At 63.0% G+C, this 114571-nt stretch carries 107 protein-coding genes, 1 pseudogene and 1 riboswitch (1 of these 109 cut by a window edge); of the genes and pseudogenes, 43 read left to right on the forward strand and 65 right to left on the reverse strand.

What is annotated here, in order from left to right; genetic code table 11:
• A pseudogene (locus FQ755_RS24590) lies at window positions 1-230 on the reverse strand (GNAT family N-acetyltransferase); the annotation flags it as partial.
• Between the two features lie 228 nt (window positions 231-458).
• On the opposite strand from FQ755_RS24590, the gene FQ755_RS24595 reads away from it, so the two are divergent.
• Both FQ755_RS24595 and FQ755_RS24600 read left to right on the forward strand, forming a co-directional pair.
• Complete coding sequence (locus tag FQ755_RS24595; protein ID WP_144157620.1) at window positions 459-650, forward strand: hypothetical protein; 192 nt, start codon at window positions 459-461, stop codon at window positions 648-650.
• A gap of 59 nt (window positions 651-709) precedes the next feature.
• Window positions 710-1477 (forward strand): hypothetical protein, encoded by a 768-nt coding sequence (locus FQ755_RS24600; protein ID WP_144157621.1) that lies wholly within the window; start codon window positions 710-712, stop codon window positions 1475-1477.
• Window positions 1478-1656: 179 nt separating this feature from the next.
• Here FQ755_RS24600 and FQ755_RS24605 read toward each other — a convergent pair whose 3' ends face one another.
• The 10 genes from FQ755_RS24605 to FQ755_RS24650 form a co-directional block, all read right to left on the reverse strand.
• Entirely contained in the window at window positions 1657-3543 is a 1887-nt protein-coding gene (locus FQ755_RS24605; protein ID WP_144157622.1) for a hypothetical protein, read from the reverse strand.
• A gap of 10 nt (window positions 3544-3553) precedes the next feature.
• Window positions 3554-4006: an SET domain-containing protein gene (locus FQ755_RS24610; protein WP_313957473.1), complete on the reverse strand. Its 453-nt coding sequence runs from the start codon at window positions 4004-4006 to the stop codon at window positions 3554-3556.
• Window positions 4007-4530: 524 nt separating this feature from the next.
• The gene (locus FQ755_RS24615) at window positions 4531-4809 is read right to left on the reverse strand and encodes a hypothetical protein (RefSeq protein WP_144157623.1); all 279 of its coding nucleotides are present in this window, start codon (window positions 4807-4809) and stop codon (window positions 4531-4533) included.
• Window positions 4810-4969: 160 nt separating this feature from the next.
• Entirely contained in the window at window positions 4970-6190 is a 1221-nt protein-coding gene (locus FQ755_RS24620) for an inovirus Gp2 family protein (protein WP_260858848.1), read from the reverse strand.
• Between the two features lie 391 nt (window positions 6191-6581).
• A complete protein-coding gene (locus FQ755_RS24625) occupies window positions 6582-8303 on the reverse strand; it encodes an AAA family ATPase (protein WP_144157625.1) in 1722 nt (573 codons plus the stop codon).
• Complete coding sequence (locus FQ755_RS24630; protein WP_144157626.1) at window positions 8300-8614, reverse strand: hypothetical protein; 315 nt, start codon at window positions 8612-8614, stop codon at window positions 8300-8302. Before FQ755_RS24630 ends, FQ755_RS24625 begins: the two co-directional genes overlap by 4 nt.
• Window positions 8607-9731 (reverse strand): hypothetical protein, encoded by a 1125-nt coding sequence (locus FQ755_RS24635; RefSeq protein WP_144157627.1) that lies wholly within the window; start codon window positions 9729-9731, stop codon window positions 8607-8609. The genes FQ755_RS24630 and FQ755_RS24635 overlap by 8 nt, the downstream gene beginning before the upstream one ends.
• Window positions 9732-10019 (reverse strand): hypothetical protein, encoded by a 288-nt coding sequence (locus FQ755_RS38300; RefSeq protein WP_260858849.1) that lies wholly within the window; start codon window positions 10017-10019, stop codon window positions 9732-9734.
• Window positions 10020-10381: 362 nt separating this feature from the next.
• Window positions 10382-11242 carry a hypothetical protein gene (locus tag FQ755_RS24645; protein ID WP_144157628.1) on the reverse strand — a complete coding sequence of 287 codons (861 nt, stop codon included), beginning with the start codon at window positions 11240-11242 and terminating at the stop codon, window positions 10382-10384.
• A gap of 332 nt (window positions 11243-11574) precedes the next feature.
• Window positions 11575-12918, reverse strand: a complete 1344-nt coding sequence (locus tag FQ755_RS24650) for a tyrosine-type recombinase/integrase (RefSeq protein WP_144157629.1) — start codon at window positions 12916-12918, stop codon at window positions 11575-11577.
• Window positions 12919-13211: 293 nt separating this feature from the next.
• Between FQ755_RS24650 and FQ755_RS24655 the strand changes: the two genes are divergently transcribed.
• Entirely contained in the window at window positions 13212-14828 is a 1617-nt protein-coding gene (locus tag FQ755_RS24655) for a site-specific integrase (protein WP_144157630.1), read from the forward strand.
• 971 nt (window positions 14829-15799) lie between these two features.
• The gene (locus FQ755_RS24660) at window positions 15800-16045 is read left to right on the forward strand and encodes a hypothetical protein (protein ID WP_144157631.1); all 246 of its coding nucleotides are present in this window, start codon (window positions 15800-15802) and stop codon (window positions 16043-16045) included.
• Window positions 16046-16048: 3 nt separating this feature from the next.
• Here the strand turns inward: FQ755_RS24660 and FQ755_RS24665 are convergent, their stop codons facing one another.
• The 4 genes from FQ755_RS24665 to FQ755_RS24680 all read right to left on the reverse strand — a co-directional run bounded on the left by FQ755_RS24665 (window position 16049) and on the right by FQ755_RS24680 (window position 17810).
• Entirely contained in the window at window positions 16049-16330 is a 282-nt protein-coding gene (locus FQ755_RS24665) for a hypothetical protein (protein ID WP_144157632.1), read from the reverse strand.
• Window positions 16331-16534: 204 nt separating this feature from the next.
• A complete protein-coding gene (locus FQ755_RS24670) occupies window positions 16535-16978 on the reverse strand; it encodes a hypothetical protein (RefSeq protein ID WP_144157633.1) in 444 nt (147 codons plus the stop codon).
• 56 nt (window positions 16979-17034) lie between these two features.
• On the reverse strand, window positions 17035-17379 hold the full coding sequence (locus FQ755_RS24675; RefSeq protein WP_144157634.1) for a DUF1493 family protein: 345 nt from the start codon (window positions 17377-17379) through the stop codon (window positions 17035-17037).
• Window positions 17379-17810 carry an STM2901 family protein gene (locus FQ755_RS24680; RefSeq protein ID WP_260858850.1) on the reverse strand — a complete coding sequence of 144 codons (432 nt, stop codon included), beginning with the start codon at window positions 17808-17810 and terminating at the stop codon, window positions 17379-17381. Before FQ755_RS24680 ends, FQ755_RS24675 begins: the two co-directional genes overlap by 1 nt.
• Before the next feature lie 347 nt (window positions 17811-18157).
• On the opposite strand from FQ755_RS24680, the gene FQ755_RS24685 reads away from it, so the two are divergent.
• Window positions 18158-19414, forward strand: coding sequence for a site-specific integrase (locus FQ755_RS24685; protein WP_144157635.1), 1257 nt, complete (start codon window positions 18158-18160; stop codon window positions 19412-19414).
• Window positions 19415-19568: 154 nt separating this feature from the next.
• Here FQ755_RS24685 and FQ755_RS24690 read toward each other — a convergent pair whose 3' ends face one another.
• On the reverse strand, window positions 19569-19835 hold the full coding sequence (locus tag FQ755_RS24690; RefSeq protein WP_144157636.1) for a helix-turn-helix domain-containing protein: 267 nt from the start codon (window positions 19833-19835) through the stop codon (window positions 19569-19571).
• A 69-nt stretch (window positions 19836-19904) separates the two neighbouring features.
• Between FQ755_RS24690 and FQ755_RS24695 the strand changes: the two genes are divergently transcribed.
• Window positions 19905-20549: a hypothetical protein gene (locus tag FQ755_RS24695; RefSeq protein WP_144157637.1), complete on the forward strand. Its 645-nt coding sequence runs from the start codon at window positions 19905-19907 to the stop codon at window positions 20547-20549.
• 194 nt (window positions 20550-20743) lie between these two features.
• Here FQ755_RS24695 and FQ755_RS24700 read toward each other — a convergent pair whose 3' ends face one another.
• The gene (locus tag FQ755_RS24700) at window positions 20744-21136 is read right to left on the reverse strand and encodes a hypothetical protein (protein WP_144157638.1); all 393 of its coding nucleotides are present in this window, start codon (window positions 21134-21136) and stop codon (window positions 20744-20746) included.
• A 351-nt stretch (window positions 21137-21487) separates the two neighbouring features.
• Here FQ755_RS24700 and FQ755_RS24705 point away from each other — a divergent pair, with 351 nt between their 5' ends.
• The gene (locus FQ755_RS24705; protein ID WP_144157639.1) at window positions 21488-21814 is read left to right on the forward strand and encodes a hypothetical protein; all 327 of its coding nucleotides are present in this window, start codon (window positions 21488-21490) and stop codon (window positions 21812-21814) included.
• A gap of 104 nt (window positions 21815-21918) precedes the next feature.
• On the opposite strand, the gene FQ755_RS24710 is transcribed toward FQ755_RS24705, so the two are convergent.
• Entirely contained in the window at window positions 21919-23136 is a 1218-nt protein-coding gene (locus FQ755_RS24710; protein WP_144157912.1) for a sensor histidine kinase, read from the reverse strand.
• Window positions 23137-23335: 199 nt separating this feature from the next.
• Between FQ755_RS24710 and FQ755_RS24715 the strand changes: the two genes are divergently transcribed.
• From FQ755_RS24715 to FQ755_RS24730, 4 genes are all read left to right on the forward strand, one after another.
• Window positions 23336-23704 (forward strand): PleD family two-component system response regulator, encoded by a 369-nt coding sequence (locus tag FQ755_RS24715; RefSeq protein WP_144157640.1) that lies wholly within the window; start codon window positions 23336-23338, stop codon window positions 23702-23704.
• Window positions 23705-23810: 106 nt separating this feature from the next.
• Window positions 23811-24194 (forward strand): response regulator, encoded by a 384-nt coding sequence (locus tag FQ755_RS24720; protein ID WP_144157913.1) that lies wholly within the window; start codon window positions 23811-23813, stop codon window positions 24192-24194.
• A gap of 32 nt (window positions 24195-24226) precedes the next feature.
• Window positions 24227-24595 carry a response regulator gene (locus FQ755_RS24725; RefSeq protein ID WP_144157641.1) on the forward strand — a complete coding sequence of 123 codons (369 nt, stop codon included), beginning with the start codon at window positions 24227-24229 and terminating at the stop codon, window positions 24593-24595.
• A 70-nt stretch (window positions 24596-24665) separates the two neighbouring features.
• Window positions 24666-25103 carry a PleD family two-component system response regulator gene (locus FQ755_RS24730; RefSeq protein WP_144157642.1) on the forward strand — a complete coding sequence of 146 codons (438 nt, stop codon included), beginning with the start codon at window positions 24666-24668 and terminating at the stop codon, window positions 25101-25103.
• On the opposite strand, the gene FQ755_RS24735 is transcribed toward FQ755_RS24730, so the two are convergent.
• Window positions 25100-25543: a MarR family winged helix-turn-helix transcriptional regulator gene (locus tag FQ755_RS24735; protein ID WP_144157643.1), complete on the reverse strand. Its 444-nt coding sequence runs from the start codon at window positions 25541-25543 to the stop codon at window positions 25100-25102. The two genes, FQ755_RS24730 and FQ755_RS24735, sit on opposite strands and share 4 nt — an antisense overlap.
• 220 nt (window positions 25544-25763) lie before the next feature.
• On the opposite strand from FQ755_RS24735, the gene FQ755_RS24740 reads away from it, so the two are divergent.
• Window positions 25764-27251, forward strand: a complete 1488-nt coding sequence (locus FQ755_RS24740; RefSeq protein WP_409937611.1) for a DHA2 family efflux MFS transporter permease subunit — start codon at window positions 25764-25766, stop codon at window positions 27249-27251.
• 43 nt (window positions 27252-27294) lie between these two features.
• Here the strand turns inward: FQ755_RS24740 and FQ755_RS24745 are convergent, their stop codons facing one another.
• Window positions 27295-28035 carry a FadR/GntR family transcriptional regulator gene (locus tag FQ755_RS24745; RefSeq protein WP_260858851.1) on the reverse strand — a complete coding sequence of 247 codons (741 nt, stop codon included), beginning with the start codon at window positions 28033-28035 and terminating at the stop codon, window positions 27295-27297.
• A 183-nt stretch (window positions 28036-28218) separates the two neighbouring features.
• On the opposite strand from FQ755_RS24745, the gene dgoD reads away from it, so the two are divergent.
• The 4 genes from dgoD to FQ755_RS24765 all read left to right on the forward strand — a co-directional run bounded on the left by dgoD (window position 28219) and on the right by FQ755_RS24765 (window position 31659).
• Complete coding sequence (gene dgoD / locus FQ755_RS24750; RefSeq protein WP_144157645.1) at window positions 28219-29367, forward strand: galactonate dehydratase; 1149 nt, start codon at window positions 28219-28221, stop codon at window positions 29365-29367.
• A gap of 199 nt (window positions 29368-29566) precedes the next feature.
• Entirely contained in the window at window positions 29567-30802 is a 1236-nt protein-coding gene (locus FQ755_RS24755; RefSeq protein WP_144157915.1) for an MFS transporter, read from the forward strand.
• A gap of 230 nt (window positions 30803-31032) precedes the next feature.
• Entirely contained in the window at window positions 31033-31335 is a 303-nt protein-coding gene (locus tag FQ755_RS24760; RefSeq protein WP_144157646.1) for a hypothetical protein, read from the forward strand.
• Between the two features lie 102 nt (window positions 31336-31437).
• Window positions 31438-31659, forward strand: a complete 222-nt coding sequence (locus tag FQ755_RS24765) for a YodC family protein (protein ID WP_144157647.1) — start codon at window positions 31438-31440, stop codon at window positions 31657-31659.
• Between the two features lie 109 nt (window positions 31660-31768).
• On the opposite strand, the gene FQ755_RS24770 is transcribed toward FQ755_RS24765, so the two are convergent.
• The gene (locus FQ755_RS24770) at window positions 31769-32698 is read right to left on the reverse strand and encodes a CopD family protein (RefSeq protein ID WP_144157648.1); all 930 of its coding nucleotides are present in this window, start codon (window positions 32696-32698) and stop codon (window positions 31769-31771) included.
• Between the two features lie 653 nt (window positions 32699-33351).
• On the opposite strand from FQ755_RS24770, the gene FQ755_RS24775 reads away from it, so the two are divergent.
• The 4 genes from FQ755_RS24775 (at window position 33352) to FQ755_RS24790 (ending at window position 37934) form a co-directional block, all read left to right on the forward strand.
• Window positions 33352-34086, forward strand: coding sequence for a c-type cytochrome (locus FQ755_RS24775; RefSeq protein WP_144157649.1), 735 nt, complete (start codon window positions 33352-33354; stop codon window positions 34084-34086).
• Between the two features lie 21 nt (window positions 34087-34107).
• A complete protein-coding gene (locus FQ755_RS24780) occupies window positions 34108-35406 on the forward strand; it encodes a c-type cytochrome (RefSeq protein WP_144157650.1) in 1299 nt (432 codons plus the stop codon).
• 124 nt (window positions 35407-35530) lie between these two features.
• A complete protein-coding gene (trhA, locus tag FQ755_RS24785; RefSeq protein ID WP_144157651.1) occupies window positions 35531-36151 on the forward strand; it encodes a PAQR family membrane homeostasis protein TrhA in 621 nt (206 codons plus the stop codon).
• Window positions 36152-36329: 178 nt separating this feature from the next.
• Window positions 36330-37934, forward strand: coding sequence for a DEAD/DEAH box helicase (locus tag FQ755_RS24790; protein WP_144157652.1), 1605 nt, complete (start codon window positions 36330-36332; stop codon window positions 37932-37934).
• On the opposite strand, the gene FQ755_RS24795 is transcribed toward FQ755_RS24790, so the two are convergent.
• The 4 genes from FQ755_RS24795 to ggt form a co-directional block, all read right to left on the reverse strand.
• Window positions 37931-38449 (reverse strand): hypothetical protein, encoded by a 519-nt coding sequence (locus FQ755_RS24795; RefSeq protein WP_144157653.1) that lies wholly within the window; start codon window positions 38447-38449, stop codon window positions 37931-37933. The genes FQ755_RS24790 and FQ755_RS24795 overlap by 4 nt on opposite strands.
• A 23-nt stretch (window positions 38450-38472) precedes the next feature.
• A complete protein-coding gene (locus tag FQ755_RS24800; RefSeq protein WP_144157654.1) occupies window positions 38473-39300 on the reverse strand; it encodes a ferritin-like domain-containing protein in 828 nt (275 codons plus the stop codon).
• A 357-nt stretch (window positions 39301-39657) separates the two neighbouring features.
• The gene (locus FQ755_RS24805; protein ID WP_144157655.1) at window positions 39658-41010 is read right to left on the reverse strand and encodes an MFS transporter; all 1353 of its coding nucleotides are present in this window, start codon (window positions 41008-41010) and stop codon (window positions 39658-39660) included.
• Between the two features lie 25 nt (window positions 41011-41035).
• Complete coding sequence (gene ggt, locus FQ755_RS24810) at window positions 41036-42673, reverse strand: gamma-glutamyltransferase (protein ID WP_144157656.1); 1638 nt, start codon at window positions 42671-42673, stop codon at window positions 41036-41038.
• A 338-nt stretch (window positions 42674-43011) separates the two neighbouring features.
• Between ggt and FQ755_RS24815 the strand changes: the two genes are divergently transcribed.
• Both FQ755_RS24815 and FQ755_RS24820 read left to right on the forward strand, forming a co-directional pair.
• Entirely contained in the window at window positions 43012-43791 is a 780-nt protein-coding gene (locus FQ755_RS24815) for a DeoR/GlpR family DNA-binding transcription regulator (RefSeq protein WP_144157657.1), read from the forward strand.
• A 364-nt stretch (window positions 43792-44155) separates the two neighbouring features.
• A complete protein-coding gene (locus FQ755_RS24820) occupies window positions 44156-44353 on the forward strand; it encodes a hypothetical protein (RefSeq protein ID WP_186308659.1) in 198 nt (65 codons plus the stop codon).
• Between the two features lie 85 nt (window positions 44354-44438).
• Here FQ755_RS24820 and FQ755_RS24825 read toward each other — a convergent pair whose 3' ends face one another.
• Window positions 44439-44813: a hypothetical protein gene (locus FQ755_RS24825; protein ID WP_144157658.1), complete on the reverse strand. Its 375-nt coding sequence runs from the start codon at window positions 44811-44813 to the stop codon at window positions 44439-44441.
• Between the two features lie 195 nt (window positions 44814-45008).
• Here FQ755_RS24825 and glpD point away from each other — a divergent pair, with 195 nt between their 5' ends.
• The 4 genes from glpD (at window position 45009) to FQ755_RS24845 (ending at window position 49933) form a co-directional block, all read left to right on the forward strand.
• Window positions 45009-46568, forward strand: coding sequence for a glycerol-3-phosphate dehydrogenase (glpD, locus tag FQ755_RS24830; RefSeq protein WP_144157659.1), 1560 nt, complete (start codon window positions 45009-45011; stop codon window positions 46566-46568).
• A 216-nt stretch (window positions 46569-46784) separates the two neighbouring features.
• A complete protein-coding gene (gene glpK / locus FQ755_RS24835) occupies window positions 46785-48284 on the forward strand; it encodes a glycerol kinase GlpK (protein WP_144157660.1) in 1500 nt (499 codons plus the stop codon).
• A 138-nt stretch (window positions 48285-48422) separates the two neighbouring features.
• Window positions 48423-49130, forward strand: a complete 708-nt coding sequence (locus tag FQ755_RS24840; protein WP_144157661.1) for an MIP/aquaporin family protein — start codon at window positions 48423-48425, stop codon at window positions 49128-49130.
• A gap of 116 nt (window positions 49131-49246) precedes the next feature.
• Entirely contained in the window at window positions 49247-49933 is a 687-nt protein-coding gene (locus tag FQ755_RS24845) for an HAD family hydrolase (RefSeq protein ID WP_144157662.1), read from the forward strand.
• Between the two features lie 128 nt (window positions 49934-50061).
• Here the strand turns inward: FQ755_RS24845 and ribB are convergent, their stop codons facing one another.
• From ribB to FQ755_RS24865, 4 genes are all read right to left on the reverse strand, one after another.
• On the reverse strand, window positions 50062-50781 hold the full coding sequence (gene ribB / locus FQ755_RS24850; protein WP_144157663.1) for a 3,4-dihydroxy-2-butanone-4-phosphate synthase: 720 nt from the start codon (window positions 50779-50781) through the stop codon (window positions 50062-50064).
• 142 nt (window positions 50782-50923) lie between these two features.
• Window positions 50924-51122, reverse strand: a riboswitch (FMN riboswitch).
• Window positions 51123-51230: 108 nt separating this feature from the next.
• Window positions 51231-51917 carry a helix-turn-helix domain-containing protein gene (locus FQ755_RS24855; RefSeq protein ID WP_144157664.1) on the reverse strand — a complete coding sequence of 229 codons (687 nt, stop codon included), beginning with the start codon at window positions 51915-51917 and terminating at the stop codon, window positions 51231-51233.
• A gap of 145 nt (window positions 51918-52062) precedes the next feature.
• Window positions 52063-53235 (reverse strand): MFS transporter, encoded by a 1173-nt coding sequence (locus FQ755_RS24860; RefSeq protein WP_144157665.1) that lies wholly within the window; start codon window positions 53233-53235, stop codon window positions 52063-52065.
• 15 nt (window positions 53236-53250) lie between these two features.
• Window positions 53251-53637: an extradiol dioxygenase gene (locus FQ755_RS24865; protein WP_144157666.1), complete on the reverse strand. Its 387-nt coding sequence runs from the start codon at window positions 53635-53637 to the stop codon at window positions 53251-53253.
• Window positions 53638-53981: 344 nt separating this feature from the next.
• On the opposite strand from FQ755_RS24865, the gene miaB reads away from it, so the two are divergent.
• The 11 genes from miaB to FQ755_RS24920 all read left to right on the forward strand — a co-directional run bounded on the left by miaB (window position 53982) and on the right by FQ755_RS24920 (window position 66145).
• Window positions 53982-55367: a tRNA (N6-isopentenyl adenosine(37)-C2)-methylthiotransferase MiaB gene (gene miaB / locus FQ755_RS24870; RefSeq protein WP_144157667.1), complete on the forward strand. Its 1386-nt coding sequence runs from the start codon at window positions 53982-53984 to the stop codon at window positions 55365-55367.
• A gap of 33 nt (window positions 55368-55400) precedes the next feature.
• Window positions 55401-56480 carry a PhoH family protein gene (locus FQ755_RS24875; RefSeq protein WP_144157668.1) on the forward strand — a complete coding sequence of 360 codons (1080 nt, stop codon included), beginning with the start codon at window positions 55401-55403 and terminating at the stop codon, window positions 56478-56480.
• A gap of 60 nt (window positions 56481-56540) precedes the next feature.
• Window positions 56541-57002: an rRNA maturation RNase YbeY gene (gene ybeY / locus FQ755_RS24880; protein WP_144157669.1), complete on the forward strand. Its 462-nt coding sequence runs from the start codon at window positions 56541-56543 to the stop codon at window positions 57000-57002.
• 37 nt (window positions 57003-57039) lie between these two features.
• Window positions 57040-57714: a gamma-glutamylcyclotransferase gene (locus FQ755_RS24885; protein ID WP_144157670.1), complete on the forward strand. Its 675-nt coding sequence runs from the start codon at window positions 57040-57042 to the stop codon at window positions 57712-57714.
• A 215-nt stretch (window positions 57715-57929) separates the two neighbouring features.
• A complete protein-coding gene (locus FQ755_RS24890; RefSeq protein WP_144157671.1) occupies window positions 57930-58826 on the forward strand; it encodes an HlyC/CorC family transporter in 897 nt (298 codons plus the stop codon).
• A gap of 34 nt (window positions 58827-58860) precedes the next feature.
• Window positions 58861-60531: an apolipoprotein N-acyltransferase gene (lnt, locus tag FQ755_RS24895; RefSeq protein WP_144157672.1), complete on the forward strand. Its 1671-nt coding sequence runs from the start codon at window positions 58861-58863 to the stop codon at window positions 60529-60531.
• Between the two features lie 136 nt (window positions 60532-60667).
• Window positions 60668-61675: a glycine--tRNA ligase subunit alpha gene (glyQ, locus tag FQ755_RS24900; protein ID WP_144157917.1), complete on the forward strand. Its 1008-nt coding sequence runs from the start codon at window positions 60668-60670 to the stop codon at window positions 61673-61675.
• A 15-nt stretch (window positions 61676-61690) separates the two neighbouring features.
• Window positions 61691-63796: a glycine--tRNA ligase subunit beta gene (gene glyS, locus FQ755_RS24905; protein ID WP_144157673.1), complete on the forward strand. Its 2106-nt coding sequence runs from the start codon at window positions 61691-61693 to the stop codon at window positions 63794-63796.
• A gap of 50 nt (window positions 63797-63846) precedes the next feature.
• A complete protein-coding gene (gmhB, locus tag FQ755_RS24910; RefSeq protein WP_144157674.1) occupies window positions 63847-64407 on the forward strand; it encodes a D-glycero-beta-D-manno-heptose 1,7-bisphosphate 7-phosphatase in 561 nt (186 codons plus the stop codon).
• Window positions 64408-64448: 41 nt separating this feature from the next.
• On the forward strand, window positions 64449-65207 hold the full coding sequence (locus FQ755_RS24915; protein WP_144157675.1) for a lysophospholipid acyltransferase family protein: 759 nt from the start codon (window positions 64449-64451) through the stop codon (window positions 65205-65207).
• 74 nt (window positions 65208-65281) lie between these two features.
• Window positions 65282-66145, forward strand: coding sequence for a M48 family metallopeptidase (locus FQ755_RS24920; RefSeq protein ID WP_144157676.1), 864 nt, complete (start codon window positions 65282-65284; stop codon window positions 66143-66145).
• 57 nt (window positions 66146-66202) lie between these two features.
• On the opposite strand, the gene FQ755_RS24925 is transcribed toward FQ755_RS24920, so the two are convergent.
• From FQ755_RS24925 to FQ755_RS24950, 6 genes are all read right to left on the reverse strand, one after another.
• Window positions 66203-66607, reverse strand: coding sequence for a nuclear transport factor 2 family protein (locus FQ755_RS24925; protein WP_144157677.1), 405 nt, complete (start codon window positions 66605-66607; stop codon window positions 66203-66205).
• A gap of 97 nt (window positions 66608-66704) precedes the next feature.
• Window positions 66705-67091: a lactoylglutathione lyase gene (gene gloA, locus FQ755_RS24930; RefSeq protein WP_144157678.1), complete on the reverse strand. Its 387-nt coding sequence runs from the start codon at window positions 67089-67091 to the stop codon at window positions 66705-66707.
• Window positions 67092-67214: 123 nt separating this feature from the next.
• Entirely contained in the window at window positions 67215-68879 is a 1665-nt protein-coding gene (locus FQ755_RS24935) for a long-chain-fatty-acid--CoA ligase (protein WP_144157679.1), read from the reverse strand.
• A 35-nt stretch (window positions 68880-68914) separates the two neighbouring features.
• The gene (locus FQ755_RS24940; RefSeq protein ID WP_144157680.1) at window positions 68915-70741 is read right to left on the reverse strand and encodes an alkyl sulfatase dimerization domain-containing protein; all 1827 of its coding nucleotides are present in this window, start codon (window positions 70739-70741) and stop codon (window positions 68915-68917) included.
• A gap of 95 nt (window positions 70742-70836) precedes the next feature.
• Window positions 70837-71511, reverse strand: a complete 675-nt coding sequence (locus FQ755_RS24945) for a TetR/AcrR family transcriptional regulator (protein WP_144157681.1) — start codon at window positions 71509-71511, stop codon at window positions 70837-70839.
• Window positions 71512-71620: 109 nt separating this feature from the next.
• Window positions 71621-72586 (reverse strand): LysR family transcriptional regulator, encoded by a 966-nt coding sequence (locus FQ755_RS24950; protein ID WP_260858852.1) that lies wholly within the window; start codon window positions 72584-72586, stop codon window positions 71621-71623.
• A 221-nt stretch (window positions 72587-72807) separates the two neighbouring features.
• On the opposite strand from FQ755_RS24950, the gene FQ755_RS24955 reads away from it, so the two are divergent.
• Window positions 72808-74184, forward strand: coding sequence for an MFS transporter (locus tag FQ755_RS24955; RefSeq protein ID WP_144157682.1), 1377 nt, complete (start codon window positions 72808-72810; stop codon window positions 74182-74184).
• A 161-nt stretch (window positions 74185-74345) separates the two neighbouring features.
• A complete protein-coding gene (locus tag FQ755_RS24960) occupies window positions 74346-77345 on the forward strand; it encodes an autotransporter outer membrane beta-barrel domain-containing protein (protein ID WP_186308653.1) in 3000 nt (999 codons plus the stop codon).
• A 112-nt stretch (window positions 77346-77457) separates the two neighbouring features.
• Here FQ755_RS24960 and rsmA read toward each other — a convergent pair whose 3' ends face one another.
• The 4 genes from rsmA to FQ755_RS24980 are packed head-to-tail and all read right to left on the reverse strand — an operon-like array spanning window position 77458 to window position 83184.
• Window positions 77458-78270 carry a 16S rRNA (adenine(1518)-N(6)/adenine(1519)-N(6))-dimethyltransferase RsmA gene (gene rsmA, locus FQ755_RS24965; RefSeq protein ID WP_144157684.1) on the reverse strand — a complete coding sequence of 271 codons (813 nt, stop codon included), beginning with the start codon at window positions 78268-78270 and terminating at the stop codon, window positions 77458-77460.
• A 32-nt stretch (window positions 78271-78302) separates the two neighbouring features.
• Window positions 78303-79352, reverse strand: a complete 1050-nt coding sequence (pdxA, locus tag FQ755_RS24970; RefSeq protein WP_144157685.1) for a 4-hydroxythreonine-4-phosphate dehydrogenase PdxA — start codon at window positions 79350-79352, stop codon at window positions 78303-78305.
• Window positions 79353-79357: 5 nt separating this feature from the next.
• Complete coding sequence (locus FQ755_RS24975) at window positions 79358-80797, reverse strand: peptidylprolyl isomerase (RefSeq protein ID WP_144157686.1); 1440 nt, start codon at window positions 80795-80797, stop codon at window positions 79358-79360.
• A gap of 20 nt (window positions 80798-80817) precedes the next feature.
• Window positions 80818-83184 carry an LPS-assembly protein LptD gene (locus FQ755_RS24980; protein WP_144157687.1) on the reverse strand — a complete coding sequence of 789 codons (2367 nt, stop codon included), beginning with the start codon at window positions 83182-83184 and terminating at the stop codon, window positions 80818-80820.
• Window positions 83185-83411: 227 nt separating this feature from the next.
• Here FQ755_RS24980 and FQ755_RS24985 point away from each other — a divergent pair, with 227 nt between their 5' ends.
• Both FQ755_RS24985 and murU read left to right on the forward strand, forming a co-directional pair.
• Entirely contained in the window at window positions 83412-84470 is a 1059-nt protein-coding gene (locus tag FQ755_RS24985; protein WP_144157688.1) for an aminoglycoside phosphotransferase family protein, read from the forward strand.
• Between the two features lie 11 nt (window positions 84471-84481).
• Entirely contained in the window at window positions 84482-85204 is a 723-nt protein-coding gene (murU, locus tag FQ755_RS24990; protein WP_144157689.1) for an N-acetylmuramate alpha-1-phosphate uridylyltransferase MurU, read from the forward strand.
• A gap of 12 nt (window positions 85205-85216) precedes the next feature.
• Here the strand turns inward: murU and FQ755_RS24995 are convergent, their stop codons facing one another.
• Window positions 85217-87106, reverse strand: a complete 1890-nt coding sequence (locus FQ755_RS24995) for an ABCB family ABC transporter ATP-binding protein/permease (RefSeq protein ID WP_144157690.1) — start codon at window positions 87104-87106, stop codon at window positions 85217-85219.
• Between the two features lie 210 nt (window positions 87107-87316).
• Here FQ755_RS24995 and FQ755_RS25000 point away from each other — a divergent pair, with 210 nt between their 5' ends.
• Window positions 87317-87712, forward strand: a complete 396-nt coding sequence (locus FQ755_RS25000; RefSeq protein ID WP_144157691.1) for an acyl-CoA thioesterase — start codon at window positions 87317-87319, stop codon at window positions 87710-87712.
• Window positions 87713-87764: 52 nt separating this feature from the next.
• Here the strand turns inward: FQ755_RS25000 and FQ755_RS25005 are convergent, their stop codons facing one another.
• From FQ755_RS25005 to FQ755_RS25035, 7 genes are all read right to left on the reverse strand, one after another.
• Window positions 87765-88316: a GNAT family N-acetyltransferase gene (locus FQ755_RS25005; protein WP_144157692.1), complete on the reverse strand. Its 552-nt coding sequence runs from the start codon at window positions 88314-88316 to the stop codon at window positions 87765-87767.
• A 111-nt stretch (window positions 88317-88427) separates the two neighbouring features.
• A complete protein-coding gene (locus FQ755_RS25010; protein WP_144157693.1) occupies window positions 88428-89003 on the reverse strand; it encodes a GNAT family N-acetyltransferase in 576 nt (191 codons plus the stop codon).
• Window positions 89000-89554 carry a GNAT family N-acetyltransferase gene (locus FQ755_RS25015; protein WP_144157694.1) on the reverse strand — a complete coding sequence of 185 codons (555 nt, stop codon included), beginning with the start codon at window positions 89552-89554 and terminating at the stop codon, window positions 89000-89002. The genes FQ755_RS25010 and FQ755_RS25015 overlap by 4 nt, the downstream gene beginning before the upstream one ends.
• 90 nt (window positions 89555-89644) lie before the next feature.
• Window positions 89645-89893 carry a hypothetical protein gene (locus FQ755_RS25020; RefSeq protein WP_144157695.1) on the reverse strand — a complete coding sequence of 83 codons (249 nt, stop codon included), beginning with the start codon at window positions 89891-89893 and terminating at the stop codon, window positions 89645-89647.
• A gap of 34 nt (window positions 89894-89927) precedes the next feature.
• Window positions 89928-90455, reverse strand: a complete 528-nt coding sequence (locus tag FQ755_RS25025; protein ID WP_144157696.1) for a GNAT family N-acetyltransferase — start codon at window positions 90453-90455, stop codon at window positions 89928-89930.
• Window positions 90456-90510: 55 nt separating this feature from the next.
• Complete coding sequence (locus FQ755_RS25030; protein WP_144157697.1) at window positions 90511-93621, reverse strand: EAL domain-containing protein; 3111 nt, start codon at window positions 93619-93621, stop codon at window positions 90511-90513.
• 214 nt (window positions 93622-93835) lie between these two features.
• Entirely contained in the window at window positions 93836-94312 is a 477-nt protein-coding gene (locus FQ755_RS25035) for a nitrate reductase associated protein (RefSeq protein WP_144157698.1), read from the reverse strand.
• Between the two features lie 263 nt (window positions 94313-94575).
• Between FQ755_RS25035 and fdhD the strand changes: the two genes are divergently transcribed.
• Complete coding sequence (fdhD, locus tag FQ755_RS25040; RefSeq protein ID WP_144157699.1) at window positions 94576-95403, forward strand: formate dehydrogenase accessory sulfurtransferase FdhD; 828 nt, start codon at window positions 94576-94578, stop codon at window positions 95401-95403.
• Window positions 95404-95449: 46 nt separating this feature from the next.
• Here fdhD and FQ755_RS25045 read toward each other — a convergent pair whose 3' ends face one another.
• From FQ755_RS25045 to FQ755_RS25125, 17 genes are all read right to left on the reverse strand, one after another.
• The gene (locus tag FQ755_RS25045; protein WP_144157700.1) at window positions 95450-96220 is read right to left on the reverse strand and encodes an enoyl-CoA hydratase; all 771 of its coding nucleotides are present in this window, start codon (window positions 96218-96220) and stop codon (window positions 95450-95452) included.
• 103 nt (window positions 96221-96323) lie between these two features.
• Window positions 96324-97523: an acetyl-CoA C-acyltransferase gene (locus FQ755_RS25050; RefSeq protein ID WP_144157701.1), complete on the reverse strand. Its 1200-nt coding sequence runs from the start codon at window positions 97521-97523 to the stop codon at window positions 96324-96326.
• Window positions 97524-97552: 29 nt separating this feature from the next.
• The gene (locus FQ755_RS25055; protein WP_144157702.1) at window positions 97553-99988 is read right to left on the reverse strand and encodes a 3-hydroxyacyl-CoA dehydrogenase/enoyl-CoA hydratase family protein; all 2436 of its coding nucleotides are present in this window, start codon (window positions 99986-99988) and stop codon (window positions 97553-97555) included.
• Between the two features lie 150 nt (window positions 99989-100138).
• Window positions 100139-101926 carry an acyl-CoA dehydrogenase C-terminal domain-containing protein gene (locus FQ755_RS25060; protein WP_144157703.1) on the reverse strand — a complete coding sequence of 596 codons (1788 nt, stop codon included), beginning with the start codon at window positions 101924-101926 and terminating at the stop codon, window positions 100139-100141.
• Window positions 101927-101965: 39 nt separating this feature from the next.
• The gene (locus FQ755_RS25065) at window positions 101966-102565 is read right to left on the reverse strand and encodes a TetR/AcrR family transcriptional regulator (RefSeq protein WP_144157704.1); all 600 of its coding nucleotides are present in this window, start codon (window positions 102563-102565) and stop codon (window positions 101966-101968) included.
• Window positions 102566-102850: 285 nt separating this feature from the next.
• Window positions 102851-104107: a cardiolipin synthase ClsB gene (clsB, locus tag FQ755_RS25070; RefSeq protein ID WP_144157705.1), complete on the reverse strand. Its 1257-nt coding sequence runs from the start codon at window positions 104105-104107 to the stop codon at window positions 102851-102853.
• On the reverse strand, window positions 104104-104580 hold the full coding sequence (gene nudB / locus FQ755_RS25075; RefSeq protein WP_144157706.1) for a dihydroneopterin triphosphate diphosphatase: 477 nt from the start codon (window positions 104578-104580) through the stop codon (window positions 104104-104106). Before nudB ends, clsB begins: the two co-directional genes overlap by 4 nt.
• A gap of 205 nt (window positions 104581-104785) precedes the next feature.
• Window positions 104786-106585, reverse strand: coding sequence for an aspartate--tRNA ligase (gene aspS / locus FQ755_RS25080; protein WP_144157707.1), 1800 nt, complete (start codon window positions 106583-106585; stop codon window positions 104786-104788).
• Between the two features lie 71 nt (window positions 106586-106656).
• A complete protein-coding gene (locus FQ755_RS25085; RefSeq protein WP_144157708.1) occupies window positions 106657-107310 on the reverse strand; it encodes a DUF502 domain-containing protein in 654 nt (217 codons plus the stop codon).
• A 74-nt stretch (window positions 107311-107384) separates the two neighbouring features.
• Window positions 107385-107765, reverse strand: a complete 381-nt coding sequence (locus FQ755_RS25090) for an FmdB family zinc ribbon protein (protein ID WP_144157709.1) — start codon at window positions 107763-107765, stop codon at window positions 107385-107387.
• 173 nt (window positions 107766-107938) lie between these two features.
• On the reverse strand, window positions 107939-109516 hold the full coding sequence (gene ubiB / locus FQ755_RS25095) for a ubiquinone biosynthesis regulatory protein kinase UbiB (RefSeq protein ID WP_144157710.1): 1578 nt from the start codon (window positions 109514-109516) through the stop codon (window positions 107939-107941).
• Between the two features lie 15 nt (window positions 109517-109531).
• Complete coding sequence (locus FQ755_RS25100; RefSeq protein WP_144157711.1) at window positions 109532-110176, reverse strand: SCP2 domain-containing protein; 645 nt, start codon at window positions 110174-110176, stop codon at window positions 109532-109534.
• A 112-nt stretch (window positions 110177-110288) separates the two neighbouring features.
• Window positions 110289-111326: a Tim44 domain-containing protein gene (locus tag FQ755_RS25105; protein ID WP_144157712.1), complete on the reverse strand. Its 1038-nt coding sequence runs from the start codon at window positions 111324-111326 to the stop codon at window positions 110289-110291.
• A 36-nt stretch (window positions 111327-111362) separates the two neighbouring features.
• Entirely contained in the window at window positions 111363-112094 is a 732-nt protein-coding gene (ubiE, locus tag FQ755_RS25110; protein WP_074300797.1) for a bifunctional demethylmenaquinone methyltransferase/2-methoxy-6-polyprenyl-1,4-benzoquinol methylase UbiE, read from the reverse strand.
• 66 nt (window positions 112095-112160) lie between these two features.
• The gene (locus tag FQ755_RS25115; RefSeq protein WP_144157713.1) at window positions 112161-112574 is read right to left on the reverse strand and encodes a gamma-butyrobetaine hydroxylase-like domain-containing protein; all 414 of its coding nucleotides are present in this window, start codon (window positions 112572-112574) and stop codon (window positions 112161-112163) included.
• 9 nt (window positions 112575-112583) lie between these two features.
• Window positions 112584-113012 (reverse strand): HIT family protein, encoded by a 429-nt coding sequence (locus tag FQ755_RS25120; RefSeq protein WP_144157714.1) that lies wholly within the window; start codon window positions 113010-113012, stop codon window positions 112584-112586.
• 34 nt (window positions 113013-113046) lie between these two features.
• A protein-coding gene (locus tag FQ755_RS25125) for a DUF3683 domain-containing protein (RefSeq protein ID WP_144157715.1) crosses the window boundary here: on the reverse strand, window positions 113047-114571 show its 3' portion. The gene runs 2570 nt beyond the window's last position; only the last 1525 of its 4095 coding nucleotides appear in the window; its start codon lies beyond the right edge, outside the window; it ends in the stop codon at window positions 113047-113049.

A 114571-nucleotide genomic window follows, 5' to 3' on the forward strand; every position in this document is an offset into this window, starting at 1 on the left:
TACATGCGTTTGACTTCACCGAACTCACGGTTGAGGACTATTGCCCCACAGCCAATCGCTTGGCCCTCACGGTCCCGCGCAACAGCAAACAAGACATTGAGTTGCTTCAACGACGCCAGGTCCAAGGCGTGACGGCTCTCGGGCGGATACAAGGTGTCCTGATAGGCATCCAGATCGGCAATGAGGGTGATCACGTCAGGTTGATCGGGTGATTCGAAGGCAATAGTCATGGACAAAGGCGAATGGGAAAATAGATTGCCGGACGCGGCAAGTCGACCAGAATACAGCATAGGCCGTCGTACTTGTGCATGCGCCTTGCTTCATAAGCCTCGGCGGTGCGCCAAGCCCGCGACACGCGCAAACGACCCGAGAGCTGTTAGCGTCCGGCTGTCACGGATCCCCTTGACCCGCTGATAGAATCCAGCGCGGAGGGAATCGTTCGCTAGTCTGAGGTAGTTATGGATTACCGCGTCAGTTACGAGTACAGCCTGAAAGATACACCGGGCGACTTTGTCGCCCGCGTACCGTCACAACTCGTAGACGACATACCGGCCAACATGCCACGCGCACTGCTCCCCGAGTACATTGCCGAGTTGATCCTGATGCGTTCGCCCCAGATCGGGAAAATCCGCTATCTGCGGGTTCTCTGACGAGAAGGCGTGTCGCCTGGCAACACGAAAGACAGATAATTTCCTGAAAGTCACCAGCCATGAATCGAATAAACAAACGAGACAAGGCGATACTTCGCGGCACCACGTGCCCCAAGCGACTCAAACCCATTCTTGCAATCGCCGGGGAGATCATGCGGGTTAAGCGCCCGAAGCCGGACACGGGGCATGTAGAACGTGTGTCCGGAAAAGCTTCCAGCGCACTCCTCGCGGGGGGCGTCGGCTGTATTCTTTTGCTGATAGTCCTCGCCCTGTTGTCGCGCTACATCAAGCTCATCGAAGTATCCCCAACTATCGCCTTCGGCCTCGGCGTTCTGGCGCAGTTGCTCTCGGCCTTATCTCTCATGGCCTTGCTCGTCTCACAGGCGGCATCTCTCTGGAGCACATGGTCCGGCCGGGCCTCGTTCGCGCTCGGGCTCGCAGAACGTGAAATGACCGTATTCGAACCATTTTTGAGCAGGCTCGCCAGCTTCGATCAGGCGGATCTCGAGTACGTCGCCGAACACCTGGCATGGCAAAAGGAAGCTTTCGATCGCCGCCGCCACGGACTTGCCGGTCCGGTGGAAAAGATCGGCATCGTTCCGTTTGTCATCGCAGCCGTGACGAGCGCCCCGCAGGTATTCAACGCACTCCGGAATGTCGGCCCAATGCCGGTACGCTGGGGCGTCGTCGGGGTTGCCGCGTGCTTTTACGGCATTGCCTGGCTGACGAGCCCCCATAGCACCAAACTAGAGCGTACTGCCTGGTTAATAAAGTGGGCGGCAGATCAGAAAAAGAGCACTGAAACGAACAGCATCACCACAATCTGACGAACGCGGAATACCACTACAGGGACTCGAGTCGAAGCGATTGATCCGCAAGCCAGCGCTCAGGAAATCCGCATCGCTTGAATACGCCCACGCTTTTGAATCAATATCGCGTCTTGTTGATTTTCGCATCTGCATGCGGGCACGAGTCAATGGCGCGCGCGATGTCCGGATCTGAACATCTAGCCGTCCGGTCCCTTGTGGATCCGCTCAACGATCAGCTCGACGAGGATGTAAGGCTCACGATCCGGGCCACCCTCTGCACGCTCGATGAGCTTTTCGTCCCCGTCGCCGGTCCACAGGCCAATGACGTCATCCACCAGCCAGGTGCCAATACCTTTGCCCAGACGCGATGCCTGTGCGGGAGCGATCTGGCTGGCAGGCTCACCACGCTCGACGAGATCAAGCATTAGCCGCGCGGGGATCACCGGCATCGTCACCCCGTCGCAAGTCGGGCCAAGAAGGAGCAGGAAGCCAGCCATCGTCTGCGCGCCCAGATCCTCGAGCTGGTCTGTCTTGAAGGGATAGTAGTCGACTGCGGAACTGCCCTTGCCCCGGTAAAGGCGCTTGGCCTGCAGCAACGATGTCCTGCGTGCGAAGCGCCGTCCTTTATCCCGCGCCTCGAAAAGCAGGCAGATATCGGCGGAAAACCGCTTCGTGCCGACACCCGCTCCCCCCTCTTCGTGTTTGCCTACTATGCGATGCTCGAGCTTCAGACTGAGTCGCTCGTTGGCGTGCGTCTCAAGCGCAAGCGCCGCCAGTCGATCCGTGATCGAGGCGAATGCCGCGCGCAACCGCTCGAACAGCACGACCACGTGGGTTTCTTCACCACTACCGAGCGTCTTGACAATCGCCGTAGCCGCGCCTCCCGCTGCCTCATCGAGCGTCGCCTTGATCAGCCGTTCGATACGGGCGTCGCCGATCCAAGTGCTAGCCGACTCAATCTGACCCACCGCGGGGGACACTTCTGTTCGCGCCGCCCGTTGTCGCGACGCGACCAGTTCGGTCACGTCTGGCTCCAGACGAACCATATCGATCACGGCCCGCGCACGGCGGCGCACGAGCTGATCCGGGTGCGCGTCAAACGCCTGCAGTGCCTGCTCCAGCGCCCCGTCATGAAGCTCCAGTACAGCAAACACTACGGCACGGTCGCACCATTTCGGGCCGAACCAGAGCAACGCCTCAGTCGTCGCCTCACGAAGCACCGCGTCATCGCCGATGACAGCCTTCAGCTCGCGGCGCCAGGATGCCCGCGTCTCTGGAGAGAGTTGCTCGAGGTCGTAGTCTGGCTCCCCAACGGGCAGAAGGCCGAACTCTTTCAATAGGGTTGCCACCCGTGCAACGTTCTCGGGCAGCGGATCAGGCAATGCTGGCCCTTCCTCACTCGCTGTATCGACCCGCCACAGTAAATGCTGCAACTGGCCCCAGAGACTTTCGCCGGCCCATGCCGCCAACAGTTGCGCGAATTCATCCCGCTTCTGGAAGGGTTCGCGCCCCGCCATTGTCTTGCGGCCCATGATAGCCGCCAAGGCCTGCTTCGCCCCATCGCAGCCGGCCGACAGGACACGCAGGCGAGAAACGCCTGCGTCGGGCGCACAGGCCCCCTGCATCAATGCCTGCAACAACAGATCTAGCAGACCGGCGTCGCTGCGCAGTCGGCTCCAGCGTTCGATAAAAGCGCTGAATGAATCAGGGGCGAACGAGAAGTTGTGTCCACAGAACCGATTGAGCGCTTCCTCATGTAGCTGCCCGACAATCGTTGGCCAGTGCGCGTCTGCCCACTTCTGTAACACGCCCCGTATGGTTTCCCGCGTGTCGTGTTCGAACAGCTCCCCTATCAAACCGTCCAGCCGGAGAAGTGTGCTACCGTCAAACGACAGGGCATCGAGACCTTCAACCATCGCGCGTGCCGCGGCGGGCGCATTCAGTGGCAGTTCGGGCGCAAACCCCAATACCTGCCTGGCGAAGTCAAAACGCAAAATGGCGTCTATCGCGTCCCGCGCAGACACGTAGTTCTCCGGTGCCTGTTGACTATCGTGCTGTTCGTCGTCCGCCCACTCGTCCATCATAGCCTCTCAGTCACTCGATCCATGTCACCCAGGTCGCCCCCGGTACAAGGGCGCAGGGTCCGGGAGAGCGCGTAGCGGTAGCAAGCATGGTCCTGCGACATCGACCTGAGCCGCACCGGCACGCGTACTCCTGCTCGATTTCGCCAGTCCGTGGTCCGTCGATCATCAGTTCGTAGTCGATGAACAATTCGTCGCCAATGGCAATGTCGCGCGCCACTTCAATGAAGACGCGACCCTCGATCTCCACGGCGATGCAGTTCGCGTCACACGCGTGGTTCAGCCATCTCGTGCTATTGCCTCCGCTGCCTCCGTCGATCACACGCCCATCGCCAAGCCCGAACAAAAAGGTGTGGCCGGTCTCGTCGCTTCGGCGATAACGGCGCGCCGCCCGGCTCCAGCTCATCACTTCATCCGTGTATTCCAGAATCTGTTCGCCTTCGCGAATCGCGCGCAGTGCGAACACACCCTTCCATGTACTGGCGAACGCCTGACACTCACACGTCTCATTGAATCGTTGTACCGGAAACTTTCCTGGTAACGCCCGTCGTCACCGGCCGTAATGCACTACCGCCGTCAGATGCATTGCCGGTTCGGCCATCGGAGCATGCCGGATAACGCACCCCATCGAAGCGATATTCACAGGAGCAAATCCTCGCGACAATGGACTATCCGCCGCGAACCTAGGCAACCAGATCCGGATCGAAACGTTCTTCGCCGAACTCATCCATCAGCTCGGCGAATTTGGCCCCGTCCCGCTCCCCCTCTTCCTCGAGAAACGGACGGCTCTGGGCTTTACGCACCGCGTTAAGGATTCGATTTCCGCGTGAAGCTGAGCGCCAAGATCAGCGAACTCAAGCGTGGCGACATGCCCGATGTTCGCGGCAATTCCTTGATCGAAGAATTTGGTCATGTCGCCTTTAACGGCGATCACACATAGAACTTGAGTGCTCCTCGCAACGACCGGCTTCCGCAGCCCGCGGAGGCGTGCTACGAGCGTAGCCACTGCACCAGTTTGTACCCCGCGTAGCCCAAGCCAGCCGCCGCCGCTACTGGCGCCGCCGCCGTAATGGCAAGACCAGCCGTCATACCACCGCCTACCACGCTGCCAATCGCAGCCAAGCCGGAGGTCATACCAGCCCCGCTTAGGCCGACGGTTCCAAGAGCCGATACCGCCGCTACAGCACCGCCAGCACCTGCCGCTGTACCGACGCTGCCACCGACCACCGCGCCAGCCACTTCGGCGGCACCGTTTCCCTTCTTCGACATCTTGAGTCTCCTTGAACATTGACGATATCGCGCATCTGAATCACCCGGGCCGCCGTCACGAATTACGTGAACATCAATTGGGCAATTACCAAGTACACGTCGGTAAACGACACGATTCGCAGGAAACTTGAGTAGATTGCGGTCTACGATGCTATTCCTACTACTCCTCGGCCGCACTCACCGTCTTTCGCGGTCGTCCAGGACCACCCAGACGCTTCTTCTTGAGCCTACCCATCGTCAACAGCCGTGACTTCAACCTGGGCTTTACCCTCACGCGCTGACCGTCTTTTGTGAAATACCACACCGCGTACCGAGCGAGCTTGCCGACTTGCACACGGCTGTTTCCGTCGATGCGGCCCACCGCCCATCGACCTTGCTTCTCAAGCTCATCCTTCTTCGGATTGATGTGGCAGTTGTGAACGTATCCACGGTTCTGGGTAATTTTCTTCCAGTAGCGTTCGATACGCTTGACCCAATACTTGGTGCTCTGCACCTTCTGGCCGTCGAAGAAGAAGATGCAGTGAAAGTGATGCGGACCATCGTCAGAGCGCTCGAGCTTCACGATATATCCGATCATGTGCTCGAATAGATCCTTGTCGACGCCGTACGGGTTATTGAAGAACTTCGCGCGGTCTCTCAACGCAGCTTCGACATCGATTCGAGCTCTGTTTTCAGCCAGCTTCGCTCGCTCGCGCTCCACATCTTGCGGCGCGGTCCAGGCGTTCGCATCGCCAATTTCCCACGCCGTACGCACAAAGGCTGCGTCTTCATTCGGCGCTACCGTCAGATAGCCCATGTCGACCCGTATAGCCAACATCTTCGAGTACTTCCTGGCTAATTCCGCAATGTATTTTCGGATCGACTTTTTCTCATCTTTCAATACAGCCTTCCAGTCAACCATTTTCTTTTTGACGTTACCGGCTATCGCCTCACGTCGTAGAAACGACACGAAACCATTGAACACCTCCGCTTCGCACAATCCGTCTTCCAGATTCCATCTCACCCCTTGAAACAGGCAATATCCAATTTTAGGATGTTTGCGAAAACACTCGAAGAACAGTTCAAGATCGGGACTGTAGGCATGTCCTTTCCAGTACAGATCCATGAACTGATGACACTGACGATAGAAGCTCGCCAGATGCGATGCTTCCGTCACCTTCTTGCGCTTGCCGTTTTGCTCGACATTGAACGGCATCAATTTCGAGTACAGCACCGCGTCCATGAACTTAATCAACCGCTTGAACAGCCAGCCGTAGTCACCTGCCTTCCAGGCTCGGTCCTCTTGGGTTCTGTGACCAAAGCATACGTTTTCTTGCTGGGCAAGCTGCTGAAGTGTTTGGTCCAGGATGTCCAGCTTATTTTTTCGGTTTAAATAAATCACAATTAACCTTATCTTATTTACACGATTTTAAACTTTCCTTTGTGATGAATTAGGCCATACCGCAGAGGTAATGATTTTACCATCCAACAAACAAAGCCAATGATCTCACTAATTACCTAAATTCAAGATCGTTTCAAACGCACGCATTTCGAGCACACGAGATCAAGAAAATTGGGGAAAATGAAGCATTATTCACCACATAATAATTAGGAGTTGTCCCGACATTTTTGCCCGATGGCATACAAAAATTCCGCCGAGTGGAAGCTCAATTTAAGTAATGCGCCAGTGGGCGGGGGAGATGCCGCTGGCGCTGTGCAGATAGCGAATCCACCGACGAAAACGACCCTGCCCGCCCCTAGTTCGAAGACGGGCATGCGCCCGCCCTGGTCGTTTACTGGCGCTTGCCCGCAATGTCGGGTAAAAGCGCCGCCCATAGTGCATCCCACAACTGGCTCTGTTCCGATCGGCTTAATTGATCTCTATATGAGCCAACCGCGACGTCAACGACGTCGGTCAGATAAGACGCCACGTCGTCATCCACAGTGAGTGGACGACGCAGAAGCTCGCGGTTAGCTTCAGTGAGTGCATATCCGAGAACTGCCGCAACCACACCTCCTCCCGCCTGCGGCTGCTCCGGTTCGCTATAACGACTGCCCACGCTCATTTCACCCGCCGTCGATTCAGGCGGCGGCACACCGGCGAGGCCTGTGCACGCGTCTACCTGTTCAAGTTGCCCAGCCTGTTCAAGCTGCTCAACCTGCTCAAGTTGCTCACCGTTTTGCGGCGTCGGGTACTGTGCCTGCATCGCCGGCTGATACCCCATGTGCGGCATCTGCGGAGACGGGTATCCGCCGGGCGAACTTTGCGCGTACAACGGGTTGGACATGAATGGCAGCCCACTTGGCATATCCATCGGGCTAAAGCCATTCGATTGGCCTGGCTGGCTGAATTGGGCCGCAAGACGGTTATCCAGCGCCCAGCACCAGTGATGCATGCCGATCGGCCGGAACTTGCTCATCCCCATTTCCGCTGACGCCCGGCGCACCGTGGCCCATGACAGACCTGCATCACGAGCCATCTGGCCAATTTCTTCGACTGGCTTAGGACCGCCCGCAAGCAAGCTCGCCAGGAATGCAGTTGCCTCCTGCTTGCGGTCCTCGCGGCCGGTCGCGGTGGCGCCCTCGGCATCACCCAGAATCTCCCGCGGCGAGCCCGCAAGCGGGCCATCCCAAGTGACCTTCGAGCTATGCGCGACGCAACCTTGGGTGATCAGAACATCGACAGAATCAATATGGTAGGCAAAACCACCCTCGACCGGACCGAGGTTAGACTTTGCCCGCACGAGCACACTGCGGGGCGTGCCGTCCTCGCCTCCACTCTCATCTCGCGCAACTACCCACGCGATGCGCGACAACGCGCCGATCGCCACGCTGCCATTGATGCGATCGAGGGGGTCTTTCTTTTTCGAGCCTTTGTTTACGTGCGTCAGACCAAGAATCGCGCAACTGGTACGTTCAGCAAGTGCAACCAAAGGGTCAAGCGCCTTGCGCACGCGGCTATTGTTGTTGGACGCCGGAATGGCATGGGCGATCGAATCGATGATGATAAGCACAACGTCGCCACGGTGGGTTACGGCTGCTTCCAGTCCCGGCAGGTCGGTCTCGAAGTCGAACGTACGATTACGGCCCCCGCGCTCCTTCCCGCCGTACAGCACCAGTACACGACGTAGATCAGCACCGGCTGCGGCAAGGCGCGGCATGACCGTATCTTCCACGCTATCCTCGCATGTCCAGATAACGATAGTCCCAACTGGGGCCATCGTTCCGTCCGGCAAGGTGCCGCCGATCGTAAAGGCCGCACCAACGGCAATTGCAAGCGTGGTCTTGCCCGTCGCTGGCGGTCCCGCGAGGATATGAAACTTGCCGCGCGCGAGCCAGAACTTCCACAGCCAGAGGATCGGCAGCATTGGGATTTCGCTAGCGGGCACAAGTTCGACGCCATTTCCACCACCGCCAGAGTTTCCGCTGGCCGCCTTAAGATGGCCAGATGGAATCGCGCTCGGTGACGAATGGCCCGAATTCATTGCGGTTACGCCTTGGAAGTGCATGTTCATGCTGCCTCCCCTTCGACGAGAGCGCGAATTTTCACGGCCGGCCACAGCAAGCGACGGCCGACTTTCTTCGGCGCGACTCCCAGGAACGCTCCCGTTGTCGCATAGGCGGTGCGGAGCGTCTTCGGCTTTCGACGCAGGTAATCGGCAGCCTCGCTGGTACTCCAGAATGGCAGCGCAAGAAATGCTGCAGGGCAGTAAAACGGTTGAGCGATCTCGACTGCATTAGCTTTTTCGCGATCACGCGTAGCGGCCTGATCGGCAAAGATGTCCCCGATGTCACCAAATGCCTCGAAAAATGGTTCGTCACGCATTGCGGCCTCCATTGTTTTGATTGGGTACAACCCGCAGCGCCAGCAGTTCGCGGCGAAGTTGAGCGGCCGTTGCCTGCGCGCAACCAAGGTGGTTCCGGATGCCTGCCACAGTGGCCTGCACCTTGCCTTCCGAGACGTCGCGCCTCAGCAGCATGAGCTGGGTGTCGATCCCGATCGGTGAGGAGCAGCGCGTAATACGGCTGTCGGCGTCCGCGGCTTCATCAGCATTAACGTGCTCACGCTCAAGGCCGCTACTGGAAGCGACAACAGCGGCGTTCACGGCATCACCGCCGAGACGACGCACGGGCATCACCAGGTACCAGCCAAGGACGCCAATGCCGTCGAGCACGCCCGCATACACGAGGTCGAGGAGCAGGCTCACGCTCGTTTTGCTCAGTCCCGTCAGGTCCGCTAGTTGCACCATTACTGGGTCGTCACGCATCGCGTCACGCTGTTGCTGCGTCCGGTCGACCTGTGCGGCCTGACGATCTTCGGCCGCTTCGCGCCGCTTTGCCTCGTCAGATTCGATCGCGAGCGCATCGAGCGTCGCAGTGAGCGTGGCGCGACGCAAATGCTCGCTGGTGCAATTGCCGCTGCAGCGATGGTTGTCTATGAGAGCCAGTGTCTTGCGCGCGCTCGCCTGATCCTGGGCGATGCCAGTCAGGCTGCGCACCGTCATGTCGGCCAGCGGTACATGCACAGCATCTGGCACACTCTCAGCCCGGCGCGCGCCCGCATGCTGCTGCGCAAGCTGGAAGAACGAGATCTGGCTGCTAAGCGTGACCGCCAGACCCGCCGTGCAAAGGACAACCACCAGGCCACGCACCGAAAACGACTGCCCCCGACTCAGCGCAGGCAACAGATGCAGGCCGGCAACAGCCACGACCGGAAGAGCCGTGCACGCGAGCCGTTCCGCGAACGTAGCGCCACGCTCCAGACCCGAGAGCGCCGCTATGCCGAGCGACGTCGCCGTTGCGGTGCCCGCCAGAGTGACCTTCGCGACTTGCATCGAATTGCGTTTCACGGGGGGGAACGGCGCACGGCGGTCGCCTGCATCGTCGCCCTGTTTAACGGCCAGCGGCGCGCGATTGAAAAACGGTAGGATACGCGCGGCCATTTAGATAGCCTCGCCACGCAGAAACTTCTCGACGGCCTGTGCGTCCCACATCAGCCGGCGGTTGGGCAGTTTGATGGGCTTCAGCCCGAAGTACGTACCCGTCTCCGAATAGCGCTTACGGACCGACTGAGCCAGGACGCCCACCGCTGCAGCCATGGCATCAGTGGTAAGCGGGCCATTGCGGGGGGAACGTGCCCGTTGCGTATGGTCTGGCCCGACTGCTGAATTTGCCACGGTCTGATACTGCTGTACGGCACCTGTCGCCGTGTTGCCTGCGTTGCTGTTCATGAAGCTCTCCATATATGAGCGAAATAGCGAAGTGTGGTTTCGCGCTATGTGGAGTTGCAGCGGTCAACGTCGAGGACCGTCAACCGCTGCAACTCCACAACGTTCAGCGCATAACGGAATTTATGGAGTTTGTTCGCCCGAGTCGCCTCGATGTACGCGAATGTACGCGGTCGTGCGCTATCGACCCTGAAAGGGGTGGCAGGGAGAAAAGCAATGGGGTGGGGGAGGCTCGCGCCTTGCCCGGAATGCGCCCAGTGATGCGGACAATCTTCGGGATGCCATGCGATAACAGCTTGGCAAATGCAATTGGGGGCAGATTTCGATCTGCCCCCATCCGCCAGAAACGATGCTGGTGTCGCAGCCTACTGCGGCGGCGCGAAGTGTTTTGCCTTTAGCCTGTTCAGTTGCACGCGCAATGAATCCCGCTTGAGGATATACAAGCTTCCGTCTTCCATCTTGACAGGCAGAGTCTTGCCGGGCACGTACTCCTTGTTCGATCTGTCAATCGCGTCTCGATCGAGCAAAATGCGGATCACCCGGGGAAAGATGACCTCGATCGCGTAACGGTCCTTGTGTTCGGAAACGGCTTCACGTTGCGCCGCGACGATGTCCGAATCCAACGGATGCCAACGGCCTTCGTCTCCAATGTCGGTCAGCTTTTGAAACGACTCCACGACGCTAGTCGGCAGGATAGTCCTGTTCGATTCAAGTCCATTCAGCTTCAGAAAAACATCGAGCCAGACCCGATCAAAGAAACGGATTTCCTCATTCCGGCAAAGCTCTTCAAGCCATGCCAGGAAAGTAAACGGCTCGAGGGCCAGCTCGTACTTTGCCTCATCCTCGCATTCGTTATCCCAGTGTCTAAGCACCCTTCGTGCATCCAGAAAGCGCGCTGAGCCGGTCGTCACCAGCATTTCGCCGTCAAGTCCGCGCAAATGCCGCTGATTGTGCTCTGGGATGCTTTCCTCGCCTGCTTCGTCTATTTTCCAAAGACCATGAAGCAGCTTGTCGAATTGCTTCACCCAGAACGACGCAGGTTTTTCCGAATGTTCAGAGTCATCGAGAGCATTGGTCCAGTAGTCAGTCGGAACAATTCCCGACATGAGTAAAGCCCCCATGATTGGAGTCCATGTCTCGAAGCTGTAGTAGTACTTTGCCGCGTTTTCCACCTTCAGATTGAAATCGATCGTCTCTGATCCTGGGAGAATTACCGTGGTCGCCATAGTTGTATTTGAATGAATGTTTTCGATGTATTTCGATGAAATGGTCGAGACACAGAATGCCCCCACCGCGACCAGTCGTAATCGCTAGCCCCTGCTGCGCGACGACAATCCGGTAAGGCCGATCGCCCCGAACGACGGATTTTATCGCGCGCTTGTGCACTTTGCAGGGACGTGGGCATGCCAATCGAATGTCGAGCAAAAGAACGGCGTCATCGGCGATGATTTGGCGACACCGCCGTGCTGGAAAGGTCGATCCGACCGGCGCAGCGCAATATGGATGTATCGGCTCGTGACGACAGCCCTATGGTTGACGTTTGCGAGTACTGTACGGACTATGTCGACAATGCCTCGGAGGAGATTCCGGCGTGTTCTAGCATCCACGCCTCGATCTTGTCGTGCCACATGCGCAGCAAGTCGAGCGGACGTCGACGATAGTGCTTCTCGGCGATCGCGGACGGCTTGTGCCCCTGAATCTGTGCCACGACTCCCACCGGACATTCAACCCATTCCGACAACGTGCCGAACGAGCGGCGCAATCCGTGCAGAGTGACATGAGGCAAGTCCCCGGCGACAAGCGCCTGGTTATGCGCGATCCGCGGCTCGGCGATCTTACCGTCCGCGGCCGTCTTGCTCGCAAACACCCAGGGCGAAGGCGACCAGTGCTCACCCTTTTCTGCGAGCCGCACCGCCTGCCGCTTATTCGGCGGAATCTCGTTCAGTCGCTTAAGATTGAGCAGCAAACTTGCCAGATAAGGCGTGAGCGGAATAGTGCGACCCCCTGTCCCCTCAACCTTGTCATTCATGGTAAGGCTGCGCCAGCGGAAATCGACATCATCCCAACGCAGCGAAGCCAATTCCTCCCGACGAGCGCCCGTAATTAAAAGTCCCTGCAGGTAAGCTGAGATCACTGGGTTGGATATGCAACGCGCTGCCGCGAACCACGGCGATAGCTGTTCGCGTTGCAAGCAGTCAACCTTGGTTTGCGGTTTCATCAAGTGCTCGCGTATTCCTCGGTTCGAGCAGATCTCCAGTGCCGCCAAGCCAGCGTATTCGCTTTGATCTTCGCACCAGGTGATAAATGCCCGCAACAGAGCAAACGCTAAACGTGCTCGAGCTGGCCGTTGCTGCGTTTCCAACTCGAGCCATGAGTCAACTCGCTCGCGACTCAACGACGACAGAGGCAATGGCATAAGAACGGCCAACGGTCCAGCAACAATCTGTGCCTTTCCACGCTTCGTTGGACGCCCGCCCGCCTCGGCCAAGCGGATATGGTCCTGATAATGTCGCTCCGACCATTTCGGCTTGCGAGCAATCAAATATGTCTTCCAAGCATCTTCAACCGCCACATCCTGCCGGCGCACCTCTGCCCGCCTCGCTTCATGAGCGGCGCGCTGCTCGGCTTTGACCTCGCGCGGGTCCTTACCGTCATCGATCAGGGTCTTGAGGCGGCTGGCTTCGGTACGGGCCTTACCAAGCTCCCATACGCGGGCATCTCCGATAGTCACCCGGATCGTCTTACCGAATAGGCGCGACTCGAATATATAAGCACGCGCCCCTGCTTCGGTTATGCGCAGTCCAAACCCGGGGGTCTTTGCATCCCAAAAAATGCTTTGCTGCTTGCCAGGCTCACATTGAAGACTTTCCACCCGTGCCGCCGTCAAGTTCTGCTTTGCCATCGATTCCTCATGTAGGCACCATGTAGGCATATCCTAGGGAAACTTGTCCATCTTAGTCAACATCGAATTTGCGTGAAACATCTACAAAGCCTTATAATTCAGGGCTCCCAACGCCTACACGGAAACCGATCCACACAAAGGTACGCCGACTCTTTCGGAATCATAATCCGCAGGTCCGGGGTTCGAATCCCTGATTCGCCACCAGATTTAAAAAGGCCTTGCTTTGCAAGGCCTTTTTTCATTCCGACGCGTGGCAAACACCTCAGGGTGCGTCTCCATCAGGAGTTCGCCACATGCTGACGCCCTACCTCGCCTCCCGGCTACGTCGCACGCCCTACGGCGTCTTTCATTTCCGCATCGTGCTGCCCCCTCACCTCGCCGCTGTTGCCGGCAAAAAAGAGGTGTGGCGGTCGCTGCGCACCCGCGACCCCGAGCAGGCTAAACTGTTCGCATACCTGCTCAATGCCCGTTTCGCCATGTTGAAAAAACCGAGCTTGGCCGACCTGCTTACCCTTACACCGGACGACATCCAGCAACTGACGATCCATGGTCTTCACGTCGGCGGATTCAAGGCAGAGCGCGTCGAACTGGACAGCACCACACCGGAGACGTTGCAACGCGATCAGGAGGCCCTGAAAGGCCTGATTTCGGCCTTCGGCACGCTCCCCGCATCGCCATCGACGGCGACGCCGGAAGAAACGGCGGCGGCTGCAACTGAGGCGGCGGAACTGGCCGCCATCCGCCGGGCAGGTCTCTCGAAGCCGCTCGACCAGTGCGTGCGGTTATACCTGGACAGCAAGGCGGGGGAGATCTCGCCCGCCAGCACAAAGGACTACACGAACGCACTGGCGGTGTTCATGCGCTGGGCCGACGGTGCCACGCCCATCGGGTTTTGCGACTGGGATTTCGTTCGGGGCTATTTCGACTTTTTGCAATGGCTGCCCACCAACTACGAAAAACGGAGGAAGAAGGAGTTCGGCAATCAGGACGCCCGCACGTTCGTGGCCGCAGCCCAGACCCGGAACGAGCGCCCGACGGGGGTCATGAGCGTCCAGACCCGCAAGCAGCAGCAACGGGTGCTGAACGGCTTCTTCGAGTGGACGCGGGAGGCTGGGCTGCTCACGGGTCCGAACCCGGCAGCGGCACAGGTCAAGCTCTCGAAGTCCCAGCGCACGAAGATCAATGCCGGCCGGGGTTACCTGCCGTTTTCACCGGACGAGCTGCGGACGATGTTCGAGCCCGAACGGTTCCTCAGGTTTGCCCAGACGCCGGAAGACTTCTTCCTGCCTCTGCTGGGGCTTTACACCGGCGCACGCATGAACGAGCTGGCCCAAGCCCGTTTGAAAGACCTGCGACGGGCTGGCGACCGCTGGTTCCTGGACATCCAGCCGGACCATACGGGGGACAGCGAAACCGAAACCCGCGTCAAAACGGTGGCGAGCGTCCGCTCTGCCCCGCTGCACCTCGATCTGGTCATGCTTGGCCTGATCGCCTACGCAGAAGAGTTGCGGGAGAGGGGGGCAGTCCGGCTGTTCCCGCACCTGCCGCGCGACGCAAAGGGCAAACACACCAAAAACCCGTCCCGGCGGTTCGCGGCCTACCTGGTGGAGCTGGGCATCAAGGACGACAGGCGGAAGGCTTTTCCGTCGTTCCGCACCACGCTGATCCGTCGGATGAAGGCCGCCGGTGTCGCAAAGGACGCCCGAATGGAGCTCGTCGGTCACGCCCCGCGTGACGTGCACGACGGCGTGTATGCCGGCCAGTTTGAGGATGAGTTTCTGGCAACCCAGACACTCGACAAGGCCCGTTTTGACGAACTGGACACGGTGGGCCTTGCCGTCGAACTGCCGGAGCGCCTCGCCCGGTTCGTCGCCGTGGCCCTGGGAACGGAGCGCACGGTCCGAAAATGAGCGATGGGGCGGCGCGCGCCCGCTTTTCCTGCTCAGGGCTCTACCGCGCGCTGTCGCGCGCCTGCCGGCAATGCGATGGGTTTTACTGTGCCCTAAGATGGTGGCCGGTAGCCCTTCGGGTGCCTACGGCCTGTAACCTGCGGTGAGCCTCCGGCCTGTGCCCGAACATGTTGGCCCAACAGGGGGAATGGTACGGTTTTGCTTCCCCTGGACCCGGCAAGCCCCGGTCGATCCCGACCGGGCCAAGCCGGGAAAGTCTTATCCCTGCACGGGCCCGGGTGGGGGCGCTTGCATGGGATGACTTTGCCCGCTTGGCCCGAACCTGTCCGAAGACGGCGGGCACTACGCCGGGAGTGAGAGCGCTGCGCTGCTCACTTGCGGACAGTTCAAGGCGCGCAGCGCCCCCGGTGCCGGGTCTGTCCACCCCCATGACAGGGGCGTCTTTCCGTTGACGCTGTGCACCGTGTCCTGACCGTCGCCAGGCGCTTTCCCGCTCATCGCGTCTCACCCATTCAACACCGAGCCGTCGAGGCACACGATCCGGGCCAGTTTGAGCCATACCCGGAGCCTTACGCGGGACGAAGTGTTGCGGGACGGATCATGCGCTGGGCGCATGGTTCAAGGTTGTCGACTCCCGGTCGCTTTCGCTGACCAGTCGACGCTGGGGGTTGGTTACCCCGGCGCGCACTTGTTCGAACCTCCGGCTGCTCCTCTGTCGGCGCGCTGGGGACTGGACCATGTGGGCGGAAACTTGACCTGTGGCCTGGGTGCGGTAGGATGGTTCCGCGGGGCCGAAGTGGGTTGTCGTAGCGCACACTACACGATCCAGTTCCCGATGCAGCAACATCGCGGAACCGCAACCCCACACTACGAAAGCCACGGCCCCCTGTCAACAGGGGGCCGTGGCACGTCTGGGGCTTGCGTTTTCGCGCGGATCTGTTTGGATGGGCGACCATCCCCGGAGCTCCGCCATGCGCCCCTATGCCTCGCAAAACGACGCCGACCGCCTAACCATCAAGGATCTGTGGTTTTACGCCTACATCGCCGCCTTGCACCGGGTCGAGCCCATCGCAGCGCGCATGATCGCCGATGAGGCCGTCCAGGTAGCGCATGAACGCTGGAAGAACGCACCAGCGATGAAGTGCTGGGACTACCTGCACAACTATCCGGTGGGAGCCGACATTGGTAACTCACAGGACACGCCCGAGCAGGCCTGACCTTTAAAGCCGACCGCCGGGCGGTTTCCAGCCCGCGCCAGCCTTCGTTTCGGTCGCTTTGAGAATATGAGCTTCAGCCTTTGTCAAAGCGACAAAAAGCGAGATGTCCGTCGCCAACGGCGAGGAATCCCCTATCTTGAAAACTCTGAAGTATTTCACGGTGGCCTTCACGGGGAGGATGATCTGATTCTGATCGTCCACCGGAACTGATATTACGCAATCGGCCGTGTATCCTGGCGGCAAGTCCGCGACGCATGGGACCTCGATGTCGATAGTTTCGGTCATACGTTTCCTTTTTATAGGTGTGAACTGACAATATTGTTTGACACGGAGTTTTCTGTTTAATCAAGGACATAAACCCCCCATCCTCGGCAAGGCATTCAAATAGAGTTAGACGGCATTTTCGACGCCAAGCACCCGCGTGTGGACATTGACGTCTCCGCCGAACTGTTTCTTCCTTGCCCGTCACAAGTCTGATCGCTATCCAAGTTACTTCAACGGCTCCAAGCCGAGGCGGCACTCAATTTCCGTCACAAGTTTGTCAACTGCATCGCCCGACGTAGACTGAGTGCCATAGACGTAGGTGGAAAGACCCCGGAGTTTCGTAGCGGCAACCTTGATAGATTCCCGTGGGTGCAAGCTAAAAACTCTAGACAGGAATGGGTAGCACGAGCACGGTATCATTTCTACGCGGGCAAGAAGGTCACAGGAGCTTCGCAATAATGCTTCATGCGCCTTCTGGGACCACTCCTCGCTCCTTGCCGCCGGCGTGCGTATTGCTGCTGCGTGGAACGCCAAATTGAACCTGACCTCACCGACGGACTTCTTCAGTTCGTGCACCGGTTCGATGAGAATCTTCGAAACAAGCTGCCCGACGACATAGACAATCACACTTCCGAAAATCGTGAGGGCCGAGGTTGCGATCGCTGACATTGAAAACCTCCGGGTATCCGTTTAAATTGGTTTTTGTTTCGAACTCTATTGCTCGTTCACAATAGGGCAGAAGAACCCCATTTCCCGTCAAGGGCTGCCCGATGGAGCATGCCAAGTGTTATCGGTTCTCGTTGTCGGGTTTGGGATTTTCGCAGAACCCAGCGCTGGAACAGGGAATACAACCCGCCTTCCCCTTCCATCAGAAAGTAGCGGTGAAAATCGAAATCGCCCGGATCGATTTGAAACCGTTCAAAAAAACGTTCTATGAAATCGTTCGCCTCGTCACCGGTCTGGCCGAGGTCTTCCCATAACCGTGTGTCACGGGTCAACAGTTTCGAAGGACTTAGCCCGACCTCGGCCCGGACGAAGGCCTCGATGGCTTCCCACGATACGTTTTCCATCAGAACACCCGGTCCTCGGGCTTGACCAGACGGTTGTATTTGAGAACCGTGTGGTAGACGATCATGAACGCATCACGGGAGAGCAGCACCCACCCCAGCCCCGGCACGGCTCGACCGATGAACACGCTCAGCTTGCGGGTCAGAATAATGCGGAGGGATTTGATGCTGGCCAGCGTCAGCGTTGGGAGCAGTCGCCGTCGGAACTCAAAACGGAACAGCGAGCGGGACATGACGGAGGCGACAGACGTTCCTTTGGTGGCCCCGGCAAACTTTCCGCGCGTTGGCAACATCGGCCAGCCCGACAGAACCAAGATCACGCCCTCGATGTCATCGATTCCCAGCTGCTCGCAGGTTTCTTGCGCGGCGATGAAAAAGAACAACTCGACGGGTGAGAGGTCCCGGTGGCCCGAATACCAGTAGGTGTTCGCCATTTTGTTCATACGAAAAAGACGAGCGGCCATTCTAGCAGGCGCCCGGCGCCTCTGAGGTGGGTTGCGGACCCGCCAGAACCTGCCATCCTGGATAGGTAGCCCCCGATCGGCAGGACCTGTATATGCCACCCCGCAAAACCCGTATGCTTTTGTCATTGTCGGACGGTCATGGACCGTCCGACAATGAGGGGAGAGGCCAAACAAAGTTTGGACTCGACCGGGACCGTAGCGAAAGCGGAGGTCCCTTGCGTGGTTGCGAGAGCAAACACGCACCGGCTCGAAGCGGGAGCGTAGAGCCGAGCCCGAAACGCGAGAGCGGTTCGGGCGGCTCACAGACTGACACCCCTGTGGCAGGCTGTGAGCACGCGTTCACGCATGTTCTGCGTGAACGCGAAGCCGCAGCACGTCGGGATGCGGAGCACAGCACCAAGCCATGGACGCTTCACGCCGACCAGCAGACGAAAAACATACTGGCGGACTGCCCAGAGCGCAACGTATCGACAGCAACGGCGGCAAAATACCGGCGGGAGTATGACCGACTACGCGCCGACGGCCTGACAGCGCTGGAAAAGGCGACCACCCGCAACCACCACGACCTGCTGCGCACGGCCTCCCGTTACTGCATGGAGGCCGACGTGCGCGCGCTTCGCCGTCAGGCGGAGCGCGCGCGCCGGGCTGAGCACATCGGGCAGGCACAACGGTTGACCGTCGAAGCGTGGAAGCTGGCGGCGGAGATGGACGTGCAGTTCCTGCAACCGGACCGCCTGACGTGGAAACACAAGGCGCAGGCGATGCGGGATGCGGGAGAGGTGGTGGTGTCGAAGTCGAAGCGCGACACGCGCCCGCCGCCGCCGTCCCTGGCGGTGGCGGCGCTGCTCACGACCGGGCAACACGGCACGAAACTGGCAGAACGGCACGCTGAGCAGCTGGCGTTGCTGGCGCTGTTCGGGATTCGCCCGTCGGAGCTGCTGCGGGGCGTTGCGGTATCGGTCGCGACGAACCCAGCGAACGGCCACCTCTTCATCACCGCTACGATCAAAGGCGCAAAGGTCAACGAGCAGCGCGGACAGGCGGTGCGGCAGTTGGTGGTGCCGGTCGACAACACCTCCGCCCGGGGCCTCGCGCAGACGGCCCAGGAACGCGGCGGGGCGTTCGTGGTCAAGACCACGGACGCCGACCACCGGAGTTTGAACAGGGGGCTGAAAGCATCGGGCCTGTCCTGTTACTCGTTTCGGCACGCCGTCGCCAGCGAACTGAAAAAGCAGATGGCGGCCCGCCCGGACACGGCGCAGCGTGCCGCGACCTTCATGGGACACACGAGCACGAAAAGCCTCATGAGTTACGGGCGCGCGTCACACGCCCGGGGCGGCCGAAAATTCGGAGCCAAGGCGGATCGCAGCGTGAAGAGTGCGCCGGTAACCTACGGCCAGAAGGCCGCCGCCAGACAGGCCCGGGCGACGACCCAGAGGGCCGCCGTCCGGCAGGTTCATGCGCCAACTCAGGCGGTCGTCCCACGGATACCAAAACCTGGGTCGCTGTCGCTCCTGGTCCCGAAGCCCGTGCTGACGATTCCACGCGGGCCTAAACCGCCGGGGCAGCGTTGATTTACCCCGGGTCGGAGCGGCGGGTCAAGGAGCCGCGCAGCGGCCCCGGAGGGCTCGTCCTTGACGCGTCGAACCGGCCCTCCACGCTCGAGCATGGGCTGGGCAGAGCCATGGCGTCGCCCAGCCCATGTCGACCAAGGGCGAGCCTAGGCGGTTACTCAGTCGGCAAATCATCCATATCTCGAAAAAAATCAGAAGGTTTGATGTCTAAGGCGTGAATGATTTTAAGGATATTCACCAGTGCGACATTATGTTCACCTCGCTCGATACCCCCCATGTAACTGCGGTCAATACCGCAAACATCACCAAAAGCCTCTTGCGAAAACCCTTTGTCCTTGCGCCTGCGGCGCACGGCTTCACCAAACACCACAAGGGCCGGCACCCTAGTTTTCGTCTTGACCGGATTAGAAGAAGTCGCCATACCCCATGTTTCCTCCTCTAGGGACAAAGCTCCACGGGATAAGAATCCACGGTATATAGTTTCCTTTCGATGTATGATCCCAGCCGGCATAGCTGGTGCTGTGCCCCGTTCAAACGGCAACAACAGATCCGGAAAATCGAAGAGGAAAACGTGGCCAAATCCCTGTATGACGTTGAAAAGCTGGACGAGCAAACTGTGAAGTTCACCGTGCGCCCTCTGTCCGCCCTCGGGTGGTTTCGGAAAATCACCCTGTTCGGTCTTGTAATCGCGTTGTTCATCGCTTTTGCCGCCGTTAATCCAACGCTCGGGGTGGTGGCGACGGTGCTTGTTCTGCTCTTCCTACTCTGGGCGATGAAAGGCGCTTCCTGGAACAGGGGGCGACGCTTTACGCAGTTCATCGTCGGCCCTTCGGGAATCACGTTTGTTGAAAATGGCACGCCCGGGAAGGTCCTGGCACTGGCCGACATCGAAAAGATGTATCTGACATCACCGAAGGTCAGCGAGATCGTGGTGCACACGGGCGTCGCCGGCGGTCGGACTTACGCTGGTGTGGGCAGTAGCGGTGGAGTCAATGCAGGTCTGGCCGCCCGCTCATGGCAGGTGGTGGTGCAAGCACGGGGCATCGAGCATTGGTTAGGCGGTGGCCTGACCGAACCCATGGCGAGTTCGCTGGCGACGCAGGTGCAGCGGGCACTTCCGACCTCGTGGAAGTAACCCCATACGGGCAGTCGCGATTGCGGCAGATCGGTGCCAGTCCGATCACCGCGATCGCGAACCTGCCGATGCAAAAGGGCGCTGGTTGTATGGAAGACTCGGGAACTGGCGTCAATCCGGCGAGATGAGCCATAACAAGCTGAACCCCACACAGCGAGGTTCGGTTCATCACGGATCACCCATCAAGCAACTGGTCAATCGTGCGCGTCCGACTCTGGTGTCTGCGTCGCTTTGAGTGCACGGGCCTCGGACAACAACCGCTCGAAGTCCTCCGGAGTGCTCGCCTCGATTTCCACGTCCCCCACTTTTAATCGAATTTTTCGCCCCGCACGCCCTTGCAGCCAGGTCGTAACCGCCGCAGCGACAACCGGGCCAACAATCGGTCCAACGACCTTTGCAAACTCCACGACCGTCTGGATTTGCACGCTATCCATCGTCAACCGCGGTCGCACAAGTTCCCCACCCTGCTGTTCAGCAGCGGTTAGAAATGTCTTGATGTCGCGTGCGTATTGGCTACCTTCACCCACAAACGGATCGTCGTTCGTGGAAGACCTAAGAACAAGCCGTAGGCGATCGGGTGCATTCATCGTTCCCCCGTGGAATCACGAAATAAGGAACGATTATCGCTGATAAATCTCCCCCGGAACCGTGGTAACCTGCGGCTCAGCCTTAGTATGGGAAACAGGCAACCGCCGCGTCTCCGGAACGCGGCACGGTTTACCATTCCATATAAATCGTCGCTGGATCAGGGACTTATGTGCGCACCCTGCGTATCCCTGATTCGCCACCAGCATTAAGAAAAAGCCCGCACTCCATCGAGTCGCGGGCTTTTTCGTTCTGGGCGCGATTACACAGCCGGGCGCCCCTCATCAAAATGAACCTTCCCCCCACCTCACCTGTCCCGACCGTATACCCATTCCGAGTGAAGAAACCCAAAAATGAAGAATCTCACCGCCGCTGCCCTCCTCTCGCTTGCCACGATATCCGCGCACGCCGCGCCGAACCAGCAATGGAAAGACGACTCGACCACCTTCGCAACCTTGGTCCAAAGCGGCTACCGCCTTGTCACGGTGGACCACACGCCCCCGGCGGACGGCCCGAGCCCCAGCCCGACCACAACCGTCTACTACCTGCAAAAAGACGCGAACGTCGTCACCTGCCGCGAAACCCACCGCGTGGATACGAAAACGGGTTCAGCAGCCAGCGATTTCGCCTGCTCGGAACTTGTCCAGCCCTACGACTCGACCACGTCGCCTAAACAGTAAATCAACAGACACGGCTGGAACGGCACGAAGCACGCCACGAATTACCCCAACTGCCGCAGATAAAAGCAAACAAAGACAGATAAAGCCGGGCCGCCCAGACAGCCCTACCCCACCACCCCCAGCTCAAGCGGAAAGCGAATCTCAAACGTCGTGCCGCGCCCTTCCCGCGACACAAAGCGGATTTGCCCGTGCAGCACGCGGCAAAGTTCCTTGACGATCGCAAGGCCCAGCCCGGTTCCCGGTATGTCGTCGCCGGCCGCGCGTTCGAACTCGTCGAACACCCGGTCCGCATCCGACGGGGCGATGCCGATGCCCGTATCCGAGACCCGGATCGACCAATAGCCGTCGCCCGCATTGCTCATCGCCAGTTCCACTTCGCCGGTGACGGTATATTTGGTGGCGTTCGACATCAGATTAAGCGCCACCTGTTTCACCTTCAGGCGATTCGAAGTCACCATCCCAAGCGTCGGATCGAAAGCCGTCTTCAGACGCAGATCCTTGGCTTCGATGGCCGGGCGGCACGTCGTAACCAGTTCATCGAACAGCGTGCGCACGTCGAATGGTTCCAGGGTCGGCGGCGTGTTGTCGCCCAGCACGACCGAATACTCCACCATCTGATCGACCAGCTGCTTCATGTCCGCCGCCTGCCGGTTGGCGAGCGTCAGCGCCATATCCGCCTTGGCCGGCGCGCGGCCGATCAGCGCCAGCGCTACCGAAAACGCATTCAGAAAATTGCGCAGGTCATGCACCACGCTGCGGGTGATCTGCATGCGCGATTCGTGCAGATCGCTGACGAGGCGCTGCTTGAGGGTCAACTCGTGGTTCGCCCGTTCGAGCTTGCCGGTGTATTCGTCGATTTTCCGGTCACGCTCGCTCACCGCCTCGCGGATGGAGGTCAGCGTGACGAAACTCAGCGCTTCCGCAATCAGGCGCCGGGCCCGCGATTCGTGACGGCGCGTGAAGCCTTCCTCATTGGAAGCGAAGGCCTCGAGCGCGCCGGCAAGCGTCTGATGGAACAGATCGAGCTCGCGCACCAGCTCTTCGATCCGGTATCCCTGACGCCAGCGCACGAGGCCGTGGCTGCGCGCATCGCGCTCCATGGCCGGCTCGACTCTTTCGAGATCGTCGGTATCGAGCGCCATGCACAAGCCGTCGAGAATTTCGGGCAGATGGTCGGCCAGTTGCTCATAGGTGAGCTTGTCGGCTTCGACGAGGTCGACGTCGCCGAAAACCTCTTTCATCCATTGCTCGGTCAGGCGAATGCGCTCCTGGCGGATGAAATCGGCAAATCCGCGCAAGGGTCCTTTGGGTGTATCGGTCATAACAGCCACTCGGTGAGTAACGTTTCTACAACTGGAGTCAGCATCTGGCGTATCGAACGCGGCGCCACGGTGGGCCAGCATGGAACCGCCAGCCCTATGGACCGCGCGGCGAGGCCATTATGGCTCAACCACGCGCAATGGAACGGCTTTTGCATACCTGTAACGGCTAAAACGACGCTTACGCACGGGTCATTAACAAATGCACTCAATTCTGCTGGTGGATGACGACCCGGAAATCCTCGACGCATGGCAAGCCATTCTGCTTGCCGAAGGCTACCTCGTCCGTTGCGCGCGCAACGGTTTCGAGGCGCTCGACCTTCTGAAGCAAAGCGCCCCGGACCTCGTCATCACCGACTGGATGATGCCGCTGATGGGCGGCGCCGAATTATGCCGCCAATTGAAGGCGCACCCCGACCTCGCTCACTTGCCCATCATGATCCACTCGGCCGCACCGCCCTACGCGGAAGCCCTGCAAACATGGAATGCTTGCCTGCAAAAACCGGTTCCCATGAAGATTTTCCTGACGACGGTCGAACAGCTCTGCAAGAGTATCCCGCCCCCGACCTGATTTCACCGTGGCACGCCGATTGCTAATTAATGGCGAACAACGTTTTAAAGGCGGTCCAGAATTGCCCCAAGCTCAATCCCTTTGCCAAACCTGGAGCGCGCGCAAGATTCGCGTCCTGAACGCGCATCCGCGCGTGCTGGTCGTCGACGACAACACCAATGCCGCCGAAGCGCTCGCCACCTATCTATCTTACGAGGGCGTCGAAACCCGCACCGCCAACGGTTACGGGGAAGCGCTGAGTTGCGTCAGGGACTGGGTTCCGGACGTCGTCGTGCTCGACATCATGATGCCGGAACACGACGGCTTTGAAACCGCTCAGGCCTTGCGTTCGTATCTGCCCACGACCAACCTCGGAATCGTCGCGTTCACCTCCCTCGACGACGACCACGTCCGCGAAACCGGCACGGCGCGGCACAACTTCGACGGCTATTGCCGCAAAGGCTCGCCGCCCGTCGCGCTGCTCGCGCTGATGCAAAAGCTCTGGCGCTAGCCGTATCCATCGACCCCATTTGTTCTTACGGAATGACGCAAGCAAAACAGATCCTTCTTGTCGACGACCAGGCCGACGCCATCGACGCCCTCGCCATGCTGCTCGAAATGGACGGTCACACTGTACGCACCGCCTACAGCGGCGCCGATGCCCTGGCAGTGGTTACGACGTTCATCCCCGATCTCGCCTTGATCGACGTCTCCATGCCGGACATGAGCGGCATGGATCTCGCGCGCCTGCTGCGCGGCAATCCGGCGCTCGCCAATACCCGGTTGATCGCACTGACCGGCCATTCCCGCGAGTCGGACAGGAAAGCCGCCACCGAGGCCGGCTTCGACACCCACGTGACCAAGCCGGTCTCAGCGGATCAACTGACGCGCCTGATTGCCCAGACCGGCTGACCCGCCACCACGCTGGCCGGCGGCATGGTTGTTGCGCGGACAAAAGTAAGCACCAGAGCGCGTTCGAACCATGTCCACCATCCTGCTCGTCGATGACGAAGTCGATTCACTCTGGCTCTTCAAGCTCGTGCTTGAAGAGCGCGGTCATCACGTGATGGTTGCGGAAAACGGCAGCGCGGCCCTGGAGAAAGCGAGCCGCTTTATCCCCGATCTGATCGTCACCGACTGGAACATGCCCGGCACCGACGGCGTGGAGTTGTGTCAGCGCCTGAAATGCTATCCGGCCCTTGCGCAAATTCCCATCGTCATGGCCTCGGGGCAGACGCCGCCCATGGAAAAATCGGTGCTATGGAATGTATTTATTCAAAAGCCCGTTGAACTCGACACGCTCGAATCGGCGATCGATTCGTTGCTCCTGCAACGTCTTCCCGCTCCTGAACGCGGCGCTCACGTCCCCGCCCCGCCGGCCGCGCGCTGGCAACCGGTGCCGTGGAAACTCTGGGGCTAGCGGTCGACAATCCGGCTCAGGTTGCCGCGCACCCGCTGCAGCAACGCGATCAACTGCTTCGCCTCCTCGTCGCTAAAGCCGCTGAGGCCTTCCGCCGCCACTTCGTCGCCGACCTTGCGCGCCTTGCCGAGCGCCCGCTCCGCCTTGGCGGTCATCCGTACCTGCCGTTCGCGGCGGTCCTCGGGATTGCTCCAGCGCTCGATCCAGCCGCCCTCTTCCATGCGATCCAATAGCCGTCCCGCCGAAATCGGCGCGACTTCCAGCAGGTCCGCAAGGCGCGCCTGATTGACGTCCCCGTAATGCGCCAGATAGGCCAGCACACGGCATTGCGCGCGGGTGAGGTCGAGGCTCGACTTCGCGAGATCGTCGAAACGCTTGCCGGTCAGGCGGCCGACGTCCGAAATCAGAAAGCCGAAGCGCTCTTCGAATTGGGTTTTCATCGCGCGATTATACGAAAGCCCGGCTAAACAGGCGTCCAGAGCAATCGTGGCCCGCATGGCAAAGGCGCTACGCCACACTCGGACAGTTCCTGGTATTCGCGAGGTGTCCTGATCTATATACTAAGCATGCTTACTATTTATTCGAACCTGAATCTCCCTCTCTTCGCACATGTCTTCCGACTCGCTATCCGGGAGTGCAGCCCCCGCGCTGAACCGGCCCATGATCACCGTGTCGATCATGCTCGCCACCTTGATGCAGACGCTCGACAGCACCATCGCCAACGTCGCGCTGCCGCACATGCAGGGCACGCTGTCGGCGTCGCAGGACGAAATCACCTGGGTGCTGACCTCGTACATCGTCGCCGCGGCCATCGCCACGCCGCTGACCGGCTGGCTGTCGGACCGGTTGAGCGTCAAGCGGCTGCTGGCGTTTTCGATCGCCGGCTTCACGCTTGCCTCGGCGTTGTGCGGGCTCTCCGAGACGCTCACCGAGATCGTCGCCTCACGGCTGCTGCAGGGAATCTTCGGGGCGTCGCTGGTGCCGCTGTCGCAGTCCATCCTGCTCGACATCAATCCGCGCGAGAAGCAGGGCCAGGCCATGGCCGTGTGGGGCATGGGCGTGATGGTCGGGCCGATTCTCGGGCCAACGCTCGGCGGCTGGCTGACCGATAGTTACAACTGGCGCTGGGTGTTTTTTATCAATTTACCGATCGGCGCCTTCGCGCTATTCGGTGTCCTGACGTTTTTGCCCAGCAAGGCGCCGCGCCACGACGTCAAATTCGACGCGTTCGGTTTCGCGACGCTGGCGCTGGCAATCGGTGCATTGCAGGCCATGCTCGACCGCGGCGAGCAGCTCGACTGGTTCGGCTCGCATGAGATCGTCATCGAGGCGCTGCTGGCATCGATCAGCTTTGCGTTCTTTCTCGCCCACACGGCCACGGTCGGCAAAGGCTCGTTCTTCAAATACGAGTTGCTGAAAGACCCCAACTTCGCCACCGGCACATTCTTTATCTTCGTGATCGGCGCCGTGATGTACGCAACGCGGGCGCTACTGCCGCCGATGCTGCAAACACTAATGAACTATCCGGTCGCGACCACGGGTCTCGTCACCGCGCCCAGCGGCGCCGGTACGATGATCGCCATGCTGTGCGCCGGCCGCCTGCTCAAGCACATCGACGCGCGCCTGATGCTGCTCTCGGGGTTCCTGATCTCGGCGTTCGCGCTATGGCAAATGATGAACTACACGATCGTGTTGTCCGCGTCGGACATCGTGTGGCCCGGTGTGATTCAGGGTTTCGGACTGGGTCTGGTATTCGTGCCGCTGAGCGCGTTGACGTTTTCCACCTTGACGCCGGAGCTTCGCGCCGACGGCACGGCCACCTATAGCCTGATGCGCAATATTGGCAGCAGTATCGGTATTTCCATCGTGCAGACCTTGATGACGCGCGGCACCCAGGTCGCGCACGCGGATCTCGCCGCCAACGTCAACATCTTCAATCCGCTCATGCGGCCCATGCTGGAAAGCGGCTCACGCTACGACATCGCCGTGATGAATGCATCGATCACGCAGCAGGCATCCATGATTGCGTATCTGAACGACTTCAAGCTGATGTTCGTGGCCACGCTGATGGTGGTGCCGCTCCTGCTGCTGATTCGCCCAGCCCGCAAGGTAGCGGATGCGTCAGTGGCGCACGCGGCGATGGACTAGCCCGGCGGGCTCGCACCGCAAGCAGGCCGCCCGGCGATGCGTGTCAGCCTTCGATACGCCGCCGCGTCACGCCGAGCAGGCCGGCCATTGCCTGCTGCGCGCCGCCTGCATCGCGGGCGCGGATCGCTTCGAACACCGCCGTGTGCTCGGCAAGCGAGGCGTTATACACCTCGGCCCGCTTCGCGTTCAGCCGCAACTGCGCTTCGAGCGTGCGTTCGATCAGCGTGCCCAGCGGAATCAGCAATTCGTTGCTGCACGCCGTCAGCACGCTCAGATGAAAACGCAGGTCGGCGCGCACCCACTCGTCGACATTGCGCGCAGCCACCATCGACGCATGCGCCGCGTCCAGCGCGCTGAAGGTCTCATCCGTGTAGGAAGCCGCCGCCAATGCCGCCGCGTATGGCTCGATCATCTCGCGCATTTCCTGCAGCTTGAGCGCGAACGCCATGGGTTCGGCCACGCGCGAGTACCAGTCGAGCACGTCAACATCGAGCAGATTCCACGCCTCGCGCGGCCGCACCCGCGTGCCGACCCGCGGACGCGACTCGATCAGCCCCTTCGATGTCAGCGTGCGCAGCGCCTCCCTGAGCACCGTGCGGCTCACGCCGAAAGTCTCCATCAACTCGGCTTCGCGCGGCAGGATGGTTTCCGGCGCGTAGTCGCCGCGCAGAATGGCCGTGGCCAGCAGATGGGCGACACGCCCGTGCAGATCGTGCTGAATAAGTGCTCTCCCCGCCGGCTTCCGGCGCTCTTCATTGTCGAAACGACCGCGATTATCGGGCATTCGGGTGGTAACGCCTACTGCAAGGCATCCCACAACGCCGGCTGTCAATAGTACTATTAATAGTATTAAAAGGCGATTTTGTTGTAGGATGTCAATCCTCAGATATCGCGCCGCCGGACCCTCCATGTCCGTCGGCATCCGCCACTCAAGGATTGGCCTCGCAGGCTCAAGGAGACACGCACCATGAAAATCACCAAGCTCGAAACCTTCATCGTTCCGCCGCGCTGGTGCTTCCTCAAGATCGAAACGGACGAGGGCATCGTCGGCTGGGGCGAGCCGGTGGTCGAAGGGCGCGCGCATACCGTCGCGGCTGCGGTCGAGGAGTTGTCGGACTATCTGATCGGCAAAGACCCGCTCCTGATCGAAGACCACTGGCAGGTGATGTACCGCGCGGGCTTCTACCGCGGCGGCCCGATCACAATGAGCGCGATCGCCGGCGTCGACCAGGCGCTGTGGGACATCAAGGGCAAGCATCACGGCGTGCCGATCCATGCGCTGCTGGGCGGTCAGGTGCGCGACAGGATCAAGGTGTACTCGTGGATCGGCGGCGACCGTCCGAGCGACGTCGCCAACAACGCCCGCGCCGTGGTCGAACGCGGCTTCAAGGCGGTGAAGATGAACGGCTCGGAAGAGCTGCAGATCATCGACACCTTCGACAAGGTGCAGGGCGTCATCAACAACGTGGCCGCCGTGCGCGAAGCCGTGGGCCCGAACATCGGCATTGGCGTGGACTTCCATGGCCGCGTGCACAAGCCGATGGCCAAGGTGCTCGCCAAGGAACTCGACCCGTACAAGCTGCTCTTCATCGAAGAGCCGGTGTTGTCGGAGAATGCCGAGGCGCTGCGCGATATCGTCAATCAGACCAACACACCGATCGCCCTCGGCGAGCGCCTCTACTCGCGCTGGGACTTCAAGCACATCCTGGCAGGCGGCTACGTGGACATCATCCAGCCGGACGCCTCGCACGCGGGCGGCATTACCGAGTGCCGCAAGATCGCGTCGATGGCGGAAGCCTATGACGTCGCGCTGGCGCTGCACTGCCCGCTCGGCCCGATCGCCTTGGCCACCTGCCTGCAGATCGACGCGGTCAGCTACAACGCGTTCATCCAGGAACAGAGCCTGGGCATCCATTACAACCAGGGCAACGATCTGCTCGATTACATCAAGAATCCCGAAGTCTTCAAATACGAAGACGGCTTCGTTTCGATCCCGCAAGGCCCGGGGCTCGGCATCGAAGTCAACGAGGAGAAGGTCCGCGAGATGGCCAAGGTCGGCCACCGCTGGCGCAATCCGGTGTGGCGTCACACGGACGGCAGCGTCGCCGAGTGGTAAGCCGCTGATGCGATGAAACGCCGCCTGCGGGCGGCGTTTTTGCGTCGGCCTTCAGGCGACGCAAACGCGAGCAGCAGGAGTAGCAACGAGTAATAGCAAGCAGTACCTGGCAATATCACGCAATAAAAAGCAGGAGTGGCGAGTGGAGACAAGCACGTTCGAAGCACAAGGCGCGACCGGCAAGCGGCATCGTCTGCTGATGATGCTGTTCATTACCGTCGTCATCACCTATCTGGACCGCAGCAATCTGTCGATTGCGGCCACGGCCATCGCACAGGACCTGCAACTGGATGCGGCCCACATGGGGCTAGTGTTCTCGGCGTTCGGCTGGTCCTACGCCTTGCTGCAGATTCCCGGCGGCATGCTGGTGGACCGCGCGCGGCCCCGACTGATGATGGCGCTGATCATCGGACTCTGGTCGCTTGCCACCATCCTGCAGGGCTTTGCCAGCGCCTTCGTGCTGCTGCTGTCCTTGCGCGTGTTGCTCGGCGTGCTGGAGGCGCCGGCCTATCCGACGCTCAACCGCATCGTCACCACCTGGTTTCCCGACAGCGAGCGGGCCCGCGCGATTGCCGTCTATACCTCGGGCCAGTATGTGGGCCTCGCCTTCCTGACGCCCGCGCTGGTCCTCACCCAGCAGCATTTCGGCTGGCACGGCGTGTTCATCCTCACGGGGCTGATCGGCGTGGCATGGGCGCTGGTCTGGTATGCGCTGTACCGCGAGCCGTCCGAGACGGCCGGGATCAACCAGGCGGAACTCGACACGATCCGTCGCGGCGGCGGCCTCGTCGAACTCAGCAGCGGCCGCGCGCCGCGCGTGCGCTACAGCGTCGCCGACTGGCGCGCCGTGCTCGGCAACCGCAAGTTGTGGGGCATCTATATCGGCCAGATCGCCGTGACCTCGACGCTATGGTTCTTCCTGACGTGGTTTCCCACCTACCTCGTCAAGTATCGCCACATGGATTTCCTGAAGGCGGGCTTCATGGCCGCCGTGCCGTTTCTCGCCGCCTTCGTCGGCATTCTGGCTTCCGGGCTGATCTCCGATGCGATGATCCGGCGCGGCGTCGCGGCCACGCTCGCGCGCAAGGTGCCGATCGTCACCGGGCTGCTGCTGTCCACCACGATTGTGGGCGCGAACTTCGTCGATAGTCCGTCGATGGTGATTCTGTTCATGGCGGTCGCCTTCTTCGGCAGCGGCTTTTCGTCGATCACCTGGGTGCTGGTGTCATCCATGGCGAAAAAGGAACTGCTCGGCCTCACCGGCGGCATGTTCAACCTGATGGGCAACCTGTCTTCGATTTGCGTACCGATCGTGATCGGCCTGCTTGTCAAAGGAAATGACTTCGGGCCGGCGCTCGTGTTCATGAGCGCGGTCGGCGTGGTGGGCGCCTTGTCGTACCTGTTTCTGGTCGGGCGGATCGAACGTATCCGCTGAGCGCGACCGGTGTTCCGGAACGTTACGTGCGGCCGCGGATGGGGCGTCTCAGTAACGTAACATTCCGGACGGAAACGGCCTAAAAACGCCACATGGACGCTTCCCGGCATCTGACCCACGCGCTGCAAACCCTTGTCGAATAAGGGTTCTGGCGCGCCGCCATGGCCCTCACCTCACGCTTGGCCCACTCCTTGCTTCAACGCATACAAAAGACGATGCGAGAGGCAATCATGGGCGAATATCTTCCTGACTATCTGATCCGCGAACAGGCGGCTGTGGGCGCGCTGGTGGTGTTCGGCGTGTTGCGCGTGATCGGGGCGGTAATGGCGTTTCAACGCGGCTGGCGCATCTCGACTGTCGAGAGGTGTTTCATCGCTGCAGCGATTATTTATTGCGCGCCGCAACTGTTCGATCTGCTGACCCAGCTCTACGGCTCGCATGCGGCCGGCGCCGAACTCGAAGGCAAGGCGAGCGGCTGTGCGATCGCCCTGTTCTGTGCGCCGATTCTCGGTCACAAGCTCGGTTTCGAATAAGCCGCAAACGCTCCCGCGAAACCGTCTCGTGAATGGAACAGGCGAGCCAGCCGCCCGATCTCGGGTCAGCGCGGCAAAGCCACTGAGTGGATGATCGAAGCGATGAAAACCAGGTTTCTGACGAAGCAGGCCGCATACCGTGGCGGCGACGTGCTGACGCTCAAATCGGGCGGCCGGCCGATGACGGCCACATGGGTGGGACCGGTGGTGTTCGCGCCCGGCACGTGGCTAATCTGCCAATGGTTCGACGACGCCGGCGAACTGCGCCAGGAGATGTTCCCTGAAACGATGCTGGAACGGGTGCCCAAGGCGCTCGCCGCTTAACGGGTAGTAGCGGGGCAACCGGCTCCTGCCGGGCGACCGTGTGTGTTCGCGCCGCGCAGGCATGCTGCGCGGCGTTTTTTTGTTTCCGGCCAGGCGACGGCAAGCACGTTCAACCCAGCGCGACAAACGCCGGCACGCTGAGCGACAAGGCCGCGGCGGCGATAAACACGCCGATCATCGCCAGCGCTTCGAAGTAGAGCACGTTGGTGAAGGTGTGCGCGTCCATCGTCGACGCGGTGCGGCGCAGGCGCGGCAGCGCCGAGAAGCGGTTCAGTCCGCCGAACATCAGCGCCAGTGCGACCAGCGCGAGCTTGAGCGTCAGCACATGGCCCCACGTGCTGATCTGAATCGCTTCGAACGACCCGTTCGAGCCGCGTACCGCGTTGAACACGCCTGTGACCAGCACTGCCACCACCGCGACCAGCGACACGTTCGACACCTGCATGGCCGTGCGGATCAGGATGCCGCGCGCCGTCGACGTACCGAGTGCCGGCAGTACCACGAGGCCGGCCGCGACGACGAGGCCTCCCCACACCGTGGTGGCCAGCACATGCAAGGTGTGCACGCCGATCGCGGCGGACGCCAGGCCGGCATCGGCCGCGTGTCCCAGCGACGCCTTGCCGGCCGCAATCGCGATCACCGCCAGCCACAGCAGCGCATTGCGCATCGTGCTCGCGTGCGAGGACATCGCGGTGAGCAGCAGCACCAGCGCGCCCACGAACGCGACGCTCCACGCGTAACCCACATGAGTGCGCCCGAGCACCGTCGGGATCACGCCGAAGGCTTGCGGCAACGCGCTACCACTCATCGCCGCGGCCTGGTAGAGCAGCCAGCCGAGGTCGGCGAGCACCAGCACGACCGTGGCCGTCAGCATCGAGCGTTGCGCACGCAACCACGCGGGCCGCGCTGGCGCGACCTTGGCCTGGGCATCTTTCGCGAGCCACGCGCCGAGCAGCGCCGAACCGACCGCAAATGCAAACGCGACATTCATGAGCGCGGCCATGGCGACCTGCCCGATCCACAATCCGTCGACCCTCATTGGACCGCGACCGCGTCGGCGCCTTGAAGACGATGGCCGGTGTTGCAGGCCGTGGTCCACATGACAGGGTTGCGTCCGGCAGCAAGAGGCTGCGGCGTTGAACGGAAAAAATCGGCTAGCTTCATGAAAGGCGAATGGCGTGTTGATACAACGGGAAGAAGGGTTACGCGCAGCGCAGCAAGACACCGGCGCCCCGGGAGTGTACGCTTCGATGGTCTGACTGCGGGTCGGTTCAACCTGAATGTGAATTTCGTGTCGCTCAACGTCGCGGCATGACTTGCGCGCCCGGCTCGCAAGTTGTCTGCAGGCGGGAGCCGCAAGCGAGGTCTGCGAGCGGTCTACAAGTGGTTCAAAGACGAGTCAGCGGAGGACTCGGAACGGCTCAGCAGCGGAGCTCAAAAGTGCGCTGATCCGCAGTCTCACCAACGGTCTCATCAATGGTCTCGCCAACGACCCAGAACGCATGCCAGGAGGCACCTGGGACATGGCCAATACATCACCGTGCCAATCTGTCACATCGGCGTTTACGAGGGGAACTATGCAGCCTGCGGCAAATAGTCACCATCACCCATCGATGTTAGAATGCTGCGTCGCCGCAGCCTCAGTCGCCCTCAAGCCGAACCGTCCGAAGTTCGGTCAGGTCCCCGAATTTGATGGAGTTACGCGTGTCTTCTAGACGCATTTTCCGCCCGCTGCTTGCCCTGCTGCTGATCTCGGCGGCAGGCGTCGTTAGCACTGCGAAAGCGCAGACTCAACAACCCCAAACTCCGGACACCATGGAAGCGCGCGTGCAGGCCTGCGCGGCCTGCCACGGCACCCACGGCCAGGGGACGGACAACGACTACTTCCCACGCCTCGCGGGCAAGCCGGCCGACTACCTGTACAACCAGTTGCAGAACTTCCGCGAAGGGCGCCGCAAGTACCCGCCCATGAACTACCTCGTCACGTATCTCTCGGACGACTATCTGCATCAGATCGCGGCGTACTTCTCCCAGCAGCGTCCTCCTTACCCGTCGCCGGCCAGGCCCACGGTGTCGGCGGACACGATTGCACGCGGCCAGGACATCGTGCTGCACGGCGACGCATCGCGGCAGATTCCAGCTTGCGCCGCTTGCCACGGCAAGGCGCTCACCGGCATGGAACCGGCTATCCCGGGTCTGGTCGGCCTGCATTCCGACTACATCAGCGCGCAGCTCGGCGCCTGGCGTTCGGGTTCGCGCCACGCCATTGCGCCTGACTGCATGCACGAGATCGCCACCCGCTTGACCGACGACGACGTGAATGCTGTCGCTTCATGGTTGTCCACCCAGACGGCACCGCAGAACCCCGTGCCGGCTCCTGCCCGTTCGATGAAGACTCCGCTTGCCTGCGGCAGCGAACCGCAATAAGGCACCGGGAGAGATGACCAAATGAAACGCAAGTCCCTGTTCGCTCTTTCGGCAGTTGTCGTAGCCGCGGCCGCTGCCCTCGTTCCCGTCCTGTGGTCGGGCGGCGATCATCTTCACAACGGCACCGCCATGGCGGCCACCCCCGCCGACCAGGCCGAGCTGATCAAGAAGGGCGAGTACCTCGCCCGGGCTGGCGACTGTATCGCCTGCCACACGGTGCGCGGCGGCAAGGAATTCGCCGGCGGCCTGCCCATGGCCACGCCGTTCGGCACGATGTTCACGCCGAACATCACGCCCGACGATCAATACGGCATCGGCAAGTGGACCCAGGACGACTTCTACCGCGCCATGCATAGCGGCCGCTCGAAGGACGGCAGCCTGCTCTATCCGGGCTTCCCCTTCACGAGCTACACGAAGGTCTCGCGCGCCGACGCCGACGCGATCTATGCGTATCTGCGCTCGGTCGCACCGGTCAACGTGCCGAGCCGTCCGCATGAACTGAAATTCCCGTTCAACAACCGCAACCTGCTGATCGGCTGGCGCACGCTGTTCTTCCGCGAAGGCGAGTACAAGGCCGATCCGACCAAATCGGTGGAATGGAACCGCGGCGCGTATCTGATCGAAGGCCTCGGCCATTGCGGCATGTGCCACACCTCGATCAACGCCATGGGCGGCCCGGTGAATTCGGCGGCCTTCGCGGGCGGCCTGATCCCGCTGCAAAACTGGTACGCGCCGTCGCTCACGTCGAACAAGGAAGCGGGTCTTGGCGACTGGGACATCAAGGACATCCAGGCGCTGCTGAAGAACGGCGTGTCGCAGCGCGGCGCGGTGTTCGGTCCGATGGCTGAAGTGGTTCACAACAGCCTGCAGTACATGTCGGACGACGACATCCATGCCATGGCCACGTATCTGAAGACCATTCCGCAGAAGAGCGAAGCGCCGGAAAACCTGCAACTGGAAACCTCGGCTCAGTTCGGCACGGAACTGCTGCAGCAAGGCCAGAAGATCTACACGGACAACTGCGCGAAGTGCCACGAGGCAAACGGTCTCGGCCAGCCGCCGAACTTCCCGCCGCTCGCCAACAACCAGTCTATCCAGATGCCGTCGGCGGTGAACCCGATCCGCATGGTGCTGAACGGCGGTTATCCGCCGAGCACAGGCGGCAACCAGAAGCCTTACGGCATGCCGCCGTTCGCGCAATCGCTGTCGAACCAGGAAGTCGCGGCTGTAGTGACCTACATCCGTATGTCGTGGGGCAACCACGGCACGGCGGTGTCGCCGCAGCAGGTGGCCGATCTGCGTTCCGCGCCGCTCGACTAGGCGACGCAGCAGGCAAGAAGGGCGCGGCCTGCGGGAAAACGCGGCCGCGCCCTTCTTTTTTTAGGACCAGGACCGGACCGGGTCGTGCACAATGGCACCCTTGGACCGGGCAGGAGAAGATGTCGTGCATGTCGGTGAGCGTTTTAACAGCATCAGCCACCTCGTCGGCGCGGTACTGTCGGTGGCGGGGCTGGCTGCGCTCGTCACGATGGGCGCGCTGCAAGGCGATGCGTACAAGGTCGTCAGCTTCGCCGTTTACGGCGCCATGCTGCTGGTGCTGTATGCTATCTCCACCCTGTACCATAGCGTGCGCAACCCGCGCGTGAAGGCGGTCCTGCAGAAATGCGATCATTCGGCGATCTACCTGCTGATCGCCGGCAGCTACACGCCGTTCACGCTCGTTACGTTGCGCGGACCGTGGGGCTGGTCGCTATTCGGGGTAAGCTGGGGGCTTGCGGTCCTCGGCATCGTGCAGGAACTCACGCTCGGGCGCCGCACCCGTAGCGTATCGATGGTGTTGTACGTCTTGATGGGATGGCTCGCGCTCGTTGCCATTCGTCCGCTGGTCGAAGCATTACCGACCGCGGGTACCGCCTGGCTCGTGGCCGGCGGGGTCATCTACAGCGTCGGCATCTACTTCTTCATCAACGACGAGCGCATCCGGCACGGACATGGTATCTGGCACCTGTTCGTACTGGCGGGCAGTCTGTGTCAATTCGTCAGTGTTGCGCGCTACGTCGCGTAATACCCCACGACGGCGAACTTAAAGCCAGTCAACGTGTCTTGATAGCGCGTTGAAGCACTCGGCACGCGCTGGCGTGTGCCGCCGATTTCCCTGCGACCGGATCTGGGTTTAGGCCTCGAATGCGCGCCCCCTGGGCAGCGCATTTGCCGTTCGCGATACTGCATTGCAAAGAGCTTTTATGTCTTTTGATTCCCTCGGCTTGTCCGAACCGCTGGTCCGCGCTGTCCACGAACTCGGCTACACCACCCCTACTCCCATTCAGTTGCAGGCGATTCCGGCCGTGCTGAACGGCGGCGACCTGCTCGCCGGCGCGCAGACCGGCACCGGCAAGACGGCCGGCTTCACGCTGCCGATCCTGCAACGCCTGAACACCATGCCGCCGGCGACGGCGGCGAACGGCAAGCGCGTGGTCCGCGCGCTGATCCTCACGCCGACGCGCGAACTCGCCGCGCAGGTCGAGGAGAGCGTGCGCGCCTACGGCAAGTATCTGAAGCTGAAGTCGACGGTGATGTTCGGCGGCGTCGGTATCAATCCGCAGATCGATGCGCTGCGCCGTGGCATCGACATCGTGGTGGCGACGCCCGGACGTCTGCTCGATCACATGCAGCAGAAAACCATCGACCTGTCGCATCTCGAGATCCTCGTGCTCGACGAAGCGGATCGCATGCTCGACATGGGCTTTATCCACGACATCAAGCGCGTGCTCGCCAAGCTGCCGCCGAAGCGCCAGAACCTGCTGTTCTCCGCGACCTTCTCCGACGAGATCAAGGCGCTTGCCGACAATCTGCTCGATTCGCCGGCCCTGATCGAAGTGGCGCGCCGCAACACCACGGCTGAACTGGTGGCGCAGAAGATTCACCCGGTGGACCGCGACAAGAAGCGCGAGCTGCTCACGCATCTGATCAAGGAACACAACTGGTTCCAGGTGCTGGTGTTCACGCGCACCAAGCACGGCGCGAACCGTCTCGCCGAACAGTTGACCAAAGATGGCATCAGCGCGCTGGCGATTCACGGCAACAAGAGCCAGTCGGCGCGTACACGCGCGCTCGCCGAGTTCAAGACCAATACGTTGCAGGTGCTGGTGGCGACCGATATCGCCGCGCGCGGTATCGACATCGACCAGCTACCGCACGTCGTCAACTACGACCTGCCCAATGTGCCGGAAGACTATGTGCACCGCATCGGCCGGACGGGCCGTGCCGGGGCGTCGGGCGAAGCGGTGTCGCTGGTGTGCGTCGATGAACTGCAGTTGTTGAAGGACATCGAGAAGCTGATCAAGCGCGCCGTGCCGCAGGAAGTGATCGCCGGCTTCGAGCCGGATCCGAACGCGAAGCCGGAACCGATCCTGCGCCGTGGCCAGGGTGGCGGTGGCGGTGGCGGTGGACGTCAGCCGCGCCAGGGTCAAGGTGCGCCCAAGGGCGAAGGCGGCCGACGCGATGGCGGCGCCGCCAAACCGGCGAGCCCCCGCTCGGGACAGCGTCCGACGGGTGGCCAGCCGCAGGCCAGGTCGCAGGGTGCAAAGCCGCAAGGCGCGAAGCCCGCTGGTTCGGCCACGCAGCCACAAGTGCGCAAGGACAATCCGCGTCACGAGACCACGCGTCATCATGGCAAGCCTGCCGCGGCGACTCACGACGCTGCCGGCGCGACCCATGCGCCGCGTAAGCCGCAAGCTCAGGGCAAGCCGCAAGGCGGCAATCCGGGTGCGTTGCTAAGCGGCGCCAAGCCGCGCGGCGATGCTCCGCGCAGCTCGCAACCGCCGCGTAACGGCGGACGCGGGCGTTAAGCCCGGGCCGCTGCGGCGGCCTGCTTCAGGTGCTCGATCTGCTGTTCCCACCGGTCGAGCACCGCCGCTCCCCCCTCTTCCAGCTCGAAGCTGATGCCGCCGGTCAGGCGCGCATACGGCACGCGCTGCGCCTCACCGGTATCGATCATGCCAATGAAATGGGCAAGCCCGCTGCTGTCCGCCGGCGCGCTGACCAGCGGCTGAAACCGTAACTGCACCTGATAGAAAGCATCCTCACAGACGAAGCTCAGCGTCGCACGACCGCTGCGCGCGAGCACGCCAGCGGCCCGCGACTGCGGCCATAGCGCGACGCACAGCGTGCGTGAATCGGGGGCATACAGCTCGCCCGCGCCGAGCAGCGAAGTCCGCACGTGGCCGCTGGCGGCGTCAGTGGTCAATAAGGAAGCCGTAAAGCCCACCTTGCCGGCGAGCGACATACCATCGAACAACGCGCGCGGCCCAGCCGGCCATTCGTCGAACACGACCTGTTCGAGTGGGCTGCGGCGTTCAGTCAACGTCTAACCCGTGAGCGCAAAAACTAGCGGAAGAACACATGCTGCGTGATCTTGGCGAGCGGGTAATGCACGCCAGGCTGGATGCGTGCGGGCAGATCGAGCGGCTTGAGCAGCATCTTCACGCACATGTCCGCCGACAGATTGCGTCGCACCAGCGCATTGATGCGTGCCGCGCGATCGCGGTTATACGCCGAGTCGTGCACGCGCTCCGGATAGCGGATCGCAAACACATGGCGCAATGCGATCTCCGAGTCCTCGTTCTTGATTTCCAGCACACGGCGCATCAGCGCGCCCAACACCGCAAGACGGCCATTGCCTTCGATCTTGTTGTACTTCTTGAAATACTTGAAAAAGTGCTTGTAATGACGGACTTCGTCGGTGCGGATGAGGTCGGTGATTTCTTTGAGCACCGGTTCGTCCGAGCATTCGCCGATCGCGCGATACAGCGTGGCCGTACCCGTTTCCACCACGCAGCGTGCCACCATTTCAAGCGCGCGGGTCTTTTCGAAGTCTTCGACCGAACAGGTCTTCGAATACTCTTCGAAGAAGTTGCTGAAGGCCGTATCCCAGTCGAACTCGGGCCACACATACGCGATATAGGTCTTCAGCGCGCGGCCGTGCTGCATTTCTTCCGGCTCCCACTCCTGGTTGAGCCAGGCCGAGACTTCGGGGTCGCCGTTGAAGAAGGTACTCAGATTGCTGGTGTAGAGGTCCGTGCCGCTTTCAATGAACGAAGCCGCGCACAACAGAAGCAGCAGATCTTCGTTGGCCACGGCCCGTTGCCGGTCGATCCGGGTGAGGTCGATGTCCTCAATCCGCCAGGGCATCACATGATTAAACTCAGTGTGCATTTGTTCCTTACTCCGAAAGCTGCATCGACTCCTGGAGCGTGCCCAGAACTACCTGCGTTCGCCCGGCTGCGTTCGCATCGATACAGCGCCTTGAATTAGATTTAACCTCTTGTATCTTGCATCTTAGCTGGTGTTCCGCAAGTCTGCAGACATCACAGCACAGACCATACCCAGGCGCAGCAGTTCCTTCGGCAAGATAGTCGGAATGTTCCAAATCAACACAAGGCTCTATGCGGCGCAAAAAAACAGCCTCAAGGACTGCCAGGTCTCGAGCCATGCAACGGCGCACGCTGCCAGAAAGTAATACGCAGTAAGGCCCGGCGGCCCGTCCGCCGCCACTCTGCGGGCCTTGCGTTCTCAGTGCGCGAGGGATATGCCGCGCGCGAAGCGATGCCTGCGCCACGCAACCATCACGAGCGACAGGCCGGACAATAGCGCGGCCGTCGCCACGTAATAACTGGGCGCGAGCTTGTCGCCGGTCAGATGGATGAAGGTCTCGACGATGGTCGGCGCAAAGCCGCCAAAGATAGTCACGCCGATGCTGTAAGCGATGGAAAGCCCCGTCGATCGCACGTGGGTCGGGAAGATTTCCGACATCAGGGCCGGCATCGGCCCGGAGTAAGCGGCCTTGAAGATGCCCGAGGTGCCTTGCAGCAGCAACAGCCATCCCACGGTCGGATGATTCTGCAGCAGTGCGAACATCGGATAAATCAGCAATCCCATCAGCACCGACGTAGTGAGCATGATGCGGATGCGGCCGATGCGGTCCGACCAGGCGCCCATTACCGGCGACAGCACGAACTGCAGCCCGCCGTTGAGTATCACCGCACCGAACGACACCGCCGCCGGCATGTGCAATTGTTTCACGGCATAGAGCGGCATGTAGAGCTGCAGCACGTACACGCCCACCGTCGATTGCGCCACGATGCCGATAGCAAGCAACAGGTTCACCCAGTGGCTGCTGAACGAGGCGGCCGGATCGCGGGTCTTGTCGGGATCGAGCTCACGCTCGCGGTCCAGCGCCAGAAACTCGGGCGTCTCATCCAGCTGCGAGCGGATGTAATAGCCGATCGGCCCAATTAGCACACCGAACAGGAAGGGAATGCGCCAGCCCCAGCTATTCAGATGCTCGGGCGACATCCACACGGTGAGCAGCGTGCCGAACGCCGCTGCCAGGATGGCCGAGAGCCCCTGGCTGGCGAATTGCCAGCTTGCGAAATAGCCGCGTCGCGATGGGCTATGTTCGACCATGAAGGCCGTCGCGCTGCCGAATTCGCCGCCCACCGCGAATCCTTGCACGAGCCGCGCGAGCAGGATCACGACGGGCGCGGTCGTGCCGATTACGGCGTAAGGCGGCATCACCGCCATCGTCAGCGTGCCGGCCATCATCAGCGTGATGGCGAGTGTCAGCGCGGCCTTGCGGCCTTTGCGGTCGCCGTAGATGCCCAGCACCACCGCGCCGAACGGCCGCATCAGGAACGAGATGCCGAAGGTGGCGATGGCGAGCAGCGTCGACAGCCACTCGTCGTGCATCGGAAAGAACTGTTTCGCGATGATGCCCGCGAAGTAGCCATAGACCGAAAAGTCGAACCATTCCAGCGCATTGCCGACCGACGACGAAAACACGATCCGCCGCACCATCGATTTCGACAACGGCGCGCCGGCTTGGGGAGAAGCCGCCACGGCGGCGGGCGTTGCGAGATCGGTCATGGTCGGCCCGGTGGGAAATGCGCGCTCAGAAGCCGGCGGCCAGACCGTCGCGGCGGCTGTCGCTGGCCGCCACGTAGCCGCGCTCCGGCTCGTTGCGGTCGAGCTTCCAGATGTACTGGCCCGAGCCGAAGTCCATATACGGATCGTCGACCGACTTGATCGTATGGCCGAGGTTTTCGAGCCCGCGCGCCGTGTCGGCGTCGAGCGTGGCCTCGATGTCGATGGTGAAGTCGCGGTTCACCTTCCAGCGCGGCGCATCGCAGGCGGCCTGCGGCTGCTGGCCGTAGTCGAGCATCCGCACGACCGATTGCAGGTGGCCTTGCGGCTGCATGTCGCCGCCCATCACGCCGAAGCTCATCACGGCTTCCTGTTTGCCGTCGACCTGTTGCGTGAGGAAAGCCGGAATGATGGTATGGAACGGCCGCTTGCCGCCTTCGACGACGTTCGGCGACTTCGGGTCCATCGAAAAACCGCAGCCGCGATTCTGCAGCGAAATGCCGCTGTCCGGCACGACGATGCCCGAACCGAAGCCCATGTAATTCGACTGGATGAAGCTCACCATCATGCCGCGCTCGTCGGCCACCGACATATAGATCGTGCCGCCGGCTTTCGGCATGCCGAAGTCGAACTGGGTGGCGCGCTTCGGATCGATCAGCTTCGCGCGCTCGGTGAGGTAGGCGTCGTCGAGCATCTGTTCGGGCGTCACGTCCATCGAACGCGGGTCCGCCACGTAGCGGTAGACGTCGGCGAAGGCGAGCTTCATGGCCTCGATCTGCAGATGCTGCGACTCGATGTTATCCACCGCGAGCGAGCCCACATCGAACTTTTCGAGGATGCCGAGCGCGATCAGCGCGGCGATACCCTGGCCGTTCGGCGGAATTTCGTGAACCGAGTAGCCGCGGTACTCCTTGGCGATCGGTTCGACCCAATCCGCGCGATAGTTGCGCAGATCTTCGGCCGTCATCGCGCCGCCGCATTCGCGCGAGAACGCCGCGATCTGCGCGGCGATCTCGCCTTCGTAATAAGCGCGCGGACCTTGCTCGGCCAGCTTGCGCAAGGTCTTCGCATGACCGGGGAAGCGCACCAGTTCGCTCACTTCCGGCGCGCGGCCGCGCGGCATGAAGGTCTGCGCGAAGCCCGGCTGGTCTTTCAGTTCCGGCACCGCGGCCGCCCACTTGTAGGCGACGATGCTCGCCACCGCATGACCGCGCTCGGCGATTTCGATGGCGGGTTCCATCAGGTCGGCGAACGGCAGCGAGCCGAATTTCTGATGCAGGGCCTCCCAGCCCGCGATCACGCCGGGCACCGTCACCGCGTCCCAGCCGCGCTTGGGCTGCTTCGCGAGACCGGCTTCCTTACCATACTTGCGTTTGAAGTAGTCCACGTTCCACGCCGCCGGCGAGACCCCCGAGGCGTTCAGGCCGTGCAGCTTCGCGCCGTCCCACACGAGCGCGAAGGCGTCGCCGCCGAGGCCGCACGAGACCGGTTCGACCACCGTGATGGCCGCAGCCGCGGCAATCGCCGCATCGACCGCATTGCCGCCCTTCCACAGCATGCGCAAGCCGGCCTGGGCCGCGAGCGGGTGCGAGGTCGAGACAATATTGCGGGCGAAGACGGGCAGACGCGGCGTCGGATAAGGGTTTTGCCAGTTGAAGCGGGTCATGTTGGAGACTCTCGGAAAGCGCGGCCCGGCGCGACGCAGCCGCCGGAACCATTAGAAAACCATCACGGAACGAACCGCTGATTGCAGCGCGAACCACCCGAAAAAACAAATTCATTTATTAAATGAATAAATGCAGAAACTACCTGAATAGACCAAACCGGCGCGGTGCGAGTCGCGGGCGGCCGTCGGATGCGGCCTCGACGCAAGTCGCATAGGTCGGCGGACAACTCGCGAGTTGGTCTTACAATAGCTCACCCGAATGGCTCACCGTTAATCATCGCTCGCTCCTGGCGCGGGCCGCCGTATCCGGCGTCGCGCCATCACCTGATCCGAGACACATGACCCGAGACCCCCGCCTGACCCTCAACGCACGTCAACAGGAATTGCTGGAATGGGTGCAACGCGACGGCTTCGTGACCGTGGATGACCTGGCTGCCCATTTCGACGTCACTCCGCAAACCATCCGGCGCGACGTCAACTGGCTGGCCGACATGAACCTGCTGCGCCGCTACCACGGCGGCGCGAGTCTGCCCACCAGCTCGGAGAACGTCTCCTACACCGCGCGGCAGCGCATGTTCCATGACGAGAAGCGCCGCATCGCCACGCTGGTGGCCACGCATATTCCCGATCAGGCGTCGTTGTTCATCAATCTGGGCACCACCACCGAGGAAGTGGCGCGCGCGCTGAACCGTCATCGCGGCTTGCGCGTCATCACCAATAACCTGAATGTCGCCAGCATGATGAGCGGCTATCCGGATTGCGAAGTGCTGGTGACGGGCGGCATCGTGCGGCCGTGGGACAAGGGGATTGTCGGGGAACTGGCGATCGACTTCATTCGCCAGTTCAAGGTGGATTTCGCCATCGTCGGCACCTCGAGCATCGAGACCGACGGCACGCTGCGCGACTTCGATACCCGCGAGGTGCGCGTGGCCGAGGCGATCATCGAACATGCACGCACGGTGTTCCTCGCCGCCGACCACTCGAAGTTCGGCCGCCCCGCGCTGGTCCGACAGGGCCATCTGGAACAGATCGACGCCCTCTTCACCGACGCCGCGCCGCCCGCCGACATGGCCGAGACACTGACCGCAGCCGGCACGCAGGTCTATATCGCGCAATAGCCGGGATGCATGGCGCAAGGTTTTAACCCGCGCCTTCGCTCGCCTGACTGAAACCGCCAGCCGCATACTGCGGCCATGCCCGCTTTGCTGCAGCGCACGCAAGACTTCGAGTGAAATCAAGGATTTGCTCGCCAATCCAGACCGCCGCTGCGGCGTCCGGTTGTCAAACGGAAAATTTTACGAAGACGATTTGGGGTTCGGCGTGCGGTTGACTACACTCCAGTTCCCCGGCGCCATTTTCAATGCGCGCCGTTTGAATTGCTGTCACTCCCGCCTGATCCTGTCGCGGATCGCGCTGCGTCGGCCACCACGCCGGCTAGCTGCCCCATGGGCCATCCGCGCAAAGCCTGACATGGAGAGAACGATGCTGAGTCCGCATGAATTCGCCACGTTGTTGCTCGTGAAGGATGCCCCCAATCAGGTCGATATGGACCGCGAGGAGCTGGATGCGCTGTTCGAGCGACAGCTCGTCCAACTCGAAAAACTCGCCTCGGGCCTCAAGCAATGGCGCGTCACGGACATTGGCGACACGGCAATCCGGGCGATCAAGCGGTTCTCGTGATACGCCGGGGTTCTACCGGTAGGACCGAAGTGCGGCGCGTTCACTCACGCCGCACCGAAGTAACCACTCACCTGCGAAGCAAACCTCAACCGCTGCGTAGCGTCGGATCAACCGCCGCCCGCCAGCTCAACGCGCGCGCCTGTTGGTCCAGGAAATACGCCGCCCACTGATTACGTGCCTGCTGGTCGCTGCTCGCGCCGAGCGTCGAATAGTGCTGGGCGATCGAAGTCTGGAACGCGCAGTAATCCGCCTTGGACAGCTTGCCGCTCCGGTTCGCGATGTACGCGTCATAGAACGTCGTGTAGACCGACTGCGCGTCGTTGCCGTAGTCCACCGGCGCCGCGCTGCACATCTGCTGCAATGCTACGAACGACGGCGCGCCCATACTGCCGCTCAGGCTCGGCGTGCTCACGCAGCCCGCCAGTAGCGCCGTCGCGCCGATTACCCAGAGTCCTCGCATGATTTCACCTCGATATGGCTATTGCCGTGAGTATCGTCGGTGACGGCGCGTTGCGCCACATTCAGAACAAATCTTCAGACAACTCGAACTTTACTTTTTCGATTTTGTTCATTAAAGTTCGAAAACGAACACTATCGGTTCGATAGATTTTCTTTCCTTTCCGCTTTTCTTTCCATAACGCAGGGGACACAGCAGGTGACGCAAGGCTCCAGATACGATTTGCTCGTCGTGGGCGGCGGCATCAACGGCGCCGGCATCGCACGCGACGCCGCTGGCCGCGGCCTGTCCGTGCTGCTCTGCGAACAGGACGATCTGGCCGCGCATACGTCGTCGGCCAGCACCAAACTGATCCACGGCGGCCTGCGCTATCTCGAATATGGCGAGTTCGGCCTGGTGCGCAAGGCGTTGCAGGAACGCGAAACGCTGCTGCGCGCCGCGCCCCACATCATGTGGCCGCTGCGCTTCGTGATGCCGCACATGCCGAATTTGCGGCCGGCCTGGATGATCCGCGCCGGCCTGTTCCTCTACGATCACCTCGCACGCCGCGAACTGCTGCCGGGCTCGCGCGGCATCGACATGCGGCGTCATCCGGCCGGCGCGCCGCTGGTCGAATCCATCCGGCGCGGCTTCGTCTATTCCGACGGCTGGGTCAACGACGCCCGCCTCGTCGTGCTGAATGCGCTGGACGCGCAGGAACACGGCGCCACCGTGCTCACACGCACGAAGCTCGTCAACGCGGTGCGGGCCGGCGGCGAATGGCACGCCCAACTGCGCCGCGCCGACGGCACGCAACTGGATGTTCGCGCCGGTTCGATTGCGAACGCCGCCGGTCCGTGGGTGGGCGAACTGCTGCACGGCGCGCTCGGCCGCGACGCGAACCATAGCGTGCGGCTCGTCAAGGGCAGCCACATCGTCACGAAGCGGCTGTTCGAACACGATCACGCGTACATTTTCCAGAATCCGGACAAGCGGATCATCTTCGCGATCCCCTACGAGCACGACTACACGCTGATCGGCACCACGGACATCGAATATCACGGCGACCCGGCCCAGGTCGCGATCAACGGCGACGAAACGCAGTACCTGTGCGATTCGATCAACCGCTATTTCAAGCAACCCATCTCGCCGGCCGACGTCCGCTGGACCTATTCAGGCGTGCGTCCGCTGCTGGAGGAAGAAGGCGCGGACAACCCGTCGGCCGTCACGCGCGATTACCGCCTCGAACTCGACGCGCCCGCCGGCGAGGCGCCGCTGCTGTCGGTGTTCGGCGGCAAGATCACGACCTTTCGCAAGCTGGCGGAGGAAGCCGTCGACGAACTGGGCCGCGCCTTGCACCACCCGGCCGCGGCGTGGACCGCCAGCGCGCCGCTGCCCGGCGGCGACATGCCGCAGGCCAACTTCGAGCGCTTCCTCGCGCAGTTCAAGCAGCAATACGCGTGGTTACCCGCCGACCTCGCGCACCGCCTCGCGCGTGCTTACGGCACGCGCGCGCAGCACGTGATCGGCGCGGCCAGTTCACTCGCGGAGTTCGGCCGCGCTTTTGCGCCCGGACTTCATGAAGCCGAATTGCGTTACCTGCGCGACATCGAGTGGGCGCGCAGCGCGCAGGACGTGCTGTGGCGCCGCTCGAAGCTCGGTCTACATGTCGAGCCAGGAACATTGGAGCGCGTCACGCAGGACATCGACGACTGGTTTGCCCGTTCGCCCGTCGAGCGAGAACCACTCAGGCAGGCTGCGGCGAGCCAGCATGCGTAAGCATCGATAGACCGGCACGAGCGGACCGATGGGTCCGCCGCAGAACCAATCAGTACAACCAGGCACTAACAAAAAGCATTCCTAGCACCGCATTCCGGCGCGCCCCGCCGCAACCGGAATGCACGAAGTCACGGCAGTTGCAGCATCCAAAAAACAACAAGCCGTTCCCGTCGCCGGATCGTCGATCCAGTGATTCATAAAACATGGAGAAGAGACATGCAGGATCAGTACATTCTCGCGCTCGACCAGGGCACGACCAGCTCGCGCGCGATGCTTTTCGACCGTCAGGGCAATGTGATCTCGACGGCGCAAAAGGAATTCCAGCAGATCTATCCGCGTCCGGGCTGGGTCGAACATGACCCGCAGGAAATCTGGTCGACCCAGGCGGGCGTCGCCGCCGAGGCCGTCACGCGTGCCGGCATGAACGGCACGTCGATTGCCGCCATCGGCATTACCAACCAGCGCGAAACCACGATCGTCTGGGACCGCGAAACCGGCCATCCCATCTATAACGCGATCGTCTGGCAGGATCGCCGCACCGCCGACTTCTGCGACGAACTCAAGGCACAGGGCCTCGAAGAAAAAGTCCGCGCGAAGACCGGTCTGCCGATCGACTCGTATTTCTCGGCCACCAAGATCCGCTGGATTCTCGATAACGTCGAAGGCGCGCGCGAAAAAGCCAGCCAGGGCCGCCTCGCATTCGGCACTGTCGATAGCTGGCTGGTGTGGAATTTCACCAAGCACGGCCTGCACATCACGGACGTGACCAACGCGTCGCGTACCATGCTCTTCAATATCCACACGCTGCAGTGGGACGACGAACTGCTGCAGGCGCTCGACATTCCGCGCAGCATGCTGCCGGAAGTGCGTCCGTCGTCCGAGGTGTACGGCCCGACCAAGACCACGGTGTTCGCCTCGAAGATCCCGCTCGCCGGTATTGCCGGCGACCAGCACGCCGCGCTGTTCGGCCAGATGTGCACGCGTTCGGGCATGGTGAAGAACACCTACGGCACCGGCTGTTTCCTCGTGATGAACACCGGCGACAAGCCGATCGAATCGAACAACAACCTCGTCACGACAATCGCCTGGCAAATCGGCGACCAGATCAATTACGCGCTCGAAGGCAGCATCTTTATCGCCGGCGCCGTGGTGCAGTGGCTGCGCGATGGGCTCGGCATCATCAAAAGTGCTGCGGACATCGAAACATTGGCGCGCACGGTGCCGCACGGCGACGGCGTGTATCTGGTGCCGGCCTTCGCGGGACTCGGCGCGCCGCATTGGAATGCACGCGCGCGCGGCACGCTGTTCGGCGTCACGCGCGGCACGACCTCGGCGCACATCGCCCGCGCCGCGCTCGATTCGATCGCCTATCAGTCGCTCGACGTGCTGAAAGCGATGGAAGCCGACTCGGGCATCCGCATCGACGAATTACGCGTCGACGGCGGCGCCTGCGCGAACAATCTGCTGATGCAGTTCCAGGCCGACATTCTCGGCGTCGATGCAGTGCGGCCGAAAGTCAGCGAAACCACTGCCCTGGGCGCGGCTTATCTGGCCGGTCTCGCCGTGGGTTACTGGAGGGACGTCAACGAATTGCAGAGCCAGTGGGCGCTCGATCGCCGCTTCACGCCCGACATGGAACCCGCCGACGTCAAGAGCAATCTGGCCGGCTGGCAACGGGCGATCCGCGCGGCCAAGGCCTGGGCCGACACGCCTTGATCCGCATTGCGATGCATCGATAGGGATTGAAGCAGCCGTCGCACCCGCCGAGGGGCGTGCCGCCAGTCACGCAAGCTCGAGGCCAGGAAGCCGCATCCGAGGCGGCTTCCCTAATAAATATATTTTGGAGAACAAATCATGTCACCGTACATAGCCGAATTTATCGGCACAGCGATGCTTGTCCTGTTGGGCAACGGGGCCGTCGCGAATGTGTTGCTTGCCCGCACCAAAGGCAAGGGCGCGGATCTGATCGTCATTGTGATGGGCTGGGCCATGGCGGTCTTTATCGCGGTCTTCATGACGGCGTCGTTCAGTGGCGCGCATCTGAATCCGGTGGTGACGATCAGCCTCGCGCTGGCCGGCAAGTTCGCGTGGAGCAAGGTGGCCGGTTACGTGGCCGCGCAGATGCTCGGCGGCATGGCGGGCGCGGGGCTCGTGTGGATGGCCTACCGCCAGCACTTCGAAAAGGAAGAGGACGCGGATATCAAGCTGGGCGTATTCTGCACGGCGCCCGCGATTCGCAGCGCCCCGCATAACTTCCTCACCGAAATGATCTGCACGTTTGTGCTGATTCTCGGCGTGCTGTATCTGGCCTCGCCGCAAGTCGGTCTTGGTGCGCTGGATGCGCTGCCGGTCGGCCTGCTGGTGCTCGGCATCGGCATTTCGCTGGGCGGTCCGACGGGCTACGCCATGAGTCCGGCGCGCGACCTGTCACCGCGTCTGATGCACGCGCTGCTGCCGATCCCTGGTAAGCGCGACAGCGACTGGCGCTACTCGTGGGTGCCCGTGCTGGGCCCGCTCGCGGGCGGCGCGGCCGCCGCGTGGATCTACCTGCACGTTCATTGATTCGCCGCCGGGCGGGACGTGAAAGCGCCGCGCGGACACCGGCAAAGCACGTATCATGATGCTTTCCAGTCTGCGCGCGGGCATGACAGTCCGCGCGCTTTTCGCTCCCTTCCGGCATGATCGATCATCTCATCTGCGACTGCGACGGCGTGCTCGTCGACAGCGAAGTCATCGCTGACCACGTGCTTCTCGAAACGCTTTCGGCAACCTTCCCCGGTCTCGACTTCAGCAGCGCCGTGAAGACGGCGTTCGGCCAGCAGACCTCGCGTTTTCTCGAAGGCATCGAGACGTCGTTCGGCATCCAACTTCCCGTGGATTTTCTCGAGACGGTCGAGCACAACGTCGAGCTCGCGCTCGGCTCCAGGCTCACCGCCATCGGCGGCGTGCGCGAAGCATTGCAGCGTGTGACGCTGCCGGCGGCGGTCGTGTCGAATAGCCGCATGAAGCGCGTGCAGGCTTCGGTACGGCGGGCGGGATTGCAGCAGATATTCGGCGAGCGGGTTTTTAGCGCCGAGCAGGTGGCACGGCCCAAGCCCTACCCGGATGTCTATCTGTTTGCCGCGCAGCAACTGGGCGTGGATCCGGCACGGTGCCTCGTAGTCGAGGACAGCGTCGCGGGTCTGAACGCGGCGCGCGCGGCCGGCATGAAGACCATCGCCTTCGTCGGCGCAAGTCATATTCCGGATGGCTATGCGGACGCGCTGCGCAAGATGGGCATGACCCGCATCATGGAACATATGGATGAACTGCCCGCGCTCGTCGAAAGCGGCAGGCGCGGGGAATTTGGCGACGTGCAGTCTTGATTAATCAGGCAGGCTCGCAGGCAGACTCGCACGCAAAACCCGCTGGCAACCCGCGCGGGCTTTCGAACCAGGACCGCGCGAGCCCACCCGCGTCACACCTCGCATCACACCTCGCATCACACCTCGCATCACACCTCGTCGACGCAGCACTCCCGCGCGGCCGCCAGCGCCTCGCGGAATTCCACCAGCTCGGCAATCGTCAGCATCGGCAGATTGTGTTGCGCCGCGAAGCGTTCGACATCCGCGCCGCGCGTCATCGTGCCGTCCGCGTTCATCAATTCGCAGAGCACGCCCGCGGGCTTGAGACCGGCCAGCACCGCCAGATCCACCGTGCCTTCCGTGTGGCCACGCCGCGCCAGCACGCCGCCGGGCATTGCGCGCAACGGGAACACGTGGCCGGGGCTGACGATGTCGGTCGGCCGGGCGTTCTCCGCAATTGCGGCGCGAATCGTCGTCACACGGTCCGCTGCGGAAACGCCCGTCGTCACGCCCTCGCGCGCTTCGATCGACACCGTGAACGCCGTGCCATGCCGGCTTTCGTTGTTGACGGCCATCGGCGGCAATTGGAGCGCGCGGATCTTGTCATCGGGCAGGCACAGGCAGACGATGCCGCTGCATTCGCGGATCAGCAGCGCCATTGTCTCGTTGGTGAGACGCTCGGCGGAGACGATCAGATCGGCTTCGTTCTCGCGGTCGTGGTCATCCTGCAGGACGACTGCGCGGCCATCGCGCATGGCTTGCAAGGCGGCGGCGATGCGCGGCGGAACCGCTTCGGTGGCGAGCTGGGGGAGATCGGCGAACGCATCTTCCGCGATCGTCGTAGGGGCAGGAAAAGTAGCAAAGGACATGTGAAACGCTCTCGCAAAAGTTGGGCGAAAAACGTTTCAGGGCATTGCAAACAGGCAGCACTCGCCCCGGCGGACGTTCGAAGGAACGCCCACGCACCGCCCGGAAATGCAGGCAGCGCAACGGGGACCGACATGACTATCTGCACATCTTCTTCCATCCGGACTATGACCGTCGGCTCTGGCATCGCACCAGATCTGCTGACCCCGTGTCGACCACGCAACGTGGTTGCGCAACCGCAATTACGTTACAACGACACGGGCGCTCGCGGGCTCGCCGGCAAGCGCGATTGCGCTGCCTGCATACCGCCGGTGGGGAATTTCACCCCGCCCTGAAGACGCACTGATTGCCGGAATCTCCGGCGGATGAAGCATACAACAGCCACGCCCGGCCTGCAGCGCAGCGGACACGGATTAGACGGACGCCTCTCGCAGCGCGAGGCGCACCGTCGTCAAAGCGGCGTGGCGGCGTGCCGCGCGACGTCGTGCGGGACGTCCCAGCGCGGCGGCGTCTCCGCATTCAGCGTGACGCGAAACGCGCGCGCTTCGGTGTCGCCGGGATTGCGCAGGCTGTGCGGCTGATCGGCGTCGAACACGATTGCATCGCCGGTCGCCAGCAACTGACGCTGATCGTGCACGCTGACTTCCAGCGTGCCCTCGCTCACCACCAGATTGACGGTCGTGCCGGGCGCGCGGCGCACGCCCGGCTCGGTGTGCAAAGGCGCGATGCGCAATTCATGGAATTCGGCGCTCACCGGCTCCGCATCCGGATACAGCGGGCGCGCCGAATAGCGGCCGTTCGAGCTGACCAGACGGGTTGCGCGGTCAGCCGGCAGATGTTCGAAGCCGTTGGTGGCGTGCCGGCGCAAAAACGCCGCCACCGACACCTTCAACGCCGCCGCGACCTTGCACAGCACCTTGATCGACGGCACGCTGCGGGCCGACTCGATCTGCGCCAGCATCGCCCGCGAGACGCCCGAGGCGCGCGCCAGAGCGTCGAGCGAGAGTTGCCGCTCGGCCCGCAGGCGGGCCAGATTGACACCGACCAGATGTTCCAGCGCGTCGAGGGGTTCCGCGGCCCGCGGCCCTTCGTGAGCGTCAATCGCGGGATCGCGAACCAGCGCAAGCGGGGAATGCATGAGTGCCTCCAGTAGCGCCGCCAGATGGCGCGCAAAGGGTTAGTGGAGGCAAGATAGCACCGCGAATCGTTACGCCCAACGAAGTTATCTTCACACTGTTATCAGTATTGCGGAGGACGATTCTGGCAAAGCATTCGCCAATGGCTCATATCGCCTCGCCGACCGTGCCCTTGCGCAGCGGCGCGTCCATCCGCGCCGCCAGCCACGTCAACAGCAGCGCCGCGACCGACACCGCCGCGGCCACCCACGGCAACGCGTCGAGGCCCATGCCGTGACCGATGGCGAGTCCGCCCAGCCAGGCGCCGCCGGCATTGCCGAGGTTGAAAGCGCCGATATTCAGCGTCGAAGCCAGATTCGGTGCAGCAGTCGCCTTTTCGACCACACGCATCTGCAAGGGCGGCACGGTCGCAAACGCGGCGATTCCCCAGACGAAAATCGTCACCGCGGCGGCCACCTGCGAATGGCTGGTGCGCGTGAAAATTGCCATGACGACGGCGAGCGCCAGCAAAATCCCCATCAGCGACGGCATCAGCGCGCGGTCGGCCAGCTTGCCGCCCACCGTGTTGCCGATCGTCAGCCCCACGCCGAACAGCACCAGAATCAGCGTCACGCCGCGCGGCGAGAAGCCGCTCACCTGCTCGAGAATCGGCGCGATGTAGGTGAACACGACGAACACGCCGCCGAAGCCGACAATCGTCATCGCCAGCGCCATCCACACCTGCGGGTCTTTCAGCACGCGGACTTCGTGAGCAAGGCCGGTCGGTCCCGTGTCGTGCCGGTTCGGCACCAGCGCGGCAACGCCCGCCAGCGAGATCACGCCCAGCAGGGCGACGACCCAGAACGCCATGCGCCAGCCGAATTCCTGACCGATGAAGGTGCCAAGCGGCACGCCCAGCACGTTGGCGAGCGTGAGGCCGGTGAACATCAGCGCAATCGCACTGGCGCGCTTTTCCTGCGGCACCAGCGACGCAGCCACCACCGCGCCAATGCCGAAGAACGAGCCGTGCGCGAACGACGTCACGACCCGCGCGATCATCAGCACCGAGTAACCGGACGCCACCGCGCACAGCACATTGCCGACGATAAACACGCCCATCAGCAACTGCAGCGCCAGTTTGCGCGGCATCCTGCTCGTCACGACGGCGAGCAGCGGCGCGCCGACCGCGACGCCCAGCGCGTAGCCGCTCACCAGCAGACCCGCGGACGGAATCGACACCGCCAGGTCGCGCGCGACCTCGGGCAGCAAGCCCATGATGACGAACTCGGTGGTGCCGATGGCAAAAGCGCTAATGGCGAGCGCGAGAAGGGGAATAGGCATCGCAAAACTCCGGTTTTAATCATGAACGTGGCGCCGCGCCGTCACGAATTCGACGACGACACCCGGCGCAAGCGCCACGAATAGTTGCAGTTCCCCGGCCTGCGGCACCTCGGCGAGCTGGTAGTCCACCCGAGCCGCGCGCAGCCGCTGCAGCAGCGCCTGCCATTCGGCGGCGCTTTCGAGCCGGAAAGCGACGTGGTCGATGCGCGGCGCCGCGCGGCCGGCCGAGGCCGGCGCGGTCGAGTCGACCAGATGGATTACCGGCCGCCCCGCTGCATACAGCCAATAGCCACCGATTCCGAACGGCGGACGCGGGCCGTCGACGAGTCCGGCCACATCCACGAAAAAGCGGCGGGCGGCGTCGAGTTCGGCGGTGACGATGGTTGCGTGATCGAGATTCATGGCGCCTGCACGCCGGTGTTGAACGCCGGCCTGGGGATTTTCAGTAGGCGCATTGTCCCGGCTGACCGTCAATTGGATAATTGGCGTGGCGTTTGAATCATTTTCAAATTACTTTTGAATATACCCGGCGAGGGCCGGAACGGGCGGCTCGGCAGGCCGTGGCGCGGCGCCTGTATCAATCTGCGCGCGGCGAAGGGCTATAATATGAGGCTACACTGCGAACGTGCCGCCCCACGCCGCCAGGCTGTCCCCGGCTCCCGCGCCGCGCTTGGTCCGCGCACGTTTTCGCCTCTCTTCACGCTTAACCGCGCCCCCAGATAAACCACTGCGACCGGCGAAATTCGATGACCAAGAAAGTTTATGTAAAGACCCACGGCTGCCAGATGAACGAGTACGACTCCGACAAAATGGTCGACGTACTCGGTGCGGCCGAAGGCCTCGTCAAGACCGATACCCCGGAAGACGCGGACATCATCCTGTTCAATACCTGCTCCGTGCGCGAAAAGGCGCAGGAAAAAGTCTTCTCCGAACTCGGCCGCGCGCGTGAACTGAAGGAAGCGAACCCGAACCTGATTATCGGCGTGGGAGGCTGCGTGGCGAGCCAGGAAGGCGCCGCGATCATCGCCCGCGCGCCTTACGTGGACGTGGTGTTCGGCCCGCAAACCCTGCACCGTCTGCCGCAGATGATCGACCAGCGCCGCTCGAGCGGCCGCGCCCAGGTCGATATCTCGTTTCCGGAAATCGAGAAGTTCGACCATCTGCCGCCGGCGCGCGTCGATGGCCCGAGCGCGTTTGTGTCCATCATGGAAGGCTGCAGCAAGTATTGCAGCTACTGCGTCGTGCCCTACACGCGCGGCGAAGAAGTGTCGCGTCCGCTGGATGACGTGCTGACCGAGATCGCCGGCCTCGCCGACCAGGGCGTGCGCGAAGTGACGCTGCTCGGCCAGAACGTCAACGCCTATCGCGGCGGCCTCACGCTCGGTTCGTCTGAGATTGCGGACTTTGCGACGCTGATCGAATACGTCGCGGATATTCCGGGCATCGAACGGATCCGTTACACCACCTCGCACCCGAAGGAATTCACCCAGCGCCTGATCGACACCTACGCCAAGGTGCCGAAGCTGGTGAGCCATCTGCATCTGCCGGTGCAGCACGGCTCCGACCGCATCCTGATGGCCATGAAGCGTGGCTATACGGTGCTCGAATACAAATCGGTGATCCGCAAGCTGCGCGCGATTCGCCCTGACCTGTCGCTCTCCACCGACATGATCGTCGGCTTCCCCGGCGAGACCGAGGAAGATTTCGACAAGATGATGGCGCTCGTCCACGAGATGCAGTATGACACCAGCTTCTCGTTCATCTACAGCCCGCGGCCCGGCACGCCGGCCGCGAATCTGCACGACGACACGCCGCGCGAAGTGAAGCTCAAACGCCTGCAACATCTGCAGGCTACGATTGAGGAGAACGTCGCCCGCATCAGCGAGTCGATGGTCGGCAAGGTCGAGCGCATTCTGGTCGAACGGCCGGCGCGCAAGGACCCCAACGAACTCGCCGGCCGCACCGAAAACAACCGCGTGGTGAATTTCCCGGTGCCGCCGGCATCGCACGCACGGCTGATCGGCCAGATGGTGGACGTGAAAATCGTGCAGGCGTACCCACATTCGTTACGTGGCGAGCTCGTGATGGTGCACGATCCGATGTACGACGACGCGCCCGCCACCACCCATTAAGCGTACTGAAACCGACAGGATCGATCCTCCGCCTTGAAGACCACTCAGCAGCATCTGGAATTCACCGCACCGCGCGAAGACAACGCGCGGCTCGCCAACCTCTGTGGGCCGCTCGACGAAAACCTGCGGCAGATCGAGCAGGCGCTCGACGTCACGCTGCAACGCCGCGGCCATCGCATCTCGATCCGCGGCCGCGGCGCCAAACTGGCGCTCACCGCGCTCGAAAACTTCTACAACAGCGCGCGCGAGCCGATTTCGGTCGACGACATCCAGCTCGCGCTGGTCGAAGCCCGTCATCCGGCGCGCAAAAGCGCCAACGGCAGCCATGGCACCAATGGCGCGGAAGGCCCGGACGCCCGTTTTCGCCACGATCCGGACCATCCGTTCGACGAACCGGCCGACACCGGCGACGAAGACCTCGAAGCACTCGGTCCGAAGCTGTACACCCGGCGCGCCGACCTGCGCGGCCGCACGCCGGCACAGCGCGAGTATCTGAAGCAGATCATCGCGCACGACGTCACCTTCGGCATTGGGCCGGCGGGTACCGGCAAGACGTATCTGGCGGTGGCCTGCGCCGTGGATGCGCTGGAGCGGGACCAGGTCAAGCGCATCGTGCTGACGCGGCCGGCGGTGGAAGCCGGCGAGCGGCTCGGTTTTCTGCCGGGCGATCTGGCGCAAAAAGTCGACCCGTATCTGCGTCCGCTGTACGACGCGCTGTACGACCTGCTCGGCTTCGACAAAACCGCCAAGATGTTCGAGCGGCAGATGATCGAAATTGCGCCGCTCGCCTACATGCGCGGCCGCACGCTGAATCACGCGTTTATCATTCTGGACGAGGCGCAGAACACCACGCCCGAGCAGATGAAAATGTTCCTGACGCGGATCGGCTTCGGCTCGAAGGCCGTGGTCACCGGTGACACGACCCAGGTCGACTTGCCGCGCGGCCACAAGAGCGGGCTGATCGAAGCGCAGCAGGTGCTGTCGGAAGTGCGCGGCATCGCCATGACGCGCTTTACCAGCGCCGACGTGGTGCGGCATCCGCTGGTGGCGCGCATCGTGGAAGCCTACGACGCGCACTCGCAGAAAAACGCCAATCCGGCCGACGCGCGCTGAGCCGCTGAGATCACCCAGCCCGGCAAAGACACGTCGAGACACGCAACGACAAGAACACGCATGAGCCGCACCCCGAAACTGACGCTGAACCTGCAATTTCCCGCCGCCACGGCGTGGCCGGAGCACAAGGCGATTCTGCCGCGCGCGACGGTCACCGCCTGGATCAAGGCGGCGCTTTTTGCGGACGCGGAACTGACCGTGCGTCTTGTCGACGCAGAGGAAGGCCGCACGCTCAACCGCACCTATCGCGGCAAGGACTATTCGACCAACGTGCTGACGTTCGCCTACGCCGAATCGGAAGACGATCCGGTGACGGGCGACCTGATCCTGTGCTGTCCGGTGGTCGAGAAAGAAGCCGCCGAGCAGGGCAAGCCGCTCGCCGAGCACTACGCGCATCTGCTAGTGCACGGCACGCTGCACGCGCAGGGCTACGATCACGAGGTCGAAGAGGAAGCGCAGGAAATGGAAGCCATCGAAACCGAGATCCTCGCCAGCCTCGGCTTTCCTGACCCTTATCAATAACCTTCACTGATTCATCCAGATTATCGTCAGAGCCAGCGTGAGCACGACTTTCCCCGCCCCCGATCAGGACCGCCCGCCCTGCCCCGGCTACCCGCCGGCGCTCGGCGAATCGCGGCTGCTGACGGACGAGGAACTGCACGCCTCGCTGGAATGGACGCTGCGCGGCTGGGACCGCAAGAGCGACCTGTGGCTGTTCGGCTACGGCTCGCTGATCTGGAACCCCGGCATGCCGACGGTCGAAAACGCCCGCTCCAGGGTGCATGGCTACCACCGCGGGCTGTATCTTTGGTCGCGGGTGAACCGCGGCACGCCGGAACAGCCGGGCCTCGTGCTGGCGCTCGACCGCGGCGGCTCGTGCGCCGGCATCGCGTTCCGGCTCGCCGCCGAGGGCGCGATGCCGCATCTCGAAGCGCTCTGGCGCCGCGAAATGGCGATGGGCTCGTACCGGCCGGCATGGCTGCCGTGCAATCTCAGCGACGGCCGGCGCGTCGATGCACTCGCTTTCGTGATGCGCCGCGACGTGTCGAGTTACACCGGCAAGCTGTCCGACGAGGTCGTGCAGGCGGTGTTCGGCTGTGCCTGCGGACGCTACGGCACGACGCTCGACTATGTCAGCCGCACGGTGGCCGCGCTGCGCGAGAGCGGCATGCCCGACCGCGCGCTCGAGGCGCTGCTGGCGCGCTGCCGCGAAGCCGGCAGCGACGGCGGCTGAGCGGCGACCGAACCGTCCTGTACCCCGCTTTTCGCCGCCATTTTTTGCTCCAATGGGCATCCACGGGCGTTATCCGTTAGGATTGACCCAAGCCCCCGACTCCATGACGTGGCCATCCACTCGCCGGCAAGCCCGGCGGGACACGGTCCTGCCATGTGCGTGGTGTATCCTTAACGCTCTGCAACAGCGCGCCCAGTCTTGCCGGGCGCACCACCATGAACGACACGTATCCCAGTCGACACCGAACTAGCGACAAACCACAGGAAAAACGCTCCCTGCTTGAGCGTCTGACCGACTTCATCTCGCCCGAGCCCGAATCCCGCGGCGAACTTCTGGAAATCCTGCAGGACGCCCACGAGCGCAACCTGATCGACGCGGATTCGCTGTCGATGATCGAAGGGGTTTTTCAGGTCTCCGAACTCTGCGCGCGCGACATCATGGTGCCGCGCGCCCAGATGGACGCGATCAACATTGCCGAAACGCCCGCGGAATTCATTCCGTTCGTGCTGGAAAAAGCGCACTCGCGCTATCCGGTGTACGAAGGCAATCGCGACAACATCATCGGCGTGCTGCTCGCCAAAGACCTGCTGCGCTACTACGCGGAGGAAGAATTCGACGTGCGCGGCATGCTGCGTCCCGCCGTGTTCATCCCCGAGTCCAAGCGCCTGAACGTGCTGCTGCACGACTTTCGCGTGAATCACAATCACATTGCGATCGTCGTCGACGAATACGGCGGCGTCGCCGGCCTGATTACGATTGAAGACGTGCTGGAACAGATCGTCGGCGACATCGAGGACGAATACGATTTCGACGAGGAAAGCGGCAACATCATCGCCTCGCCGGACGGACGCTATCGCGTGCGCGCGCTGACCGAAATCGAGCAGTTCAACGAAGCGTTCGGCACGCACTTTTCGGACGGCGAAGTCGATACGATCGGCGGCCTCGTCACGCATCATTTCGGGCGCGTGCCGCATCGCGGCGAGAAGGTGCGTATCGACGACCTGATCTTCGAGATCCTGCGCGGCGACGCGCGACAGATCCACATGCTGCTGGTGCGCCGCGATCCGCTCGCGGGCCAGCGCGAGCGCGAAGCGCAGCACGTCCAGACCTGAACTCTCCCCTCCCTTTAGAACCGACCGCGCAACAATGGCCGACCCGATCACTTCCCGTCCGCGATCCGGCGTGACGTCCGCCGTCGCGCAAGCAACGGGACGAACGTTGCCGCGCTGGCACTACCTCGTCGCACTCCTCGCGGGCGCGGCGAACACGCTCTCCTTTGCTCCGACGCCGCATGGCGGCTGGCTCGAAGTGGCGATCTTCACGTTTTACTTTGCGTGGCTTACGCGCACGACAGGCTGGAAAAGCGCGGCGCTGACAGGCGGCGCATTCGGCTTCGGCAACTTCGTCACGGGCGTGTGGTGGCTGTACGTCAGCATGCACGATTACGGCGGCATGAGCGCGCCGCTCGCGGGCGCGGCGCTGGTGCTGTTCTCGTTGTATCTCGCGGTCTATCCGGCGCTGGCTGCGGGCGTGTGGTCCTTCTGTGCAGGTCACGCGCAAAGCAGCGCGCTCGACGACAAGCCGTTTTCTCCGACGTGGCACGGCGCGTTTGCCTTTGCCAGTGCATGGGCGGTGGGCGAATGGCTGCGTGGTTATGTGTTCACCGGATTTCCGTGGCTTGCCAGCGGCTACCCGCAGGTGGACGGGCCGCTCGCCGGGTTTGCGCCGGTGGCCGGGGTGTATGGCGTGGGCTGGATGCTGGCGCTGGTCGCCGCGTTGCTCGTGCAGGCGCTGGTGCGTCTGCGTGAGCCTGCAGAAGCGCGCAACGGCGCCACGCTGGCGGCTCGCGTCGCGCCCTCCGCGCTGGTTGCGGTTGCGCTGATCGCCGCCGGCATGCTGTTGCCGCTGGTTGCGTGGACGGTGCCAGCCAACGCGCCGCTCAAAGTGCGCCTGCTGCAAGGCAATGTGAAGCAGGAGATGAAATTCGAGCAGGCCGGCATGGTCGCCGCCATCGACGAATATCAGCAGATGATCACGGCGAAGCCCGCGGATCTGGTGGTGACGCCGGAGACCGCCATTCCCGTCATCATCCAGCAACTGCCTGAGCCGTTCGCTACCGCCGTGCGCAACTTTGCGGATTCGACCGGCACGTCGATTCTGTTCGGCGCGATTGGCGGCACGATTACGCCGGAAGGACGGCTCGTCGACTATACGAATAGCCTGTTCGGCATCACGCCGGGCTCGCACGAGCTGTACCGCTACGACAAGCATCATCTGGTGCCGTTCGGTGAATTCGTGCCGTGGGGTTTCCGCTGGTTTGTGAACCTCATGAATATTCCGCTCGGCGATTTCGCGCGCGGCGCCCCCGTGCAAAAGCCGTTCTTGGTGCACAACCAGCCGGTGTCCGCCGACATCTGCTACGAGGACATTTTCGGCGAGGAGATCGCGGCGTCCATTCGCGAGAGCGATACGCCGGCGGGAGTATTGGTCAACTCGACCAATCTTGCGTGGTTCGGCAACACGATCGCGCTGGACCAGCATCTGCAGATTGCCCGGATGCGCTCGCTCGAAACCGGCCGGCCAATGCTGCGCGCGACCAACACCGGCACCACCGCTGCAATCGATTCACACGGCAACGTCCTGGCGCGGCTCGCGCCTTTTACCGTCGGCGCCATTGACGTCACCGTGCAAGGGACTTCGGGGAATACGCCGTATGTGACGAGTGGGAACAACACCGTGCTGGCGGTTTCGCTGTTCCTGCTCGCGTTTGGGTTTGCGTTCGGGCCTGGCGTGCGGCGACGCAATGCAAAGGGCTAACGCAGCACACTGCCCCCTCCCCAAAAATCCTCCCCTCCCTGCCTTTCCGTTAAAATCTATCGTTTAGCACTTTGCTCCACGGCCGCCTCGCGCGCCCCGGCGCTTCGGCGCGGCCTCCATGCCCGAAAGGCACTTCATGCTCACGTTTCAGCAAATCATCCTGACGCTGCAATCCTATTGGGACAAGCAGGGTTGCGCGCTGCTCCAGCCAATCGATATGGAAGTCGGCGCGGGCACCTCCCACGTCCATACGTTCCTGCGCGCCATCGGCCCGGAACCGTGGCGCGCGGCCTACGTGCAGCCGTCGCGCCGCCCCAAGGACGGCCGCTACGGCGAAAACCCGAACCGTCTGCAGCACTACTACCAATACCAGGTGGTGTTGAAGCCGGCGCCGGAAAACATCCTCGACCTGTACCTCGGCTCGCTCGAAGCGCTCGGCTTCGATCTGAAGCAAAACGACGTGCGTTTCGTGGAAGACGACTGGGAAAACCCGACGCTCGGCGCGTGGGGGCTCGGCTGGGAAGTGTGGCTGAATGGCATGGAAGTCACCCAATTCACCTATTTCCAGCAGGTGGGCGGTCTGGACTGCAAGCCGGTGCTCGGCGAAATCACCTACGGTCTCGAACGTCTTGCCATGTACCTGCAGAAGGTCGAGAACGTCTACGACCTCGTCTGGACGGAATGGGAGGAGCAAGGCCCGAACGGTCCTGAGATGCGCCGCCTGTCCTACGGTGACGTGTATCACCAGAACGAAGTCGAGCAGTCCACTTACAACTTCGAATACGCCAACACCGAACTGCTGTTCTCGATGTTCAACAGCTACGAAGCCGAAGCCAAACGCATGATGGAAGTGCCGCTCGCGCTGCCGGCCTATGAACTGGTGCTGAAGGCCGGCCATACGTTCAATCTGCTGGATGCGCGCGGCGCGATCTCCGTCACGGAGCGCGCGGCTTATATCGGCCGGATTCGTAACCTGTCGCGCCAGGTGGCGCAGGCTTACTACGAATCGCGCGAGAAGCTCGGCTTCCCGATGCTCGGCAATCCGGTCCACGGTGTGCCCGGCCTCACGACCGACGAACAGGACGCCGCGATGCCCGCCTGGGCGCCGCCGCTCAAAGTCGAACGCAAGATCGACCCGGACTGACGAGAACACGAACAGATGACTCATCCCCAACACGCCACCCTCCTCGTCGAACTGCTGACCGAGGAATTGCCGCCCAAGGCGCTCGCGCGTCTCGGCGACGCGTTCGCCGAAGGTATCGCCCAGCACCTCGCGGCGCGCGACCTGATCGAAGGCGAACTGTCGTTCGAACGCTACGCCACGCCGCGCCGTCTCGCGGTCACCATCAAGAATGTGCGCAACGTCGCGCCGGAAAAGCACGTGCGCGAAAAAGTGCTGCCGGTTTCCGTCGCGCTGGACAAAGACGGCCAGCCCACCGCGCCGCTCGCCAAGAAACTCGCGGCGCTCGGCTTCCCTGACTTCCAGGTGAGCGACCTCGAACGCGCCTCCGACGGCAAGACCGACGCCTTCTTTCTGCGCTACGCCGCACCCGGCGCGACGCTCGCCGAAGGCCTGCAAGCCGCGCTCGACGAAACGCTGAAGGTCGCGAAGCTGCCGATTCCGAAGGTCATGACGTACCAGCGTCCGGACGGCACCAATATCCAGTTCGTGCGTCCGGCGCAGCGTCTGACCGCCTTGCACGGCGAACAGATCGTGCCGGTCAGCGCGCTCGGCATCGACGCTGACGACACCACGCTCGGCCATCGCTTCCTCTCCGAAGGCTTCGTGCAGATCCAGCACGCCGACAGCTACGCTGAAACGCTGCGCCACAAGGGCCGTGTGGTGGCGAGCTTCGCGGACCGCAAGGAAGCCATCCGCACGCAACTGCTCGCGCAGGCCGAGGGCGACCAGGTGGTGATGCCCGAGGCGCTGCTCGACGAAGTGACGTCGCTGGTCGAATGGCCGGTGGTGTACACCTGCCGTTTCGAGGACGAGTTCCTGCAAGTGCCGCAGGAATGCCTGATCCTGACCATGCAGACGAACCAGAAGTATTTCGCACTCACCGACGCCGCCGGCAAGCTGCGCTCGCGCTTCCTGATCGTTTCGAACATCGAAACCGCGACGCCGGGCGATATCGTCGAGGGTAACGAGCGTGTGGTGCGTCCGCGTCTCGCCGACGCGAAGTTCTTCTTCGAGCAGGATAAAAAGAAGCCGCTCGCCGAACGCGTGCCGCTGCTCGCCAACGTCGTGTATCACAACAAGCTCGGCTCGGCGCTGCAACGCGTCGAACGCGTCGAAGCCCTGGCGGGGGCAATTGCCGCGCTGCTGGGCGCGGATGTCGCGCTCGCCAAACGCGCCGCCCGGCTCGCCAAGGCCGACCTGATCACCGACATGGTCGGCGAATTCCCCGAGCTGCAAGGCACCATGGGCACGTACTACGCGCGTCACGACGGCGAGCCCGAAGAAGTTGCGCTGGCCTGCACGGAACACTATCAGCCGCGCTTCTCCGGCGATGCGTTGCCGGCCACCGCAACCGGCACCGTCGTCGCGCTGGCCGACAAGCTCGAAACGCTGGTCGGCATCTGGGGCATCGGTCTGCAACCGACGGGCGAAAAAGATCCGTTCGCGCTGCGCCGTCACGCGCTCGGCGTGCTGCGGATTCTCGTCGAAAAGCAGTTGCCGGTCGATCTCGTCGAGCTGTTGCGCAGCGCATACGCGCAATTTGCCGCCGTAGCGGGCGTCGCCGATTCGACCCAGGCCATCTACGATTTCTGCATGGACCGTCTGCGCGGCCTGCTGCGCGAGCGGGGCTATTCCGCCGGTGAAATCGACGCCGTGCTGGCGCTCAACCCCACGCGTCTGAACGACATCGTGGCGCGTCTCGATGCCGTGCGCGAGTTCTCGTCACTCAGCGAAGCGGCCTCGCTCGCGGCGGCGAACAAGCGCATTTCGAACATCCTGAAGAAGTCGGACGGCGCGGCGGTGGGCGGCGTACAACCCAGCCTGCTGATCGAAGCCGCGGAAAAAGCGCTCTACGCCCAGCTTGAACAGGTGGCGCCGCGCGTGCAGTCGCAATTGGCCGCGCGCGACTACACCGGCGCGCTGACCGCGCTCGCCGCGCTGCGCGAACCGGTCGACACCTTCTTCAACGACGTGATGGTCAACGCCGAAGATCCGGCGTTGCGCGCGAACCGTCTGGCCTTGCTCGGCGCACTGCATCAGCAGATGAACTGCGTCGCGGACATCTCCAGGCTCGCCGCGTAAATCACCCAAAATCAGCGACTCGAACAGACGCCCAACACAACCGACGAACCATGCCGACACCTCCCAAAAAAGTCGTTGTCCTCGACCGCGACGGCGTGATCAACGTCGATTCCGAGGCGTTTATCAAGTCCCCGGACGAATGGGTCGCGCTGCCCGGCGCGCTCGAAGCGATTGCCCGGCTGAATCAGGCCGGCTATCGCGTCGCGATTGCGACGAACCAGTCGGGTATCGGCCGGGGCCTGTTCGACATGAACGCGCTCAACGCGATGCATCTGAAGATGCATCGCATGGTCGCGGCCGTCGGCGGCCGTATCGACGCGGTGTTTTTCTGCCCGCATACGGCGGAAGATCACTGCGAGTGCCGCAAGCCGAAACCCGGCATGCTGAAGATGATCATCGAGCGCTTCGAAGCAGACCCGGACCTGACACCGGTGGTAGGCGATTCGCTGCGCGACCTGCAGGCCGGCGCGGCGCTCGGTTTTCCGACCCATCTGGTGCTGACCGGCAAAGGTCGCAAGACGCTCGCCGCAGGCGGACTGCCGGAAGGCACCAAGGTCCACGACGACTTGCGCGCCTTCGCGCTCGACTTCCTCTCCACCGAACACGTCTGACGTGACCTGCGCGCGTCCTTAACCCTCACCCTGCCCGTCCGATGCGCTTTCTCCGTTCGCTGTTGCTGCTGATCTACCTGGTCGTCTACACGGTCCCCTATGCGATCGCCTGCTTCCTCGCCTTCCCGTTCATGCGTGCCGAGCGCCGCTACTGGATGGCGGCCGGCTGGTGCCGCTCCACGCTCGCCGTGGTTCGCTGGCTTAACGGCATCGAGTACCGCATCGAAGGCTACGAGAATCTGCCTGACGGGCCGGCCGTGTTGCTGTCGAAGCATCAGTCCGCCTGGGAGACGCTGGCGTTCCCCGCCTTGATGCCGCGCCCGCTCTGCTACGTGTTCAAGCGCGAATTGCTGTACGTGCCGTTTTTCGGCTGGGCGCTTGGTCTGCTGAAGATGGTCAACATCAACCGCAAGGACGGCAAGTACGCGTTCGAGTCCGTGATCCGGCAAGGCAAGACGCGCATGGAAGAAGGCGCCTGGGTCATCATGTTTCCGGAAGGCACGCGCACACGTACCGGCACACAAGGCAAGTACAAAACCGGCGGCGCGCGCTTCGCGGTGGCGACCGGTGCGCCAGTGGTGCCGATTGCGCACAACGCGGGACGTGTGTGGCCTCGCAACTCGTTTCTCAAATATGCGGGTATAGTCACAGTGTCGATCGGCAAGCCGATCGACACGAATGGGCTCACACCCGATGAAGTGAACACGCGCGTCGAAACGTGGATCGAAGCGGAAATGCGTCGCATCGATCCTGCCGCGTACCGTGCCGCGGATAGCACGACCGCCGCCGCCCGAATCTGACGCGCCCACGCCTACGATGGCGTATTTGAGTCGGCGCGGATTGCGTCGACGCGTATTGCGCGAAGCCGAAACCGATGCAGAAGTCTCCCACGCCGCAGCCCGCTGTGGCGCTCGATAGCCGGCAACTCGATCTGCCGCTCTTCGCCGAGCCGGCCATTGCGCCGTCCCCGCCGTCTTCGTCGCAGAAGCCGGATGCGCCACGCGCGCCCGACGGCTCGAAACTGCGCAGCCTGACACTCGGCGCGCAGACCCTGCACTACCAGCTCAAACGTTCGTCGCGCCGCTCGATCGGCTTTGCGATCGACAGCAGTGGTTTGATGATCACCGCACCACGTTGGGTCACGCTGGCGGACATCGAAACCGCTATCAGCGAAAAGCAGCGCTGGATTTTCACCAAGCTGATCGAATGGCAAACGCGCGTCGAACAACGTGCGTTGCCGCGTGTCGAGTGGAAGGACGGCGCCCAGGTGCCATATCTCGGCCAGCCCGTGCGCGTGACGCTCGGCGCACCGCAAGGCACGCTCGCATTCGATGCACAGCAGGCGGCGCTGGCGCTGCCATTGCCGCTACAGGCTGACCCACAGCAGATCAAGGATCGCGTGCAAGGCTGGTTGCAAGGCGAAGCGAAGCGCGTGTTCGGCGAGCGCCTCGTGATTTACGCGGAAAAGCTGGGCGTGAGTTATCGCGCTTACGCGCTGTCGTCAGCGGCGACGCGATGGGGCAGTTGTTCGAGCGACGGCAAGATCCGCCTCAACTGGCGGCTGATTCACTTCCCGCTGTCGATTATCGATTACGTCGTCGCGCATGAACTCGCGCATCTGCGTGAGATGAATCACAGCCCGCGTTTCTGGGAGACGGTCGAATCGATCTTTCCGGAATTCCGCGAAGCGCGCCAGACGCTCAAGCATCATCCGCCGGAGTTGTTGCCTACCTTGTGAGAGTGAAGCGCGGCGCGCGTGCTCGGCTCAGGCGGGCCTGGAAACGCGTTGCGTCGCTCACTTCGGGTCCGAGCAGAACGTCTCCTGCAAATGCCGCCAACGCACCGTACCGTGCGCATCGAGTTCCAGCACCGCCGTGGAGCGCCGCACGTTGCGGTTGTGCTCGCCGTCCGACTGCCGTTCGATGTACGTCACGACCGCACCGCCCGGATATTGGGTGAGGATCGTGCTATCCGTGATCTGGATTTTGAAGTCCGGCCGCGCGCCGCCGTACTGGGAAAAAATCTCGCGCAGCATCGGCCAATCCAAGGTTCCGCCGTCCGGCAGGATCATCGAAAATTGCGCCGCAAAATGCGCCATCAGATGATCGAGCGCGCCCGCCGGCGCCGTGCCGTTGTACCAGGCTTGCACCTCGGCGTTGACGGCCTGAATTTCCGCGAAATAGGGATTTGCGTCGCTCATCGTCGATGCCCGTGATTGCCGTCCTGCCGCGCCCCGTCCTGCCGCACCATCGGGCAACGGACGCGCCGTCAAGGAGCCGGCGCGCCGCCCGCGCGGATTATTTCTTCTTCTGGATGAATTCGATCTTGTAACCGTCCGGATCGGTCACGAATGCGATCACCGTGGTGCCGTGCTTCATCGGGCCCGCTTCGCGCACGACCGTGCCGCCTTGTTCCTTGATCTTGGCGCAAGCCGCGTAAGCATCGTCGACTTCGACCGCGAGGTGGCCGAAAGCATTACCCAGGTCATACGATTCGGTGTCCCAGTTGTGGGTCAGCTCGATGACGGTGCCCTCGCTCTCATCCTCATAGCCGACGAACGCGAGCGTGAACTTGCCTTCCGGGTAGTCATTGCGGCGTAGCACTTTCATGCCGAGCAATTCGGTGTAGAACTTGATGGAACGGTCCAGGTTGCCCACCCGGAGCATGGTGTGTAGAAGGCGCATCGTGTACTCCCCGTTGCTTGATGTCGAGGACGTAAATGTACCCGGAATCGCGTGACATTGCTGGCATTCGGGCAGCCTGGCATGAGCCGCCCGATACCGCGATGGTCGCAGAGATCGCCGCCGTCACGCCTTCGCGACAGCCTCGTCGCGCAACACGCGCCGCAATATCTTGCCGACGTTGGTCTTCGGCAACTCGGCACGAAATTCGATGACCTTGGGCCGCTTGTAGTTAGTCAGCTGTTCCTTGCAGAAAGCGAACAGTTCCGCTTCGGCGAGCGCCGGGTCGCGCTTCACGACGAACAGCTTGACGGCTTCGCCCGTCTGCTCGTCCGGCACGCCTACCGCGACGACTTCGAACACGCCCGGATGTTTTGCCACCACGTCTTCGATTTCATTCGGATAGACGTTGAAGCCCGACACCAGGATCATGTCCTTCTTCCGATCGACGATCTTCACGAAGCCGGCCTCGTTCACCAGTCCGATATCGCCCGATTTGAAGAAGCCGTCTGCGGTCATGGCGCGCGCGGTTTCGTCGGGACGATTCCAGTAACCGGCCATCACCTGCGGCCCGCGAATGCAGATCTCGCCCGCCTCGCCGACGGGCAGCTCGCGGCCGGCGTCGTCGCGGATCGATATTTCCGTGGACGGCAGCGGCAGTCCGACCGTGCCGTTAAAAGCGGTCGCAGTGGGCGGATTGGTGGTCGCGCACGGCGAGGTCTCCGACAACCCGTAGCCTTCGACAATCGGCACGCCCGTCACCGCCTGCCAGCGCTGCGCGACGGCCTGCTGCACCGCCATTCCGCCACCCGTGCTCTGCACGAGCTTCGAGAAATCGAGCGTGGCGAAAGCCGGGTCGTTCAGCAGCGCGTTATACATCGTGTTCACGCCTGGAAACGAATTGATTGCGTGACCGCGTAACGCTTCGATCATGCCGGAAAGGTCGCGCGGATTCGGAATCAGGATGCCCATGCCGCCGCAACGCATCGACAGCAGCGCGCAGACCGTCAATCCGAAAATGTGATAAAGCGGCAATGCGACGACGGTGATGTACTGGACGATGTCGGTGCGATCGCGATAGACCGGCTCGCGCCACAGTTCCGATTGAATGATGTTGGCGACGAGGTTGCGATGCAATAGCGTCGCGCCCTTCGACACGCCGGTGGTGCCGCCGGTGTATTGCAGCACCGCCACGTCGTTCGCGGAAATCCGCGCGGGCGTGAAGCCCGATTCGGCGCCACGCGCGATGGCGTCCCCGAGACTCACGCGCGAATGCGATGCACTGCCGGCGGACATAGCGTCGTCGGGCAGAAACAGGCTTGCGCCCATCATCTCGCCCACGGACGTCATCACGACATGCCGCACCGCCGTGCGCGCCTGCACGGTGTGCAAGGTGGCGGCAAAGGTGTCGAGTATGACGATCGCCTCGGCGCCGCTATCGTTTAGCTGATGCTCGAGTTCACGCGGCGTATAAAGCGGATTCACGTTTACGACGACATACCCGGCCCGCAAGATCGCCGCCATTGCAACCGGATACTGCAGCAGGTTCGGCAACATGATGGCGATGCGCGCGCCGCGCGCGAGACCTTGCGCCTGGAACCAGGCGGCGAGATGGCGCGATTTATTGTCCAGCTCCGCGTAGGTAAGCTCGCAGCCCATGCAGATAAACGCACGCGCCGCGGCATGCTCGCGGAAACTACGCTCAAGCAGATCCGCAACCGAGTCAAACTGCGTCGGGTCGATTTCCGCCGGCACACCTGGCGGATAAGACTTCAACCAGATTTTTTCCATGTCCTCATCTCCTCCTTGTGCGGGGTTGGCCGCGTCTATCGGCTGGCGAGCGCTGGCATGCGCCGCATCGGCCGGTCGAAGCTGTCGAAGAACACCCTCAGCTTTTCAAACGCCCCGCGTTCCAGCTTGATCGCACCGCTTTCGAGTTTGGCGGGCAACTGTCCTGCGACGTCGCGCAGAAGTCCGTACAAGGTCGCCGTATCGAGCGCCAGTTGCAGCGTGTGATCCGCGCTCGCAGGTGCGCCCTCATGAACCTGCAACACGCCGCGGCGCAGTTCGAGCGCGTAAGTTTCGTCCCGGTCCGTAATACGGAATACTAATGTTTCGTGCAGATCGACACAACGCGCCGGGTCGATGCACACGCTAAAGCGCTGGAACACATTGCGCAACGGCTGCGCGCGCAAGACGTCGCTGGACGCCAGGCTCGCGCTGCCCGCAAAGGGCAGATCGTCGTAGGCGCGTTCGAGTTCGCGCGCCGCGCTGAGGTACCAGTTGCGCCAGTTGGTGTTCTCGGTGCGATAGCCCAGTTCGCGCAACGCCTCCGCCTTGATCTTGCGGGCATCGGTGTCGTCGAGGTCGAGCCGTACCAGCAGCGTCGACAGTTCCGCGGCCCAGCGCCAGTCGGCGTCGCCCAACGCCACGCGGGCGGCGGCGCGCACCGTCTGCGTGCCGCCCATCATCGCCACCGTGCGGCGCGCGCGCTCGGTACGCGGCAACGGATCGAGCGAGGCCGGATCGCCGTCGAACCAGCCGAGCTGTCCAGAATACACCTGCCGCACCGAGTGCTTGACCGTGCCGTAGTATTCGCCGAGCCACGCGTGTTGCGCGAGATGCGGCGGCAAGGCGGGAATCGCCTCCGCGAGTTCGTCCGGCGTCATGCCGAAGTTCATGTGACGGATGGTCTGGTCGTGAATGAACTGGATGGCATCGCGATACACCGTCAGCACGTCCGCCACCGCCGCCGCGCCTGACACTGGCCGGCCATGCGCCGGCACCATGTGGGTGGCATTGAAGCCGCGCATCATGTCGATGGTCTGATACCAGCGCACCGGATCGCGATAACGCGTGCCGCGCAGCGTGTGGACGTTGGCGAGGCACTCGCCCTGGATCACTTCCGCCGACAGCAGCACGCCGAGATCCGGCAGCCACATCACGATCTCGTCGTCCGCCTCGGATGGCGCGTAGCGAAACTGGAAGCGCACGCCGGCCAGTTCGATATCGAGCGCGTCGTCGAACACACGGGTGGGCGCAAAAAAGCTCGCCGGCTCGGCGATCAGCACCGGCCCGATGCCCGCGTTGACCTTACCCGTCGGGCCCGGCTGCAACAACGTGCCGAAGCTGTAGGCGGAGCGGGTGGCGAGAATCGGCGCGACCAGATTGGCGTTGTTGATGACCGTATCCATCAACGTGCGATGCGCGATGATCTCGATGCGCCCCGCTTCGAGCGCGGCCTCGTCGACGAAAGCGCGTACGCCGCCGGTGTGATCCGTGTGGTTGTGCGTATAGACCACCGCCTTCACCGGCAATTCGGCATGGAGCGGATCGATGGCGCAAAAGTCTTCGTAGATCCGCTTTGCCGCCGACACCGCTTCGGTCGCATCCACCACCACGATGCCGTCGTCGCCCACCACGAAGATGATGTTGGCAATCGCATAACCCACCGCGCAATACACGCGCTCGGCGACGCGGTAAATGCGCTGCGCCATGCGGCGCGAATGTTCGGTAAGCCGTGGCGGCACGGTCGGCGCGGCAACGGCGTAGGCGAGATTGACGCCGGCATCGAAGGCGACGTCGAGCGGCTCGCCCACGTGAGGCGCGTCGAAAGCGGGATTGCGAAGAGTCGCGGGGCAACAACGGGTCATTCGATATCTCCTCGGATAAAGCTGGCCATATCTGCGGATGGCCGTCTCTCATAAATCGGAAACGGAATTCTGGTTCCGTTTTTTACACAAAAAAATCAGCCGCCGGGCAGCCCGAGGTTGCGGCGAAACGCCGTTTGCAGCCACGGCCGCAAACGCCGGCTCGCCAGCGACAACGGCCCCGGATCGTTCAGGATGCTGTTCACCAGCAGGCCATTGATCATCTGCACCGACGCGCGCACTTCGAAGTCGAGCGCCGCCTGTGAAGCGGACGCGCCACGCACCGCAAGCAGCGCGTCGACAAGACGTGGCGCCAGCAATGCCAGCACCTCGCGATTGGCCTCCTTGGCGGCATCCCAGTTCGGCTTGAGTTGCGAAGAGCGCAACAGCGACGCGTGATAGAGCCCGCGATTGCGCCGGAACACCAGCACGTAGAACGCCACCATGGCGTCGGCGAGCGCGCTGGCGTCATTGGACCGCCACACCGGGTCGCGCTCGAGCATCTCGCGCACGTACACAAGGCCCTCGGCCATCACCCGGTCCTGGACCACTTCGAAGAAGGCGTCCTTGTTGTCGAAACGACGGTAGAACGCGCCGATCGAAGTGCCCGCGCGTTCGACGATATCGTTGATGGACAGATCGTCGAGATTGCCGCTCGCCTCGATCAATTCGCGGCCGGCTTGCAGCATCTTCGCAAGACCGACCTGGCTGCGGGTCTGACGCGGTGCCGCGAGGGCAAAGGATTCGCGCTTGCGCGCTGGCGTGCTGGTCATGCGGCTTTCGACATCATGTCAAGGAGAGGCAAGGCAGACGACTGAACCGCCTTAAACCGGAATCTGGATTCCGAATCGTCGTGGATCGGGCTGGCTTTGTCAACCGCACTCAGGGTAAGTCCTGAACCGGCACGTCGGCGTGCAAGCCGTGCTGCGCGGCGCGGTTGGCCTCATCCATGATCTGCTCGGCGAGCTCCAGTGCGGCGCTGGCCGCGGGCGACAGCGTGCGCTCCGCCAGATAGACGAGCGCGAATTCGAGACTCAGCCGCGGCGGATTCTTCAATGCGATGCGAGCGAGCCGCCGCGTTTCGAGATCGCGCCGCACCGCCGAGCCGGTGGCGAACAATACCGCGTCTGTCTGCGCCACCACGTCCTTCAGCACCGCCACATCGTTGCACTCGACCTGTAGCGGAATCTGTTCGTGAGCGCGGTATTTCAGCAGACGATGCAGAGCATCCTTCATAAACGCGGGCAGCGTCACCGACACCAGTGGAAACTCGCGCAAGGTGGCAAGCGGCACGACCCCGCGCGCCAGCAGCGGATGTCCGGGCCGCACGAACCAGCCGCCATCATGGCGCGGCAGGCGCTGCATGGCGACATCCGGCGTCACGGGCGGCACGCGCCGGTCGGTCACCAGAAAGTCGATCTGTTCAGCGCGCAATTTGCCCAGCAGCGCGTCGCCTTCGCCGAGTTCGATCGAGACCTTGATCTTCGGAAAGCGCCGCGAAAACTCCACCAGCAAATCCGGCAACAGCACGACCGCCGGATAAGGCCCGAGCCCGATACGGACCTCGCCCAGTTCATGTGCCTTGAGCAATTCGACATCGCGAAACAGACAGCGCGTCTCGAACAGCACGCGCCGCGCCCGTTCGACCAGCAGCCGGCCGGCCGCCGTCATCGCCACCCCGCGCGCGGCACGGTCGAACAGCTTCATGCCCAATTCTTCTTCCAGCGCCTGAATGCTGCGGCTCAGCGCGGGCTGGCTCAGATGCACGCGCTCGGCGGCGCGCGCGAAGCTGCCCTCTTCGGCAAGCGCAATCAGGTGGGTCAGCCGGCGTGAATTGATCTCATGCATGTTTTGCAAGGTTCCGATAAGCAGATTGCACTTGAATAATTCGTTTATACCACCTCAAATGGGCAAATATTTCAGATGCCAGCCGTGTGTCCATCCGGCCGGCATCGCGACCGCATCGGCCGCACCATACAGAATCAGGAGACAGAGCTTGCTCATCCCGCCGCATTGCGCATGGCACGGCCATCGCGCGCCTTCATGCCAGACACCCTCAGGAGTATTGAATGCTTGAGGCAAATAGCTCACGGCTCGCATCGGCCCATGCCGCACCTGAGGAACCCGCCGCGCCACCCGTCGCCGCCGCGCATTTCGAGCGGGCGCGGGCTCGCCGCTGGGTCATCGTCACTGCGCTGTTTCTGTTCATGCTGATCAACTTCGCCGACAAGGCCGTGCTCGGTCTCGTCGCGATCCCGATGATGCACGACATGCAGTTGACGCACGCTCAGTTTGGCCTCGTCGGCAGCGCGTTCTTCGTGCTGTTTTCGCTGTCGGGCATCGCGGTCGGGCTGTTCGCCGACCGCCTCAGCATGAAATGGCTGCTGGCAGCGCTCGCTCTCGTCTGGGCTTGCGCGCAGTTGCCGCTCGCGTGGCCGAGCAGTTTCGCTGTTCTGCTGCTGTGCCGCATCGTGCTAGGCGCGGGCGAAGGGCCGGCGTCGCCGCTGGCGCTGCATGTGGTCTACACGTGGTTCGACGATCGCGAACGCAACCTGCCCACCACGATTGTTCAGCAAGGCGCAACGGCCGGGGTCATCGTTGCGGGGCCGCTGCTCACCTGGATCTCCGAACGCTGGCATTGGCATGCCACGTTCCTCACGCTCGGCATGGTGGGCGCTGCGTGGACCGTGCTGTGGCTGTGCGTCGGCAAGACCGGTCACCGGTTGCAAGCGGTACCGGCCCTCTCCACCACCGTAAAAGCGACGCCACGGACCAAAACACCCGCCACGCCCCGAACGAAACCGCGCCTGCGCTATCGGACGCTGCTGGCCGACCGCACCGTGATTGGCGTGATGCTGCAATGTTTCGTCGGGTATGCGGTGATCGCCATCGGCTTTACCTGGGTGCCGGCGTATTTCCGGCTCGGTCTCGGCTTCGCCGCCACCCAGGCCGGCTGGCTATTCGCGGCGCAAGTGGCCGCGCAGATTCCGCTTGGCATCGCGCTGGCATTTTTCTCGCATCGGCTGCTCAAGCGCGGTGTACCGTCGCGGCGCGCACGCGGCACGCTTATCAGCGCCGTCTGCGTGGTAAGCGGATTGGCCTACTGCGCGCTGTTTTCCGGCATGCCGCCGTTCATCAAGGTCACGCTGATGGGACTCGCCAGCGCGCTCGCCATCCAGACCTTCACGTTCGGCCCGATGCTGGTGGCGGAAGTGGTACCTGCGGGCCAGCGCGCCGCACTGCTCGCCATCACTAACTCGATCACCACCACGGCGGGTCTCGTGGGGCCGTTCGCAATGGGCAAGCTGCTCGGCGCGACGAGCGGCGCGCACGGCTACGAAACCGGCTTCGCGATCACCGGCGCCTTACTGCTGACAGCCGGTTTGGCCGGCTTCGTGCTGCTGGATCCGCAACAATCGCGCCGTCGTTTAGAGGCGCTGCAATAGTGCCTGCGCTCTATACATTTGGACATTGCGCGCCCTCAACACGTTAGCTATTCTGACTCACACCACGCGCGGCATTCTCACCACACAACGCCCATAGAGGCGGCACTGCATGTAAGCGAACCTGCGGGCATCGGCAGCGCCGGCCCCTTATGGAGAGACTTATGCGCCGCGCGTTTGTGCCGTTGGCACCCAGCCGTTTATTCGAGGCGCTCTCCTCTAGCCTGGGAGTCCTGATTCTTTTGCGCGCGCAGCCGGCGCTGGCCGCCTGTGACAATCCCACGCCAGTGAGCGGACAAACCGTCACGTGCAGCAGCACGCTCCCGCCGAATCCTTCGACTACACCGGTCATCGCCGCAAGCGGCAGCACCGGCGTCTCGGTCAACGTGCTGGCGGGAGCCCAACTCGCGATCAATGGCAACAATGCCATCCTCGTGTATGACGGCAGCACGGTGACTAACCTGGGATCACTAAGCATCACGGGGGACAACGTCAACGGCATTTCCGCCCAGGGCAGCGGCGCCGGCCACGACGTGCTGACCAATCGCGGCTCGATCGTAACGACCGGCAACGCGTCGGTGGGCATGTTCAACAGCGCGCCGACTGTCACGCTGCTCAACGACACCGCCGGCACGATTCAAACCAGCGGCACGAATGCCTACGCGATGGCCGATCAGTCGAGCGCCGGCGGCGGCTCCCTGACCAACAACGGACATCTTTCGACGGCTGGCCAGGGCGCGGCCGGCATGGCGACGCTCACCAACAACGACACGCTCCTTAACAACGGCACGATCACGACGACGGGCGACGGCGCGCCCGGCATGTATGCCAACGGCGGCACAGTCGGCGGCCCGGGTAACAACATCCTCACGAACGCGGGCACGATCAGCGCCTCGGGCGTGGACTCGGACGGCATCGTCTCGAACGATAGTGCGCCCGGCCTCATCACCAACAAAGGCTCCATCACCGTGAGCGGTGCGGGCAGCCTCGGCGCCTTCATCGCGGGAAGCGTCACGTTCAACAACGAAGCCGGCGCGAGCATCGTCAGCAAGGCAGCCAACGGCCTCGATGCGAATGGCGGCGGCACCTTCAACAACGCCGGCACGATCTCGGCGCAGTTTGTCACGCTCTCGTTTGCCGGCGCGGGCGCCACCATCAACAATACCGGCACGCTCGAATCCGCGACGACGGAGGTGATTGCGGCAACCGGCTCGATCGACATGACCATCAACAACACCGGCACCATTACGGGCGGCAACGGCCGCGCGATTTTTACCGACACAGGCAACGACACGCTCAACTGGAGCGCCGGCACGATCACCGGCTTTATCCGCCTCGGCACGGGCCACGACACGGCCACGCTCACCGGCCTGACCGACGCCAATCTGGGCGGCGTGCCGCTGCTGGCGGGCGGCAACGTTTCGAGCGTGCTCAACTTCGACGACACCCAGGCAAGCGGACTGAGCCGCTTCACCAACTGGTCGACCATCAATGCGACCAGCGGCAGTCAGCTCACGCTCGACAACAACGGTCTGACGCTCGGCAACAGCGGCACGCTGACAGGCACGCTCTCGCTCGATTCCACCAGCACGCTGTTCGCCGGTGGTCTGGGTGACCCCGCCATCACGCCGGCGGTGAGCGGCCAGCTCGTGACGCTCAGCAATGCCGGCACGATCGACCTCACCAACGGCGGCACCAGCACCACGGATGCGCTGGTGGTGAACGGCAACTACGTGGGGCTCAACGGCAGGCTGCTGTTGCAAAGCGTGCTCAATGGCGACGGGTCGCCGAGCGACAAACTGGTGATCGTGCAAGGCACCGGTTCCGGAACGACGACCCTGGGGATTACGAACGTAGGCGGCGTCGGCGCGGCGACGGTCGCAGACGGAATCCTGGTGGTGCAGACGACCAATGGCGCAACCACCACCGCAGGCGCCTTCACCTTGCCGAAGCCTTTGTTGGCCGGCGCCTACACGTACTACCTGTTCAAGGGCGGCGTCAGCGCCGGGACCGGGGACAACTGGTATCTGCGTTCGAGTCTGGCGGCGACGCCTACGCCTACGCCTACGCCAACTCCAACTCCAACTCCAACGCCGGCTCCGACACCAACTCCAACGCCCACTCCTGCGCCATCCCCCTCCGGCCCGCTAGCCGCCGGCGGCACGCCGCCGATGCCCGCCCCGCCTCCGGCAGGATCGGCGCCGACGCCGCTCTACCGCATGGAAGCCCCGGTCTATGCCGAAGTCCCCGAACTGACCCGCGAACTCGGCATCGAACAGATCGGCACCTTCCACGATCGCGAGGGCGCACAGTCGCTGCTGACCGAAACCGGCGCGCTGCCGGCCTCGTGGACCCGCATCTGGGGCGAACACGCGACGCTCAGCAATGGCGGCGCGGTCAATCCGGAATTCAGCGGCACGATCGGCGGTATGCAGATCGGCCAGGACCTCTACGCCAGCGCGACGCCGGGCGGCCAGCGCGATCACTATGGCCTGATCCTGGGCTTTGCCCGCGCGCAAGGCGACGTGAGCGGCCTCGCCCTCGGCTTTCCGAACTACGCGGCGGGACGCCTTTCTATCAACGCCTACAGCGCCGGCGGCTACTGGACCCACATCGGCCCCGGCGGCTGGTACACCGACGCAGTCGTCATGGGCAGTTCGCTGACCATCAGCCCGATGTCCTACGAGAACATCGGCGCCTCGACGCATGGCTATACGGAGGCCGGCTCTGTCGAAGCCGGGCTGCCGATTCCGCTGCCGGCTCACCTGAGCCTCGAGCCGCAAGCCCAGTTGATCTGGCAGCACACCTCGATCGACGACCTCAACGACGGCATTTCAAGCGTGTCGTTTCATTCCGCCAACGGGCTGATCGGCCGCCTCGGCTTGCGGCTCGACGGCAAGTTCCAAGCCGCCGGCGCGGTGTGGGAACCGTACCTGCGCGCCAATCTGTGGCGCTACTTCAACGGCACCGACGAAATCACCTTCGCCGGCAGCACCACGCTGCCGACCTCCGTCCCGGCAACCGCCGCCGAGTTCGGCCTCGGCATTGCCGCCCACCTCAGCACGCGCGGCAGCGTCTATGCCTCGGCAGGCTATACGACCAATGTGAACGGGGCGCATCGCAGCGTGGTCGAGGGGAACGTCGGCGCGCGCTGGAGCTGGTGAAGCTGAGGGTGAGGCGGCGACGACGGCGGTGGTGGTACGCGGTATGGGCCACGCGCGTCAGCCGGCGATTGTCGCTTTCGTCAGCTATCTGGTAAGACTCACAACGTCGCGCTCAACCCGCCAGGATCTGCGCCACCCGCACATATTCGGCCACCGGCACGTCCTCGGCGCGGCGTTGCAGATCGAAGCCGAGCGCCTCGAAATCCACCTTGTCGCGAAACGCCGCCAGCGTGTTGCGCAACATCTTGCGACGCTGCGAGAACGCCGCGGTCACAACTTCGCCGAGCACCCGCTCGTCGACCTTGGGCAACTCGTGCGGTGCGAATGGAATCATCCGCACGATCGCCGAATCGACCTTGGGCGGCGGCTGGAAGGCCTCGGGCGGCACGTCGAGCTGCTTGTCGATCACGTAGCGGTACTGCAGCATCACGGAGAGGCGGCTGAACGCCTTGCTGCCCGGCTCCGCGATCATCCGCTCCACGACTTCGTTCTGCAGCATGAAGTGCTGGTCGATCACGCAATGCGCGAACGACGTCAGATGGAACAGCAGCGGGCTCGAAATGTTGTACGGCAGATTGCCGACGATCCGCAGGGTTGGTTTGGCGTCCGGCAGCGCCAGCGAGCCAAAATCGAAATCGAGCGCGTCGCCCGAATGCAGTTCCAGCAGAGCGCCGAATTTCTTCTGCAGACGCACGATCAGATCGCGGTCCAGTTCGACCGCGTGCAGCGGCGACTCCGGCGTGGCGAGGCGCTCGATCAGCGGCTCGGTGAGCGCGCCGAGCCCCGGCCCGATCTCGACCATGCGTTCGCCGCGTTGCGGACGAATCACGTCGACGATCGAATCGATCACGCCCATATCGACCAGAAAATTCTGTCCGAAACGCTTGCGCGCGAAATGGCCCTGGTGCTGTCTGCTGGTGGACATCGAAAGACGCTACAAAAAAAGGAACGGAAAAATCAGGCGGCGCGACGGTGGCGCGCCATCGAGACGGCGGTGTCGATCGCGGCCATCAGGCTGCCCGCGTCCGCGCGGCCGGTGCCGGCGAGATCGAGCGCCGTGCCGTGATCGACGGAAGTGCGGATGATCGGCAAGCCGAGCGTAACGTTGATGCCTTCGCCGAAGGTCGCGTATTTCAGGACCGGCAGGCCCTGATCGTGGAACATGGCGAGCACGCAGTCCGCTTCGTTCAGATAACGCGGCTGGAACAGCGTGTCGGCCGGATACGGGCCGCGGGCGTCGATGCCCTCGCTGTTCACCTGCTTCAGGGCGGGCGCGATTACATCGATTTCCTCGTGTCCCAGATAGCCGTTTTCGCCCGCATGCGGGTTCAGGCCGGTCACGAGGATGCGCGGCGCCGGCAAGCCGAAATGGTGGCGCAGGTCGTGGTCGATGATGCGCAGCGTCCCGACGATACCGTCGATCGTCAGCGCCGCCGCCACGTCTTTCAAAGGCAGGTGGGTGGTGGCCAGCGCGACGCGCAGCGGCCGCGGGCCGGTGCCGGCCAGCATCATCACCACGTGCGGCGTGTGGGTGCGTTCGGCGAGATACTCCGTGTGGCCGGTGAACGGCACGCCGGCATCGTTGATGGTGCTCTTTTGCAGCGGCGCGGTGACGACGGCGTCGAACTGGCCGGCCACGGCGCCGTCGATGGCCCTATCCAGCAGATTCAGCACGTAGCGACCGTTGGCCGCGTCGAGCTTGCCCGCCTGCGACGGCACCCCAAGCGGCACATGCTGCACACGGATCCGCTCGTTCCCAGCACCGCTGCCGATGCTGCCGCTAACCCCGCGAGCGGCTCCCAACAGCGCCGCCCAATCCACGCCGACCGCCTGAGCACGCGCCGCGAGCAGGTCGCTGTCGCCCAGCACGACGAACTGCGCGCCGGGCCAATGAGCGGCCGCCCCCGCCAGCGCCTGCGCGGTCAGTTCGGGACCGACGCCGGCAGGTTCGCCGGTCGTGATCGCAATCTGCAGCGGGGCATGGGACGGTTGGGCAGCGCTCGTCATGATGCTTACTGCAGGCTCGGCTTGCCGACCTTGACGTCGACGTAAGCCGTATCGCGCAGTTCGCGCAGCCAGTCTGCGTAGGCCTGTTCCGCCTTGCGCTGGCCGATGGCCTGACGCGCCAGATCCATCTGCTGCGCGACCGAGCCTTCCGCGTCGCGGCGGCCCAACACCTGGATCAGGTGGTAGCCGTATTCGCTGCGCACCGGCTCGCTGATCTGGCCGTCCTGCAAGGCGTTCATGGCGCGCTCGAATTCCGGCACGGTTTCGCCCGGGCTGACCCAGCCGAGATCGCCGCCTTGCGAGGCCGAACCGTCCTGCGAATAGGTGCGGGCAAACTTGGCGAAGTCGCCGCCGGCCGCAATTTGCTGCTTGATGTCGAGCAGCTTCTGACGGGCCGCCGGCTCCGACATACCGTCGCCGACGCGCAGCAGGATGTGGCGCACGTGGGTCTGCGTGAGGTGGGTGGAGTCGGAACTGGCCGCGCCCTGACCCGCGCGACGCTCGACGAGACGCATGATCTCGAAGCCGCTCGCGGTGCGGATCAGATCCGGGTTGACTTGCCCCGGACGCAGCGTGGTGGCCGCCTTGACGAACTCCGGCGGCAGTTGCGAGGTGGACTGGAAGCCCATGTCGCCGCCCTTCGAGGCATCGGCCGCCTGCGAATCGGACTTGGCGAGCTTCTCGAACTTCGTGTCGCCGCCCGTTGCCTGCTTCAGGATGGCCTGAGCCTTCTGCTCGGCCGCGACGATGTCGCTTTGCGCGGCGTTGTCCGGCACCTTGATCAGGATGTGTTCGAGGTGCAGGTCGCTCGTCAGGCCGGCGTTCGGTCCGCGCTGACTAGCGATGTAATTGGCCACTTCAGCGTCCGACACCGTCACCTTGCTGTCCACTTCCTTTTCGCGCAGACGCGACAAGGTCAGTTCCGTGCGGGCGTCGCGCGTGAAGGTGCTCCAGGGCACGCCCTGAGCCTCGATCTTCGAGCGGTAGACGTCGAGCGGCAGATTGTTCGCCGCGGCGAGGCGCTCGAGCGTCTTCTGCACGGCCGAATCGTCGACGGTGATGCCGTCTTCCTTGGCGCGCTGCAGCTGGACGCGTTCCAGCACCATCTGGTTCAGCACCTGCTGGCGCAGCTGGTCGCTCGGCGGAACCGGCGCATTCTGCTGCTGAAGACGATGCGAGATCAGGCCGACCCGTTCATCCAGCTCGCGCTGCGTGATCACGCCGTCGTTCACCACGGCGGCGATCGTATCGACCGTCTGACCGTTGGCCGCCGCCTGGGCCTGCTGCGCCGCGGAGTTCGGAAGATCCTGCGCCTGCACCGGCGCGACCGACAGGAAAGAGGCCGCAGCGGCGAGACCGGCCGCAAGCGATGCCAAGCGAAGCTTTTTCATGATTCCCACAGATACTCCAATGATGTCGGGCGCGCCCCGCCCGTCTTTACACATTTTAGGTGATCGGATAACGGTCAGTCGTAATTGGTAAAACGGGCCTGCGGCGCCGGCGGCGGCGGCAACGGCGTATAGCCGGGCACGCCGCTGCGGAACGCCTGGATCAAGCCATTGTCGATGCTCGACAAGCCCTTGAACGTGATTTGCGCGAGGAACCGCGTGCCCTGGGTCGGAAGACCGAGTTGGTTGATCCCGTCCGCGTAACGCTGCACGCCCAGACCCAGCACCCAGCAGTCCGCGTCGTATTGCAGGCCGATCAGGCTGTCGATGATCCGGTGCCCCTGCAGATCGTAGTTCAGGCGCGCCACACTATACACGTGGTGCGTCAGCGGCCACTGTCCCGAAATAGTGAGCTGGTTGACCGGGGTGTTGTCCAGCGTCGTATCGGCACGCGTATAGACGTAGGCGAGATTCAGCACCTTGCCCGTTGCCGGGCTGAAACCGAAGCCGATACTGCTCTGCGTCAGCCGGTTGTTGTCGGCATTATATTGGAGCGCGGTTTCCGAAGCGAAACCGGCTCCGAGCTTCACCGACGCCCCGGCGATCAGGTCCGAATGGGTGGCCTGCGCCGGGGTTTGCGTCGGCAGCAGCGTGACCCGCTGATCCTGGAAGTAATACTGCTGCGCGAGCACGAAGCGCGCGCGCTCGTCGCCCGTAGCCGGGTTGATGAAGCGCGTGGTGATCGCCGCGGTCAGGCGGTTGGCGTCGGCCACCCGGTCGTCGCCGACGAAAGTGTTCGGGGTGAAGATTTCCGCGAGGCCGAAGTCGGCGTCCGCGGTGTCGAACAGCGGCGCAAACGACTGGTTGCGATACGGCGTGTACACGTAATACAGGCGCGGCTCGAGGGTCTGGATGTAATCCTGCCCGAACAGCCGCACCGAGCGCTCGAAAATCAGCCCCGTATCGAACGAGAAGGTCGGCACCGACTCCGTGAAGTTCTTCGGCTGCCCCGGCAACGAGCCCGTGCCGATGTTGCTCAGGTCATACGACGCGAAGTGCCACTGCACCTTCGGCGTGACGAAGTAACCCGGGCCGACCACCGAATACGAAACGTAGGGATCGAAGGTGATGCGATCGCCTTCGGTCGAGTCCGCAGTGGTGATGCGAAAGCGCGAGAAGTCACCGGTCGCGCCGAAGTCGAAACCGCCCACGTTGTAGCGGTTGTACTGCACATTCAGTTCGGGTTCACGCCCGTAAGGCGCAACCGAGGGGTAAAGCGTCTGCCAGTTCTGTTCGCGCGCCAGCACCGACCACGGGCCGTTGTTGTACGTCAGCCCGGCTTCCTGCTGGTAAAGCAGCTGGGTGCCGTTGAGAATCTGGCTGGACACCGAGCCCAGGTCTTCCGGGAAGGTGTTGTCCGAGACCTTGTTGTAATAAACGTAGCCGCCAAAGCCGTTACCGAAATTCTGGTTGTGCTGGATGAACAGCGCGTAACGGTTGGTCTTGGTGATCTCGTCGTTCGGCAGGAACGTGCCGCTGATCTGGCCGGAATAATTGGTCGAGAGATAGCGGAACGACTCGTTCAACTCCAGACCGCGCTTCGAAATGTAGTTCGGCGTCAACAGCAAATCGCGGTTCGGCGCGATATTGAAGTAATACGGCAGGTTGATTTCGATGCCGTTGGTCGAACCGATCGAAAACGTCGGCGGCAGGAAGCCGCTGCGCCGTGCGCCGGAAAGCGGAAACGACAGCCACGGCGAACCGAAGATCGGCACGCCCTCGAAGAACAGCACGCCGTTGTGCGCGACGCCTTCGTCGGCGCCGGTGTCGAAATCGAATTCGCTGCCGCGGATGTACCACGAGGGATGGCTCTCGCACTGGCACGCCGTGTAGGTGCCTTGCGAGAAGACCGAGCGCTCGTTGTCGAGCATGTCGACCCGCTCCGCGCTACCCGAGCCGCCCGTCACGTTGAAGTGATACTTCGGCGACGTCATATAGCCTTCGCTCGAATCCACCTGCATGTGCGCTTCGGGCCCCTGGAAGGTCGCGCCGTTGTTGATCACCGACACCTTGCCGTATGCGTCGGCCATATCGGTGTCTTGATCGTAATGCAGCGCGTCGCCCTTGATCGTGAAGGTCGGACGGCGCACTTCGGCGGAACCCTTGGCGGCCAGGTCCTGATTCGACGTGCCGTCGGTCTTGTCGCCAAGCACGAAGGTCGCCGCGCTCTGGCCCGGCGCCAGCGGGTGCTCCTGAAGCTGCGGGGCGAGCCGCATGCCCCACGGCGCGTCGAGAGGCTGCGCCTGCGCGGCGTCGCCCGACAACTGGGCGTGCGAAAGCGCGGGCATCAGGCCCGGCACGGCAATCAACGCCGCGACGAGCCGCCTTCTGCGGGGTACGCCGCCACGAAAGGGGGTCGTTTGGGAAAGCTGTCTTGGCGGCATGTATCGTTTGGCGAATCGGCCCAGCCGCCGGCTCCTGTCCTCACCCTTTTGCGCCTGCGCAGCCCGGCCGTGATGGTCGGCTACCCATCAGTGAAAATTTACAACCGGTCGAACGATGCGGCGGGCGGTGAAGCGGGGTGAGCGAAAGCCAGCGTGAGTCGCGTCAAAAAAGTCGTGGGGTATTATATGGCAAGACGTTGCCCCCAAGAATTTGCCTTCCGGTTTACATGACGCTGCCCCCCGCTCCCCACGCCCCCGACACCCGCCTGCAACTGCTCGCCGCCTGGCTGGACAGCCACGCGAACCGTTATGCACTCGACCTTGCGACGCTCGCGCCCGCCTCCAGCGACGCCAGTTTCCGGCGCTATTTCCGCCTCGTGGGTAAGGAAGCGGAAGACGCCGCGGCCACCACGCTGATCGCCGTCGACGCCCCGCCGCCGGAAAAGTGCCGCGAATTTGTGCAGATTGCGAAGCTGCTGAGCGCGGCCGGCGTCAACGTGCCGCGCGTGCTGGAGGCGGATTTCGACGCCGGCTTCATGCTCGTCACCGATCTCGGCACTACCTCGTATCTGGCCGCGCTGAATCCGGACAACGCCCGCCCGCTGATGCGCGACGCCCTCGACGCGCTGATCCGCTGGCAGCTCGCCTCCCAGCCCGACGTGCTGCCGCCCTTCGACGAAGCCTTCCTGCGCCGCGAAATGGAGCTGCTGCCGGAATGGTTCATCGGCCGCCATCTGGGCCGTGAGGTGGACGAGAAAACCCGTGGAGTGCTCGATCGTACCTTTGCACTGCTGATCGCGAGCGCCCAGGCGCAACCGCAGGTCTTCATGCTGCGCGATTTCATGCCGCGCAATCTGATGGTGATGCCCGAGCCCAATCCGGCGAACCCCGGCGTGCTCGACTTCCAGGACGCCGTCTACGGACCGGTCACGTATGACGTGGCGTCGCTGCTGCGCGATGCGTTCGTCAGTTGGGACGAGGAGTTCGAGCTCGACTGCTTCGTGTACTACTGGGAACGCGCGAGAAAGGCCGGCGTGCCGGTGGATGCCGATTTTGGCGAGTTCTACCGGCAGCTCGAATGGATGGGCCTGCAACGGCATATCAAGGTGCTCGGCCTGTTCTGCCGCATCCACTACCGGGACCACAAGCCGCATTACATGAAGGACTTGCCGCGCTTCATCGGTTATGCGCGCAAGGTCGCCGCGCGTTACCGGCCGCTCGGGCCGTTCGCCAGGTTGCTGGACGACCTGGAAGGCCGCGCCGACGAAGTCGGCTACACGTTCTGACCGCCTCACAGATGACGACGTCTCTCACCAAAGCGATGATCTTCGCCGCCGGACGCGGCGAACGCATGCGTCCGCTGACCGACCGCACCCCGAAACCGCTGCTCGCGGCCGGCGGCAAACCGCTGATCGTGTGGCAGATCGAGCGGCTGGCGAAGGCCGGCTTCCGGACCATCGTGATCAATCACGCGTGGCTCGGCGAGCAGTTCGAAGCGGCACTCGGCGATGGTTCGCGCTGGGGCGTGCAGTTGCGCTATTCGCCGGAACATGACGCGCTGGAAACAGCCGGCGGAATTGCCCAGGCCTTGCCGTTGCTGGAAGACGGCGCTGAAAGTGAAATTTTCCTGGGCGTGGCCGGCGACGTATATGCCGATTTCGCTTACGCGGCATTGCATGCGCATGCCGGGCGGCTGGCGGCGCTGCCGGAACCGGGCATGCATCTGGTGCTGGTGCCCAACCCGCCGTTTCATCCGGAAGGCGACTTTGGCCTGATAGACGGTGTCGTGTCGAACGAGGCACAACCGCGGCTCACTTTCGGCAGCATCGCGCTTTACGACACGCGGATGTTTCGCGCATTGCCACGTGGAACGCGGTGCCCGCTCACGCCTTGCTACCGCGAAACCATCGCGCGCGGGCTGGCGAGCGGCGAACTCTACGACGGGCGGTGGGAAAACGTCGGCACGCCCGCGCAGTTGCAGGCACTGGATGAGCAGTTAAGGCGCGACGCGGCGAAGTGAAGTAACCGCCGCTCAGCCGCCGTCCTCGTGCACCACGGCTTCCACCGCCGCCTCGCCTTGCGCCGCCCGTTGCTGCTGCAACGCCCACATCTGCGAAAACAGGCCGCCGGCGCGCACCAGTTCCGCATGCGTGCCGCGCTCGACAATGCGGCCCTTGTCCATCACGATGATCTGCTGCGCGTGCACCACCGTCGAGAGCCGGTGCGCGATGATCAGCGTGGTCCGCTCGCGGGCAATCTGATCGAGTTCATGCTGGATCGCGCGTTCGGAGCGTGAGTCGAGCGCGGAGGTCGCTTCGTCGAACAACAGAATCGGCGGATTCTTCAGAATCGTGCGGGCAATCGCTACACGTTGTTTCTCACCGCCCGACAGCTTCAGCCCGCGCTCGCCGACCGGCGTTTCGTAACCCTTCGGCAAGCCCTCGATAAAATCGTGAATGTGCGCGGCGCGCGCCGCTGCGATCACCTCGTCGCGGCTTGCCGAGGGACGCCCATAGGAGATGTTGTAATAGATCGAGTCGTTGAACAGCACCGTATCCTGCGGCACGATGCCGATCGATGCCCGCAGCGAATCCTGCGTCACGTCGCGGATATCCTGGCCGTCGATCGTAATGGCGCCGCCCGTGCCGCGTTCCAGATCGTAGAAGCGGAACATCAGGCGCGCGAGCGTCGATTTGCCGGAGCCGCTGTGGCCGACCACGGCAGTCGTGGTGCCGGCGGGAATCGTAAAGCTCACGTCGTGCAGGATCTGCCGCGCCGGCTCATACGAAAAGTTGACGTGCTCGAAGCGCACCTGCGCACCGCGCACCGCGAGGTCTTCGGCATCGGGCTCATCCGGCACTTCCTGGGGCGCGCCGAGCAGCGAGAACATGCGGTCCATGTCCGTGAGACTCTGCTTCAGCTCGCGATACACCACGCCGAGAAAATTCAGCGGAATATAAAGCTGCAGCATGAAGGTGTTGATCAGCACCAGATCGCCGAGCGTGAGCCGTCCCGCCATTACGCCCTGGGTTGCGCGCCACAGGATAAATACGAGCCCGGTGCCTATGATCGCCTGCTGACCGAAATTTAATACGGACAACGAATTCTGCGATTTGATCGCCGCGGCCCGATAGCGCTTCAGGTTCTCGTCATAACGTTGCGCTTCCCATTCCTCGTTGCCGAAATATTTGACGGTCTCGTAGTTGAGCAGCGAATCGATGGCACGCGAGTTGGCGCGCGAATCGAGATCGTTCATTGTGCGGCGAAAATGCGTGCGCCACTCCGTCAGTTTCACGGTAAAGATGATGTACACGGCCAACGCCACGAAGGTGACAATCGCGTAATACGCCTCGTACTTGATGACGAAGAAGCCGAGCACGAGGCCCACTTCGACCAGCGTCGGCAGAATGCTGTAAAGCGAATACGAAATGAGCTGCGTAATGCCGCGCGTGCCGCGTTCGATATCGCGCGACATGCCGCCCGTCTGCCGTTCCAGGTGAAAGCGCAGCGACAGCCCATGCAGATGACGGAACACCTTGAGCGCAAGCTGACGCACCGCGCTTTGCGTGACCTTCGAGAAGAGAATTTCGCGCAGCTCGGTGAAGAGCGAGGTGGACAGCCGTACCACCGCATACGCCACCACCAGCAAACCGACCCCGCCTAACAGCACGATGCCCGGCGCGTGATCGGCGCGGCCGAGCGCCGTCAGATGCCGCACCGAGGCGAGACCGTCGACGATGTGCTTCATCACGATCGGCACGCCGAGATTGGCGACCTTCGCCCCGATCAGGCAAGTAAGCGCGAGCGCGACCCGTCCCTTATAAGTGGCCAGATACGGCAGCAGCGAGACGATGGTCTGCCAGTCGTTGCGCGGCTGGGTCGAAATCGGCGAAGGTTCGGAGGGGGCGGAAGAGCGGCGCATGGGGATCGACTTGGAGTGGGGGCGGAAAAGCCGACGGCAGAGTTATTGGCGCCCTACCCGGCTGGGCGCTTTCCCGTACAATTCCTGATCTTTCTATTATCGCTGAAGCTGGCTGGCGCCGCTTTTCATGGGCTGGCCGCTTGGCCGTCGCCCTGTTGTCGTGAAGAACCCGCCTGCTTGCCGAGCCAATCCGTTTTCATGGGTGCCCCGATGACCGAACCTCTTCAACTCCCGCAAAAATCGTGTGCGCTGCGCGTCGTGCCGCAACCGTCGGACGCCAACGTCCATGGCGACGTGTTCGGCGGCTGGATCATGGCGCAGGTCGACATCGCCGGATCGATCCCCGCGAGCCGCCGCGCGAACGGCCGCGTCGCCACCATCGCGGTCAACTCGTTCGTGTTCAAGCAGCCGGTGTTCGTCGGCGATCTGCTGAGCTTTTATGCGGATATCGTCAAGACCGGCAATACCTCGGTCACCATCGAAGTCACCGTGTACGCGCAGCGGATGAGCCTCGCGGAAGAAGTGGTGAAGGTCACGGAAGCCACGCTGACGTATGTCGCCACGGACAGCGACCGCCGTCCGCGCGCGCTGCCGATGGTCGACTAAAGCAGGCGGTGTTCGCGACGGCGTTGCCGCGCAACGGCTTCGGGGGCCACTCTTACGCCCGCTCCCAATCGCTGCGCAGCAGGCCGAACTGCAGCAGGTCGTGACGCTCCCCTCGCCAATATCCGGCCTCGCGCGCGCGTCCTTCCTCGACGAAACCAAGGCCGCGCGCCAGTTTCAGTGACGCGGCGTTGTCCGGATGAATCTGTGCTTCGATCCGGTTCAGCTTCATTTCGGCGAAACCCCATGCGAGCGCGGCCGACAGGGCTTCCGCCATCAGGCCCGCGCCGCGCGCCGCACGCGCCAGTTCATAGCCGAGCGTGCAGGTCTGCCAGCCGCGATTCCACTTGAACAGGCCGCACGAGCCGATCAGCGCGGCGTCGGAGCGGCGTTGGATGCCCCAGCGCACGCCGGGGTTCGGCATACGCCGCCAGGCGGCGAAACTCTCGATCAGCTTCTGCGCCTGCCGCACGTCGAGCATCGGATCGACGCCATACCAGCGCATCGCCGGCGCGTCGCTGTGGATCGCGAACAGCGCGGGGGCATCGTCATCGACGAGTTCGCGCAGCAGCAGCCGGTCGGTTTCGAGCGTGGGGAAGTCGCTCATCGGACACCTGGTGACAGAGGGAAAGGCGAGCGGCAATTCTACAGGGCTGCCTGCGCAGCGGCTCGGCTCCCCACACCTGATTTATGCACGCAAGCACGCAGCCACGCCCGTTCACTCATGCGACTCATGCGGATTGATGCGCGCAGTCAGCACATGATCGGCCCACGCGCCGTTGATCTTCAGATACGCACGCGCGAGACCCTCGCGCTCGAAACCGAGCTTCGTCAGCAACTGGCCGCTGCGCAGGTTCTCGGGACGATGATTCGCCATGATCCGATGCAGCCGGTAGTGGCGAAACATAAACTCGATCGCGGCGCCGAGCGCCTCTTGCATCAGGCCACGGCCTTCATACCGGCTGCCGATCGAAAACCCCAGAAAACAGGCCTGAAACGGGCCGCGGACGATGTTCGTGAAATTGCATTCGCCCAGCACGGCACCGGTGATCCGGCCGCGCAGCAACAGATGGAGCGCCGAGCCGGCGTTCATCTGCTGTTCCATGGCGGCGAGGCGTTGTTCGACAGCCGGCAAGCAAAAAAACTCGTCCGTGCGTAGTGGCTCCCACGGCTGCAGATGGGCACGGTTCTCGGTCTGATACGCGAGCAGCGCCTCGGCGTCCGCGCGGCTCGCGGTGACGAGCCGCAGCCGCTCGGTGACGATGCCGTCGGCGGGAAAGTCGGGCGGGTTCAATTGACGGGGCCTCCGGCGTCTTCGTCCAGGCGAGCATACATCCTGAAGTTACCCGGCGTGCCGCGCACCATGCGGTAAGCGCGCAGCAGGCCTTCGTAGCTGAAGCCGCATTTTCTCAGGACCGTGTCGGAGCGCAGATTTGTCTCAAGCACGACGCCCTGCACGCGCAAACGGCCTTCATGCGTGAACGCCCATGCGGTGACGGCCGCGCACACCGCGCTCGCAATGCCGCGTCCCCAGTAAGCGGGAGCCAGATCGTAGGCGATCTCGGCGCTGCGGTTGACGTCGGAGATGGTGTGAAAGCCGATCGTGCCGACGAGCGCGCCGTGCTCTTCATCGACGATTGCCATGCGGCGCATCGAGGTTGGCGCGCCCGATTCGTAGGCATCCAGCATGGGTACGAGGTCGGCGGCGGAACCCAGGTTCCAGCTGGTGTGCTCGATCACTTCGGGAATCGAAAGATAGTCGAACCATGCGGGAATATCCGTGCGTTCGAGTTGCCGTAGCACGATGCCGGGATAGCCGGAGTCCGGCGGAGATTCGATTCGCATAGAAAATGAAGTGCGTATTTGAACTATCTGCTGCCTGAACTACCTGCTGCCCACGCGCGAATGGCCGTCAGCATGGCATGGCCGCCAAAGTCACGTGCTGCGCTTGAGCGTCGCCAGAAAGCTCGCGTGCTCATCGGCTTCGGAGACGCGAAAGCGCTCCCATTCCTCGTTCACACGGAGGTCGGCGAACAGGCCGGCTGGGTCCTCGTGAAAATGCAGAAACGCTTTGCCCTTGCGATAGAAAACGCCCGGACGCGACTCCTTGAGCTCACCGCGTTCGCGTATCGCGGCGAGCAGATCGGCTAGAGCGGCGAGCGCTGCGGGTCCGGCATGCTTCATCGGTCGGTCTCCTTGTCGGAGAACTGATTTTGCCTCACAAATGCTTGTAGTAAAACGTCGTGGCGCAGAACTCGCCATCCGGCATCAGCGCATATTTCGGCACCACGCCCGCGCGCTGCCAACCCGCGCGTTCATACAGGCGTTCGGCGTCGCCGCCCGTGACGGTATCGAGCACCAGCACGCTCTTGCCTTCCTCGCGCGCCACCGCATCGACGGCGGCCATCAACTGCTGCGCAATCCCGCGACGCCGCGCGCGCCGCGCCACCAGCATCTTCGCCACATCCGCCCGATGCGGCTGATTCTCAGGCTGCGCGGTAATCAGCTGCACGGTGCCGACGATATCGCCGGCGCCGCTTTCGGCAATCAACAGCACGCGCTCGTCGCGCGCCACGCCCTCGGCGACCCCGCGCCAGAACTGCAGCGCCTTCTCGCGCGCCAGCGGCAACATGAAGCTCACCGACGCGCCGCCTTCGACGCAATCGATCAGCACATCCGCCAGTGCTTCTACGCAGTTGGCGGCTTCATGCGCGCCGACCCGCCGCACGCTCACCTCATCGCTCATCCGTTGCTCCTTGTCTGCATGAACGGTGCATCCTCAGAGGCATCAGCCTACACGGTTACGCCATTGCAGCCAACGCCGCGCCTCCCTGCAACAGGCCCGGAATTTCGTCGCGCGGAATGGGCCTGGAGAAAAAGAAGCCCTGCATTTCGTCGCAGGCGCGTTCCTTGAGAAAGTCCAGTTGCGCGGACGTCTCCACGCCCTCCGCAATCACCTGCAGTTTCAGCGAATGCGCCAGCGCGATGATCGCCGACGTAATGGTCTCATCGTCTCCCGACACGCCAATATCCGACACAAACGAGCGGTCGATCTTCAGACGGTCCACCGGGAAGCGCTTCAGATAGCTCAGGCTCGAATAGCCGGTGCCGAAATCGTCGATGGCGAGCCCGATGCCCAGCGCGTGCAGCGAATTGAGCATCAACACCGCTTCCTCGGCGTTGCGCATGATGGTGCTTTCGGTGAGTTCCAGTTCGAGATACTGCGGCTCGAGCCCGCTCTCCTCGAGTACCTGAGTCACGACCTTCACAATGTCGTGCTGCTGAAATTGCCGCGCGGACAGATTCACCGAGACCCGCGCCGGCGGCAAGCCCTCATCCTGCCAGGCCTTGTTTTGCCGGCACGCCTCGCGCAGCACCCATTCGGAAAGCGGCCCGATCAAGCCGCACTCTTCCGCCACCGGAATGAACGACGACGGCGGAATCAACCCGACTTCCGGATCGCGCCAACGCACCAGCGCCTCCATGCCGACAATCTGCCCCGTCACGATATCCACCTGCGGCTGGTAGTGCAGCAGGAATTCGTTGTCGCGCAGGGCGCGCCGCAGACGTCGTTCGAGATTGAGGCGCGCGCCCGCGCTCGCGTTCATCTCCGGCTGGTAAAACTGGAAGTTGTTGCGGCCCATGTCCTTGGCGCGGTACATCGCGAGGTCGGCCTTCTTCATCAATGTTTCGGCGTCCTCGCCATCCTGCGGGAACAGGCTCGCGCCCATGCTGCAGCCCACGTACAGTTCGGTGCCGTCGAGCCACACCGGCTCCGAGATCGACGCGCGCACCCGCTCCATCCATGCGATCAGCGACTGCTCGTCGACCACATCCGTCATCACCACCACGAACTCGTCGCCGCCATGCCGCGCCACGGTGTCGCTCGCCCGCGCGCAGCGCGCGAGCCGCTCGGCGACCACGCTCAGCAGACGATCGCCGACGCTGTGTCCGAGGCTATCGTTGACGTTCTTGAAACCGTCGAGATCCATGAACACGACGGCGACGCCCTTGTTGTGCCGCTGCGACACGATCAACGCGTGCTGCAAGCGGTCACGCAGCAGATTGCGGTTCGGCAGCCGGGTGAGGCTGTCGTAATTCGCCTGATATTCGAGCTGCTCCTGATAGCGGATCAGGTCGGTGACGTCATTGATGACGCCGATGTGATGCGTCGTCTCGCCATCCGGATTCGGCACCGGCGCGACAAACAGCTGGTTCCAGAACAGCGCGCCGTCCTTGCGGTAATTGCGCAGCACGGCGCTGACTTCGCGATTGGCGGCGAGCGACTGGCGGATCAAGGCAATGCCTTCCTGATCCCGGTCGTCGCGCTGCAACAGACGGCAATCCTGGCCGACCACCTCGGAGGCCTCATAGCCGGTAATCCGCTTGAACGCCGGATTCACGTATTCGATCAGATTGCCGGCCGCGGTGGGCGCCGTAATCAGAATCGCGTTCACGCTGGCGTCGAGCGCGCGGCTTTGCAGGCGCAGCGCGAGGTCGGCGCGCTTGCGCTCGGTGATGTCGGTATAGGAGCCGAGCACGCCGATCACCCGGCCGTCGCTATCGGTAAACGGCAGCTTGCTCGTGACGGTGGTGCGATGCACGCCGTCGATCATCAGGTCCACTTCGAAGTTCATCTTCGGCACACCGGTGCTGACGACTTCCATGTCGTGGGCGCGGACCTCGTCGGCAAGCGCGCGCCACGGCAGATCGTGGTCGGTCTTGCCCACCACCTGCTCGGGGTACGCCAGACCGGCATCGCGGGCGAACGCCATATTGCAGCCCAGATAGCGCGAGTCCTGATCCTTCCAGAAGACCCTCTGCGGAATGTTGTCGATCACCGTTTCGAGCATCTGGTTCGAGCGCTGCGCCTCCGCTTCGGCGTTGATCTGCTCGGTGACGTCGTCGGCCAGTACGAAGGTGGCCGGCCGGCCCTGGTAGGTCAGATAGTGATACGAAATGTCGGCGCTGATGGTCGAGCCGTCCTTGCGCCGGTGATGCCACACGCCCGCCATGGTGCGGCCCAGCTTCGGACTGCCCTCGCTACGCGACAGATGCGATTCGAGGCGGCCGATCTCGCCGCTCGGCCGGATCGCCCGGATCGTCATGGCGAGAAACTCGCTCTCCGAATAGCCGTATTGCTGCACCGCCGCGGCGTTGATGGCGAGAAAACGCAGCGTCTCCCGATCGAAGATGTACATCGGCACCGGATGGGTATCGAACAGGCCGCGAAAGCGCTCGTCGTTGCGGCGCAAGGCTTTCGCCACCCGCAGCCGTTCGCGCGCCGCGCTTTCGCGGGCGCCGAATGTGTAGATCAGGAGCGCGCTGCCGGCCAGCATGGTGAAGATCAGCAGCAGCATGGCGTGCCGGGCCTGACGGGTCGACTGCATCAGGGATATTTGCAGCGCCTCGGTTTCCTGCTGGCGCAAGGTGGCCAGCACGGCTTCGACGCCGCGCAGTTGCGTCCCCAACCGGGTATAAGCCGACGCCGCCCAGGCGCGCGATTCGTCCGGCGCGCTGCCCCGGGCACGCTGCAGCGTGGCCGCGATTTCGGCTTGTACGCCGTGGCTTGCGCTATTCAGCTTGCCGAGCGAGGCGGCCAACGTGGGGTCGTCGGCGAGTTCGACGGCCAGGGTGTGCTCGAGACCGGCGAGCGAGTGCGTCATCGCCGACGCGGCGTCGGCCGGCTCCGGCCGCCCGCTCGCTTCGAAGCGCCCCAGCGCCGCCAGGCCGTCGTCGAGCGCGGCACGATAGGCATCGAGATTCCGATGGATGTCGATCGCGCGCAGCGTGCGCACGTCGGCGTCGCGCTGGCCGCGAATCTGCGTATAGGCGACGCACGCGTTCGCGCCGACCGCTGCGGCCACGACTGCCAGATTGATCAGCAGCCGCCTCGATAGAAAAGGATTCATGGGCTCCGAACGTCATTCGTTCTGCGGGCGGGAGCGCGCTCGGGGTCGTCCGCGTTCGATGCGTCGTGTAGCACGTGCATCTTCCTGCATCCGCCCGGTCTCTGGGTCTTTTGCGCGCCAACCTTTGGTTAACGGCAGCCACAGGATCGGCTTGAGGGACGATTTGTGAATTTTTTGTGAGAAACGGCGGCCGGCTGGACGTGGCCAGCCAAACCTAGCCGGCCAGCCCGAATTCCTTCATGGCGGGCACGAAGTCGTGATTCGCTTCCGGCTTGCGCGACAGCTTGGCGAGCACATAGCGCCTGAACGGATCGAGCTGCGCCCATTGATCGACGCTCGGCTCGCGCAGACTGGCGAGCGCCGCCTGGTTCGCCACCCCTTGCGGCACCGCATCCGTGCGGCGCCACGCCGGGGCCTCTTCCGGCGTGAACCACTCGGGCTCGACGCCGGCATGGGTGCGCAGCATTTCAAACAGTGCATGATCGAAATTCGGCTCGATCGCGGCGTCTTCCTCCACCGGAAAGCGCGCCAGCAGCTTACGGTCTTCGTATGGCAGCATCTGCCATTGGGCGAGCGACACGCGCAAGCCGAAGCGGTCGAGATTGAAACGGACCGCCATCGGGATATAGGTGAAATCCTCCGAAGATTCGACTTCGAAGCCGAACAGGAGGGGCGCGTCGTTCAGTCCCATGGCAATGTCCTCGTCGATGCTTTTCTTTGCATGCGCGTTGTTGCGTGCTGTTGCGCGTCGTTGGCGCCGTTGCGGCCTGCGGCGGCTTGGGCCGCTTGCCGGGCCTTGCGGCGGTTTGCGGGGGCTTGCCGGGCCTTGCCGCGGTTTGCGGCCGGCCAACACGGAATGCCGCCTTGAGGTATTTTAGAACCTTATTCGCGCAGCGGCGGCCCGCCTGGCTTCAGCGGCCCGCGCTCGCATCGCATGGTGAAAGGAGTCAGGTTGTGAACGAACTGGAACTGGAAACGGCCGGCCAGACGGGCATCGTCGAGCGCCAGGTGCGCCGGCATCGCGGCGACACGGTGGAAACCGTCGCGGATCAGGTCGGGCAGGAGTGGCCGGTGGCGCTGGTCTTCAACGGCATTTCGCACGCGGTGATGATGTGCACGCCGCGCGATCTGGAGGCGTTTGCGGTCGGATTCGCGATTTCGGAAGGCATCGTCGAGCGCGGCAGCGACATTCAGGACATCGAAGTCGTGCTGCACGATGGCGAATTGCCGCACGCCGAGGTGCAATTGCAGGTCGTGCAACGGGCGTTCGTGGCGCTGAAGGAAAAGCGCCGGGCGCTCGCCGGACGGACCGGCTGCGGCGTCTGCGGCATCGAAAGCATCGACCTGCTGGATCTGAAGCCCGAGCGCGTGCCGGATACGGGCTTTCTGCAGCGGCTCGCGCCGGATGCGATTGCGCGCGCGGCGCGCGCTTTGCCCGAGCACCAGGCGCTGACCCGGGCAACCGGCGGCCTGCACGCGGCCGCATGGTGCGATGCGAGCGGCGCGATCCGCCTCGCTTTCGAGGACGTGGGCCGGCATAACGCGCTGGATAAGCTGATCGGGCAACTGGTGCTCGATCGCGCGGATACCAAAGACGGATTCGTGTTCCTGTCGAGCCGTGCGAGCTATGAACTGGTGCGCAAGGCCGCGCGCGTCGACGTGCCGATGCTGGCGACCATCTCGGCGCCGTCGTCGCTGGCCATTTCGATTGCGCGCCAGGCCGGCGTGCGGCTGGTGAGTTTCTGCCGGGAAGCGGGTTACGTCGATTACGAGACGGTTTGAGGATCAAGCGGTGCGGCCGCGCCTCGGCGACCGCGCCCCGTCCGTCTTAATCGAACTGCCGGAAATCCGGCTTGCGTTTCTCGAAGAACGCCTTGAATGCCTCACGCGCTTCCGGCGCGAGCAGCATCTTGCCGAAGTGCAGTGCTTCCTCCGTCATCTGCGTTTGCAATTCATGGTGGCTCGCGCGCTTCATCAATGACTTGGTGACACGCAACGACGACGCCGGCAACGCCGCCAGTTTCGTGGCCTGTTCCAGCGCAAAAGCATCGACCTCCGCAACCGGCAGCAGACGGTTCACGAAGCCCATACGCTGCGCTTCAGGCGCGTCGAAAGCCTCGCCTAGCAACAGCTTTTCCGCCGCCGCCTGATAACCGGCCACACGCTGCAACAGCAGGCTCGACGCCGCTTCCGGACACAGTCCCAACTGCGCGAACGGCAGCGAGAAGGTCGCGGTGTCGGCGGCGTAGACGAGGTCGCAATGCAGCAACAGCGTGGTGCCGATACCCACCGCCGCGCCCGCCACCGACGCCACCACGGGCTTTTCCGCCGAGCTGATGGCGCGCAGGAACTGAAACACCGGCGCATTCTCGCCCATCGGCGGGCTCTTCATGAAGTCTTCGAGATCGTTGCCGGCGCTGAAAATCCCCACGCTGCCGCGAAACAGGATGGCCCGCACGGCCGCGTCGCCCTGGGCTTCGACGAGTGCGTCGGCCATCGTCTGATACATGGCGGCCGTAATCGCGTTCTTCTTCTCGGGCCGGTTGAAGGCAATCGTCAGCACGCCGTTGGCGCGCTCGACCAGAATGTCCATCGTCATCTCCTCGCTTGGTGCTGCTCGCTTCATCTGAATGGAAAAACGGTTCGCAAGCCTCGCGGCCTGCGAACCGTTCTGCGGTCTTTGCGGGACCATGAATACTGGCTTACAGGCGCTCGATGATGCCTGCCGCGCCCATCCCCGTACCGACACACATGGTGATCATGCCGTACTTGTAGTTACGGCGACGCAGACCGTGCACCACCGTCGACGCACGAATCGCGCCCGTCGCACCCAGCGGGTGACCCAAGGCGATCGCGCCGCCCAGCGGGTTGATCTTCGACGGATCGAGACCGAGGTCCTGGATCACCGCCAGCGACTGCGCGGCAAAGGCCTCGTTCAGTTCGATCCAGTCGAGGTCTTCCTGCTTCAGGCCGGCGGCCTTCAGCGCGGCCGGAATTGCTTCCTTCGGACCGATGCCCATGATTTCCGGCGGCACGCCGCGCACGGCAAAGCTGACGAAACGGGCGAGCGGCGTCAGGTTGAATTCCTTCAGCATCTTTTCCGAAACGACGATCAGCGCACCCGCGCCGTCCGAGGTCTGCGAGCTATTGCCGGCCGTCACCGAGCCCTTGTTGGCGAACACGGTGCGCAGTTTGGCGAGGCCTTCCATCGACGTGTCCGCACGCGGACCTTCGTCGAGCGCCACTTCGCGCGTCTTCACCTTCACTTCGCCGCTGGCGAGATCGGGGAAACGCTCGGTGATCGTGTAGGCAGCGATTTCGTCGTTGAACTCACCGGCTTGCTGCGCAGCGATGGCGCGGCGATGCGATTCCACCGAAAACTGGTCTTGCGCCTCGCGGCTGATCTTCCAGCGCTCGGCCACCTTCTCGGCGGTCAGGCCCATGCCGTAGGCGATGCCGAAGTCTTCGCTGCGATCGAAGATGTGCGGCGACATCGACGGCTTGTTGCCCATCATCGGCACCATGCTCATCGATTCGCAGCCGCCGGCGATCATCGCGTCCGATTCGCCGACGCGGATGCGGTCGGCGGCCATCGCCAGCGCCGTCAGGCCCGAAGCGCAGAACCGGTTAACCGTCACGCCACCTACCGTATTCGGCAGACCAGCCAGCAGCGCACCCATCCGCGCCACGTTCAGACCTTGCTCCGCTTCCGGAATCGCGCAACCGATGATGGCGTCTTCGATCACCTTGGTATCGAGACCGGGCACCTGCGCCACGGCCGCCTTGATCGCGTGCACTAGCAGTTCGTCCGGGCGCGTGTTCTTGAACATGCCGCGCGGCGCCTTGCCGATCGGCGTGCGGCTGGCGGCGACGATGTAGGCGTCTTGCAATTGCTTTGTCATTTGAGGCTCCTCAATGTGCTCGTCGCGCTTTAGTTACGCACCGGCTTGCCGGTTTGCAGCATGCCCATGATCCGTTCCTGCGTTTTCTGCGTGCCGAGCAGGTCGACGAAGGCACGGCGCTCGAGTTTCAGCAGCCATTCTTCGTCCACCAGGCTGCCCGCTTCGACATCGCCGCCGCACACGGCTTCGGCGATACGACTGGCAATCAGATAATCGTGCTCGCTGATGAAGCGGCCATCGCGCATGTTGACGAGCGACGCCTTGATCGTCGCAATCGCCGAGCGGCCCGCCACCGGCACCTGCGTCACGCGCAGCGGCGGACGATAACCGGCAGCCGCCAGCGCACGCGCTTCCTTCTTCGCGACGTCGAGCAGTTCGAATACGTTGAAGACGATCGTGTCCGACGGCTTCAGATAGCCCATCGCGCGGGCGTCGAGCGCGGAGGCCGAGACCTTCGCCATCGCGGCGTTTTCGAACGACTTTTGCACGAATTTCAGCAAGTCGTTAGTCGCGCCCACTTGTGTCGCCGCTTCCGCCGCGCGCAAGGCCGCTTCCTTCAGACCGCCGCCTGCGGGCACCAAACCCACGCCCACTTCCACGAGACCCAGGTAGCTCTCGATGTGCGCGACACGCTTAGCGCTATGCAGCGCCAGCTCGCAGCCGCCGCCAAGCGCGATGCCCGACACGGCAGCAATGACCGGAACATTCGCGTATTTGACGCGCAGCATGCCCTGCTGGAATTTCTGCACGAATGGCTCAATCCCCTTCGCGCCGCCCATCATGAACGCGGGCATCGCTTCTTCGAGGTTGGCGCCCGCCGAGAACGGACCGCCCGGTGTGCCGAGCTTAAGCGACGTGGGCTGCCACACCACCAGGCCCTTGTACTCCTTCTCGGCCAGTTCGATGGCTTGTGTCAGGCCGTCGATCACCGACGGTCCGATCGTGTTCATCTTGCTCTTGAACGAGACGATCAGGACGTCGTTCTCGCCGGCGCGATCGTCGACCCATGCGCGAACCGCGTCGGTTTCGAACAGCGTCTTGCCGTAGGTCTTCGGATCGGCGCCCGTCTCGCCCACCAGCGGCGCGCGGAACACCTGTTTGTCGTAGACGCTCAAGGATGAACGCGGTACGAACGTCTTCGAAGCCGGCGACCACGAACCTTCATTCGTATGCACGCCGCCCTTCTCGGCAACCGGCCCTTCCAGCACCCACGAAGGCAACGGCGCGTTCGACAGCGCCTTGCCCGCCGCGATATCTTCCTGGACCCATTCGGCGACCTGCTTCCAGCCCGCCGTCTGCCAGCCTTCGAACGGACCTTCATTCCAGCCGAAGCCCCAGCGGATCGCCAGATCCACATCGCGCGCGTTGTCCGCGATCGATTCCAGATGCACGCCGATGTAGTGATACACGTCGCGGAAGATCGCCCAGAGGAACTGCGCCTGCGGATGCTCCGATTCGCGCAGCAGCTTCAGACGCTCCGCCGCCGGACGTTTGAGGATGCGGCCCACCAGTTCGTCGGCTTTGGCGCCGCCGTCGACGTACTCGCCCGTCTTCGGGTCGAGCACCTTGATCGCCTTGCCTTCCTTCTTGTAGAAACCGCCGCCGCTCTTCTGGCCGAGCGCGCCCTTTTTCACCAGTTCGGCGAGCACGGCGGGCGTTTCGTAGACCGGGAAGAACGGATCGTCCTTCAGCGTGTCCTGCATCGTCTTGATGACGTGCGCCATGGTGTCGAGACCGACCACGTCGGCGGTGCGGAATGTCGCGGACTTGGCGCGGCCCAGACGCGAGCCGGTCAGATCGTCCACTTCATCGAAACGCAGACCGAACTTCGCGGCCTCGGTGATGACGGCGAGGATCGAGAAAATACCCACGCGGTTCGCGATGAAGTTCGGCGTATCTTTCGCCCGCACGACGCCCTTGCCGACCACGCTGGTGAGGAATGTCTCCAGCTGATCGAGGATTTCCGGACGCGTCGCCGCAGTCGGAATCAGCTCGACCAGGTGCATGTAGCGCGGCGGATTGAAGAAGTGCACGCCGCAAAAGCGCGCCTTCAGTTCGTCCGAAAAACCTTGCGACAGTTCGGTGATCGACAGACCCGACGTGTTGCTGGCGAAAATCGCGTTCGGCGCGATATGCGGCGAGACTTTCTTGTACAGGTCGTGCTTCCAGTCCATCCGTTCGGCAATCGCTTCGATCACGAGGTCGCACTCGGCGAGCTTCCCGATGTCGTCGTCGTAATTGGCGGGCTGGATGTATTGCGCGTCTTCCTTCACGCCGAACGGCGCGGGCGACAGCTTCTTCAGATTCTCGATCGCCTTCAGGGCAATCGCGTTCTTCGGGCCTTCCTTGGCGGGAAGGTCGAACAGCAGCACGGGCACCTTGGCGTTGATCAGGTGCGCGGCGATCTGCGCGCCCATCACGCCGGCGCCGAGTACGGCTACCTTGCGAATGATCAGATTGCTCACGTCGTTCCTCCGGGGAGTTATGCGGGTGTCGCGTATTGGTCGCGCGTCGGCGCGGGTTTCGCAAATGCGAGGCGAGTGTGGTGACTGGAGCCGCCACGCCTGTGCTTCAGGCGTGGCGCTGGGCCGGTTATTCGGCTTTAGACCGAGCCCTTAGAACAGCGACTCTTCGACTTCCATCAGCGACTTCGAACCGGCGCGCGCCTGGCGAATCGTCATGGCCGTTTCCGGCAGCAGCTTGGCGAAATAGAAGCGCGCGGTGGCGAGCTTGGCCTTGTAGAACGGATCGCCGGAGGCTTCCTTGTCCAGTGCGATACGTGCCATGCGGGCCCAGAAGTACGAGAACACCAGATGACCGACGGTGCGCAGATACGGCACGGCAGCGGCGCCGACTTCGTCCGGGTTCTGCATCGCCTTCATGCCGATTTCCATGGTGAGCTTCTGCACCTTCTCGCCGATGTCGGCGAGCGGGTTCACGAACTCCTGCATTTCCGGCTTGATGCCTTCGGCTTCGACGAACTCCGTCACCAGCTTGCCGAACTTCTTCATCTTCGCGCCCATGTCGCCGAGAATCTTGCGGCCCAGCAGGTCGAGCGCCTGAATCGCGTTGGTGCCTTCGTAGATCATGTTGATGCGCGCATCGCGCACGTACTGCTCCATGCCCCACTCGGCGATAAAACCGTGGCCGCCGTAAATCTGCATGGCGTGATTGGTGCCTTCGAATGCATTGTCCGAAAGGAACGCTTTCAGGATCGGCGTAAGCAGCGCGACCAGGTCGGCGGCTTCCTTGCGCACGGCTTCGTCGCCGTGCGACAGTTCCTTGTCGATATGCAGCGCCGACCAGTACGAGAAGGCGCGCGCGCCTTCGGCGTAAGCCTTCTGCGTGAGCAGCATGCGACGCACGTCCGGGTGGACGATGATCGGATCAGCCGCCTTTTCCGGCGCCTTCGGGCCGGTCAGCGAACGCATCTGCAGACGCTCTTTGGCGTAGGTGAGCGAGTTCTGATAAGCGACTTCGGTCAGGCCCAAGCTCTGCATGCCGACACCCAGACGGGCAGCATTCATCATCACGAACATGGCGTTCAAGCCCTTGTTCGGTTCGCCAACCAGCCAGCCGCGCGCGTTGTCCAGATTGATCACGCAGGTGGCGTTGCCGTGAATGCCCATCTTGTGCTCGATGGAGCCGCATTTGACGCCGTTGCGCTCGCCCGGTTCGCCGGCCTGGTTCGGCACGAACTTCGGCACGATGAAAAGCGAGATGCCCTTGGTGCCCTTCGGCGCATCTGGCAGACGCGCGAGCACCAGGTGGACGATATTCTCCGCGAGGTCGTGTTCGCCGCTGGAGATGAAAATTTTCGTGCCGCTGATCGAATAAGAGCCGTCGCTGTTCGGTTCGGCCTTGGTGCGCAGGATGCCGAGGTCCGTGCCGCAGTGCGGCTCGGTCAGACACATCGTGCCGGTCCACGTGCCGGAGACGAGCTTGGGCAGATACATCTGCTGCAGTTCCGGCGTGCCGTGCGCGTGCAGGCACTCATAGGCGCCGTGCGACAGGCCCGGATACATCGTCCACGCCTGGTTCGCCGAGTTGAGCATTTCGTACAACGCGTTGTTGACGAAGGCCGGCAGCCCTTGGCCGCCATATTCCGGATCGCAGCCGAGTGCCGGCCAGCCGGCTTCGACGTACTGCTTATAGGCTTCCTTGAAGCCCTTCGGCGTAGTCACGACGCCGTCGCCGACGTAGGTGCAGCCTTCCTGGTCGCCGCTTTGATTCAGCGGAAACAGCACTTCGGAGCAGAACTTGCCGGCTTCTTCCAGCACCGCATTGATCGTGTCGGCGTCGAGATCCGCATGCTTCGGCATCTGCTTGATCTCACCTTCGACATTAAGCAGCTCGTGCAACACGAATTGCATGTCGCGCAACGGCGCGGCGTACTGTCCCATGACTCTCTCCAAAGTTTGACAAGGAGCCCGGCCGCTCTGCTAACGGCTTTCGCTCTGATACGAAACAATCAATTTTTCGAGCGCGGCCCACGTGAGAGGCACCGCGTCCGGCAAATGCAGGAAACGTGCGTCGTGATGCAGGCCGAGCGTGAAGCTATACAGTTCGAACAGCATCAGTTGCGGGCTCGTGTCCGCACGCAGATGCCCCTCTTCCATTGCCTGCGAAATGGCCCGGGTGAGCGCGGCACGCCAGATCGTCACGCTCGACACCAGTTGCTCGCGCACCTGGCTGTCCGCGCGGTCGTCGTACTCGACCGCACCGCTGATGTAGATGCATCCGGTCGTGACTTCCTGGATGCGCTTCTCGATCCAGCGGGAGATCATTGCGCGCAAACGCGGCAGACCGCGCGGCTCGCGCAGACTCGGGAAAAACACCTCGTCTTCGAAACGACGGTGATACTCGCGCACCACTTCAACCTGCAAGTCCTCGCGCGACCCGAAGTGCGCAAACACGCCGCTCTTGCTCATCTGCATGCGCTCGGCCAGCAGCCCAATTGTCAGACCTTCCAGTCCGTCGCGGCTTGCCAGATCGAGTGCTGCTTCGAGAATCGCGGCTCGCGTTTGTTCGCCTTTTCGCATAGCTGTTTTACCGTTCTTGTGTGACCGAAAGAAAATCGAACGGCCGTACTATTATTGAGTCCTGCCGTCCGCGAAACAAGGACTTTATTAGAAACCGGTTTCTAACCGAGCATCAATTTTGCGTCATACGTCAATCGGACGAGGGAGATTTTTTAGAGGCGTTTGCCTTGTCTCATCTACCGGCTGGAATTGACTTGCGGCGTTGAGCGGCATTGTGGCGGTGCCGGCAGGCGCGGAAGACACGGGCGGCAGGCCGGTTAATGCCTGCGGGCGGTGGTCGTGCGGCTAGTCGTAGCCGCCCACCGTCAGGAGTTTCATCACGACGCGGTAGGTGTTGTACGCCAACCAGTTCAACAGACGCTCGCCGGCCGGACGCGCCTCGTAATGGGCGAGATCGATCCGGCGCGACTCGTCGAAGGCCTTGAGGATGGCCACGCGCAGGGCGTCGATCTGCGGGTCGTGGACCAGCACGACGTTGGCCTCGTTGTTGAGCATCAGGCTCAGCGCGTCGAGATTCGACGAGCCGACCGTCCCCCAGTTCGCATCGACCACCGCCACCTTGCCGTGCAGCATGGTCTTTTCGTACTCGGCGACCTTCACGCCGGCCTTCAGCAACGAGCGGTACAGGAACGGCACGGCGTAATCGAGTGCCGCGAACTCCTTGCGGCCAATGATCAGCTTGACGTCGACACCGCGCCGCGCGGCGAACGTCAGCGCACGGCGCAGCTTGCGGCCCGGCATGAAGTACGGATTGGCGAGCAGCACCTCCGTGCGCGCCTGGCCGATCGCCGTGAGATAGGCCTTTTCGATGGCGCGGCGGTTGATCAGGTTGTCGCGCGCGACGAAAGCCACCGCCGGTTCGCCCGCGCCACGGAGATCGGCGCTGCGGTTGCGGCCGCGCGCCGGCGCGCCGGGGCTCGTATCGTCCTTCAGCGCGAAATCGGGTTGCAGCGTTTCCACCGGCCGATGCCCAAAGCGGATGCGATGCCACTGCACTTCGAAGGCCTCGCGCACGTCGGCGACCACCGGTCCCTGCAACTCCACCGCAAAGTCCCAGCGTCGATACGGCAGGCGCATGCCGTCGTTCTCATAGTCGTCGACGATATTGATGCCGCCGCACCAGGCGAGCTGGTCGTCGACCACCGCCAGCTTGCGATGCGTGCGCGAAAAGCCGAAGCGGCCGAAGATGTGCGGGTTGTAGATCAGATGCTCGACGCCGCGCGTCGGCCAGTCGTTAAAAAGCGCCAGACGCGCAGTGCCGACGCCGTCCGTGATCACGCGCACGCGCACGCCCCGGTCGGCGGCGCGCAGCAAGGCGGCGCTGACGGCCTGGCCGGCGTCGTCGTTACAGAAAATGTAGGTTTCGAGAACGACTTCCTTTTCGGCCGCGTCGACCCGCTCGATCAGCGAGGTAAAAAACGCCTCACCGGAGCGCAACAGTCGGACTTCGTTACCGGCGGTGAAGCGGTATTTCGACCAATAGCGACGACCGAACAGGGTCTGCCGAAGCCGCGCGAAATGCCGCGTGCCGCCGCCCGTCATCGGAACCGCCCCTGCAGGCGTCGCGGCAATTGCAGGATCGCGTCGGCGTTCGACGCCGAAAAGCAGCGCTCGGCCGCTTCTTCGTAAGGCAGCCACAGATGCGCCGTATGTTCGAGCGGCGCGAGCGTCACCTCGCAGCGCTGCGGCACTTCGAGGCTGAACCAGTGTTCGGTATTGTGCGTAACGCCCTCGGCGTAACGGTGCCGCCAGACCGGGTAGATCTCGTATTCGATCTGATACAGCCAGTCGAACAGCGCCTCGCGCGGCACGGCCGCGCTGCCGATCACGATACCGGTCTCTTCCGCCACTTCGCGCACCGCAGTCTCGGCGAGCGGCTCGTCAGGGGTATCTTTCGAGCCGGTCACCGATTGCCAGAAGCCCGCGCGGTCGGCGCGCTCGATCAACAGCACGTCGAGCCCCGGCGTATGGATCACAACCAGAACGGATTCGGGAATCTTCGGCGGTTTCGGCATGGCGGTAAGACCAGGCGCGCGAGGCGCGCGGTACATGTCGGTCGGCGGTTTTATGTGAACGGTTGTTTCACCGGTTGCATCGACTGTAACGCAAAAAACGAAAAAGGCGCATGACGCGCCTTTTTCGTTGCTGCGGTAGCGGCTCGATGAACCGCCCGGCTGGCCTTCAGTCCTTCGGGCCGCCTCGTCTCTTGTCTCTTACGTGTTAAGCCTTCGCTTCCGGCTGACGCAGACGGATGTGCAACTCGCGCAACTGGCGCTCGTCCACTTCGCTCGGCGCCTGCGTGAGCAGATCCTGCGCGCGCTGCGTCTTCGGGAACGCGATCACGTCGCGGATCGAATCGGCGCCGGCCATCATCGTGATGATGCGGTCCAGACCAAACGCGATCCCGCCGTGCGGCGGCGCGCCGTATTGCAGCGCGTCGAGCAGGAAGCCGAACTTGGCGCGTGCTTCTTCCGCGTTGATCTTGAGCGCGCGGAACACCTTGCTCTGCACTTCTTCACGGTGAATCCGCACCGAACCGCCGCCGATTTCCCAGCCGTTCAGCACCATGTCGTAGGCCTTGGCGAGGCAGCGGCCCGGATCCGTTTCCAGATACTCGAGGTGCTCGTCCTTCGGGCTCGTGAACGGGTGATGCGCGGCGACGTAGCGGTTTTCTTCTTCGTCGTATTCGAACATCGGGAAGTCCACCACCCACAGGGGCTTCCAGCCGGTTTCAACGAGGCCGTTGGCCTTGCCGAATTCCGAATGGCCGATCTTCAGACGCAGCGCGCCGAGGCTGTCGTTGACGACCTTCGCACGATCCGCCGCGAAGAAAATGATGTCGCCGTCTTGCGCGCCGGTGCGCTCGATGATGGCCTTGACCGCTTCGTCGTGCAGGTTCTTGACGATCGGACTTTGCAGACCGTCACGGCCCTTGGCGACTTCGTTGACCTTGATCCAGGCCAGACCCTTCGCGCCGTAGATGCGCACGAATTCCGTGTAGCTGTCGATATCGCCACGCGACAGTTCGCTGCCCTTCGGCACACGCAGCGCCGCAACCCGGCCGTCCTTGGTGTTGGCGGGCGTGCTGAACACCTTGAAGTCGACGTCCTTGACCGCGTCGGTCAGATCGGTGAATTCGAGCTTCACGCGCAGGTCCGGCTTGTCCGAACCGAAACGGCGCATGGCTTCCGAGTACTGCATCACCGTGAACTTTTCGTCCAGTTCGACGCCGATCGTCACCTTGAAGACGTGGCGGATCATGGCTTCGAACAGGTCGCGGATTTCCTGTTCCGTCAGAAACGAGGTTTCGCAGTCGATCTGCGTGAATTCCGGCTGACGGTCGGCGCGCAGGTCTTCGTCGCGGAAGCACTTGACGATCTGGTAGTAGCGGTCGAAGTTGGCGACCATTAGCAACTGCTTGAACAGCTGCGGCGACTGCGGCAGCGCGAAGAACTGGCCGGCATTGGTACGCGACGGCACGAGGTAGTCACGCGCGCCTTCCGGCGTGCTTTTCGTGAGCATCGGCGTTTCGATGTCGATGAAGCCCAGCGAATCCAGATACTTGCGCACTTCGATCGAAACGCGGTAACGCAGACGCAGGTTGTGCTGCATCTGCGGACGGCGCAGGTCGAGCACTCGATGCGTGAGACGCGTGGTTTCCGACAGGTTGTCGTCGTCGAGCTGGAACGGCGGCGTGACCGACGCGTTGAGCACGGTCAGTTCGTGGCACAGCACTTCGATCTTGCCGCTCTTGAGGCCCGCGTTGGTGGTGCCTTCCGGGCGGGCGCGCACAACACCCTTGATCTGCACGCAGAACTCGTTGCGCACGCCTTCGGCGGTGGCGAACATCTCCGCGCGATCCGGGTCGCACACGACCTGAACGAGGCCTTCGCGGTCGCGCAGGTCGATGAAGATAACGCCGCCGTGGTCACGGCGACGGCTCACCCAGCCGCACAGCGACACGGTTTGGCCCAACAGTTCTTCGGTCACCAGACCGCAGTATTCAGATCGCATCGACATGATGTTTGTCTTTCGTTTTGCATTAGTTGAACGGCGCGCAGCTCATGAAACTGAAACAATGCGCGCCGGCATTACATCGGCGGCTCGATGGTGGAGCGGCGCACCTGCGCCGGCGTCGCGGACGGCGCCACCACGCCCATCGAGACAATGTACTTGAGCGCGGCATCGACTGTCATGTCGAGTTCGACCACTTCGCTCTTCGGCACCATCAGGAAGAAACCGGACGTCGGATTCGGCGTGGTCGGCACATACACGCTGACGTGGTCTTCCTTCAGGTGGTTGACCACGTCGCCGCCCGGAATCCCGGTCAGGAACGCAATCGTATAAGAACCCTTGCGCGGATACTCGATCAGCAGCGCCTTGCGAAACGCATTGCCGCTACTGGAGAGCAAGGTATCCGACACCTGCTTGACGCTGGTGTAGATCGGCCCCACCACCGGGATATGGCCGACCAGCAATTCCCACCACTTCACGAGCTTTTGCCCGATGAAGTTCTGTGTCAACAGCCCGACGATGAAGATGAACGCCAGCGTCAGCACCGCACCGAGGCCTGGCAGACGGAAGCCGAGCGCCCGCTCGGGCTGCCACGACTCCGGCAGCAGGAGCAGCGTCTGATCCATCGTGCCGATGATCAGACCGAGCACCCACAAGGTGATGGCTAACGGCACCAGCACCAGCAGGCCAGTCAGAAACACCGATTTGAGCGTCGCTTTTTTCGTCGTCATGTGTGTCGCCAGAAAGCCACCCCGGCAAGGCCGATGGTGGCGAGTGTGCCGCCCCCGCGAGGCGGCGACGCTAACTAGGCGTTGCCGGAGCCGCTATTGCCGGAGGGCGCCGCTGCCGGCGCCGCCGGCGCTGCGGCCGTGCTCGAAGAACTGCTCGTGGAACCGGCGGCCGCACCTTCGGACGACGTGCCGGCGGCAGCGCCGCCGCCTTCGCTCTTGGCCGGCGCTGCTTCAGTGCTGCCGCCCGGGGCCGCAGCGCTCTTTGCGCCATTGCCGCCGCGGAAGTCGGTCACATACCAGCCCGAACCCTTCAACTGGAACCCGGCCGCGGTCACCTGCTTGCGAAAGGTTTCTTTCCCGCACTCAGGGCACTTCGACAACGGGGCGTCGCTCATCTTCTGAAGCACGTCCTTCCCGAAGCCGCATGACTCGCAGCGATAAGCGTAGATCGGCATGATCTTTTCCCTACAGTAATCTGATAAACGCTTGCAAAGCCTTGAATTATAGCCGCAAACAATGTCCGCCCCTGGATTTTGGGGCGCACGCGGCAGACCCAGGCACCGTCCACTTAAATGAGGGCGCGCGGCGCAGGATCAAGTGACAAACGCCGATTGCCCGCCTCGCCACCCTAGCCGCCATACGCCAGCGCGAGCCACGCCCGCGCCAGCACCGCGCCGATTCCCAACGCGATGCCGAACAGCAGCAAGCCTTGCAGCAGCCGGTTGGTCCGCTTCTGTTCCAGCAGGATCTGGCGAATCATGTCGTCGCTGGCGCCACGCTGGCCCTCGTGGCGTTCCGCCAGCACGTGATGGATCAGTCGCGGCAGTTGCGGCAGCGTCTTGCTCCACTGCGGCGCTTCGATCTTCAGACGCTCGTACCAGCCGCGCAGGCCAATCTGCTCGTTCATCCAGCGTTCGAGGTATGGCTTGGCGGTTTTCCACAGATCGAGTTCCGGATCGAGCGAGCGCCCCAACCCTTCGACGTTCAGCATGGTCTTCTGCAGCAAGACCAGTTGCGGCTGGATTTCGACGTTGAAGCGGCGCGACGTGGAAAACAGGCGCATCAGCACCTGACCCAGCGAAATGTCTTTCAGCGCGCGGTCGAAGTACGGCTCGCAGACGGCGCGAATCGCGCTCTCCAGTTCCTCGACGCGCGTGGTGGGCGGCACCCAGCCCGATTCCAGATGCAGCGTGGCGACGCGGTGGTAGTCGCGCTTGAAGAAGGCAAGGAAGTTCTGCGCGAGGTAGTTCTTGTCGAAGTCCGAGAGCGCACCGATGATGCCGAAGTCGAGCGCGATATAACGCCCGAAATGCGCCGGATCGAGACTCACCTGGATATTGCCGGGGTGCATGTCGGCATGGAAAAAGCCGTCGCGAAACACCTGGGTGAAGAATATCTCGACACCTTCGCGCGCCAGCTTCGGAATGTCCACGCCCGCGGCGCGCAGCGTCTCCACCTGGCTAATCGGCACGCCGACCATGCGCTCCATCACCAGCACGGTGGGCGTGCAGAACTCCCAGTACATCTCGGGGACGAGCAACAGATCGAGGCCCGCGAAATTACGGCGCAACTGGCTGCCGTTGGCGGCCTCGCGCATCAGGTCGAGTTCGTCGTGCAGATATTTGTCGAACTCGGCGACCACTTCGCGCGGCTTCAGACGTTTGCCGTCGGCCCACAGACGCTCGGCCCACACGGCGATGTCGCGCAGCAGCGCCAGGTCGGAGTCGATCACCGGCAGCATGTTCGGCCGCAGCACCTTCACCGCCACCGCTTTGCCGGCGTGCTGGCCGGCCTTCACCTTGGCGAAGTGCACCTGCGCAATCGACGCGCTCGCCACCGGCACCCGCTCGAAGTCGTCGAACAGCACGTCCACCGGCGCGCCCAGCGACTTCTCGACCAGGCCGATCGCCACGTCCGACGGAAACGGCGGCACCTGGTCCTGCAGCTTGGCGAGTTCGTTGGCGATGTCGACCGGCAGCAGGTCGCGCCGCGTCGACAGCACCTGGCCGAACTTCACGAAGATCGGCCCGAGGCTTTCGAGCGCGAGACGCAGCCGCACGCCCGGCGGCTGGTGGAACTTGCGGCCGATGGTGGTGATGCGCAGCAACAACCGCACGCGGCGGTCGTTGACGCGGCTCAGCATCATCTCATCGAGACCGAAGCGGATGACCGTGAAGAAAATCTTGAGGAAACGCAGAAAACGCATGGTTGAGCCCGGTGACTAGCGCGTGCCGCGCGACGTGGCGGCGCCGCCCGGCGCACTGGCGCCGCGGGCTTCGACCTTCTGTTCAAGGCGCTCGAGGCGCTTTTCGACGCGCGCCAGCGCATCGCGGGCGCGGGCGAGTTCGGCATTGAACTCGGCGAGCGCGGCGCGGCGCACCAGTTGCGGATTTTCATCCAGCAGGTATTCGGCGACCGAGTCGAGCAGGTTGCGCCCGGTACGGCGCGCGTGCTCGCCGACCGAACGCGCCACCGTGGCGACCCGCCAGGCCGGACCGTCGCCGATCAGCCGCGCCAGATCCTCCTCCGGCTCCCAACGCAGATGCTCGGCCAGTTTGGCGATGGCGGTGGCGAATTCCGCGTCGCCCTCGATCTTCACGTGCTTCATCACCGCCGCCTGGCCGCCCTGCACAAAGGCCGGCACCGCGTCGGGCGGCACGGACAGCGTGACGTCGAACTGCTGCGCCTGCGCTTCGTCGACCGCGGCCAGATAACCGTCCGGTTGAACCAGCAGAATCAGATCGACAGGCGGGCACGACAGCCTGGCAGTCTTGCCGGCATAGGGCGCGAGGCGCTCGCGGGCCCACGATTCGCGGGCGAGCAGGTGATTGACGGCAGCAGCGAAGGGCTTGGCGGCGAGGGTCATTGAAAGTGGCAAGAAAAAACCCGCGCGGGCGAGGTGCCCGCGCGGGTTCCTATTGTAACGTCCGTTCGCTTTCCGGCTTAGTCGGCCGAACGGCCAATGTGCGAGGCGAACGTTAATGCGCGGACGAAGTCTGGTCGACCTGCTGGATGCCGGCGAGCAACCAGCCCTCACCGGGGCGTGTGGACTTCGACAGATTCCAGATTTCGACGAACGGCTCGGCCGGCGCGCCCGAGCTTTCGCGCATCAGACCCGAGAAGCGCACGCTGGCGACCGATTCGCTGCCGTGGTCTTCGACACCCAGCAACTCGGCGTTCAATTGCACCACGTCGGTGAGATTGGCCTGCGCGCCGCGCGCGTCGAGGTCCACTTTCACTTCGGCGAACATTTCCGGCGTCGTGAATTCGCGGATGTCCGCGATATTGCCCACGTCCCACGCCGCTTGCAGGCGCACGAAGTAGACCTTGGCGTTGCGCACGAAGGCGTCCGAATCGAAGCCGGCCGGCACGTTCGGCGCCGCTTGCCGTGCAGGCGCCGCCGTGCCGCTTACACCTTGCGGGTCGAGATATGAAGGGTACGAACCGGCTGCGGACGACGCCTGCGTAAAGCCGGGTTCCTGCGAGTAATGATCGCGGCCAGTATTCAGGCTCGGCGCGCTGCCCGCATAAGCCGGCGTCGACGCATCACGTTTGCGGCCCACGAAACGGCGGATCAGCCAGACGGCCAGCATGGCGATGGCGGCGATCACCAGCAGATTGGCGATGGCGCCGGCAAAGGCCTCGCCCATCCCGAAGTGCGACAGCAGCGCGGCGATACCCAGACCCGCGGCCAGACCGGCGATGGGCCCAAGCCAGCGCGAGCGGTTAGGCGCGGCCGTCGGCGCCGGTTGCGCACGCTGCGCCTGAGCGGCTTGCGCGGATTGCGGCGACTGCTGGGGCGACTGCTGGGGCAACTGAGCCGGCGGCGTGGTCTGGCGCTGCATGGTGCTGGACTGCTGGCGGCCGATGCTGCGGCCGCCGCCCATGCGCCGCGCTTCGGCGTCGAGCGAGGCGACGGTGGCGAACGCGATCAGCGCGACCATCGCCGCCAGTCCGATTCTCCTCGCCAACGCCCCTTTAACATTACGGGAAGATAACAAACGCGAATCGGACATGATGAAAATTCCTTTAAAAACGACGGGTTAGGGACCCTAGTATTTGGTCCCCACGTGTAAAGCTACTACACCAGCTGACAAATTGTAATATTTGACGCCGTCGAGGCCCGCTTGTTCCATCATCGTTTTTAAAGTTTCCTGGTCCGGGTGCATCCGGATCGATTCCGCCAGGTAGCGATAGCTCTCGGCGTCTTTCGCGAAGCGGTCGCCGAGCCACGGCAGAACCTTGAACGAGTAGACGTCGTAGACCTTTTTCAGCGGATCCCACACCTTGGAGAATTCCAGCACCAGCAGGCGGCCGGCCGGCTTCAGCACGCGGCGCATTTCGGCCAGCGCGACGTCCTTGTGAGTCATGTTGCGCAGCCCGAACGCCACGGTCACCACGTCGAAGTAGTTGTCCGGAAAAGGAATTTTCTCCGCGTCGCAGAGCAGCGCCGGGGTAATGATGCCCTTGTCCAGCAGACGATCGCGGCCCACGCGCAGCATGGATTCGTTGATGTCCGTATGCCAGACCTCGCCGGTCGGGCCCGCCTTTTTGGCGAATTCCTTCGACAGATCGCCCGTGCCGCCCGCAATATCGAGCACCTTGTAGCCCGGCCGCACGTTCGCCTGGGCGATCGTGAAGATCTTCCACGCCCGGTGCAACCCGCCCGACATCAGGTCGTTCATCAGGTCGTAGTTGGCTGCGACCGAGTGGAACACGCCCGCCACCTTCTGCGCTTTTTCCTGTTCGTCGACTGTCTGAAAGCCGAAGTGGGTTTTGCTCATCGCGTTCGTCCTTTCGCGTATTCTGGATTGTTGCGCCGCATCAACGCGGCAGTAGGCCGAATCGTATCAGTGACAATGGCCGTGCGGGGCGCCGGATGCAACCATGGGAGCGTCACGGTCGACGCCGGCCGCTGCCAGTTTGTCGAGATATTCGCGCCAGAGTTCATCCTGGCGGGTGGCGATGTCGTGCAGCAGATCCCACGAATAGAGGCCGGTAGAGTGGCCGTCCGAGAAAGTCGGCTGCAGCGCGTAGTTGCCGACGCCCTCGATCGAGGTGATGGTGACCTCGCGCTTGCCGGTCTGCAGCGTCTCCTGCCCCGGCCCGTGGCCGCGCACTTCCGCCGACGGCGAATACACGCGCAGCAGTTCGAACGGCACGCGAAACGATTCGCCGTTTGCGTATTGCAGTTCAAGAACGTGCGATTTGGCGTGTACCACCACGCCGGTCGGCACCGGCGTGTCGCGAGTCAGTCCACTCATGTTGTGACCTCAGCCCAGACTTAGTTCGATTTCATGCCTTACCGCGTCGCGCAGCAAGGTGGCCTGCGCACGCCGCTGCGACAGCAGCGCCTCCGACACCGTGCGCTGGCGCGGCGCCCAGATCGGCAGCGGGAAATGGGCATCGTTCGAAAACCGCGGAATCACATGCCAGTGCACATGCGGCACCTGGTTGCCGAGGCTCGCCAGATTCACCTTGACCGGCTGCAGGATGCGCCGCATGGCGCGCTCGACCGCGTACACCGCGCGCATCACCCGGTCGCGCTCGGTCTCGGTGAGATCCGAGAATTCGGCCACATGCGTGTTCCAGATAACCCGGCAGAAACCGGGGTAATCGTGTTCGTCGGCGAGGACGACGCGCAGTGCATCGTCCTGCCACAGCACGTCGCCGCCATCTTCACGGCAAAATACACAGTCCATCGTCGTCCTCAGGCAGAAATCGTCAGTCGTGCCATTAAACCAGCACGCGCTCGATTCCGCCATTGTTCGCACGCTGCACGTAGTCCGCCATCCAGTCTTCACCGAGCACGTGACGGGCCATTTCCACCACAATGTAATCCGCTTCGATATTGGCGTCCTCGTTGTAGCGCGACAGCCCTTGCAGGCAGGACGGGCAGCTCGTGAGAATCTTGATTTCGGTGGCGCCGTTCGGCGTCGGGCCGTCGCCGGCCTTGAGCACCGAGCCATCCGGCGCACCCGCCGCACCGGCCGAAGCATTGGCCGGGTTAATGCCGTTCGCGCCCGCCTCGGCCACCAGCGGAATGCCCCGCAGCTTGGCCGCGCCCTTGCGGATTTCCTCTTCCTTGCGGAAGCGGACCTGCGTCGAGATGTCCGGACGCGTCACCGCCAGCGTGCCGGATTCGCCGCAGCAACGATCGTTCTTCTCGATCTTGTAGCCGTCCTTCTCCGAGCCCATCAACTGATTGACGAGCTTGACCGGGTCCATCGTCTTGATCGGCGTGTGGCATGGGTCGTGATACATGTAGCGCATGCCGTTGACGCCGTCGAGCTTCATGCCTTTTTCGAGCAGGAACTCGTGAATGTCGATGATCCGGCAGCCCGGGAAAATCTTTTCGAATTCATAACCGGCGAGCTGGTCGTAGCACGTGCCGCACGACACCACCACCGTCTTGATGTCGAGATAGTTCAGCGTGTTGGCGACGCGGTGAAACAGCACGCGGTTATCGGTGACGATCTTCTCGGCCTTGTCGAACTGGCCCGAACCGCGCTGCGGGTAACCGCAGCACAGGTAACCCGGCGGCAGCACCGTCTGCACGCCCGCTTCCCACAGCATGGCCTGGGTCGCGAGACCCACCTGCGAGAACAGACGCTCGGAGCCGCAGCCCGGGAAATAGAAGACCGCTTCCGTATCCGCCGTGGTGGTCTTCGGATTGCGGATGATCGGCACGATCTTGTTGTCTTCGATGTCCAGCAGTGCGCGCGCCGTCTTCTTCGGCAGATTGCCCGGCATCTTCTTGTTCATGAAGTGGATCACCTGCTCGACCGCCTTCGGCTTGCCGACGGTAGCCGGCGGATGCGCCGTCTGCTTCTTCGCGAACTTCTTCAGCACGTCGTTGCCGAGGCGCTGCGCCTTGTAGCCGACGCCCATCATCGCGGTACGCGCGAGGTTGATGGTCTGCGGATTGGTGGCGTTGAGGAAGAACATGCCGGCCGCGTTGCCCGCGTTGAACTTCTTCTTGCCCATCTTGCGCAGCAGGTTGCGCATGTTCATTGTGACGTCGCCGAAGTCGATCTTCACCGGACACGGCGTCACGCATTTGTGGCAGACCGTGCAGTGATCGGCGACGTCGTTGAACTCGTCCCAGTGCTTGATGGACACGCCGCGGCGCGTCTGTTCTTCGTACAGGAATGCCTCCACCAGCAGCGACGTGGCGAGAATCTTGTTGCGCGGGCTGTACAGCAGGTTGGCGCGCGGCACGTGGGTCGCGCACACCGGCTTGCACTTGCCGCAACGCAGG

Origin of the sequence: Paraburkholderia sp. BCC1885, from assembly GCF_900996235.1 — a bacterium.
Taxonomy (GTDB): domain Bacteria; phylum Pseudomonadota; class Gammaproteobacteria; order Burkholderiales; family Burkholderiaceae; genus Paraburkholderia.

Excerpts from the sequence above, each read along its gene's own strand:
- FQ755_RS24595 (WP_144157620.1), top strand. The coding sequence starts at position 459 with ATGGATTACCGCGTCAGTTACGAGTACAGCCTGAAAGATACACCGGGC.
- FQ755_RS24600 (WP_144157621.1), top strand. The coding sequence starts at position 710 with ATGAATCGAATAAACAAACGAGACAAGGCGATACTTCGCGGCACCACG.
- FQ755_RS24605 (WP_144157622.1), bottom strand. The coding sequence starts at position 3,543 with ATGATGGACGAGTGGGCGGACGACGAACAGCACGATAGTCAACAGGCA.
- FQ755_RS24615 (WP_144157623.1), bottom strand. The coding sequence starts at position 4,809 with ATGTCGAAGAAGGGAAACGGTGCCGCCGAAGTGGCTGGCGCGGTGGTC.
- FQ755_RS24625 (WP_144157625.1), bottom strand. The coding sequence starts at position 8,303 with ATGAACATGCACTTCCAAGGCGTAACCGCAATGAATTCGGGCCATTCG.
- FQ755_RS24630 (WP_144157626.1), bottom strand. The coding sequence starts at position 8,614 with ATGCGTGACGAACCATTTTTCGAGGCATTTGGTGACATCGGGGACATC.
- FQ755_RS24635 (WP_144157627.1), bottom strand. The coding sequence starts at position 9,731 with ATGGCCGCGCGTATCCTACCGTTTTTCAATCGCGCGCCGCTGGCCGTT.
- FQ755_RS38300 (WP_260858849.1), bottom strand. The coding sequence starts at position 10,019 with ATGAACAGCAACGCAGGCAACACGGCGACAGGTGCCGTACAGCAGTAT.
- FQ755_RS24645 (WP_144157628.1), bottom strand. The coding sequence starts at position 11,242 with ATGGCGACCACGGTAATTCTCCCAGGATCAGAGACGATCGATTTCAAT.
- FQ755_RS24650 (WP_144157629.1), bottom strand. The coding sequence starts at position 12,918 with ATGGCAAAGCAGAACTTGACGGCGGCACGGGTGGAAAGTCTTCAATGT.
- FQ755_RS24655 (WP_144157630.1), top strand. The coding sequence starts at position 13,212 with ATGCTGACGCCCTACCTCGCCTCCCGGCTACGTCGCACGCCCTACGGC.
- FQ755_RS24660 (WP_144157631.1), top strand. The coding sequence starts at position 15,800 with ATGCGCCCCTATGCCTCGCAAAACGACGCCGACCGCCTAACCATCAAG.
- FQ755_RS24665 (WP_144157632.1), bottom strand. The coding sequence starts at position 16,330 with ATGACCGAAACTATCGACATCGAGGTCCCATGCGTCGCGGACTTGCCG.
- FQ755_RS24670 (WP_144157633.1), bottom strand. The coding sequence starts at position 16,978 with ATGTCAGCGATCGCAACCTCGGCCCTCACGATTTTCGGAAGTGTGATT.
- FQ755_RS24675 (WP_144157634.1), bottom strand. The coding sequence starts at position 17,379 with ATGGAAAACGTATCGTGGGAAGCCATCGAGGCCTTCGTCCGGGCCGAG.
- FQ755_RS24680 (WP_260858850.1), bottom strand. The coding sequence starts at position 17,810 with ATGGCGAACACCTACTGGTATTCGGGCCACCGGGACCTCTCACCCGTC.
- FQ755_RS24690 (WP_144157636.1), bottom strand. The coding sequence starts at position 19,835 with ATGGCGACTTCTTCTAATCCGGTCAAGACGAAAACTAGGGTGCCGGCC.
- FQ755_RS24695 (WP_144157637.1), top strand. The coding sequence starts at position 19,905 with ATGTATGATCCCAGCCGGCATAGCTGGTGCTGTGCCCCGTTCAAACGG.
- FQ755_RS24700 (WP_144157638.1), bottom strand. The coding sequence starts at position 21,136 with ATGAATGCACCCGATCGCCTACGGCTTGTTCTTAGGTCTTCCACGAAC.
- FQ755_RS24705 (WP_144157639.1), top strand. The coding sequence starts at position 21,488 with ATGAAGAATCTCACCGCCGCTGCCCTCCTCTCGCTTGCCACGATATCC.
- FQ755_RS24710 (WP_144157912.1), bottom strand. The coding sequence starts at position 23,136 with ATGACCGATACACCCAAAGGACCCTTGCGCGGATTTGCCGATTTCATC.
- FQ755_RS24715 (WP_144157640.1), top strand. The coding sequence starts at position 23,336 with ATGCACTCAATTCTGCTGGTGGATGACGACCCGGAAATCCTCGACGCA.
- FQ755_RS24725 (WP_144157641.1), top strand. The coding sequence starts at position 24,227 with ATGACGCAAGCAAAACAGATCCTTCTTGTCGACGACCAGGCCGACGCC.
- FQ755_RS24730 (WP_144157642.1), top strand. The coding sequence starts at position 24,666 with ATGTCCACCATCCTGCTCGTCGATGACGAAGTCGATTCACTCTGGCTC.
- FQ755_RS24735 (WP_144157643.1), bottom strand. The coding sequence starts at position 25,543 with ATGAAAACCCAATTCGAAGAGCGCTTCGGCTTTCTGATTTCGGACGTC.
- FQ755_RS24740 (WP_409937611.1), top strand. The coding sequence starts at position 25,764 with ATGATCACCGTGTCGATCATGCTCGCCACCTTGATGCAGACGCTCGAC.
- FQ755_RS24745 (WP_260858851.1), bottom strand. The coding sequence starts at position 28,035 with ATGCCCGATAATCGCGGTCGTTTCGACAATGAAGAGCGCCGGAAGCCG.
- dgoD (WP_144157645.1), top strand. The coding sequence starts at position 28,219 with ATGAAAATCACCAAGCTCGAAACCTTCATCGTTCCGCCGCGCTGGTGC.
- FQ755_RS24755 (WP_144157915.1), top strand. The coding sequence starts at position 29,567 with ATGATGCTGTTCATTACCGTCGTCATCACCTATCTGGACCGCAGCAAT.
- FQ755_RS24760 (WP_144157646.1), top strand. The coding sequence starts at position 31,033 with ATGGGCGAATATCTTCCTGACTATCTGATCCGCGAACAGGCGGCTGTG.
- FQ755_RS24765 (WP_144157647.1), top strand. The coding sequence starts at position 31,438 with ATGAAAACCAGGTTTCTGACGAAGCAGGCCGCATACCGTGGCGGCGAC.
- FQ755_RS24770 (WP_144157648.1), bottom strand. The coding sequence starts at position 32,698 with ATGAGGGTCGACGGATTGTGGATCGGGCAGGTCGCCATGGCCGCGCTC.
- FQ755_RS24775 (WP_144157649.1), top strand. The coding sequence starts at position 33,352 with ATGGAGTTACGCGTGTCTTCTAGACGCATTTTCCGCCCGCTGCTTGCC.
- FQ755_RS24780 (WP_144157650.1), top strand. The coding sequence starts at position 34,108 with ATGAAACGCAAGTCCCTGTTCGCTCTTTCGGCAGTTGTCGTAGCCGCG.
- FQ755_RS24790 (WP_144157652.1), top strand. The coding sequence starts at position 36,330 with ATGTCTTTTGATTCCCTCGGCTTGTCCGAACCGCTGGTCCGCGCTGTC.
- FQ755_RS24800 (WP_144157654.1), bottom strand. The coding sequence starts at position 39,300 with ATGCACACTGAGTTTAATCATGTGATGCCCTGGCGGATTGAGGACATC.
- FQ755_RS24805 (WP_144157655.1), bottom strand. The coding sequence starts at position 41,010 with ATGACCGATCTCGCAACGCCCGCCGCCGTGGCGGCTTCTCCCCAAGCC.
- ggt (WP_144157656.1), bottom strand. The coding sequence starts at position 42,673 with ATGACCCGCTTCAACTGGCAAAACCCTTATCCGACGCCGCGTCTGCCC.
- FQ755_RS24815 (WP_144157657.1), top strand. The coding sequence starts at position 43,012 with ATGACCCGAGACCCCCGCCTGACCCTCAACGCACGTCAACAGGAATTG.
- FQ755_RS24820 (WP_186308659.1), top strand. The coding sequence starts at position 44,156 with ATGCTGAGTCCGCATGAATTCGCCACGTTGTTGCTCGTGAAGGATGCC.
- FQ755_RS24825 (WP_144157658.1), bottom strand. The coding sequence starts at position 44,813 with ATGCGAGGACTCTGGGTAATCGGCGCGACGGCGCTACTGGCGGGCTGC.
- glpK (WP_144157660.1), top strand. The coding sequence starts at position 46,785 with ATGCAGGATCAGTACATTCTCGCGCTCGACCAGGGCACGACCAGCTCG.
- FQ755_RS24840 (WP_144157661.1), top strand. The coding sequence starts at position 48,423 with ATGTCACCGTACATAGCCGAATTTATCGGCACAGCGATGCTTGTCCTG.
- FQ755_RS24845 (WP_144157662.1), top strand. The coding sequence starts at position 49,247 with ATGATCGATCATCTCATCTGCGACTGCGACGGCGTGCTCGTCGACAGC.
- ribB (WP_144157663.1), bottom strand. The coding sequence starts at position 50,781 with ATGTCCTTTGCTACTTTTCCTGCCCCTACGACGATCGCGGAAGATGCG.
- FQ755_RS24855 (WP_144157664.1), bottom strand. The coding sequence starts at position 51,917 with ATGCATTCCCCGCTTGCGCTGGTTCGCGATCCCGCGATTGACGCTCAC.
- FQ755_RS24860 (WP_144157665.1), bottom strand. The coding sequence starts at position 53,235 with ATGCCTATTCCCCTTCTCGCGCTCGCCATTAGCGCTTTTGCCATCGGC.
- FQ755_RS24865 (WP_144157666.1), bottom strand. The coding sequence starts at position 53,637 with ATGAATCTCGATCACGCAACCATCGTCACCGCCGAACTCGACGCCGCC.
- miaB (WP_144157667.1), top strand. The coding sequence starts at position 53,982 with ATGACCAAGAAAGTTTATGTAAAGACCCACGGCTGCCAGATGAACGAG.
- ybeY (WP_144157669.1), top strand. The coding sequence starts at position 56,541 with ATGAGCCGCACCCCGAAACTGACGCTGAACCTGCAATTTCCCGCCGCC.
- FQ755_RS24890 (WP_144157671.1), top strand. The coding sequence starts at position 57,930 with ATGAACGACACGTATCCCAGTCGACACCGAACTAGCGACAAACCACAG.
- lnt (WP_144157672.1), top strand. The coding sequence starts at position 58,861 with ATGGCCGACCCGATCACTTCCCGTCCGCGATCCGGCGTGACGTCCGCC.
- glyQ (WP_144157917.1), top strand. The coding sequence starts at position 60,668 with ATGCTCACGTTTCAGCAAATCATCCTGACGCTGCAATCCTATTGGGAC.
- glyS (WP_144157673.1), top strand. The coding sequence starts at position 61,691 with ATGACTCATCCCCAACACGCCACCCTCCTCGTCGAACTGCTGACCGAG.
- gmhB (WP_144157674.1), top strand. The coding sequence starts at position 63,847 with ATGCCGACACCTCCCAAAAAAGTCGTTGTCCTCGACCGCGACGGCGTG.
- FQ755_RS24915 (WP_144157675.1), top strand. The coding sequence starts at position 64,449 with ATGCGCTTTCTCCGTTCGCTGTTGCTGCTGATCTACCTGGTCGTCTAC.
- FQ755_RS24920 (WP_144157676.1), top strand. The coding sequence starts at position 65,282 with ATGCAGAAGTCTCCCACGCCGCAGCCCGCTGTGGCGCTCGATAGCCGG.
- FQ755_RS24925 (WP_144157677.1), bottom strand. The coding sequence starts at position 66,607 with ATGAGCGACGCAAATCCCTATTTCGCGGAAATTCAGGCCGTCAACGCC.
- gloA (WP_144157678.1), bottom strand. The coding sequence starts at position 67,091 with ATGCGCCTTCTACACACCATGCTCCGGGTGGGCAACCTGGACCGTTCC.
- FQ755_RS24935 (WP_144157679.1), bottom strand. The coding sequence starts at position 68,879 with ATGGAAAAAATCTGGTTGAAGTCTTATCCGCCAGGTGTGCCGGCGGAA.
- FQ755_RS24940 (WP_144157680.1), bottom strand. The coding sequence starts at position 70,741 with ATGACCCGTTGTTGCCCCGCGACTCTTCGCAATCCCGCTTTCGACGCG.
- FQ755_RS24945 (WP_144157681.1), bottom strand. The coding sequence starts at position 71,511 with ATGACCAGCACGCCAGCGCGCAAGCGCGAATCCTTTGCCCTCGCGGCA.
- FQ755_RS24950 (WP_260858852.1), bottom strand. The coding sequence starts at position 72,586 with ATGCATGAGATCAATTCACGCCGGCTGACCCACCTGATTGCGCTTGCC.
- FQ755_RS24955 (WP_144157682.1), top strand. The coding sequence starts at position 72,808 with ATGCTTGAGGCAAATAGCTCACGGCTCGCATCGGCCCATGCCGCACCT.
- FQ755_RS24960 (WP_186308653.1), top strand. The coding sequence starts at position 74,346 with ATGCGCCGCGCGTTTGTGCCGTTGGCACCCAGCCGTTTATTCGAGGCG.
- rsmA (WP_144157684.1), bottom strand. The coding sequence starts at position 78,270 with ATGTCCACCAGCAGACAGCACCAGGGCCATTTCGCGCGCAAGCGTTTC.
- pdxA (WP_144157685.1), bottom strand. The coding sequence starts at position 79,352 with ATGACGAGCGCTGCCCAACCGTCCCATGCCCCGCTGCAGATTGCGATC.
- FQ755_RS24975 (WP_144157686.1), bottom strand. The coding sequence starts at position 80,797 with ATGTGTAAAGACGGGCGGGGCGCGCCCGACATCATTGGAGTATCTGTG.
- FQ755_RS24980 (WP_144157687.1), bottom strand. The coding sequence starts at position 83,184 with ATGCCGCCAAGACAGCTTTCCCAAACGACCCCCTTTCGTGGCGGCGTA.
- FQ755_RS24985 (WP_144157688.1), top strand. The coding sequence starts at position 83,412 with ATGACGCTGCCCCCCGCTCCCCACGCCCCCGACACCCGCCTGCAACTG.
- murU (WP_144157689.1), top strand. The coding sequence starts at position 84,482 with ATGACGACGTCTCTCACCAAAGCGATGATCTTCGCCGCCGGACGCGGC.
- FQ755_RS24995 (WP_144157690.1), bottom strand. The coding sequence starts at position 87,106 with ATGCGCCGCTCTTCCGCCCCCTCCGAACCTTCGCCGATTTCGACCCAG.
- FQ755_RS25000 (WP_144157691.1), top strand. The coding sequence starts at position 87,317 with ATGACCGAACCTCTTCAACTCCCGCAAAAATCGTGTGCGCTGCGCGTC.
- FQ755_RS25005 (WP_144157692.1), bottom strand. The coding sequence starts at position 88,316 with ATGAGCGACTTCCCCACGCTCGAAACCGACCGGCTGCTGCTGCGCGAA.
- FQ755_RS25015 (WP_144157694.1), bottom strand. The coding sequence starts at position 89,554 with ATGCGAATCGAATCTCCGCCGGACTCCGGCTATCCCGGCATCGTGCTA.
- FQ755_RS25020 (WP_144157695.1), bottom strand. The coding sequence starts at position 89,893 with ATGAAGCATGCCGGACCCGCAGCGCTCGCCGCTCTAGCCGATCTGCTC.
- FQ755_RS25025 (WP_144157696.1), bottom strand. The coding sequence starts at position 90,455 with ATGAGCGATGAGGTGAGCGTGCGGCGGGTCGGCGCGCATGAAGCCGCC.
- FQ755_RS25030 (WP_144157697.1), bottom strand. The coding sequence starts at position 93,621 with ATGAATCCTTTTCTATCGAGGCGGCTGCTGATCAATCTGGCAGTCGTG.
- FQ755_RS25035 (WP_144157698.1), bottom strand. The coding sequence starts at position 94,312 with ATGGGACTGAACGACGCGCCCCTCCTGTTCGGCTTCGAAGTCGAATCT.
- FQ755_RS25045 (WP_144157700.1), bottom strand. The coding sequence starts at position 96,220 with ATGACGATGGACATTCTGGTCGAGCGCGCCAACGGCGTGCTGACGATT.
- FQ755_RS25050 (WP_144157701.1), bottom strand. The coding sequence starts at position 97,523 with ATGACAAAGCAATTGCAAGACGCCTACATCGTCGCCGCCAGCCGCACG.
- FQ755_RS25060 (WP_144157703.1), bottom strand. The coding sequence starts at position 101,926 with ATGGGACAGTACGCCGCGCCGTTGCGCGACATGCAATTCGTGTTGCAC.
- FQ755_RS25065 (WP_144157704.1), bottom strand. The coding sequence starts at position 102,565 with ATGCGAAAAGGCGAACAAACGCGAGCCGCGATTCTCGAAGCAGCACTC.
- clsB (WP_144157705.1), bottom strand. The coding sequence starts at position 104,107 with ATGACGGGCGGCGGCACGCGGCATTTCGCGCGGCTTCGGCAGACCCTG.
- nudB (WP_144157706.1), bottom strand. The coding sequence starts at position 104,580 with ATGCCGAAACCGCCGAAGATTCCCGAATCCGTTCTGGTTGTGATCCAT.
- aspS (WP_144157707.1), bottom strand. The coding sequence starts at position 106,585 with ATGTCGATGCGATCTGAATACTGCGGTCTGGTGACCGAAGAACTGTTG.
- FQ755_RS25085 (WP_144157708.1), bottom strand. The coding sequence starts at position 107,310 with ATGACGACGAAAAAAGCGACGCTCAAATCGGTGTTTCTGACTGGCCTG.
- FQ755_RS25090 (WP_144157709.1), bottom strand. The coding sequence starts at position 107,765 with ATGCCGATCTACGCTTATCGCTGCGAGTCATGCGGCTTCGGGAAGGAC.
- ubiB (WP_144157710.1), bottom strand. The coding sequence starts at position 109,516 with ATGCGTTTTCTGCGTTTCCTCAAGATTTTCTTCACGGTCATCCGCTTC.
- FQ755_RS25100 (WP_144157711.1), bottom strand. The coding sequence starts at position 110,176 with ATGACCCTCGCCGCCAAGCCCTTCGCTGCTGCCGTCAATCACCTGCTC.
- FQ755_RS25105 (WP_144157712.1), bottom strand. The coding sequence starts at position 111,326 with ATGTCCGATTCGCGTTTGTTATCTTCCCGTAATGTTAAAGGGGCGTTG.
- ubiE (WP_074300797.1), bottom strand. The coding sequence starts at position 112,094 with ATGAGCAAAACCCACTTCGGCTTTCAGACAGTCGACGAACAGGAAAAA.
- FQ755_RS25115 (WP_144157713.1), bottom strand. The coding sequence starts at position 112,574 with ATGAGTGGACTGACTCGCGACACGCCGGTGCCGACCGGCGTGGTGGTA.
- FQ755_RS25120 (WP_144157714.1), bottom strand. The coding sequence starts at position 113,012 with ATGGACTGTGTATTTTGCCGTGAAGATGGCGGCGACGTGCTGTGGCAG.